Annotated in this window: 120 protein-coding genes, 2 tRNA genes and 6 pseudogenes (1 of these 128 only partly in view); 67 read left to right on the top strand and 61 right to left on the bottom strand. The window is 37.8% G+C overall.

The window, feature by feature from the left end; genetic code table 11:
* Positions 1–123 precede the first annotated feature (123 nt).
* The 11 genes from LNM86_RS07040 to LNM86_RS06990 all read left to right on the top strand — a co-directional run bounded on the left by LNM86_RS07040 (position 124) and on the right by LNM86_RS06990 (position 13,983).
* Positions 124–1,269, top strand: coding sequence for a cysteine desulfurase family protein (locus LNM86_RS07040; protein ID WP_241437097.1), 1,146 nt, complete (start codon positions 124–126; stop codon positions 1,267–1,269).
* A gap of 166 nt (positions 1,270–1,435) precedes the next feature.
* Complete coding sequence (gene sufB, locus LNM86_RS07035; protein WP_241437096.1) at positions 1,436–2,947, top strand: Fe-S cluster assembly protein SufB; 1,512 nt, start codon at positions 1,436–1,438, stop codon at positions 2,945–2,947.
* Between the two features lie 52 nt (positions 2,948–2,999).
* On the top strand, positions 3,000–3,755 hold the full coding sequence (gene sufC, locus LNM86_RS07030; RefSeq protein ID WP_241437095.1) for a Fe-S cluster assembly ATPase SufC: 756 nt from the start codon (positions 3,000–3,002) through the stop codon (positions 3,753–3,755).
* Positions 3,756–3,766: 11 nt separating this feature from the next.
* Positions 3,767–5,029 (top strand): Fe-S cluster assembly protein SufD, encoded by a 1,263-nt coding sequence (gene sufD / locus LNM86_RS07025; protein ID WP_241437094.1) that lies wholly within the window; start codon positions 3,767–3,769, stop codon positions 5,027–5,029.
* 9 nt (positions 5,030–5,038) lie between these two features.
* On the top strand, positions 5,039–6,283 hold the full coding sequence (locus LNM86_RS07020) for a cysteine desulfurase (protein WP_241437093.1): 1,245 nt from the start codon (positions 5,039–5,041) through the stop codon (positions 6,281–6,283).
* The gene (locus LNM86_RS07015; RefSeq protein WP_241437092.1) at positions 6,276–6,677 is read left to right on the top strand and encodes an SUF system Fe-S cluster assembly protein; all 402 of its coding nucleotides are present in this window, start codon (positions 6,276–6,278) and stop codon (positions 6,675–6,677) included. The genes LNM86_RS07020 and LNM86_RS07015 overlap by 8 nt, the downstream gene beginning before the upstream one ends.
* A 58-nt stretch (positions 6,678–6,735) precedes the next feature.
* Complete coding sequence (locus tag LNM86_RS07010; RefSeq protein ID WP_241437091.1) at positions 6,736–8,379, top strand: site-specific DNA-methyltransferase; 1,644 nt, start codon at positions 6,736–6,738, stop codon at positions 8,377–8,379.
* A gap of 22 nt (positions 8,380–8,401) precedes the next feature.
* Entirely contained in the window at positions 8,402–10,024 is a 1,623-nt protein-coding gene (locus LNM86_RS07005; protein ID WP_241437090.1) for a site-specific DNA-methyltransferase, read from the top strand.
* A 21-nt stretch (positions 10,025–10,045) separates the two neighbouring features.
* A complete protein-coding gene (locus LNM86_RS07000; protein WP_241437089.1) occupies positions 10,046–12,829 on the top strand; it encodes a DEAD/DEAH box helicase in 2,784 nt (927 codons plus the stop codon).
* 220 nt (positions 12,830–13,049) lie between these two features.
* Positions 13,050–13,277 carry a forkhead box protein gene (locus LNM86_RS06995; RefSeq protein WP_241437088.1) on the top strand — a complete coding sequence of 76 codons (228 nt, stop codon included), beginning with the start codon at positions 13,050–13,052 and terminating at the stop codon, positions 13,275–13,277.
* Positions 13,252–13,983, top strand: coding sequence for a COG2958 family protein (locus LNM86_RS06990; RefSeq protein WP_241437087.1), 732 nt, complete (start codon positions 13,252–13,254; stop codon positions 13,981–13,983). The genes LNM86_RS06995 and LNM86_RS06990 overlap by 26 nt, the downstream gene beginning before the upstream one ends.
* Before the next feature lie 370 nt (positions 13,984–14,353).
* Here LNM86_RS06990 and sodC read toward each other — a convergent pair whose 3' ends face one another.
* The 4 genes from sodC to LNM86_RS06970 all read right to left on the bottom strand — a co-directional run bounded on the left by sodC (position 14,354) and on the right by LNM86_RS06970 (position 17,461).
* Positions 14,354–14,881, bottom strand: a complete 528-nt coding sequence (gene sodC, locus LNM86_RS06985; RefSeq protein WP_241437086.1) for a superoxide dismutase [Cu-Zn] SodC — start codon at positions 14,879–14,881, stop codon at positions 14,354–14,356.
* A 312-nt stretch (positions 14,882–15,193) separates the two neighbouring features.
* A complete protein-coding gene (locus tag LNM86_RS06980; protein ID WP_241437085.1) occupies positions 15,194–15,517 on the bottom strand; it encodes a hypothetical protein in 324 nt (107 codons plus the stop codon).
* Complete coding sequence (locus tag LNM86_RS06975) at positions 15,495–15,839, bottom strand: hypothetical protein (RefSeq protein WP_241437084.1); 345 nt, start codon at positions 15,837–15,839, stop codon at positions 15,495–15,497. The genes LNM86_RS06980 and LNM86_RS06975 overlap by 23 nt, the downstream gene beginning before the upstream one ends.
* A 413-nt stretch (positions 15,840–16,252) precedes the next feature.
* Complete coding sequence (locus LNM86_RS06970) at positions 16,253–17,461, bottom strand: UbiH/UbiF family hydroxylase (RefSeq protein WP_241437083.1); 1,209 nt, start codon at positions 17,459–17,461, stop codon at positions 16,253–16,255.
* Positions 17,462–17,676: 215 nt separating this feature from the next.
* Between LNM86_RS06970 and pcsA the strand changes: the two genes are divergently transcribed.
* Genes pcsA through LNM86_RS06955 form a run of 3 tightly spaced genes read left to right on the top strand, consistent with a single transcriptional unit; the run spans position 17,677 to position 19,925 of the window.
* A complete protein-coding gene (pcsA, locus tag LNM86_RS06965; RefSeq protein ID WP_308219209.1) occupies positions 17,677–18,450 on the top strand; it encodes a phosphatidylcholine synthase in 774 nt (257 codons plus the stop codon).
* A 21-nt stretch (positions 18,451–18,471) separates the two neighbouring features.
* The gene (locus tag LNM86_RS06960) at positions 18,472–19,536 is read left to right on the top strand and encodes an enoyl-CoA hydratase/isomerase family protein (RefSeq protein WP_241437082.1); all 1,065 of its coding nucleotides are present in this window, start codon (positions 18,472–18,474) and stop codon (positions 19,534–19,536) included.
* Complete coding sequence (locus tag LNM86_RS06955) at positions 19,533–19,925, top strand: DUF6163 family protein (protein ID WP_241437081.1); 393 nt, start codon at positions 19,533–19,535, stop codon at positions 19,923–19,925. Before LNM86_RS06960 ends, LNM86_RS06955 begins: the two co-directional genes overlap by 4 nt.
* Positions 19,926–20,394: 469 nt before the next feature.
* Here LNM86_RS06955 and LNM86_RS06950 read toward each other — a convergent pair.
* The 9 genes and pseudogenes from LNM86_RS06950 to LNM86_RS06910 all read right to left on the bottom strand — a co-directional run.
* Positions 20,395–20,655 (bottom strand): annotated as a pseudogene (locus LNM86_RS06950) (hypothetical protein); the annotation flags it as partial.
* A gap of 116 nt (positions 20,656–20,771) precedes the next feature.
* Complete coding sequence (locus LNM86_RS06945; RefSeq protein ID WP_241437080.1) at positions 20,772–21,587, bottom strand: MBL fold metallo-hydrolase; 816 nt, start codon at positions 21,585–21,587, stop codon at positions 20,772–20,774.
* Positions 21,588–21,598: 11 nt separating this feature from the next.
* Positions 21,599–22,372 (bottom strand): TatD family hydrolase, encoded by a 774-nt coding sequence (locus tag LNM86_RS06940; protein WP_241437079.1) that lies wholly within the window; start codon positions 22,370–22,372, stop codon positions 21,599–21,601.
* The gene (gene metG, locus LNM86_RS06935) at positions 22,362–23,921 is read right to left on the bottom strand and encodes a methionine--tRNA ligase (RefSeq protein ID WP_241437078.1); all 1,560 of its coding nucleotides are present in this window, start codon (positions 23,919–23,921) and stop codon (positions 22,362–22,364) included. The genes LNM86_RS06940 and metG overlap by 11 nt, the downstream gene beginning before the upstream one ends.
* A gap of 61 nt (positions 23,922–23,982) precedes the next feature.
* Positions 23,983–25,038, bottom strand: coding sequence for a DNA polymerase III subunit delta' (locus LNM86_RS06930; protein ID WP_241437077.1), 1,056 nt, complete (start codon positions 25,036–25,038; stop codon positions 23,983–23,985).
* On the bottom strand, positions 25,035–25,679 hold the full coding sequence (gene tmk / locus LNM86_RS06925; RefSeq protein WP_241437076.1) for a dTMP kinase: 645 nt from the start codon (positions 25,677–25,679) through the stop codon (positions 25,035–25,037). Before tmk ends, LNM86_RS06930 begins: the two co-directional genes overlap by 4 nt.
* A gap of 32 nt (positions 25,680–25,711) precedes the next feature.
* Positions 25,712–26,875, bottom strand: coding sequence for a D-alanyl-D-alanine carboxypeptidase family protein (locus tag LNM86_RS06920; RefSeq protein WP_241438947.1), 1,164 nt, complete (start codon positions 26,873–26,875; stop codon positions 25,712–25,714).
* Positions 26,876–27,365: 490 nt separating this feature from the next.
* Positions 27,366–28,247 carry a septal ring lytic transglycosylase RlpA family protein gene (locus LNM86_RS06915; RefSeq protein WP_241437075.1) on the bottom strand — a complete coding sequence of 294 codons (882 nt, stop codon included), beginning with the start codon at positions 28,245–28,247 and terminating at the stop codon, positions 27,366–27,368.
* 388 nt (positions 28,248–28,635) lie between these two features.
* Positions 28,636–29,012: pseudogene (locus LNM86_RS06910) on the bottom strand (portal protein); the annotation flags it as partial.
* A 92-nt stretch (positions 29,013–29,104) separates the two neighbouring features.
* Between LNM86_RS06910 and LNM86_RS12860 the strand changes: the two are divergent.
* Positions 29,105–29,763, top strand: a pseudogene (locus LNM86_RS12860) (phage integrase central domain-containing protein); the annotation flags it as partial.
* A 33-nt stretch (positions 29,764–29,796) separates the two neighbouring features.
* Here LNM86_RS12860 and LNM86_RS06895 read toward each other — a convergent pair.
* The 3 genes from LNM86_RS06895 to LNM86_RS06885 all read right to left on the bottom strand — a co-directional run bounded on the left by LNM86_RS06895 (position 29,797) and on the right by LNM86_RS06885 (position 30,680).
* Positions 29,797–30,096: a HigA family addiction module antitoxin gene (locus tag LNM86_RS06895; protein WP_241438945.1), complete on the bottom strand. Its 300-nt coding sequence runs from the start codon at positions 30,094–30,096 to the stop codon at positions 29,797–29,799.
* Positions 30,097–30,113: 17 nt separating this feature from the next.
* Positions 30,114–30,395 (bottom strand): type II toxin-antitoxin system RelE/ParE family toxin, encoded by a 282-nt coding sequence (locus LNM86_RS06890; RefSeq protein WP_241437072.1) that lies wholly within the window; start codon positions 30,393–30,395, stop codon positions 30,114–30,116.
* A gap of 209 nt (positions 30,396–30,604) precedes the next feature.
* Positions 30,605–30,680: transfer RNA gene (locus tag LNM86_RS06885), tRNA-Lys, on the bottom strand.
* Between the two features lie 976 nt (positions 30,681–31,656).
* On the opposite strand from LNM86_RS06885, the gene lexA reads away from it, so the two are divergent.
* On the top strand, positions 31,657–32,370 hold the full coding sequence (gene lexA / locus LNM86_RS06880; protein WP_241437071.1) for a transcriptional repressor LexA: 714 nt from the start codon (positions 31,657–31,659) through the stop codon (positions 32,368–32,370).
* A 238-nt stretch (positions 32,371–32,608) separates the two neighbouring features.
* Positions 32,609–33,922 (top strand): annotated as a pseudogene (rimO, locus tag LNM86_RS06875) (30S ribosomal protein S12 methylthiotransferase RimO).
* A 37-nt stretch (positions 33,923–33,959) separates the two neighbouring features.
* Here the strand turns inward: rimO and ttcA are convergent.
* The 4 genes from ttcA to LNM86_RS06855 all read right to left on the bottom strand — a co-directional run bounded on the left by ttcA (position 33,960) and on the right by LNM86_RS06855 (position 37,525).
* Positions 33,960–34,838 carry a tRNA 2-thiocytidine(32) synthetase TtcA gene (ttcA, locus tag LNM86_RS06870; RefSeq protein ID WP_241437070.1) on the bottom strand — a complete coding sequence of 293 codons (879 nt, stop codon included), beginning with the start codon at positions 34,836–34,838 and terminating at the stop codon, positions 33,960–33,962.
* A gap of 243 nt (positions 34,839–35,081) precedes the next feature.
* Complete coding sequence (rpsD, locus tag LNM86_RS06865) at positions 35,082–35,699, bottom strand: 30S ribosomal protein S4 (RefSeq protein WP_241437069.1); 618 nt, start codon at positions 35,697–35,699, stop codon at positions 35,082–35,084.
* Positions 35,700–35,883: 184 nt separating this feature from the next.
* The gene (murI, locus tag LNM86_RS06860) at positions 35,884–36,696 is read right to left on the bottom strand and encodes a glutamate racemase (protein WP_241438944.1); all 813 of its coding nucleotides are present in this window, start codon (positions 36,694–36,696) and stop codon (positions 35,884–35,886) included.
* The gene (locus tag LNM86_RS06855; protein WP_241437068.1) at positions 36,689–37,525 is read right to left on the bottom strand and encodes an RNA methyltransferase; all 837 of its coding nucleotides are present in this window, start codon (positions 37,523–37,525) and stop codon (positions 36,689–36,691) included. The genes murI and LNM86_RS06855 overlap by 8 nt, the downstream gene beginning before the upstream one ends.
* A 326-nt stretch (positions 37,526–37,851) precedes the next feature.
* Between LNM86_RS06855 and sfsA the strand changes: the two genes are divergently transcribed.
* The 3 genes from sfsA to radC are packed head-to-tail and all read left to right on the top strand — an operon-like array spanning position 37,852 to position 40,203.
* Positions 37,852–38,568: a DNA/RNA nuclease SfsA gene (sfsA, locus tag LNM86_RS06850; RefSeq protein ID WP_241437067.1), complete on the top strand. Its 717-nt coding sequence runs from the start codon at positions 37,852–37,854 to the stop codon at positions 38,566–38,568.
* Positions 38,561–39,391 carry a type I methionyl aminopeptidase gene (gene map / locus LNM86_RS06845; RefSeq protein ID WP_241437066.1) on the top strand — a complete coding sequence of 277 codons (831 nt, stop codon included), beginning with the start codon at positions 38,561–38,563 and terminating at the stop codon, positions 39,389–39,391. Before sfsA ends, map begins: the two co-directional genes overlap by 8 nt.
* Positions 39,392–39,408: 17 nt before the next feature.
* On the top strand, positions 39,409–40,203 hold the full coding sequence (radC, locus tag LNM86_RS06840) for a RadC family protein (protein ID WP_241437065.1): 795 nt from the start codon (positions 39,409–39,411) through the stop codon (positions 40,201–40,203).
* Positions 40,204–40,248: 45 nt separating this feature from the next.
* On the opposite strand, the gene LNM86_RS06835 is transcribed toward radC, so the two are convergent.
* From LNM86_RS06835 to LNM86_RS06820, 4 genes are all read right to left on the bottom strand, one after another.
* Positions 40,249–40,461, bottom strand: a complete 213-nt coding sequence (locus LNM86_RS06835; RefSeq protein WP_241437064.1) for a DUF3126 family protein — start codon at positions 40,459–40,461, stop codon at positions 40,249–40,251.
* A 612-nt stretch (positions 40,462–41,073) separates the two neighbouring features.
* Positions 41,074–41,847: an alpha/beta fold hydrolase gene (locus LNM86_RS06830; protein ID WP_241437063.1), complete on the bottom strand. Its 774-nt coding sequence runs from the start codon at positions 41,845–41,847 to the stop codon at positions 41,074–41,076.
* Positions 41,844–42,362 (bottom strand): DUF192 domain-containing protein, encoded by a 519-nt coding sequence (locus LNM86_RS06825; protein WP_241437062.1) that lies wholly within the window; start codon positions 42,360–42,362, stop codon positions 41,844–41,846. Before LNM86_RS06825 ends, LNM86_RS06830 begins: the two co-directional genes overlap by 4 nt.
* A gap of 221 nt (positions 42,363–42,583) precedes the next feature.
* Positions 42,584–43,159 (bottom strand): cold-shock protein, encoded by a 576-nt coding sequence (locus LNM86_RS06820; RefSeq protein ID WP_241437061.1) that lies wholly within the window; start codon positions 43,157–43,159, stop codon positions 42,584–42,586.
* 328 nt (positions 43,160–43,487) lie between these two features.
* Here LNM86_RS06820 and LNM86_RS06815 point away from each other — a divergent pair, with 328 nt between their 5' ends.
* The 5 genes and pseudogenes from LNM86_RS06815 (at position 43,488) to LNM86_RS06795 (ending at position 48,351) form a co-directional block, all read left to right on the top strand.
* Positions 43,488–44,621 (top strand): ABC transporter substrate-binding protein, encoded by a 1,134-nt coding sequence (locus tag LNM86_RS06815; RefSeq protein WP_241437060.1) that lies wholly within the window; start codon positions 43,488–43,490, stop codon positions 44,619–44,621.
* 120 nt (positions 44,622–44,741) lie between these two features.
* Positions 44,742–45,818 carry a branched-chain amino acid ABC transporter permease gene (locus LNM86_RS06810; protein ID WP_241437059.1) on the top strand — a complete coding sequence of 359 codons (1,077 nt, stop codon included), beginning with the start codon at positions 44,742–44,744 and terminating at the stop codon, positions 45,816–45,818.
* Positions 45,818–46,876: a branched-chain amino acid ABC transporter permease gene (locus tag LNM86_RS06805; protein ID WP_241437058.1), complete on the top strand. Its 1,059-nt coding sequence runs from the start codon at positions 45,818–45,820 to the stop codon at positions 46,874–46,876. Before LNM86_RS06810 ends, LNM86_RS06805 begins: the two co-directional genes overlap by 1 nt.
* Positions 46,873–47,654 (top strand): annotated as a pseudogene (locus LNM86_RS06800) (ABC transporter ATP-binding protein). The gene LNM86_RS06805 and the pseudogene LNM86_RS06800 overlap by 4 nt, the downstream one beginning before the upstream one ends.
* Positions 47,641–48,351 carry an ABC transporter ATP-binding protein gene (locus tag LNM86_RS06795; RefSeq protein ID WP_241437057.1) on the top strand — a complete coding sequence of 237 codons (711 nt, stop codon included), beginning with the start codon at positions 47,641–47,643 and terminating at the stop codon, positions 48,349–48,351. Before LNM86_RS06800 ends, LNM86_RS06795 begins: the two are co-directional and overlap by 14 nt.
* A gap of 105 nt (positions 48,352–48,456) precedes the next feature.
* On the opposite strand, the gene gatA is transcribed toward LNM86_RS06795, so the two are convergent.
* Positions 48,457–49,941 (bottom strand): Asp-tRNA(Asn)/Glu-tRNA(Gln) amidotransferase subunit GatA, encoded by a 1,485-nt coding sequence (gatA, locus tag LNM86_RS06790; RefSeq protein ID WP_241437056.1) that lies wholly within the window; start codon positions 49,939–49,941, stop codon positions 48,457–48,459.
* Between the two features lie 31 nt (positions 49,942–49,972).
* A complete protein-coding gene (gene gatC, locus LNM86_RS06785; protein WP_241437055.1) occupies positions 49,973–50,260 on the bottom strand; it encodes an Asp-tRNA(Asn)/Glu-tRNA(Gln) amidotransferase subunit GatC in 288 nt (95 codons plus the stop codon).
* 116 nt (positions 50,261–50,376) lie between these two features.
* On the opposite strand from gatC, the gene ruvX reads away from it, so the two are divergent.
* On the top strand, positions 50,377–50,856 hold the full coding sequence (gene ruvX, locus LNM86_RS06780) for a Holliday junction resolvase RuvX (protein WP_241437054.1): 480 nt from the start codon (positions 50,377–50,379) through the stop codon (positions 50,854–50,856).
* On the opposite strand, the gene LNM86_RS06775 is transcribed toward ruvX, so the two are convergent.
* Complete coding sequence (locus LNM86_RS06775) at positions 50,841–52,469, bottom strand: acyl-CoA dehydrogenase family protein (protein ID WP_241437053.1); 1,629 nt, start codon at positions 52,467–52,469, stop codon at positions 50,841–50,843. The genes ruvX and LNM86_RS06775 overlap by 16 nt on opposite strands.
* A gap of 126 nt (positions 52,470–52,595) precedes the next feature.
* Here LNM86_RS06775 and LNM86_RS06770 point away from each other — a divergent pair, with 126 nt between their 5' ends.
* From LNM86_RS06770 to dprA, 4 genes are read left to right on the top strand one after another with little or no spacing between them, the layout of a single operon-like run.
* Positions 52,596–53,561 carry an aspartate carbamoyltransferase catalytic subunit gene (locus LNM86_RS06770; RefSeq protein WP_241437052.1) on the top strand — a complete coding sequence of 322 codons (966 nt, stop codon included), beginning with the start codon at positions 52,596–52,598 and terminating at the stop codon, positions 53,559–53,561.
* Positions 53,558–54,859: a dihydroorotase gene (locus LNM86_RS06765; protein WP_241437051.1), complete on the top strand. Its 1,302-nt coding sequence runs from the start codon at positions 53,558–53,560 to the stop codon at positions 54,857–54,859. The genes LNM86_RS06770 and LNM86_RS06765 overlap by 4 nt, the downstream gene beginning before the upstream one ends.
* 11 nt (positions 54,860–54,870) lie before the next feature.
* Positions 54,871–55,503, top strand: a complete 633-nt coding sequence (plsY, locus tag LNM86_RS06760) for a glycerol-3-phosphate 1-O-acyltransferase PlsY (RefSeq protein ID WP_241437050.1) — start codon at positions 54,871–54,873, stop codon at positions 55,501–55,503.
* Positions 55,496–56,692 carry a DNA-processing protein DprA gene (gene dprA, locus LNM86_RS06755; protein WP_372712428.1) on the top strand — a complete coding sequence of 399 codons (1,197 nt, stop codon included), beginning with the start codon at positions 55,496–55,498 and terminating at the stop codon, positions 56,690–56,692. The genes plsY and dprA overlap by 8 nt, the downstream gene beginning before the upstream one ends.
* On the opposite strand, the gene LNM86_RS06750 is transcribed toward dprA, so the two are convergent.
* Entirely contained in the window at positions 56,622–56,828 is a 207-nt protein-coding gene (locus LNM86_RS06750) for a hypothetical protein (protein ID WP_241437049.1), read from the bottom strand. The two genes, dprA and LNM86_RS06750, sit on opposite strands and share 71 nt — an antisense overlap.
* 264 nt (positions 56,829–57,092) lie before the next feature.
* Between LNM86_RS06750 and topA the strand changes: the two genes are divergently transcribed.
* From topA to LNM86_RS06720, 6 genes are all read left to right on the top strand, one after another.
* Entirely contained in the window at positions 57,093–59,681 is a 2,589-nt protein-coding gene (gene topA / locus LNM86_RS06745) for a type I DNA topoisomerase (RefSeq protein ID WP_241437048.1), read from the top strand.
* 3 nt (positions 59,682–59,684) lie between these two features.
* Complete coding sequence (gene rnr, locus LNM86_RS06740) at positions 59,685–61,961, top strand: ribonuclease R (protein ID WP_241437047.1); 2,277 nt, start codon at positions 59,685–59,687, stop codon at positions 61,959–61,961.
* Positions 61,962–63,552: 1,591 nt separating this feature from the next.
* A complete protein-coding gene (gene rpmG / locus LNM86_RS06735) occupies positions 63,553–63,720 on the top strand; it encodes a 50S ribosomal protein L33 (protein ID WP_241437046.1) in 168 nt (55 codons plus the stop codon).
* A 375-nt stretch (positions 63,721–64,095) separates the two neighbouring features.
* A complete protein-coding gene (locus tag LNM86_RS06730; protein WP_241437045.1) occupies positions 64,096–64,656 on the top strand; it encodes a thermonuclease family protein in 561 nt (186 codons plus the stop codon).
* A 29-nt stretch (positions 64,657–64,685) separates the two neighbouring features.
* On the top strand, positions 64,686–65,333 hold the full coding sequence (locus LNM86_RS06725) for a uracil-DNA glycosylase family protein (RefSeq protein ID WP_241438942.1): 648 nt from the start codon (positions 64,686–64,688) through the stop codon (positions 65,331–65,333).
* 8 nt (positions 65,334–65,341) lie between these two features.
* Positions 65,342–65,833 (top strand): Lrp/AsnC family transcriptional regulator, encoded by a 492-nt coding sequence (locus LNM86_RS06720; protein ID WP_241437044.1) that lies wholly within the window; start codon positions 65,342–65,344, stop codon positions 65,831–65,833.
* 44 nt (positions 65,834–65,877) lie between these two features.
* On the opposite strand, the gene cobT is transcribed toward LNM86_RS06720, so the two are convergent.
* The 3 genes from cobT to glpD all read right to left on the bottom strand — a co-directional run bounded on the left by cobT (position 65,878) and on the right by glpD (position 70,166).
* Positions 65,878–66,867 carry a nicotinate-nucleotide--dimethylbenzimidazole phosphoribosyltransferase gene (cobT, locus tag LNM86_RS06715; RefSeq protein WP_241437043.1) on the bottom strand — a complete coding sequence of 330 codons (990 nt, stop codon included), beginning with the start codon at positions 66,865–66,867 and terminating at the stop codon, positions 65,878–65,880.
* A 359-nt stretch (positions 66,868–67,226) separates the two neighbouring features.
* Positions 67,227–68,207: a tRNA dihydrouridine(20/20a) synthase DusA gene (gene dusA, locus LNM86_RS06710; protein ID WP_241437042.1), complete on the bottom strand. Its 981-nt coding sequence runs from the start codon at positions 68,205–68,207 to the stop codon at positions 67,227–67,229.
* Positions 68,208–68,618: 411 nt separating this feature from the next.
* Positions 68,619–70,166, bottom strand: coding sequence for a glycerol-3-phosphate dehydrogenase (glpD, locus tag LNM86_RS06705; RefSeq protein WP_241437041.1), 1,548 nt, complete (start codon positions 70,164–70,166; stop codon positions 68,619–68,621).
* Positions 70,167–70,460: 294 nt separating this feature from the next.
* On the opposite strand from glpD, the gene LNM86_RS06700 reads away from it, so the two are divergent.
* The 4 genes from LNM86_RS06700 to LNM86_RS06685 all read left to right on the top strand — a co-directional run bounded on the left by LNM86_RS06700 (position 70,461) and on the right by LNM86_RS06685 (position 73,723).
* Positions 70,461–71,333 carry a DsbA family protein gene (locus tag LNM86_RS06700; RefSeq protein WP_241437040.1) on the top strand — a complete coding sequence of 291 codons (873 nt, stop codon included), beginning with the start codon at positions 70,461–70,463 and terminating at the stop codon, positions 71,331–71,333.
* A gap of 250 nt (positions 71,334–71,583) precedes the next feature.
* Complete coding sequence (gene accB, locus LNM86_RS06695; protein ID WP_241437039.1) at positions 71,584–72,075, top strand: acetyl-CoA carboxylase biotin carboxyl carrier protein; 492 nt, start codon at positions 71,584–71,586, stop codon at positions 72,073–72,075.
* A 14-nt stretch (positions 72,076–72,089) separates the two neighbouring features.
* Complete coding sequence (gene accC / locus LNM86_RS06690) at positions 72,090–73,448, top strand: acetyl-CoA carboxylase biotin carboxylase subunit (RefSeq protein WP_241437038.1); 1,359 nt, start codon at positions 72,090–72,092, stop codon at positions 73,446–73,448.
* A gap of 199 nt (positions 73,449–73,647) precedes the next feature.
* A tRNA-Thr gene (locus tag LNM86_RS06685) sits at positions 73,648–73,723 on the top strand.
* 99 nt (positions 73,724–73,822) lie between these two features.
* Here the strand turns inward: LNM86_RS06685 and LNM86_RS06680 are convergent.
* From LNM86_RS06680 to LNM86_RS06635, 10 genes and pseudogenes are all read right to left on the bottom strand, one after another.
* Positions 73,823–74,025, bottom strand: a pseudogene (locus LNM86_RS06680) (helix-turn-helix transcriptional regulator).
* Between the two features lie 70 nt (positions 74,026–74,095).
* Positions 74,096–74,719 (bottom strand): lambda exonuclease family protein, encoded by a 624-nt coding sequence (locus LNM86_RS06675; RefSeq protein ID WP_241437037.1) that lies wholly within the window; start codon positions 74,717–74,719, stop codon positions 74,096–74,098.
* A 1-nt stretch (position 74,720) separates the two neighbouring features.
* Positions 74,721–75,476 carry an ERF family protein gene (locus LNM86_RS06670; protein WP_241437036.1) on the bottom strand — a complete coding sequence of 252 codons (756 nt, stop codon included), beginning with the start codon at positions 75,474–75,476 and terminating at the stop codon, positions 74,721–74,723.
* A 74-nt stretch (positions 75,477–75,550) separates the two neighbouring features.
* On the bottom strand, positions 75,551–76,009 hold the full coding sequence (locus LNM86_RS06665; protein WP_241437035.1) for an LbetaH domain-containing protein: 459 nt from the start codon (positions 76,007–76,009) through the stop codon (positions 75,551–75,553).
* A 130-nt stretch (positions 76,010–76,139) separates the two neighbouring features.
* A complete protein-coding gene (locus tag LNM86_RS06660; protein ID WP_241437034.1) occupies positions 76,140–76,460 on the bottom strand; it encodes a hypothetical protein in 321 nt (106 codons plus the stop codon).
* Complete coding sequence (locus LNM86_RS06655; protein WP_241437033.1) at positions 76,457–77,089, bottom strand: LbetaH domain-containing protein; 633 nt, start codon at positions 77,087–77,089, stop codon at positions 76,457–76,459. The genes LNM86_RS06660 and LNM86_RS06655 overlap by 4 nt, the downstream gene beginning before the upstream one ends.
* 116 nt (positions 77,090–77,205) lie before the next feature.
* A complete protein-coding gene (locus LNM86_RS06650) occupies positions 77,206–77,733 on the bottom strand; it encodes an antA/AntB antirepressor family protein (RefSeq protein ID WP_241437032.1) in 528 nt (175 codons plus the stop codon).
* Positions 77,734–78,092: 359 nt separating this feature from the next.
* Positions 78,093–78,836 (bottom strand): Rha family transcriptional regulator, encoded by a 744-nt coding sequence (locus tag LNM86_RS06645; RefSeq protein ID WP_241437031.1) that lies wholly within the window; start codon positions 78,834–78,836, stop codon positions 78,093–78,095.
* Positions 78,837–78,898: 62 nt separating this feature from the next.
* Positions 78,899–79,288: a hypothetical protein gene (locus tag LNM86_RS06640; protein WP_241437030.1), complete on the bottom strand. Its 390-nt coding sequence runs from the start codon at positions 79,286–79,288 to the stop codon at positions 78,899–78,901.
* A gap of 169 nt (positions 79,289–79,457) precedes the next feature.
* On the bottom strand, positions 79,458–80,060 hold the full coding sequence (locus tag LNM86_RS06635) for a S24 family peptidase (protein ID WP_241438868.1): 603 nt from the start codon (positions 80,058–80,060) through the stop codon (positions 79,458–79,460).
* Positions 80,061–80,159: 99 nt separating this feature from the next.
* Between LNM86_RS06635 and LNM86_RS06630 the strand changes: the two genes are divergently transcribed.
* Both LNM86_RS06630 and LNM86_RS06625 read left to right on the top strand, forming a co-directional pair.
* A complete protein-coding gene (locus LNM86_RS06630) occupies positions 80,160–80,405 on the top strand; it encodes a helix-turn-helix transcriptional regulator (protein ID WP_241438867.1) in 246 nt (81 codons plus the stop codon).
* Between the two features lie 17 nt (positions 80,406–80,422).
* Positions 80,423–80,842 carry a hypothetical protein gene (locus LNM86_RS06625; protein ID WP_241438866.1) on the top strand — a complete coding sequence of 140 codons (420 nt, stop codon included), beginning with the start codon at positions 80,423–80,425 and terminating at the stop codon, positions 80,840–80,842.
* 24 nt (positions 80,843–80,866) lie between these two features.
* Here LNM86_RS06625 and LNM86_RS06620 read toward each other — a convergent pair whose 3' ends face one another.
* Positions 80,867–81,643: a hypothetical protein gene (locus LNM86_RS06620; protein ID WP_241438865.1), complete on the bottom strand. Its 777-nt coding sequence runs from the start codon at positions 81,641–81,643 to the stop codon at positions 80,867–80,869.
* 130 nt (positions 81,644–81,773) lie between these two features.
* Between LNM86_RS06620 and LNM86_RS06615 the strand changes: the two genes are divergently transcribed.
* From LNM86_RS06615 to LNM86_RS06595, 5 genes are all read left to right on the top strand, one after another.
* On the top strand, positions 81,774–82,250 hold the full coding sequence (locus LNM86_RS06615; protein WP_241438864.1) for a crossover junction endodeoxyribonuclease RuvC: 477 nt from the start codon (positions 81,774–81,776) through the stop codon (positions 82,248–82,250).
* Positions 82,243–83,238 (top strand): hypothetical protein, encoded by a 996-nt coding sequence (locus LNM86_RS06610; protein WP_308219235.1) that lies wholly within the window; start codon positions 82,243–82,245, stop codon positions 83,236–83,238. The genes LNM86_RS06615 and LNM86_RS06610 overlap by 8 nt, the downstream gene beginning before the upstream one ends.
* 40 nt (positions 83,239–83,278) lie before the next feature.
* Complete coding sequence (locus LNM86_RS06605) at positions 83,279–83,827, top strand: hypothetical protein (protein WP_308219234.1); 549 nt, start codon at positions 83,279–83,281, stop codon at positions 83,825–83,827.
* 128 nt (positions 83,828–83,955) lie between these two features.
* Complete coding sequence (locus tag LNM86_RS06600) at positions 83,956–84,294, top strand: hypothetical protein (protein ID WP_241438862.1); 339 nt, start codon at positions 83,956–83,958, stop codon at positions 84,292–84,294.
* Positions 84,295–84,528: 234 nt separating this feature from the next.
* Complete coding sequence (locus tag LNM86_RS06595) at positions 84,529–85,062, top strand: antA/AntB antirepressor family protein (RefSeq protein ID WP_241438860.1); 534 nt, start codon at positions 84,529–84,531, stop codon at positions 85,060–85,062.
* A gap of 50 nt (positions 85,063–85,112) precedes the next feature.
* Here LNM86_RS06595 and LNM86_RS06590 read toward each other — a convergent pair whose 3' ends face one another.
* Together LNM86_RS06590 and LNM86_RS06585 are read right to left on the bottom strand one after the other, a co-directional pair.
* Positions 85,113–85,541: a type II toxin-antitoxin system HicB family antitoxin gene (locus tag LNM86_RS06590; RefSeq protein WP_241438858.1), complete on the bottom strand. Its 429-nt coding sequence runs from the start codon at positions 85,539–85,541 to the stop codon at positions 85,113–85,115.
* A gap of 70 nt (positions 85,542–85,611) precedes the next feature.
* Entirely contained in the window at positions 85,612–85,803 is a 192-nt protein-coding gene (locus LNM86_RS06585; protein WP_015399257.1) for a hypothetical protein, read from the bottom strand.
* Between the two features lie 422 nt (positions 85,804–86,225).
* On the opposite strand from LNM86_RS06585, the gene LNM86_RS06580 reads away from it, so the two are divergent.
* A complete protein-coding gene (locus tag LNM86_RS06580) occupies positions 86,226–86,720 on the top strand; it encodes a hypothetical protein (protein WP_241438856.1) in 495 nt (164 codons plus the stop codon).
* An 85-nt stretch (positions 86,721–86,805) separates the two neighbouring features.
* Here LNM86_RS06580 and LNM86_RS06575 read toward each other — a convergent pair whose 3' ends face one another.
* Both LNM86_RS06575 and LNM86_RS06570 read right to left on the bottom strand, forming a co-directional pair.
* Entirely contained in the window at positions 86,806–87,111 is a 306-nt protein-coding gene (locus tag LNM86_RS06575; protein ID WP_241438854.1) for a BrnA antitoxin family protein, read from the bottom strand.
* Positions 87,089–87,388, bottom strand: a complete 300-nt coding sequence (locus LNM86_RS06570; RefSeq protein ID WP_241438853.1) for a BrnT family toxin — start codon at positions 87,386–87,388, stop codon at positions 87,089–87,091. Before LNM86_RS06570 ends, LNM86_RS06575 begins: the two co-directional genes overlap by 23 nt.
* Positions 87,389–87,580: 192 nt before the next feature.
* On the opposite strand from LNM86_RS06570, the gene ssb reads away from it, so the two are divergent.
* From ssb to LNM86_RS06530, 8 genes are all read left to right on the top strand, one after another.
* Positions 87,581–88,033 (top strand): single-stranded DNA-binding protein, encoded by a 453-nt coding sequence (gene ssb / locus LNM86_RS06565; RefSeq protein ID WP_241438852.1) that lies wholly within the window; start codon positions 87,581–87,583, stop codon positions 88,031–88,033.
* A 9-nt stretch (positions 88,034–88,042) separates the two neighbouring features.
* The gene (locus LNM86_RS06560; protein WP_241438851.1) at positions 88,043–88,579 is read left to right on the top strand and encodes a hypothetical protein; all 537 of its coding nucleotides are present in this window, start codon (positions 88,043–88,045) and stop codon (positions 88,577–88,579) included.
* Between the two features lie 69 nt (positions 88,580–88,648).
* Positions 88,649–88,849 carry a type II toxin-antitoxin system HicA family toxin gene (locus LNM86_RS06555; protein ID WP_241438850.1) on the top strand — a complete coding sequence of 67 codons (201 nt, stop codon included), beginning with the start codon at positions 88,649–88,651 and terminating at the stop codon, positions 88,847–88,849.
* Complete coding sequence (locus LNM86_RS06550; RefSeq protein ID WP_241438849.1) at positions 88,846–89,241, top strand: type II toxin-antitoxin system HicB family antitoxin; 396 nt, start codon at positions 88,846–88,848, stop codon at positions 89,239–89,241. The genes LNM86_RS06555 and LNM86_RS06550 overlap by 4 nt, the downstream gene beginning before the upstream one ends.
* Positions 89,242–89,561: 320 nt before the next feature.
* Complete coding sequence (locus LNM86_RS06545; RefSeq protein ID WP_241438941.1) at positions 89,562–89,882, top strand: hypothetical protein; 321 nt, start codon at positions 89,562–89,564, stop codon at positions 89,880–89,882.
* Between the two features lie 3 nt (positions 89,883–89,885).
* On the top strand, positions 89,886–90,467 hold the full coding sequence (locus LNM86_RS06540) for a hypothetical protein (RefSeq protein WP_241438848.1): 582 nt from the start codon (positions 89,886–89,888) through the stop codon (positions 90,465–90,467).
* A gap of 560 nt (positions 90,468–91,027) precedes the next feature.
* Positions 91,028–91,762 (top strand): antA/AntB antirepressor family protein, encoded by a 735-nt coding sequence (locus tag LNM86_RS06535; protein ID WP_241438846.1) that lies wholly within the window; start codon positions 91,028–91,030, stop codon positions 91,760–91,762.
* Positions 91,759–92,037 (top strand): hypothetical protein, encoded by a 279-nt coding sequence (locus LNM86_RS06530; RefSeq protein WP_241438844.1) that lies wholly within the window; start codon positions 91,759–91,761, stop codon positions 92,035–92,037. Before LNM86_RS06535 ends, LNM86_RS06530 begins: the two co-directional genes overlap by 4 nt.
* 44 nt (positions 92,038–92,081) lie before the next feature.
* Here LNM86_RS06530 and LNM86_RS06525 read toward each other — a convergent pair whose 3' ends face one another.
* Together LNM86_RS06525 and LNM86_RS06520 are read right to left on the bottom strand one after the other, a co-directional pair.
* Positions 92,082–92,378: a HigA family addiction module antitoxin gene (locus LNM86_RS06525; RefSeq protein ID WP_004861504.1), complete on the bottom strand. Its 297-nt coding sequence runs from the start codon at positions 92,376–92,378 to the stop codon at positions 92,082–92,084.
* A gap of 16 nt (positions 92,379–92,394) precedes the next feature.
* Positions 92,395–92,709: a type II toxin-antitoxin system RelE/ParE family toxin gene (locus LNM86_RS06520; protein ID WP_241438842.1), complete on the bottom strand. Its 315-nt coding sequence runs from the start codon at positions 92,707–92,709 to the stop codon at positions 92,395–92,397.
* A gap of 52 nt (positions 92,710–92,761) precedes the next feature.
* Here LNM86_RS06520 and LNM86_RS06515 point away from each other — a divergent pair, with 52 nt between their 5' ends.
* The 11 genes from LNM86_RS06515 (at position 92,762) to LNM86_RS06465 (ending at position 101,498) form a co-directional block, all read left to right on the top strand.
* Entirely contained in the window at positions 92,762–93,322 is a 561-nt protein-coding gene (locus LNM86_RS06515) for a hypothetical protein (RefSeq protein WP_241438841.1), read from the top strand.
* Positions 93,315–95,243, top strand: coding sequence for a phage terminase large subunit family protein (locus tag LNM86_RS06510; protein ID WP_241438186.1), 1,929 nt, complete (start codon positions 93,315–93,317; stop codon positions 95,241–95,243). The genes LNM86_RS06515 and LNM86_RS06510 overlap by 8 nt, the downstream gene beginning before the upstream one ends.
* A gap of 3 nt (positions 95,244–95,246) precedes the next feature.
* The gene (locus LNM86_RS06505; protein WP_241438023.1) at positions 95,247–95,495 is read left to right on the top strand and encodes a phage head-tail joining protein; all 249 of its coding nucleotides are present in this window, start codon (positions 95,247–95,249) and stop codon (positions 95,493–95,495) included.
* Positions 95,495–97,036, top strand: a complete 1,542-nt coding sequence (locus LNM86_RS06500; RefSeq protein WP_241438185.1) for a phage portal protein — start codon at positions 95,495–95,497, stop codon at positions 97,034–97,036. Before LNM86_RS06505 ends, LNM86_RS06500 begins: the two co-directional genes overlap by 1 nt.
* Entirely contained in the window at positions 97,029–98,096 is a 1,068-nt protein-coding gene (locus LNM86_RS06495; protein ID WP_241438184.1) for a S49 family peptidase, read from the top strand. The genes LNM86_RS06500 and LNM86_RS06495 overlap by 8 nt, the downstream gene beginning before the upstream one ends.
* Positions 97,979–98,359: a hypothetical protein gene (locus tag LNM86_RS06490; protein WP_241438878.1), complete on the top strand. Its 381-nt coding sequence runs from the start codon at positions 97,979–97,981 to the stop codon at positions 98,357–98,359. The genes LNM86_RS06495 and LNM86_RS06490 overlap by 118 nt, the downstream gene beginning before the upstream one ends.
* The gene (locus LNM86_RS06485; protein WP_241438183.1) at positions 98,356–98,724 is read left to right on the top strand and encodes a head decoration protein; all 369 of its coding nucleotides are present in this window, start codon (positions 98,356–98,358) and stop codon (positions 98,722–98,724) included. The genes LNM86_RS06490 and LNM86_RS06485 overlap by 4 nt, the downstream gene beginning before the upstream one ends.
* Before the next feature lie 12 nt (positions 98,725–98,736).
* A complete protein-coding gene (locus LNM86_RS06480) occupies positions 98,737–99,813 on the top strand; it encodes a major capsid protein (protein WP_241438020.1) in 1,077 nt (358 codons plus the stop codon).
* A 1-nt stretch (position 99,814) separates the two neighbouring features.
* Complete coding sequence (locus LNM86_RS06475; protein WP_241438182.1) at positions 99,815–100,165, top strand: head-tail joining protein; 351 nt, start codon at positions 99,815–99,817, stop codon at positions 100,163–100,165.
* Between the two features lie 314 nt (positions 100,166–100,479).
* Positions 100,480–101,223, top strand: a complete 744-nt coding sequence (locus tag LNM86_RS06470; protein WP_241438181.1) for an antA/AntB antirepressor family protein — start codon at positions 100,480–100,482, stop codon at positions 101,221–101,223.
* Positions 101,220–101,498: a hypothetical protein gene (locus tag LNM86_RS06465; protein WP_241438180.1), complete on the top strand. Its 279-nt coding sequence runs from the start codon at positions 101,220–101,222 to the stop codon at positions 101,496–101,498. The genes LNM86_RS06470 and LNM86_RS06465 overlap by 4 nt, the downstream gene beginning before the upstream one ends.
* Before the next feature lie 42 nt (positions 101,499–101,540).
* On the opposite strand, the gene LNM86_RS06460 is transcribed toward LNM86_RS06465, so the two are convergent.
* The 13 genes from LNM86_RS06460 to LNM86_RS06400 form a co-directional block, all read right to left on the bottom strand.
* Positions 101,541–101,687, bottom strand: a complete 147-nt coding sequence (locus LNM86_RS06460) for a CopG family antitoxin (protein ID WP_241438179.1) — start codon at positions 101,685–101,687, stop codon at positions 101,541–101,543.
* A gap of 38 nt (positions 101,688–101,725) precedes the next feature.
* The gene (locus tag LNM86_RS06455; protein WP_241438015.1) at positions 101,726–102,043 is read right to left on the bottom strand and encodes a type II toxin-antitoxin system HicB family antitoxin; all 318 of its coding nucleotides are present in this window, start codon (positions 102,041–102,043) and stop codon (positions 101,726–101,728) included.
* Positions 102,044–102,549: 506 nt separating this feature from the next.
* Entirely contained in the window at positions 102,550–104,016 is a 1,467-nt protein-coding gene (locus LNM86_RS06450) for a replicative DNA helicase (RefSeq protein WP_241438840.1), read from the bottom strand.
* Complete coding sequence (locus tag LNM86_RS06445) at positions 103,995–105,002, bottom strand: phage late control D family protein (protein ID WP_241438621.1); 1,008 nt, start codon at positions 105,000–105,002, stop codon at positions 103,995–103,997. The genes LNM86_RS06450 and LNM86_RS06445 overlap by 22 nt, the downstream gene beginning before the upstream one ends.
* Positions 104,993–105,247, bottom strand: coding sequence for a tail protein X (locus LNM86_RS06440; protein WP_241438620.1), 255 nt, complete (start codon positions 105,245–105,247; stop codon positions 104,993–104,995). The genes LNM86_RS06445 and LNM86_RS06440 overlap by 10 nt, the downstream gene beginning before the upstream one ends.
* Positions 105,244–105,690: a phage tail protein gene (locus LNM86_RS06435; protein WP_241437160.1), complete on the bottom strand. Its 447-nt coding sequence runs from the start codon at positions 105,688–105,690 to the stop codon at positions 105,244–105,246. Before LNM86_RS06435 ends, LNM86_RS06440 begins: the two co-directional genes overlap by 4 nt.
* 31 nt (positions 105,691–105,721) lie before the next feature.
* On the bottom strand, positions 105,722–108,070 hold the full coding sequence (locus LNM86_RS06430; protein ID WP_241438619.1) for a phage tail tape measure protein: 2,349 nt from the start codon (positions 108,068–108,070) through the stop codon (positions 105,722–105,724).
* 130 nt (positions 108,071–108,200) lie between these two features.
* Positions 108,201–108,611 carry a hypothetical protein gene (locus tag LNM86_RS06425; RefSeq protein WP_241437162.1) on the bottom strand — a complete coding sequence of 137 codons (411 nt, stop codon included), beginning with the start codon at positions 108,609–108,611 and terminating at the stop codon, positions 108,201–108,203.
* 9 nt (positions 108,612–108,620) lie between these two features.
* Positions 108,621–109,139 (bottom strand): phage major tail tube protein, encoded by a 519-nt coding sequence (locus LNM86_RS06420; RefSeq protein ID WP_241437163.1) that lies wholly within the window; start codon positions 109,137–109,139, stop codon positions 108,621–108,623.
* Positions 109,136–110,425, bottom strand: a complete 1,290-nt coding sequence (locus LNM86_RS06415; protein ID WP_241438919.1) for a phage tail sheath C-terminal domain-containing protein — start codon at positions 110,423–110,425, stop codon at positions 109,136–109,138. The genes LNM86_RS06420 and LNM86_RS06415 overlap by 4 nt, the downstream gene beginning before the upstream one ends.
* A 258-nt stretch (positions 110,426–110,683) precedes the next feature.
* A complete protein-coding gene (locus tag LNM86_RS06410) occupies positions 110,684–110,911 on the bottom strand; it encodes a hypothetical protein (protein ID WP_241438618.1) in 228 nt (75 codons plus the stop codon).
* 9 nt (positions 110,912–110,920) lie between these two features.
* Complete coding sequence (locus tag LNM86_RS06405) at positions 110,921–112,291, bottom strand: Bgr_08870 family protein (RefSeq protein ID WP_241438617.1); 1,371 nt, start codon at positions 112,289–112,291, stop codon at positions 110,921–110,923.
* Positions 112,292–112,358: 67 nt separating this feature from the next.
* Positions 112,359–115,343 carry the 3' portion of a DUF4815 domain-containing protein gene (locus LNM86_RS06400; RefSeq protein ID WP_241438616.1) on the bottom strand. The gene runs 159 nt beyond the window's last position, so only the last 2,985 of its 3,144 coding nucleotides appear in the window; the start codon falls outside the window, past its right edge; its stop codon occupies positions 112,359–112,361.

The following is a 115,343-nucleotide window of genomic DNA, read 5'->3' as shown; positions in this document are numbered from 1 at the left end:
CCTTGACCGACTTTTACCATAGAATCTCTATTTAATTACTAGATATTCTTTTTTAAGTGCATTTTTCAAGAAAATTGCACTATTTTTGACATCAATTCATAAAATTAATAATTGCGATGTAAAATGGTTGTAAGACGCCGATATTTTGATCACAATGCGACAACACCGCTCAAGAAAGCGGCACGGGTAGCATTATTAGAATCCTTAGAGATATTTGGTAATCCATCATCTGTTCACGCAGAAGGACGTGTTGCTAAAGCTTTATTAGAAAAAGCACGCAGGCAAATTGCTGAAAATCTTAACACCCATCCAGATCATGTTGTATTTACATCTGGTGCAACTGAAGCAGCAGTGACGCTCTTAACACCCCTTTATGATATGGGAAGCTCTAAAGTTCAATTTTCTCATTTATATATTGGAGCGACTGAACATCCATCCATTGCAGAAGGAGGACGTTTTTCTAAAGAATCCATTAGTGTCGTTGCTGTTGATCAAGATGGGCTCATTCAACAAGATAAATTAATTTCTCTCTTAACCGTTCACGATAATAGAAAAGGTCTTCCTCTTGTTGCTATTCAAGCTGCTAATGGTGAAACCGGTGTTATTCAACCAATAAAAGAAATAGCTGCTATTGTTCGGAACTTTGGAGGCATTCTTATCGTTGATTTGACACAATATGTAGGAAAAAACTTTGTTGATATTCATCAAATGGGAGGAGATTTTTTTATACTGTCTGCGCATAAAATTGGTGGACCAAAAGGAATTGGAGCTTTTGTTTCATGTGGGAACCTTTTGATGCCATATCCTCTTATTGTAGGAGGAGGGCAGGAAAAGGGTTTGCGTGGAGGAACAGGAGCTGTGCCACTCATTGCTGCTTTTGGGGCAGCGATAGCCGATTGTTTCACACAAGAAGAGAGAGAACAGTTAATATCTTTACGTAATAAATTAGAAGATGGAATACAGAAAATATCTCATAATGTTGAAATTTTTGGTAAACGCGTTCAACGTCTGCCAAACACAACTTATTTTACTGTGCGTGATATAAAAGCTGAAACTATGCAAATTGGCTTTGATTTGGCAGGCTTTTCTGTCTCAGCTGGTTCTGCTTGTTCTTCAGGAAAAGTAACACAAAGTAAAATTTTGACAGCAATGGGACATCATGTCCCTAATGGCGCGATTCGCATTTCAATAGGACAAAGCACAACATCTCAAGATATTGATGACTTTTTATTGTTTTTTGCCCAACTTATCAGGAATAAAAAAAGGTAGAACTTATTCATTTATATTTATAAATTAGAATTATTGTAAAAAACAAATAAGTTTGATTGAAATTTTTCCACTTTATCTATAGCCTAGAGAGTGAGCTAGTCATTCTAATTCTGTAAAAACAAGACTTTTAGTTACCGGTTCTTGATACCAAAAATGGAGAAAGTTTATGCCGGCAGTACAAGAAACAATACGCCAAGTGCGTGAAATAGATGTTGATCAATATAAATATGGTTTTGAAACCAATATTGAGACAGATAAAGCTCCAAAAGGTTTAAATGAAGATATTATCAGATTTATTTCTGCTAAAAAACATGAACCTGAATGGATGTTAACATGGCGCTTACAAGCTTTTCGTCGTTGGTTAACAATGCAAGAGCCTGATTGGGCGCGCATTAAATACCCCAAAATTGATTTTCAAGAGCTCTATTATTATGCTGCTCCTAAAAATCATACAGGACCAAAATCTTTGGACGAAGTGGATCCTGAGTTATTGGCGACTTATGAAAAACTTGGTATTCCTCTCAAAGAACAAGAAATTTTAGCAGGGGTAAGAAAACAATCTGATCCCTCTACTTTTGATGATAGTATTTATGAAACGGGACAGGTAGCTGTTGATGCAGTCTTTGATTCTGTTTCTGTTGTAACGACATTTAAAAAAGAGTTGGCACGTGCTGGTGTTATTTTTTGCTCTATTTCGGAAGCAATTCTTGAACATTCCGCTCTCATTAAAGAATATTTAGGAACGGTCGTTCCTGTCGGTGATAATTATTACGCTGCCTTAAATGCCGCTGTTTTTACAGATGGTTCATTTGTTTATATTCCCAAAGGTGTTCGTTGTCCTATGGAGCTTTCAACCTACTTCAGGATTAATGAACGCAATACAGGCCAATTTGAGCGGACATTAATTATTGCAGATGAAGATTCTTACGTTTCTTATCTTGAGGGATGTACTGCTCCCCAACGAGATGAAAACCAACTTCATGCTGCTGTTGTAGAGCTTGTTGCGCTTAAAAATGCAGAAATTAAATATTCTACAGTACAAAATTGGTATCCTGGTGATAAGGATGGTAAAGGTGGTATTTACAATTTTGTGACAAAGCGTGGAGACTGCCGAGGCGATAACGCAAAGATATCATGGACACAAGTTGAGACAGGTTCTGCCATCACTTGGAAATATCCCTCTTGCTTACTGCGTGGTGATAACTCACGTGGAGAATTTTATTCTATTGCCGTTGCAAATGGGCATCAACAGATTGATTCCGGTACAAAAATGATTCATCTAGGAAAAAATACATCAAGCCGTATTGTTTCGAAAGGTATTTCAGCTGGTTTTTCAAATAACACCTATCGGGGGCAAGTGACAGCACATAGAAAGGCGCAAAATGCACGTAATTTTACACAATGTGATAGTTTGTTAATTGGTAATGATTGTGGTGCTCATACAGTCCCTTATATTGAAGCAAAGAATGCGACAGCGCAATTTGAACATGAAGCAACGACATCAAAAATTTCTGATGATCAGCTTTTCTATGTTATGCAACGAGGAATACCTGAAGAGGAAGCGATTGCGTTAATTGTAAATGGTTTTGTTAAAGAAGTTATTCAAAAACTTCCAATGGAATTTGCTGTCGAAGCACAAAAACTCATTGGTATTAGCCTTGAAGGTAGTGTGGGATAATTATTTAATAAAGAGCACACTTGATATCAAATAGCCAGAACAGGATTAAATTATGTTGGAGATAAAAAATTTACGTGCCCGTATTGTTGGGACCGATACAGAAGTTATTCGTGGTTTAAACTTGACTGTCCAAGATGGTGAAGTTGCTGCTATCATGGGACAAAATGGAGCCGGAAAATCAACTTTATCGTATTTGCTTGCTGGTCGTGATGATTATGAAGTGATAGAAGGTGATATTCTTTATAATGGACAATCACTTTTAGAAATGGATCCAGCAGAGCGTGCTACCTATGGTGTTTTTCTTGCCTTTCAATATCCAATGGAAATCCCTGGAGTAGCAACAATGGAATTTTTAAAAGTTGCAATGAATTCTCAACGCAAGGCGCGTGGTGATGCAGAGCTTAAAATTCCTGAATTTATAAAATATGTTAAGGAGGTTTCTTCAAAACTTGAAATAGATATGGACATGTTAAAGCGTCCATTGAATGTAGGTTTTTCAGGTGGAGAAAAAAAACGTGCTGAAATTTTACAAATGGCGCTTCTTGAACCTAAACTTTGCATCTTAGATGAAACAGATTCTGGCTTAGATATTGATGCTTTAAAAATTGTAGCGGATGGTGTGAATAAACTTCGGGATGCAAAACGTTCTTTTTTAGTGATTACGCATTACCAGCGCCTGCTTAACTATATTGTTCCTGATACGGTGCATGTTCTTTATAAAGGACGAATTATTAAAAGTGGCGATAAATCATTAGCGCTTTATTTAGAACAAAATGGATATGCTGATCTCATCAGCGAAGCTGCTTGAGGTCATTGAATATGAGTGCACGGCAAGAATTGTTAGCAGTTGAAAAAGATATACTCAATAATTTCAACCAATGTGTAGACAATTTACCTGGTGATAGAGCTGTACAAGCCATTCGCAAGAACGCGATTGAACTGTTTCAAAAAACACAACTTCCTTCACGTAAAATTGAAAATTGGCATTATACGAATCTGCGCACATTATTGAAATCTGTTAGTCATTTTTCAGAAATAAGTGATGAACAATTCGTTGAACCCTTACTTTCAGAAAGTGCTCTCTTCTCTATTAAAAATGGAAAAACAGTTACACAATCACAGAAAACAAATATTACAGTAAAACGCCTTGCAGAGGTATTAAAAGAAAATTTTGTCAAGATAGACCAAATTATTTCTGATGACGATTTTATTGGACAATTAAATACAGCTTTTGTTACAGACGGTTGGCTTTTTCACATTCCTGAAAATACAAAATTAAATGTCCCCATTGAATTACAAAATATTCAAATGGGAGGACAATCTCATACTTTTTCAGACATAAAAATTGATAAAAACTGTCAAGCCGTATTTGTTGAACATCAAATTGGTAATGATAAAGATACCTTTGTCAGTTCGATATCTTCCTTAAATATTGCTGCTTATAGTGATGTTACATGGATCATCATTTGCAATCGTGGTTTTAACTCTACGCAGTTTAGCCGATTTCGGGCTATTCTTGGGCAAGAAGCAAAACTGTCCCTTTATGTAATTAATATAGGTAGCCAACTTAATCGTCAGGAAATTAATGTTGTGTTACAGGAAGAGGAATCAAATTTTCAATTACGCGTTATCAATTTATTATCAGGACAAACGCATAGCGATCTTACGATGACTGTTGGTCATGTTGACGAAAAATCAACCTCAACCGAAATTATACGCAACGTTGTCACGGATAAGGCTGTTGGTGTTTTTCAAGGAAAAATAAGCGTTGCTCAAAAAGCGCAAAAAACAGATGCACGTATGGCTTGTAATAGCCTCGTACTTTCAGATACTGCGGAATTTAATGCAAAGCCTGAACTAGAAATTTTTGCCGATGATGTTGCATGTGGACATGGTGCAACAGTTGCTAATATTAACCATGACCACCTTTTCTATCTCATGGCACGTGGCATTCCTTTTAAAACTGCTCGCGGACTTTTAATTAAAGGATTTGTCTTCGAGCTTATTGAAGACATCAAACAAGATGATATTCAAGCTATTTTAAAAAACATTATTAGCAGTTGGTTAGAAAAAAATGTTTAAGGTAAAAAAATGGGAAATGACGTACAAGCATGCAGTTATGATGTAGAAAAAATTCGGCGTGATTTTCCTTTTTTACAGCGTAGTGTTTATGGAAAGCGATTGATCTATCTTGATAATGGTGCCTCTGCTCAAAAACCACAATCAGTTCTCAATGCTATGGATCATTTCTATCAATGCAACTATGCGAATGTACATAGAGGAATGTATTTTTTAGCAAACGCAGCAACACAATCTTATGAAAATGCTCGTGAAACAGTTCGTGCGTTTTTAAATGCTCAAACAGTTGAAGAAATTGTTTTTACGAAAAATGCAACAGAAGCGATAAATGCTGTTGCTTATGGTTGGGCTATGTCTAAATTAAAGGAAGGTGATGAAGTTGTTCTCACCATTATGGAACATCATTCAAATATTATTCCTTGGCATTTTCTTCGTGAACAAAAAGGTGTTAAGCTCATTTTTGTTCCGATTGATGAAAATGGTATTTTACATATTGAGGATTTCCAAAAAGCTTTAAGTAAACGAACAAAACTGGTTGCTATTACGCATATGTCAAATATATTGGGAACTATTCCTCCTGTTCAAGAGATTGTTCAGCTCGCACATCAAAATGCCATTCCTGTACTTGTTGATGGTTCTCAAGGGGCTGTTCATTTAACAGTTGATGTGCAAGATCTTGATTGTGACTGGTACGTTTTTACGGGGCATAAGCTTTATGGTCCTACGGGTATTGGTGTTCTTTATGCTAAAAAAGATCGGCTAGAGGAAATGCATCCTTTCCAAGGAGGAGGGGAAATGGTTGAGGATGTAACAACTGATAAAGTTTCTTATAATACTCCTCCCTACCGCTTTGAAGCAGGAACGCCTCCCATAGTTCAAGCCGTTGGATTGGCTGCTGCTATTCATTATGTACAAGAAAAAGATAGAAATGCTATTCATGCACATGAAACAGCTCTGTTAGCCTATGCACATGAAAAGCTTGAAACAGTTAAGTCATTGCGTATTTACGGACGTTCTCCTCACAAAGGCGCTATTATATCTTTTGAAATGGAAGGTATCCACGCCCATGATATCGCTATGTTTATTGATAGACAAGGGGTTGCTATACGTGCGGGAACACATTGTGCACAGCCTTTATTACAACGCTTTGGTTTAACATCTATTTGTCGTGCTTCGTTTGCTATGTATAATACTTACGAAGATATTGACCAGTTAGTGGAAGCATTAGAAAAAGCAAGGACGTTTTTTAATGGCTAAAACAGTTGAAGAGCATCATTCTACAGAATCTGTTGAAACTGTAAGTGAAAATGAAAAGTCTTATATATCAGCAATTCCAGCAGATGAGATTGATCGTATGACAAATGATATCATTTCTGCTCTGAAAACGGTTTATGATCCAGAGATTCCTGCTGATATTTATGAGCTAGGATTGATTTATCGTATTGATATTGAAGATGATCGTTCAGTAAAAATTGAAATGACGCTTACAGCACCAGGATGTCCCGTTGCTGGTGAAATGCCAGGTTGGGTAGAAAATGCTGTAAACGCAGTTGAGGGGGTTTCGCACGTTGAAGTCACCATGACATTTGATCCTCCATGGACACCTGATTGTATGTCAGAAGAAGCGCAAATTGCTGTTGGATGGTATTAAAAATTATTATCTATAATATATTATTTAGTTTTTTAATTTTGCATTTAAGAATGTTCGTATGCGTTATAATAAACAAAAATTGGAACTCACTTGGATTGGAAAAGAGAAACGCCCAAAACTTGAACCTCGTATTTTATTAGAAGATCTTGAGAAATCTTATCATGCTCCACACCAAGTATCTGCTCAAGATATTTTTGATAATAAACTCATCTTTGGTGATAATTTACTCGCGCTCAAAGCGCTTGAACAAGAATATACAGGTAAGGTAAAGTGTATCTATATTGATCCACCTTATAATACCGGCAATGCATTTGAACATTATGAAGATGGTTTAGAGCATTCCATATGGCTCAGTCTTATGAGGGATAGGTTAGAATTGTTACATCATTTGCTTGCAGATGATGGAAGTATTTGGATATCCATTGACGATGATGAGCAAGCTTATCTTAAAGTTATGATGGACGAAATTTTTGGTCGAAAAAACTTTATAAATAATATTATTTGGCAAAAGAAATACGCTCCACAAAATGATGCAAAATGGCTTTCAGATAACCATGATTTCGTAATGGTTTATGCTAAAGATAAAACTATTTGGCGGCCTAATTTACTTCCTCGTTCAGCTGATATGGATGCGCGCTATAAAAATCCTGATAATGATCCACGCGGTTCATGGAAATCAGATAATTTATCTGCGAAAAGAGTAACACCTAAAGATATTTATGAAATCATTACGCCTTCTGGGCGTAAGGTGATGCCTCCAAATGGAAGAAGTTGGGCAATTAGTAAACAAAAATTTTTAGAGCTATTAAAAGATAATCGTATTTGGTTTGGCCCAACAGGAAGTAATGTTCCTTCTTTGAAACGTTTTTTATCGGAAGTAAAAAATGGTATGGTTTCGATGACTATTTGGCCTTATCAGGAGGTTGGCCATAATCAAGATGCAAAAAAAGAAGCCAAAGTCTTTAATTCTGATAATGTATTTGCAACCCCAAAACCTGAACGTCTTATGGAACGGATTATTCAACTTGCCTCCAATCCTGGTGATCTTGTACTGGATTCCTTTGCCGGTTCTGGTACCACTGGAGCGGTTGCTCACAAAATGGGACGTAAGTGGATTATGATTGAACTTGGGGAGCATTGCCATACACACATCATTCCTCGTTTAAAACAAGTGATTGATGGAACTGATCAAGGTGGTATTTCTAAAAATGTAAATTGGCAAGGTGGTGGAGGATTCCGCTATTATCGTCTTGCACCTTCTTTGTTGCAAAAAGATCCATGGGGACAGTGGATTATTAGTCGCGAATATAATGCTGCTATGCTTTCAGAAGCTATGTGCAAACATATGGGATTTACCTATGCCCCTGATGAAAACCATTATTGGATGCAAGGATATTCAACCGAAACGGATTATATTTATGTAACGACCAATGCAATGACACATGAACAACTACGCGTTATCAGTGAAGAGGTTGGTCTTCATCGTACTTTGCTTATTTGTTGTGCAGCTTTTGATACAAAACCAGAATCTTTTGAGAATCTCACGCTTACCAAAATACCGCGTGCTGTCTTAGAAAAGTGTGAATGGGGGAGGGATGATTACAGTTTGAATGTAGCAAATCTTGAACCAATGGTGGTAGTAAAAGAGCCCTCCAAAAAAGATAAAGATATTACACAAGTAGAATTAGATTTATTCGAATAAATAGAAAAGAGACAGTTGGCAAATGAGCCGTAATAAACAAAAATTGGAACTCACTTGGATTGGAAAAGAGAAACGCCCAAGACTTGAACCTCGTATTTTATTAGAAGATCTTGAGAAATCTTATCATGCTCCACACCAAGTATCTGCTCAAGATATTTTTGATAATAAACTCATCTTTGGTGATAATTTACTCGCGCTCAAAGCGCTTGAACAAGAATATACAGGTAAGGTAAAGTGTATCTATATTGATCCACCTTATAATACGGGCAATGCATTCGAACATTATGAAGATGGTTTAGAACATTCCATATGGCTTAGCCTTATGAGGGATAGGCTGGTGCTATTGCACATATTACTGGCTGAGAATGGTGTACTTTTTATGCAGTTGGATGACAATGAAATACATTATGCAAAAGTCTTATGTGATGAGTTATTTGGGCGTAATAATTTTATTACTAATCTTATATGGCATAAAAAAAGAGGAAAAGATAATTCTTCTCGTTATTTTAGTACAACCCATGACCATATTTTAGTTTATGCAAAAAACTCCTCAAAGTTTTATATCAATCGTGTTGCATTAGATGATACAACAAAAAAAGCATATTCAAATCCTGATAATGATCCAAGAGGTGCATATCGTGTTCTCGGCTTGTGGGCTAGGCAGCAAGGCGGATCTGAATTTGAATATACTACTAAAGCAGGAAAATTTTTTTCTAAGCGCCTGTGGCTTGTTAACTTAGAAAGTATGCAACAATTAGATAAAGAAGACCGCCTTATCATCAAAGGTAATAATTTATACCGTAAATTTTTCCTTTCAGAAAATAAAGGAAGTATTCCAGAAACTATCTGGATAGGTCTTTCCAATAATGCAAATGCTAAAGATGAATTGAAAAAAATATTTACTAATCATATAGTAGAGTTATTTAATACTCCAAAGCCTGAACATCTTCTTCAGAGAATTATTGGTATAGCCACTGATCCTGGAGATCTTGTTTTAGATTCTTTTGCCGGCTCTGGTACCACTGGAGCGGTTGCTCACAAAATGGGCCGCAAGTGGATTATGATTGAACTTGGGGAGCATTGTCATACACACATCATCCCTCGTTTAAAACAAGTGATTGATGGAACTGATCAAGGTGGTATTTCTAAAAATGTAAATTGGCAAGGTGGTGGAGGATTCCGCTATTATCGTCTTGCACCTTCTTTGTTGCAAAAAGATCCATGGGGACAGTGGATTATTAGTCGCGAATATAATGCTGCTGTGCTTTCAGAAGCCATGTGCAAACATATGGGTTTTACCTATGCTCCTGATGAAAACCATTATTGGATGCAAGGATATTCAACCGAAACGGATTATATTTATGTAACAACCAATGCAATGACACATGAACAACTCCGCGTTATCAGTGAAGAGGTTGGTCCTCATCGTACTTTGCTTATTTGTTGTGCAGCTTTTGATACGAAACCAGAATCTTTTGAGAATCTCACGCTTACCAAAATACCGCGTGCTGTCTTAGAAAAGTGTGAATGGGGGAGGGATGATTACAGTTTGAATGTAGCAAATCTTGAACCAATGGTGGTAGTAAAAGAGCCCTCCAAAAAAGATAAAGATATTGCACAAGCAGAATTAGATTTATTCGAATAAATAGAAAAAGCGGAGTTTCTCATGAACGCAGTTGAAAAAAAAATTGCTGCTCGTTTATCATTGCGCTACCCTCAACACAAATCCTTGAATGTTTTGGTGCAAATCCTAGAAAATATTGAACTTTCTAAAAATACTGATTTAGTTGCAGATTTGGAAGCAATAAAAAAACTTTATCCTTCTGTACAAGATTTTGAACGCGATTTTCCTTCTTTTTGTTTTGCTTTGGCAACTGGAGTTGGAAAAACACGTTTGATGGGCGCTTTTATCAGCTATCTTTATTTAACAGGACGCAGTCGCAATTTTTTTATATTGGCGCCAAATTTGACTATTTATGAAAAATTAAAACAGGATTTCAGTCCTCAAAGTCCCAAATATGTATTCAATGGAATGAATGAGTTTGTTGCAAATAGACCGGTAATTATTACAGGTGATGATTATGAAAGCGGTAAAGGAATTCACTCTAATGAACCGAAATTTTATGGACAACAGCGTTTGTTTGAGGATGGAAATACAGCTTTTATCAATATTTTTAATATTTCCAAAATTAACACAACGGATCATAAAAAAGGAACTGCAAAATCAAATATTCCACGGATTAAACGCTTACAAGAAACTATTGGCGAAAGTTATTTTGATTATCTTGCAAATCTTCCTGATCTAGTGCTGTTAATGGATGAAGCGCATCGTTATCGTGCTTCTGCGGGTGTTTCGGCGATTAATGAGTTGAAACCTGTTTTAGGTTTAGAGCTTACAGCAACACCGAAAACAATAGGGGCAAAGCCTGTGAATTTTAAAAATGTTGTATACGGCTATTCACTTGCAGAGGCTATGAGAGATGGGTTTGTGAAAGAACCCGCTGTCGCTACACGTAAAGACTTTCAACCGAAAAACTATACGTCTGAACAATTAGAGTATATTAAACTACAAGATGCAATTCATGCACACGAAAAAGTAAAAGCAGATTTGGTTATCTATGCTAGTGATTATAAAAGAAAATGCGTTAAACCTTTTGTGTTAGTTGTAGCGCAAGATACAGAGCATGCGCAGAAATTGCGTGATTTATTAGAAGCGGATGATTTTTTTGCCGGAGCTTATAAGGGAAAGGTTATAGAAATTCATTCAAAACAATCGAATACAGAAGAAGATAAGAATATTCAGAAACTGATTGCAATTGAAGATCCAAATGAACCAACGGAAATTGTTATTCACGTTAATAAACTGAAAGAAGGATGGGATGTCACCAATCTCTATACCATTGTGCCGTTGCGTGCATCTACTTCAGAGATTTTAACTGAGCAAACGATAGGTCGTGGATTACGTTTGCCGTATGATAGTAAAACTGGCATAGAATCCATTGATCGTTTAACAATCATTGCACATGACCGTTTCCAAGATATTATTGATCGTGCTAATGAGCCAAACTCAATTATTAAAAAGCATATTGAGATTGGAATAGGAGGGGATATATCAGCTGAAAAATCAGATATACTCACAGTACCAAGTTGTGCAGAAACTGAATCAACAAAGACAACGGTGACACGCTACTCCCATATAAACGGAGCATCTGATTTACAAGATGTCGTGTTGCATAATACGGCTCCACCTTTCACTTCCGAAGAGAAAAAAATTGCTGATATTACGTGGAATATTATCAAAGGATATGAGAAATTGCCGAATTCTCAGGCACTTTGCTCCACTGTAATACAAGAAAAAATCAGTAATGAAGTTATTGAAACCATGCACGCGTCAAAGGGGACCCTCATTTCTGATAGCATAAAAATAGAGGCTGAAGCTTTGGTGCAAAAAGTGGTTGCAAACCTAACAGAAAATTTAGCAAAACATATAATAGATATTCCCAATATTGTGCTTATTCCCTCTGGTGAGATTACTTATGGTTTTTCTGACTTTGATTTAAAAAACCTAGAAAGTTTAAACTTGCAACCCGTGAGTAGAGAGCTTTTAATTCGGGAATTACGCACACATAAAAGTATTTTTCTTACCTCTGAAAATGAGTATCTCAAAGAGCCTCATCTTGAAAATTATATCATTCGTACTTTAATTGATAATGACTTTATTGATTATGACAATCATACGCCACTATTACGAAAATTAGCGGGGCAGTTGGTGCAACATTTTCGCTCTTATTTATCAAGTGATGCTGCTGTTGAGAATGTATTGATTCACTATCAGCATCAAATTAATAATTTTATAGTTGCTCAATTAAAATCACACCAGTGGGAAACACAACAAGATTATGAGGTTAAAATTACGCGGGGGTTTACAACTTTAACACCTCTTCACTACGCACTATCACAGGGTACATTTCCTCTTGATTTTCGTTGTATTCCTTCCAATAAAAGCGATATTAAAACATTGGTATTCAAGGGATTTAAAAAATGCTGTTATCCTTTACAAAAATTTGATTCAGTGGAGGGGGAGTTGCGGTTTGCTCAAATATTAGAGGATGATGTAAAAGTATTAAAATGGATGAAGCTTGCTCGAGGTTTTTTCAAGATAGAATATGACAAAGGATTGATCTATGAACCGGATTTTGTTGTAGAAACGAAAGACGCAAAATATCTTTGTGAACCTAAAAAAGCATCTGAAATGCACAATCCTATTGTTTTGAAAAAGACAAATGCAGCCGTTCAGTGGTGCTATCATGCAACGAGTTATGCTGTTACGCATGATGGAAAACCATGGTATTATGTCCTTATTCCACATGATACTATTAAGGCCAATCGTAGTTTTGAAGGTTTGTGTGCAGAGTTCACAATTTCAAGAACTGAACTTAATGCAGAATAGCTCTTTTCCCAAATAATAATCATCTTGATGAGAGAAAAAGAAGTCTTTTTAGAAGAAAAACATCTGGATTTCATTTAGCGAATTGAGTGATGTAAAAGGAATAAACTCTTCTCGCAAAAATAAAACCATTTATTGTACTCTCTCTTGTAAAAGATGACTAAAGTGGTCTAACTATAGTAGAGTGTAAAAATGGATGATTTGACATATGTTCCTAAATTTAATGAAAACGACTTTTAGTTTTTTAAAGCAAAACCCAACAAAAAAATTTACAGTTAGAGAAATTGCTCAATGGATATTCGAAAATTATCCAGAGGAGTGTCATAAAAAGCAAAAGCGCTCAACTGCGACAGTTGCTCCCCTTAACAGTGAAGCTGCTCTTATTCAGCAAATTGTTGCTGAAATAGGATCTAGACGTCCCTCAATTGCAAAAACGTTATCCAGAAATTAAAACCACAGAAGGTCGACCACGACAATATTATTTTACACAACTAACAGATAAAGATGAAATTGACGAAGTAGAAAAAAGTATCGTATGTTCGGCTTCTAAGATAAATGATCTTTCTGTTAGAGAGCATGATCTGTATCCATTATTATCTCAATTTTTATGGACAGAGCTTGAAGTATATAGCAAGCGTATTGACGAAAAACGCTCTCGTAACAAACATGGCAATGGTGGCAATAAATGGCTTTATCCAGATGTTGTAGGGCTACAGGATTTAAGTAACGAATGGCATCCTGAAATCAAAGATTGTGTTTTGCAATATTTTGATAAAAAAACAAAGCTTTGGTCTTTTGAAGTCAAAATTCTTATCAACCGTTCAAATCTGCGACAAGCTTTTTTTCAAACAGTTAGCAACTCCTCATGGGCTAATTTTAGTTATTTAGTTGCGAGTGAAATTGAAGGTATTGATACTTTAAAAGAACTTCGAATACTTTCAAGTTTGCATGGAATTGGATTTATAAGATTGGATAAGGAAAATACATCCGAGAGTCAAATTATCATTCCTGCTAAAGAACGCAGTGAAATTGATTGGAATACTGCTAATAGATTGATAGAAGAAAATAAGGACTTCTTTGATTATATTAAACTCATTCGTCAATTCTACCAGACTGGCGAGATTCGTCCATCTGATTGGAATCAAATAACTCCATGAGCATTATTGTTTTAAAATTGCTCTTCATTATCAAACTTTTAGTTTATTTTTTATTGTTCTTAACTACTCGCTATCAATATAAAGTTGTCGATTGTATCTTGAAAAACTCTTTGTTTATGTTTCTTTTAATTAAAAAAATATTATTTTCGCAAATGATTATGTCACAAAGAAAATTGACAAAATCAGTGATCAATAAAAAAATCTGCTATTATTTATCGCACAAATAAAGTTAGTAAATATAAAAAATGCTCTAAAAAATAAATTTTATAATTTCTTAGTAAGAAACCACATGAGAAATTTTAGTCATAAACTATAAGATTGATGAACTATAACAAAATGCATATTTGCATAGTTCATTGCGATTTTAAGTTTATTCTTCGATAATGCCACATGCCAAACGCACTCCACCTCCGCCAAGCGGTAATGGCTTATCAGAGTGATTATCTCCTCCTAAATGAATTATTAATGAACGTCCTTTAATTTCAGAGATTGTTTTAAGTCGTGGGGCGAGAACACTCATTGTTGATTGTCCTTTATCATCAACATACAGTGCAGGCAAATCACCCAAGTGACCATTGATGTTATAAGGTCCAAGATGTTTGTTAGTATGCTGCGGATCATAATGTCCACCAGCAGCACCACCAATGATACCTTCTTTCGTATCACATGAAGGATTTACATGCACATGAAAACCATGCAAACCTTCTGGCAAGGTGGATAAATTGGGTACAAAAATCAGACCATATGTACTTTCTTCAATTTTAATTGTACCAATAGGCTTTTTTGTATTGATATTTTCGAGCTCATAAACTTTTACCTGTATAGATTCTGCTAATGCCGTAGAGTAATGAAATAAAAACATTAATAAAGCTAATAAGAGAAAGAAAATTTTATTCATAGAACACCTTTTTATAATTATTTGAGATAAATTTTGTTAATGAAATACAAAATAAAAAAACATAATGATAAAAACATTTTTATATTTCATACACCATTGATAAATCATATTTCTTTTGATAAATCTTTTTTTAGATGTTTTTAATGTAACTTAAAACGATCTTATCTCTTAAATGGATAATGTGGCTTTTATAGGCATTTTACCTCGTTTTTTTAATACTTCTAAAATGGATTTCGTAATCTTATAAAACATCTCTGTTTTTAAGAACGATTAAATTATAAAAGTTCCTAATTTGTTATAAAGTTTAATCGATTATAATGTGTATTTTGTTCCTAAAAAAGTACAAAATGTACCAACAAAAATACCTATTATTGATCCTATTATTACCCCAATTATCGTTCCGGTAAAAAATGCTATACTTACACCCATTGCGATGATTGGACCAAATCCTGGCAGAGAAATATATCCATAAGTTGCGAGAATTGATGCAATTGCTCCTGATACACTACCATTTAAGGCTCCTATAAAAGCAGGTTCTTTAATAGAATAATAAACTTTTTTTAAAAAATTTCTCTCACTGCTAAAAGGATCACTCTTACTATAAGACTTAAAATTAATCATATTGTTTTCTTTCATTTTGAATGCCAACTGTGCCAGAATAATCAACTGATACAAGAAAATGGTGATTTTTAAATGCTACTAAAGCACGCCAAATACCTTTATCATCCAAACGCAATCGTTTAATATCCATGAAACCGTTTTGCATGAGACAGTTTTTAATTTGTGAAGCCGTAAATGAATTTTGGCCTTGTTTTGTAATATCTTTGGTAAAATTATAAGAAAAAGCTTGGCAATAAGGAGTATAAAAAATCTTATTTATCGAAACTGCAACAATAGATGAGAGACAGATCATTGCTATAAAAAAAATAGCTGAGTGCAAAATTTTATTTAGTCTCATCTTTTCACCATCTGTTAAAACAATACTTTATTAACATCTGTATTGCGAACAGGTTCCCAGAGATCTTTTATTTTCAATGCTATACTTAACGAAAAAAATTTTTAAAATTTATATTGATTAACCGAAATGATCTTATGAGAAAGAATAACGCGATTTCTGTTCTTATAACAACCTTTTCTATTTCACAGTGCTTATATCCGCAAATAATTGATATCAAAAAGGCTTATATTGATAGACTGCACGCACTATCATTTTTTACACGCTTTAGCATAGAAGAGCATTTCAAGTTTAAATGTTGGATAACAATTTTTATGCCAAAAAGACTTTTCTTACCCGCACAAATATCAGCGATCCTTTTTCGCCTTCGATTACTATATATTTGGCTTTATTCAAAGATTTAAATGAAACTGCTTTCAAGATTTTTTTTGGAATTTTTGCATAATTGCTTTGAATCCTTGACCGGGAGACATTCCTTCACGCATAAATAAATTTCGTAACGGTGAACAATGACGTAATAATCCAAGCCCAACACTACGTGTAATATGAACAGGCAACATACCAGAAAGTAAAGAAGAATTAAGCATATGAACAGCGCCACTTCTGGCTAATATATCAGGTTTTCGGTATCTATTATAGTGTGTAACAATCATTTCAGAATTAGATTCGGATATTTGGTTGGGTAAAATATCAATCAAAGTTTGAACATCACGGATTCCTAAATTTAATCCCTGCGCCCCAATAGGAGGAAAAACATGGGCTGCTTCACCCACTAAAATTGTTCGATTGGCAGCAAAATGATGAGAGATAAGTCCTGAAAGGGGCCATGCTTGAATGGGAGTTTCTAATGTCAGTTTTCCCAGCATTGATTGCATCTGATTTTCTATTATTTTTTCAAATTCCTTTGACTCTATGTTTAACAATTTTTCAGCATGAGAAGGGCTAACAACCCATATAAGACTGGATCTTTTTCCTGGTAATGGAACCTGTGTAAATGGACCATTTTCTGTATGAAATTCAGTTGATATGTTTTGATGAGAAAATTCATGAGAAAAATTGAGAACAAGTGCTTTTTGCGGATAATTCCACTGCTTAACTGCGATACCCGCTGCTTCTCGTGCTGAAGAGTGGCGCCCATCAGCGGCCACAACAAGTGGCGTTTGAATATTCCTGCCATCTGCAAGAGTGATATAGACATGCTTTTTTTTATGATGAAAGAAATTTGCTAAAGAAGTAAACCTTGTAATATTGGGTGTCTGTGCAATTTTACAGAGTAGTGCATTGTTTAACTCTATATTAGGGATATTATAACCGAAAGCTTCTTCACCAATTTCAGCAGAAGAAAAATTGACAGTAGGAGCACGCATAACTCTAGAAGTTATATCTATAATTCTCATGAATGATAAAGGTGCTGCATGATGTTTTAGAATATTCCAAATATTGAGATCTTGAAGCATACGTATTGCTGGCATCATAAGAGCCGTTGTTCGTAATTCATCTGTACGCGTAGGGGGGCCAATAAGGCAAATAGAATAGCCTTTACACGCAAGGCTAAGTGCTGTGATCATACCTACTGGTCCCGCACCAATGACAGCAATATCTTTATGCGTTTTTTTTAATGTCACTGCTCGTTGTGCCTTTTTTCATTTAACAAATATTTTAGCGTTTCCAAATGAACAATCTCTTTTTATTGCATGAAGCTTTTCTATTATATTATGTAAATAATAAAGCGATATAAAAAAGTAACCTTTTTATGATTTTTTTTACCGAAAATCATGTCATAAGTAAAAATGGCGTATTGGTATATGAATGGAACCTGTAGAAACGAGGGTAAAAAACTTTGAAACGTAAGTTAACAAAAAAAATCAAAACGAATGCCAATCGATTGCGCCATAAAAAAGTAACGATGCCACAAGCAAAGGCCTTTTCTGTCCATTTACTCACAGCTTCTGGTTCGTTTTTAGCGTTTCTTTCTCTTATATCAGCATCCCAAAAAGAATGGACTGCTATGTTTTGTTGGCTTGGACTTGCTCTTCTTGTTGATGGTATTGATGGACCAATTGCGCGCAAACTTGATGTTAAATATATATTACCAACTTGGTCTGGAGAACTGTTAGATAATATCATTGATTATGTAACTTATGTTTTAATTCCAGCTTTTGCGCTTTATCAAAGTGGTTTAATAGGTTCAGGACTGTCGTTTCTATCGAGTGCTATCATTGTCATTTCATCAGCTATCTATTATGCAGATACTGGGATGAAAACCAAAGAAAACTTTTTTAAAGGGTTCCCTGTCGTTTGGAATATGATGGTTTTTACGCTTTTTGTAGTAAAACCAGGGGAGTGGATTACTTTTATCATTATTGTTTTATCAGCAATTATCTCTTTTTTACCGATTTATTTCATTCATCCAATAAGAGTTATCCGTTTGCGGTGGTTTAACTTTCCAATTTTTCTTTTATGGTGTTCCTTTGGCGCTGCTGCTTTTTTTTACAAATTAGATGCTCCATATTGGGTTAAGCTAGGAATTTCACTCACAGGCATTTATATGTATTGTATTGGTGCTATCATGCAGCTATTTCCTCAATTTGGTTTAAAAAAAACAATGATATAGGCACTGTGGAAAGGAGAGGAGATGCAAATTGATTTTGGGGCAGGTGATGATATTCTTTTTACAAAAGAGGGGCATGCTGGCATTATAAAGCTCACACGTCCTCTCGCATTAAATGCTCTTAATCATCGAATGGTTTTCGCCTTTAAAAAAGCTCTCAATACATGGAAAACAGATGATGATGTTTCTTGCATCTTGGTTGAAGGAGAGGGGCGTGCTTTTTGTGCTGGTGGAGATGTTGTCGAAATCTATCATATGGGGGAAAAACCTTCTTCTTATCAATATTTTAGTGACGAATATCGTTTAAATGCTTACATTCAGTGTTTTCCAAAACCCTATATCTCTTTTTTAAATGGTATTTGGATGGGAGGAGGGGTAGGGATTTCCATCTATGGTTCACACCGAATTGTTACAGAAAATACACTCTTTGCTATGCCAGAAGGTGCTATTGGATTTTTTCCAGATGTTGGTGCGAGTTTTTTCTTACCCTCTCTTCCTGATCATTTTGGCATTTATCTCGCATTGACCGGCGCACGCATAAAATGGGGTGATTGCTTAAATTTAGGGTTAGCAACACATGCTGTTCCTGAAATTGAATTAGAGTGCATAAAAAAAACTATTATTGAACAAGGAAATCCTACATTAGCTTTAGAAGAACGAGCAATCACAAAAGACTATGAAACAAGTTATGAAATACGCTGTCTTATCAATGCTTGTTTTAGTGCTGATACGTTAGAGGAATGTATTGAATTGCTTTATAAAAAAGGCAAAGAAGGTGTCTTATTCGCCAAAGAATGTTATGATATTTTGCAGTCGCGTTCTCCAACAAGTTTAAAAGTTACTTGGAGACAAATGAAACGAAATCCATCCCAAACTTTGGAAGATTGCCAAACTTTGGAAGATTGTATGAAAATTGAAAATCGCATCGCGCATCATATGGTCAGTTCGCATGATTTTCGTGAAGGTGTGCGTGCAATGTTAATTGATAAAGACAAAACACCTAAATGGCAGCCAAACAAACTTTCGTCTGTCACAAATGAAATGATAGACGCTTACTTTCAACCCGTTGAAAAAGAATTATTATTTTGAAAAAAGATCCTCAAAAACAAATTTCAAAAATCAATTTAATTTATAACGGTTATTTGCGATTTTTAGCACTTATCTGCTTAGGTTTAAGTATTTTTTATTGGGTACGTCTTGTTGGTGTCCTTCCGAGCGTTTTATGGCGTTTTGATCTCATGCCATGGCAGTGGCAATATGCAGCAACCATATTAGCCATTGTTTATCCTATCGCTTTAATTGGTCTTTGGATGTATTCATTATGGGGAATTGTTTTATGGTGTATTGCAGCATTTATTGAAACATTAACAATGTATTATTCTGATTTTATTTCTGTCGTACCGTTATTTCATGGAATGTTTTTTTTCGTTTTCGTAATCCTACATATTATTAAGATTATCTTAAAAAGAAAATCATGATGTTGTAACTTGAATTTTCGGGCCAGAATAACCAGCCCGATTTTTAATTTTAAAAAAGTTCTTCTTACGAAAAAGGTACCCACCATAAGCCTAAAGGACCATTGTAAGGTGTTGAAAATATCCATAACATTGTTGAGACAGCACCCCAAATTGCCATTGCTAACATATAACTTGTATCCTTTCTTTCTTTAAAAGTTCCATAATATATATTATGCGATAATATGACATAGAAAAAATAAAGCCTAACCTCTCGAGCATCCCTTATTTTAGACCTATTATTCATAATTATGTCGCATAATTCACTATTTAAACAAAATTATGGCAATAGTTTGGCAAATGTATTGGATAGCAAATAATACATTCAAAAAACTTGGCTTTAAGTAGTATTACTTAAAGCCAAAAATTAAATATACTATAATAATGAAAAATTGCTGTGGCAATTTACAATGTTTCTCACGTGCGAGATCACTTAAAACTGTGGCAATTTACAACGCTTCTCACGCGCGAGATCACTTAAAACAGTATTACGATTTTTTAAAGCTACAATTTCATTCTCTTCGCTTGATGTTACATCTAGAAAATACCAAGCAGGAAAAAATACAACACCTGCTGCTGCTATAGCTACGTTTTTCTGTCTTGCCTTAGATTGCTCTAAAATTGTATCATTAATTTGTCTTTTATTAGCTAAAAACTCTCGCTGAATATCAGGGCAACTCATTGCTCCATCGTGTCTTGCTTAAAATTACACATAAAAAAAACCTCAATTTAATGTAAAAAAGGCACAAATAAGATGAAAAAAAGTCAAAATAGAGACTATAATTTTAAATTAACAGTAATATTTAACTACTAGGTTTGGGCATCAGTTTCAAATATGAGACCTTGGTATGCAGGTTTTACATATGATGGGATGTAGTTTAGAAGTTTATTATAATCAAGTGACCGATCCATATGTGTGAGTATCGCTTGCTTTGGCTTTAGATATTTTATCCATTGTAATGCTTGATCAACAGAAAAATGACTTGGATGAGACCCAAATTGTAGTGCTTCAATAATTAAGACATCTAAATTCATTAATTTCAACAATGTTTTTTCAGGAAATTTATTGACATCTGTACAGTAAGCAACATTACCAATGCGAAAACCTAAAGAATGGATTTTCCCATGATGTTGTAGATGTGTACTAACAGTTATTGTTCCACCCTGCCCTTGAATTATAAATTGGCTATCTTCGTTGATAAGATGCTCTTTTAAAATGGATGAATAAGATGAATCTTTTGGATTTTGAAAACAATATCCGAAAGCATTTTTCAAGTGCCTTAATGTTTCGGTATCGGCATAGATATCTATTAAGCATTTTTGTGCAAGTGCATAACTACGCAAATCGTCAATACCGTGAATATGGTCTGCGTGAAAATGCGTATAGAGAGCAGCATCAAGATGGTTTACACAAGCCTCAATCATTTGTGACCTAAAATCAGGACCAGTATCAATAACGACGGTTGTTTTTTTTCCTGATTTATGAATACGTTCAACTAATAAAGAACTTCTGTAACGTTTATTTTTAGGGTTATTGGGATCACAAGCTCCCCAATCACCATTAGCACGCGGTACCCCAGGAGAAGAACCACAGCCTAAGATTGTAAATCGGTACTTATCAAACATCCCCCTTTACCTTATTTCATTTTTCTAAACAAACGAAAAGCATTGCACGTTGTTATCTGAACTGTTTTTTCAATGCTTAAACCAATTGTTTCAGCCAAAATAGCTGCTGTATGGCAAACAAAAGATGGTTCATTTCTTTTACCGCGATGAGGAATAGGCGCTAAAAATGGTGCATCTGTTTCCACCAATAAATATTCATGAGGCACAATTTTTGCTATTTCACGGATTTCAAGCGCATTTTTAAAGGTAAGAATACCTGAAAAAGAAAGATAACCACCAAGTTCAATGCCAGCGCGAGCAAGTTGTATTCCAGATGAATAACAATGCAGTATAAATGGAAAAGAACCTTCTTTTATCTGCTCGCGTAATATTTTCTCCATATCAGAATCAGCATTGCGTGAATGTATGATAAGAGGAAGCTGTGTTTCTCGAGAAGCAATGATATGTTCTTGAAAAACTTTCTTTTGTTCTTTTGGTGAAGAATAATCATAATGATAATCAAGTCCAGATTCCCCAAAAGCAACAATTTTAGGATGCTTTGAGTGATGAATAAGCTCTTCGGCTGTGATATCTTGTTCTTCATGGGCATGATTGGGATGTGTCCCAACAGAGAAAAAGACTTGCTCATAAGTTTGCGCAATTGCTAAAAGCTTATCCAATTTATGAACATGTGTTGAAACTGTTATCATCCGTTTAACATCAGAATCTAAAGCTCGTTGGACAACATCATCCAAATCTTGTGAGAAATCTTCAAAATCAAGATGACAATGGGTATCAATCAACATGGTGAATCTCGTCTTTTTTCAAGATATAACGGGGGAAAATTGGCTTTGGTTGAGGAAGATCAAGACCTGCTTGAATTTCTGAATGACTGATATGATGTAAGAACCGACTGTCTTCTGAAATCGCAAGGCTATCAAGAAGCTTGGTCGCTGACTGTGGCATGAAAGGTAAGAGCATAATCCCTATTCGCCGTAAAGTTTCTACCGTTATGTAAAGAACTGTAGAAAATCTTTCTGGATTACTTTTCCGTAAACTCCAAGGTTGTTCATTGGCAAAATAGCGATTAGCATCTGTCACAACTGAAAAAATAGCGGAGAGTGCTACATGCATCTCATAAGAAGACATAGCTTGGCGTATATTCTCAAGCGCTTGAAGAGATTGTTCTAAAAGCTGTTGATCTTGAACGAAAAGTGCTGCGGGTATAGGAACTTTTTCATTACAATTTTTGGCAATCATAGACAAAGAGCGTTGTGCTAAATTGCCAAGATCATTCGCAAGATCCGCATTAATACGATTTACAAAACTATCATGACTATAACTACCATCTTGTCCAAATGGCACTTCACGAAGAAGAAAATAGCGCACTTGATCGAGACCATAGTGATCAACCATTTCAAACGGATCAACAACATTTCCAATGGATTTTGACATTTTTGCACCACGGTTGAGTAAAAAACCATGTGCAAAAATATGCTTAGGCAATTCAATTCCAGCAGACATTAAAAATGCCGGCCAATAGACTGCATGAAAACGAATAATATCTTTACCAATAATATGCGTATTTGCCGGCCAAAAATCACGATCATTCGAATTTTCATCGAAAAAGCCAATTGCTGAAAGATAATTTGTCAGTGCATCAACCCAAACGTACATCACGTGTTTTGGATTGCTTGGAACAGGAACACCCCAATTAAAATTCGTTCGTGAAATGGAAATATCTTTTAAACCTGATTTGACAAAACTTATAATTTCATTACGTCGTTCAAATGGAGCAATAAAATCAGAATGTTTTTCATAATATTCAAGAAGCGCTTTTTCATAACGAGAAAGTCTAAAAAAATAACTTTCTTCTTCGTTCCATTCTACTGGAGAGCTTAGCTCCTTTTCACGACGGATATTATCTTCTCCAACGACTGTATCCTTTTCATCATAATAAGATTCCTGACGAACCGAGTACCAACCACTATAACGGTCGAGATAAATATCACCATTTGCTTCCATCTTTTTCCAAATTTCTTGACAAGCTTGATAGTGGCGCTCTTCCGTCGTGCGGATAAAATCGTCATTAGAACAATTTAATACTGCAAGCATTTTTTGAAACGCTGCACTGTTGCGGTCTGCTAGCTGTTTAGGCGTTATACCTAATGCCGCTGCTGTCTGCTGCATCTTTAAACCGTGTTCATCTGTCCCAGAGAGAAAAAATACATTTTTGCCGTCTAATCGTTGGAAACGGGCCAAAACATCGCTTGCAATTGCACTATAGGCATGCCCAATATGGGGGGTACCGTTAGGATAAAAAATTGGAGTTGTTATGTAATATGTGTCACGCATGTCAGACTCGTTGTAAAATACAATAAAAGATACAATGACATAACGTCTGTTAATCACATTGTCACGGAAAAAGCTCATTTTCACCAATGATCTTATGAACCTTAAAAAGCAGATTAATAATGAATTGCTTTTTATCCAGATTAAACGCCTGTATTTCCCCTATCTCTTGATGAATTTCCTGCCATGCTTGCGCACATTTTTTTGAGAGAGCTAGATTTCCCCTTTCAACAAGCATGATAGCTTTTTTTTGAATTTTATCAAGAATTTCATCACAAAATTGTTGAAATTGAATTCCTGACGAAAGAGAGGAAAGTGTTTGTGCAACTGTGTGTACACCCGTTGGATTGCAAACAGATTGCCCTAAGAGAGTATCAATAGTTCTCATAATTTCAAAACCACCATCGCAAAGAAGTAAAATCGCCTTTCGGGGATTTCCTTTTGACCTTTGAATAATCATTTCAACGTTTTTTTCATCCGGTAAATTTTGATTGGAAAAAATATGTGTAATGGCTTTTTTCATTTCATCATCACACAATGGTCGCAAAGAAATTTGCTGGCAGCGTGAACGAATTGTTGGGAGTAATTTTCCTAGAGAGTGCGTGATAAGAATGAATAAAGTCTTTTTAGGAGGCTCTTCAAGCGTTTTAAGAATTGCATTTGCTGCACTTCTATTCATATCATCCGCAGAGTCAATGATAACAATACGCCACCCATTATCTTGCGATGTTTGATTTAAAAAATGCATAACATCGCGGATATCATCAATAAGTATCCCTGTTTTAAATTTTTGCGCCTTTAAATCAAAGCGACGTGAAATATATAAAAGATTAGGGTGACTCCCCTGCGTAATTTGGTGCCATGTTATAGAATGATGTTCTGGTTGCAGAAAATCATCTCTTTGAGAGCTTAAGATATTCCAAGCAAGATGAAATGCTAATGTAGCTTTACCAATTCCTTGCTTTCCTTCAAATAATAAAGCATGGTGTAAACGCTCTTCTTTAAGCATTTGTGCCAAAAAATGACGAGCGTCTTTATGCCCAAAGATCCTGTTATTTTGCGAAGGGGATAAAACGGTATCAATATCATCATAATGGCGCAAAAAATTTACATCACTCATGAAAACTGTTCCAACATTGCTTGATAACAAATGTCTTTTATTTGTTGTGCAATAACTTCCACTGTACCTGTAGCATCAATCACACGAAACCGATGAGGTTCCTGTTTAGCTAATTGCAGAAAGGCTTGTCGCCTTTGCTCTTGTATCTCTACATTGTCTTTTTCAAAATGATCTATCGTTGCTGTTTTGTTTCTTCGCAAATTTGCACGCTCCATACCATATTTTGCTGGTACATCTAACAGAAATGTTAGATGAGGCATTATCCCTTTGAGAGCAATACATTCTAAAGTAGAAAGAGTCGAAGAACTGATTTGACCATTGAGTCCTTGATAAACGCGTGTAGAATCAATGAAACGATCACATAAAACAACTTTGCCTTTTTGCAAAGCAGGTATAATAACTTCACTCACATGATCGGCACGTGCTGCTGTAAACAAAAGTGCTTCCATTAAAAATCCATACTGTTGCGCTTGACCAGACAATAGAATATAACGGATTGCTTCTGCACCTTCTGTTCCTCCCGGTTCTCGTGTTGTAACAACATCATAACCTTGGCTAGCAAGGTACTGAGAAAGCAAAAAAACTTGTACTGTTTTTCCCGCTCCCTCCCCTCCTTCGAATGTAATAAAATAACCTGACACGTATAAACCTTAATCTTATTATGGAGTGCATATTATAAATATTTTCGTAACCATCCAATTGTTATTTCATAGAATGCATTTTTTGCTTTTGCAAAAAAGCTTCCTTCCTGAACATTGTTTCCAGCAAAAACCTTTTTTTCGAGAAGAACTTTTTTATCTTCTAGAATTTGAAGAACGCCAACTTGTTGCCCCAAAACAATGGGCGCTTTTAAAGGACCATGATATTTAATTCTTGCCTTAACATTTAATTTTTTTTCATTTGAAAGCATAATGTCTATTGGTTCCTTAACAATAAGGGGAACAGAGTTTTGTGTTCCACCATAAACAGCAGCATGGACAACCGTTTCTTCCTTTGTAAAAATCGTTTTAAGAACAAAAGCTGTCATTCCCCATTGTAGAATGCGTTCTACTTCTTTGGTGTGCCCTTTACCATCTTGCAAACCATTTATCGCTAAAAAAAGACGTCGATGATTTTGATAGGCGGCAATAACCATTGAAAAACCTTCTTCTTCACTGTAGCCGAATCCAAAACCTTCTACACCAATTTCCTTAGAAATAAGAGGGTTTTTGTTCCGTTGAAAAATCTTATTCCAAGTGAAGTTAGGTTCACGGTAAAGCATATAATAATCAGGATACTCACGAGCAATATGACGTACTAATGTAACCATATCGCGTAATGTCACAAACTGCCCCTCTTCTGGAAAACCAGTTGCATTAACAAAATGGCTATGCGATAATCCAAGCACTTTTGCTCGTTCATTCATCAGTTTTGCAAAATCAGACTCGTTTCCTGATACTCCTTCAGCAAGGGTAATAGCGGCATCATTTCCATTGACAACAATTAAACCACGTAAAAGATCAGAAACACGAATTTCTGACTTCACTTTTGCAAACATCGTTGTTGTACCGGAAGGTGCGCCCCCCTTACGCCAAGCATTTTCACTTACTGTAAATGTTTGTGTACTGCTTAATAATCCTTTTTTTAATTGATAAAATATGACTTCAGCCGTCATCAATTTTGTTAATGAAGCAGGAGGAAAAGTCATATCACTCTGTTTTTCAAAAAGTATTGTATCCGTGTCACTATCTAATAGGAGTAATTGCGATGCAGAAGTGTGAAAATCTTGTGCTCTCCCTCCCCCATCCAATATTAACATCCAAAATAATGTAAATAAAACCCTCAATGCACCGTGCATAACCGCTTCTCCCATATCTAAAGGAGAAGCATAAAGAATCTTCTTATACAAGGAAAGATTTGTTTTTTCACAAACTGAGAATCATCAGAAAACAAGAACAGTTTTTTATTTTTTCTCAGTATCATTAAAATAAATTAGCATGCTACTACACCCTTTTTTCGTTTTTCGCATAGAATTTATTTTGATATCTTTAAAATACGTGCAAAACGTTTAGCTATAAAAAACGTCCTTGCTTTTTCTAATGCTTCCACTAGCTGATCAATATCTTCGTGCGTAATGACTTAACCGTTTCAAGCTTTCCAAGTGTATAGGCTAACAGTACTGCTTTATGTGAATGATTCTTTTAGAAAAGTTACCTTTTTCACAACAACGCACAATTGATCTTTTCATTTAAAGCACAGATTCTAATATAATTCACTACTTCTTATCATCTATAATTTAAAAATTATAGATGATAAGAGAAAAAACTATTCTATTAAAATACTTGTCATTAATTGAGGTCTATCTTTTTGTTTGGTTTATTTATAAAAGCTACTTGATCAAACAACATTGGCTTATCAAGCAAAACAGGGCCAATTTCTGGCAGTCTTATTGAAAGGGCTTTATTGCGTTGTTTTCCTTCGGTTGCGATTTCACCTAATCGTTTTTGATTATCTGCACCGATTCTTTCTAATACGATATTTTCTCTCTCTTTTGAAAGACCCGCTAATATTAATGAGGATGAAGCGTAATTACCTGATGTATAAGAAGCCATTAAATAAGAACCATCATAATGACCAACTGGTGCTTCAGAAATATATTCCACTTTAACATTTGCCACACCTGCACTTGCATAACCAAGAATTTCCGCAGCTTTCTTTGATAAATCAATAATTCTATCTTTCATAAAAGGACCACGATCATTAACTCTCACAATGATAGAAGATCCATTAGCCAGATTAGTAACACGAGCATAACTAGGCAAAGGCATTGTAGGGTGAGCAGCAGTCAAAAGATTCATATCATAAATTTCACCGTTTGCAGTTAAACGCCCATGAAAATCTGAACCATACCATGATGCTTCACCAATACGTTTATAAGTTGGATCATTTTGGGGATAATACCACTTCCCTTTTATTTGGTAAGGCTTACCAACAATGGCACGTCCACTTCTCTTTCCTTTTGATTGATTTTTCTCACTTGATGTTTTTTTAGGAAGCACAGTGATTTTTACATCGGTTGGTTTATTATTATGATAAAAACTCTTTGCTTCCCAAAATGCTGTTTGGCTTGCACAGCAAGATACCAGTAACTGAGAAACAGCTACCACAGAAAAAAAATGAAATGTTGAATTAAGAATGGAAGTAAATTTCTCTTTGCTAATTAAAAGCATCTGTCAGCCCGCTTATTTCTACTGAAGTATATACTGCAAAAACCACACCGCATCTTCATGCTATAGGGAAATTCACATTTTTTGGATGATTCCCCTCGCGGGCTTATAATATCTTTAAAAAGTATTTTTAATCAAGAAATTAATATAATATTAACTTTTTAATGATCTTTCGCAAAAAAAAGATAGGGTATAATAAACATTGAAATGAATTCAAAAAATAAATAAATCAATAGGTTAATAAAAAATATGATCCTATAATATAAACTGTGAATAAATATAATGATTTTGCAAGATGAGCGGCATGAGCAACAAATTTCTCTGATTAAAATAGAAAAAGCCATAATTAACGAGCTGTTTTATAACTATACACTTTAAGTGTTGATTACCAGCGCGTATTTTCCAATACATTCGCTTGGTTGACCTTCCGTGTTCCGATAAACTCAACCGATAATCCTGTTACATGCGTTATTGCCTCACGTGTTTCATTGAATAATTGAAAAAATCTACTAGGGAATTGCGCACTTGGCTTTGATTGAATTTTTCCAGTAGTAAGAGCCCCCTTTTCTAACCACGTAATCGTATCCGTTCGTGCCCAACTTTCTAGCGCTTGACGCTCATCATCAAAAGCACTTCGTTCTGCCATCAAACCGCCCTTAGATTGGCTATTGAGAATATACATCACTTGGCTAAAATATTTATTCGACCATTTTTGCGGGTCTTTTGCGGGGCGAACAATCCCAAAAACTAGTTTTTAAGCTTATCTATAGCATCCGATGATTTTTCTCCGCTTGAAAAGGAAAAAAAGAATATGGCTCCAATAACTCATGCTTTCCTGTTAATGATATAAAGTTTTAGCTATGCCTAAAAAACGCCCGCCTTATCTTGTGCGTGAACAAATGCGCCATAGGAAAATCATATGGTATGTTCGTATTGGTCACAGACCACGATTTCGCATTGAAGGAACCTACGGCATGCGAGAGTTTATTGACAATTATACGCTTGCTATTAAACAAGCACAAAGCGGCTCATCAAAAAATACAAAACGACCACACTTATAGAAGAGTCTTTTGATTGGTTGTTGCATCAATATTTACAAAGCATGCAACGGCATAATCAATCAGAATCGACAAAAAAAGTTAAATATCGAATCCTCAATAATGTTTCTAAACATATTGGCGACTGCGCTTATAAAAGTATAGTAAAACAACATATCCTTGATGCCGTAGACAGAAGACGAGAGACCCCAGCCTCGGCTAAGCATTTTTTAACGGCTCTAAATGGTCTTTTTAATTGGGCGGTTGATAATGCTCTTTTAAAGAGAAATCCTGCTTTTAATGTTAAAGCATCAAAAGCTTTTAATACAGAGGGATTAACACCATGGTTAGAAGAAGATATTGAGAAATACTATCATCACTGGAAACTAGGGACACATGAACGTGTTTGGATTGATGTTCTTCTGTACACCGGCTTGCGTCGTGGTGATGCGGTACGCATTGGTTGGAAAGACGTGAAAGAATAAGCCAAGGTTTCATCAAAATCATTGATAAAATCAAAGAGACGTTTGAGTAGAATCAGAAACCAGAGGAAGAATAGGAGGCTGTATCTTTTGCATTGTCTGCCACAAATTATAGTTTGTTTGCATATCTAACCAAAATTTTGCCTTACTAAAACCGGCTAATTCTAATTTAACTGCAAGCTCGGTACTCATAGAGGCATGCCCATTAATAACTCTTGATAGAGAAGCTCTTGTTACATGGAGATGGTCAGCTAATTTTTGTATTGTTAGCCCCATTTCTTCCAAGAAAGCTACTTTTAGCACTTCACCTGGGTGTGCGGGGTTATGCATCATTTTTTTCATTCCTTTAATCAATGGTAATCTTGATAATCAACAAGCTCCACATCTGTTCCGATAAAGCGAAAGGTAACACGCCAATTACCGTTGACCCATATAGAGTAATAGCCTGCAAGTTCACCTTTAAGAGAGTGCATTTTAAAGGCAGGTGCGTTTAACATTTCAGGACATGTAGCACTTGTTAAAGCCGTTAGGATAACACGTAACTTTTTTGTATGAGCTGATTGAATAGCTTTTGTAGAGCCAGTCGTATAAAATAATTTTAAGCCTTTATGTTTAAAGCTCACAATTGCCATGACTACCCCTTTACGTATATCAAAGCTATACGGCAAATAACAATAAACGTCAAACACAATACTGAAAAATTTACATCTATAACAGAGAAAAATTATTGTGTTGGGAATAAGTGATCAAAAAGGTTCGGGATAGACAGGAAAATAAGTTAAAAGAACAAAGGATTCAAAATTCCCTAACTTCTCTATAACCTCTTGATTTCTCTTAACATTGGTGAGCGCGCAGGGATTCGAACCCTGGACCTACTGATTAAAAGTCAGTTGCTCTACCAACTGAGCTACGCGCTCCCACACAAGCCAAATCGCTTGCAGAAAGTGAATGGAACATACGGTCGACTTTTCATTTGGTCAACACCTTTTGAAAAAAAATATTATATTTTGTTTAGTTATTAATACTTTTCTGTCTTTCCCATTCATCATCATTGCAATGTATAACTTTTTTTCTGCTAAATTTGAATAAAAGAAAAATTTAAAAATAAAGAACGATTCATAGTATCTAAGATACGAAAAAGTGGATATTAAAACTATCAGCAACGCAGAAAATAGATTTATTGTAATCCATAGAGGGGTGGATTGCCGCCATAAATTATTATTACCTATTTTTAATTTTTTGTTTTCCAACTTCTAAATGCAAGCATGATTTTGGTGATGTTACAATGTCAATGTACTGGGTCAATGTACTGGGTCAATGTACTGGAGCCCCATTCTTATATAAAGATAAAGGAAATATGAAATAAAGTTTTAGCATAGCTAAAATGATAATTAAAAATGTCAGTCATGACGATAAAAAACTTATCATACACTCTTTTATTAGAGTTATAAATAGTCTTCTCAAAAATAGAAAAAGAAGAATGCTACATAAAATGATTCCCAAGATACAATTAAAAGTAACCATCATTACAAAATTGGAAAAGTACTGTTTACTTGAGCCCTTTACGATAGAATTTATAAAATATACAAATACTTTAAAAAAATGAATAATTCTTTTAAAGAGATAGAGAATTGATCTTAAAATAATTTATATCACTTAAGAGAGTAAAACAATATTTAAAAATTATTATATGTGTTAATATTCATTAAATAAAAATAATATAGTAAAAATATTTTAATATATTAAAATTTCGTATTATAATATATTTATATAAATATAAAAAACAAAATAAATTTTGTTTGATAAATATTTCCTAAAAATTGTATAATATTTATAGATTAATATATTAACTTCATTTTTTCTTATTTTTGATGTTTTTAACTGGAATATTGAATGTTAACATGTAAACAATATGAATTACTTTTGTTTATTCATAATCATATAAAAGAAACAGGTGTATCCCCCTCCTTCGAGGAAATGAAAATTGCATTAGAGATTTCTTCAAAGTCTGGTATTCATAAACTCATGGTAGCCTTAGAACAACGAGGTTTCATACGCCGTTTGCCAAATCGTGCCCGCGCAATAGAAGTGATTCGACTTCCTGAAAAAATAACATTTAATCTTTCTTTAGCGCGTAAAATTTCTCCTAGTATGATAGAAGAAAACAAAAGAAAAATATTTAAAAATTTCAGTGATAGTGATCATTCTAAGGGAGAAGAGAAAAAGAATATTACCATTCCTATTATGGGGCGTATTGCTGCAAGTGTGCCTATCTCAGCTATATTGCAACAAACAAATACGCTTTCTTTACCAAAGGAGATGTTTCATTCAGGTGAGCATTATGCTTTAGAAGTCAAGGATGATTCTATGATTGAAGCTGGTATTCTTAATAGAGATACTATAATTGTTAAACATCAAAATACAGCAACATCAGGTGAAATTGTTGTGGCGTTTATTGATAAAGAAGAAGCAACTTTAAAACGTTACCGTCGTAATGGAGCATCCATTGCATTAGAAGCTGCAAATGCTCATTACGAAACACGCATATATGGATCGGAACGTATACAGATACAAGGTAAACTTATCGGACTTATTCGCAAATATTAAAAAATAAAAATATTTGCTTAAATACACTCCATATATTATTCAATAAAAAATTGTTTGGTGTTTTTTTGTATTGTGCAAAAATCGATAATGAAATATTTTCTCTCTTAAGATTTTATAAAATAAATATCTTTGTAACAAATTGTATTGCACACATAGCAAAGATAAAGCACACTTTTTATTCTTAATGAAATAAAAATAATAAATAAAATTTAATCGTCATAACGTTGCAGGATATATTATGGCAGCACCTCGTATTAGTTTTGTTTCCCTTGGATGTCCCAAAGCACTGGTAGATTCTGAACGAATTATTACAAAACTTCGCTCTGAAGGTTATGAAATTTCACGTAAGCATCAAGGTGCGGATCTCGTTATTGTGAATACCTGTGGTTTTCTTGATTCTGCATGAAATGAATCATTAACTAATATTGATGAAGCACTCAAAGAAAATGGAAAAGTTATTGTAACAGGATGTCTTGGTGCTGATCCTGATGTTATTCGTCAAGCACATCCGAATGTATTAGCCATTACAGGACCACAAGACTATGAAAGTGTTATGCAAGCTGTTCATTCAGCAATTCTTCCAATTCATGATCCCTTTGTCGATTTAGTTCCTCCGCAAGGTATTCGCTTAACACCTCGCCATTATGCTTACTTAAAAATTTCTGAAGGATGTTCTAACCGCTGTAGCTTTTGTATTATCCCTACTCTGCGTGGTAATCTTACTTCACGCCCCATTGATGATGTTCTTAAAGAAGCTGAAAAACTTGTACAAGCTGGTGTAAAAGAGCTTTTGGTTATCTCACAAGATACCAGTGCTTATGGCATTGATATAAAATATCTAGAAAGTTGTTGGAAAGATCGCACAATCAAAACTAAATTTTTTGATCTTTGTCGCGAACTCGGGGATATGGGTATTTGGATACGTATGCATTATGTTTATCCTTATCCTCATGTTGACGAAGTTATTGAACTTATGGCAGCAAAAAAGATTCTCCCTTATTTAGATATCCCTTTTCAGCACGCTTCACCAACCGTTTTACGTAACATGAAACGTCCTGCTCTTATCGAAAAAATCAACCGTAGAATTGAAAAGTGGAGAACCATTTGTCCAGATCTCACCTTACGGTCAACTTTTATTGTAGGTTTTCCAGGTGAAACGAATGAAGATTTTAATATGCTTCTCGAATGGTTAGAAGAAGTAAAAATTGAACGTGCCGGTTGTTTTAAATACGAAGAGGTAAAAGGTGCTGCCGCAAATGATTTAGGATTAGAAAATATTGCTGAAGAAGTAAAAGAAAGCCGTTGGCATCGCTTTATGGCTAAACAACAACAAATTTCTACTCACCTTTTAAAGAAAAAAATTGGCAAGAGACTTCAAGTTCTCATCGATGAAAGTCAAGGAAAAATTGCCAAAGGTCGCAGTCAATATGATGCTCCAGAAATAGATGGTATTGTGCATATATCATCGCGACGCCCCTTACGTGTGGGTGAATTTGTTACCGTAAAAATTGAACAATCAGATGCTTATGATCTTTATGGTATGGCAGTTTAAAGATAGATTGAAACGCATTATGCGGAATAAGTAAGTTTTATAATAAGTGAGCAAAATCAAAAAAATTTTTATCAAGCAAATGGCTTGGACGAATATTTGTTAAGGCACGAATCATGGTATCTTTGCGCCCAGGCATTTTTCTTTCAATATCTCTTAGCATTTCTTTCATTGCATTGCGCTGTAAACCATCTTGACTACCACAAAGATTGCAAGGAATAATAGGAAAGCGCATTGCTTGAGAAAATTTTTCCATATCTTCCTCAGCAGCGTAAACAAGAGGGCGCAAAACAAAAAGATCACCTTCATCATTGATAAGCTTTCCAGGCATGGCTGCTAATCGGCCACCATGAAATAAATTCATAAAAAAAGTTTCTAAAACATCATCACGATGATGTCCCAAAACCAATGCAGAACATCCCTCTTCACGGGCGATACGGTATAAATGACCACGTCGTAATCGAGAACAAAGCGAACAATATGTTTGCGTATCTGTCAATTTATCTGTGACAATGGAATAAGTATCCTGATATTCAATACGGTATGGAATCTGATAAGAACTTAAAAAATCTGGAAGAATATGTTTTGGGAAGTTTGGTTGTCCTTGATCAAGGTTACAAACGAGAATTTCAATAGGCAAGAGTCCGCGCCATTTTAAATCAAGAAGAAGCGCTAATAAACCATAAGAATCCTTCCCGCCAGACAAAGCAATAAGCCACTTTTTTCCTGAAGAAAGCATAGAAAAATCATCCAACGCTTGCCGCATATGACGGAGAAGCCGTTTACGCAATTTATTAAACTCTACAGTTGAAGGAGCAGACCGAAATATTGGATGACAATCATCCGTTCCCTTTGTTAAAGAATCGTTTTTTTTTATATTTTCTTTTATTTCTTGATATTTGACTGAAATATTCTTCATAAGACCATAATTTTGCATAATAAAGAGCTTGTTCTATTAAATAATAGAAACAGCAACGGGTTTAACGCACCTTACACAAATGTTCCGTCTATTTACATAAAAAAGAAATGGGGCCATACAAACCATGCTGCCATAAAATATAACAGCAGATCTTGATATAGCACCATTCATAAAAAGTAGCTATTAGCTTCAAAAAATATAAAGCGATATAATATAGAGAGCATAATGCTCTCTATGAAGAGCTTAACGAGAATAGAATTCAACAACCAAATTGGGTTCCATTTGCACAGCATAAGGAACATCTGAAAAAGCAGGAACACGTGTAAATGTTGCTTTCATCTGATTATGATCTGCTTCAATATATTCGGGCACATCACGTTCAGCTAACTGAATAGATTCCAAAACCAAAACAAGTTGCTTCGATTTTTCGCGAACCTCAATAACATCACCTGGTTTACAGCGATATGATTGAATATTTGTGCGTCGTCCATTTACATTAACATGACCATGATTGATAAACTGACGAGAAGCAAAAATCGTAGGTACAAATTTTGCACGGTAGACGACAGCATCCAAACGCGACTCTAAAAGTCCGATAAGATTTTCACCAGTATCACCACGACGACGCGCAGCTTCTTCATAAGTTTTACGGAATTGCTTTTCTGAGATATCACCGTAAAAACCTTTTAATTTCTGCTTAGCACGCAATTGCACACCATAGTCGGAAAGTTTTCCTTTACGACGTTGCCCATGTTGGCCTGGACCATAATCACGACGATTTACAGGAGATTTCGGACGCCCCCAAATGTTTTCTCCCATCCGGCGGTCAATTTTATATTTTGTTGTTTCGCGTTTACTCATCGCATTTCCTTTTAAAATAGAATACAAGATCTCGTAGTAAGATCTTAAGGAAACGCGCCCTCCTCTGCCTTTAAATAAAAAGACTGACAGGACATCTTAACATATAACATGCAAAGCTATCCACGGGACACGTTAATTAGCACCATTTTCCCGAAAGAAAAAGCTAACAGGACTTGTATTGATATCATCCCACAGAGTCAACTCCTTTCGTAATATTTAAGTTAAATCCTTTTAATAAAAGCTCTGTTGAAGAAGTTATGTTTTGCGATGTAAATAACGCAAAATCTTTATGCTTCTTTATACTTTTAGGATATACTTTTTCCGGTAATAATGATCTTGTATGTTTGGCTATAGCTTTTGCTGGATCAATCCATTCAACGGGCCATAAAGCTTGTTCATGAAAAAAATCAATTAAAAAAGGGTAATGTGTACACGCTAAAACAATAATATCCGTATATTTACCATTTTTTTCAACAAAGCAGGGAAGAATCTCGTGACGTAATTCTTCCAAGTCAATAGGTTTTTTACGTAAATAATCTTCAGCAAATCCAGCAAGTTTTTCACTTCCAACAAGTTTAACATCACATTGGATTGCGAAAGTATTGATTAATTCATACGTATAAGCACGTTTCACTGTTCCAGGAGTCGCTAATACAGAAATAAACCCAGATTTTGTTTTTTCAGCGGCTAACTTAATTGCAGGAACTGTTCCTACAAAAAGGGTATGGGGAAATTTTTTTCGTAAATCTGCCATCATCAGTGTAGAAACAGTATTACAAGCGATTACACATAAGGAAGGCTTATAAAGTGTTAAAAGATTTGTAAAAACCTTTAAAATACGTTTTTTTAGGAGATCTTCTTCCCAATTTCCATAAGGAAAGCCCATATCGTCAGCAACATAAATCAGCTGCCTTTCAGGAATAAGAAGACGCACTTCCCTCAGCACTGTTAAACCGCCAATGCCGCTATCAAAAAAAAGAATAGGCCGATCATCCATCAATTTTTACACTTGTTTTTAATTTTTTACGTTCACGATTTATAGGCGCACCACTTCCTCGCGGAAATTTAGGTGAAAAATGATCCAATGAAGATACAACTCCTCGTAGCAAGCGAACCTCGGATTCGCTAAAATTAGCGCGCGTAAAAACAGAGCGCAAATTTGCGAGCATTGTCTCTTTACGTTCTTGAGGCCTAAAATATCCACGGATATCTAAAGCATCTTCTAGCTGAGATAAAAAACCATGAAAGGTTGCTTTAGTTGCAGGCTCCATCTCTGCTGCACGAAAAGCCGTATCACGCATATCATCTAAACCTGCTTTCATCCATTCATAAGACATAAGCAAAACCGCTTGTGCAATATTAAGAGATGCAAAAGCAGGATTAACTGGAAAGGTAATAATTTCATCAACAAGACTTATTTCAGCATTTTCCAGTCCCCATCTTTCTCTTCCAAATAAAATACCTGTTCTCTGTCCAATGTTTTCACGTTGACGTAGTATACTCGCTGCTTCAACAGCACTTTTTACAGTTTTAAAACCACATCTTTCCCGTGCTGTCGTAGCAAAAACATAATGCAAATCTGCAATTGCATCACGCAATGTATCAAAAATGACCGTGTCATTAATGACATGATCTGCTTTACTTGCAGCAGCTATGGCTTTTTCATTTGGAAATGCTTCCCGAGGATTGACCAATCGAAGCTTAGAGAGCCCAAAATTTGCCATCGCCCTTGCCACCATACCAATATTTTCAGGCAGTTGCGGTTCGAGTAAAATAATAATTGGACCATTTGTTAAATTTTTACGTTTCTTATTGGTTCCAGCCATCAAGTTTTCCTAATTTCACACATTACATTCCTATAGTTGTTTTTTGAATATAACCTTCCTAAGAAAATATCCCCCCAATAATCTTTTTAATAACAAATTAAAATCAATATTGTCTTTTTATTTAGAGTCTATTGTGAAGTAATAACTTAAAAATTAATAATGACTTATAAAAACAAATAAAGTTTTATTCTTAATGACTTAGAGTCGTTTTCTGAATTGTCTTAACATTTTTTGTGCATTAAAAATGCCTTGTTGAAATGTGCTATAAAATTTATAGATAACAAACTGAGTTGAATTATGAAATCATAAATTCTAAGATAAGGAGTATGCTCTTTAATTCTAAACTTTTTCCTGCAAAACTTATTCGCCGTTATAAACGTTTCCTTGCTGATGTTAAGCGAGAGGATTGGCATATTTTTACTGTAGTTGTTCCTAATACAGGATCGATGCTTGGTTTGACAACTCCAAACTCCAATATTTGGCTTTCATATAACAACAATCCCAAGCGAAAATACGCATACCAATTAGAAATTGTTGAAGCAAATAATACTTTAGTTGGTATTAACACGACTTTACCTAATAAACTCGCATTAGAAGCAATTCAAAATGGTTTATTACCGGAATTAAACGGATACAAAACAATTTTGAAGGAACAATGCTATGGTACAAAATCACGGGTTGACTTTCTTCTGCGTGATGGAACTCTCCCTGACTGTTATCTAGAAATTAAAAATGTTCACTTTATTCGCCAAAAAGGATTAGCAGAGTTTCCCGATACCATAACAAAACGCGGCACACGTCATCTTGAAGAACTCATAAAAGTCGTGCAACAAGGAAAACGAGCCGCTATGCTTTATGTAATTCAACGGGAAGATTGCTCGGCTTTTAAAATTTGCCATGACCTTGATTCAGCTTATGGACGCAAATTTGATTTAGCTTTAGAATCAGGGGTAGAATTTTATGCTGTAAAATGTCACGTAAGTACAGAAGGTATCTTTCCGATTCATCAAGTGGAAATAGAAAACAGAAAAAATAATGACTGATTATATTGAATATAATAAAATACCCTTAAAATTTAATGGACAAATTCGCCTTTTTGATGAGCATGCTTTTTCTAAAATGCGCGAAGTTGGTCGTGTTGCTGCAGAATGCCTTGATGCACTTGTGGATATTATTAAGCCTGGTGTCACAACACAAGAAATTGATGACTTTGTATTTATTTTTGGAGCTGAAAGAGGAGCTCTTCCTGCTGACTTGAATTATCATGGGTACGGACATTCATGCTGTACCTCAATCAATCACGTTGTTTGTCATGGTATCCCTAATAAAAGACCCTTACAAGAAGGCGATATTGTTAATGTTGATGTGACCTTTATTCTCGATGGCTGGCATGGAGATTCAAGCCGCATGTACCCCGTTGGAAAAATCAGACGCGCTGCAGAACGTCTGCTAGAAATAACGCATGAAAGCCTGATGAGAGCGATTGCCGTAGTCAAGCCTGGAGCAACTACAGGTGATATTGGTGCTGCCATACAACACTATGCAGAATCTGAACGGTGCTCAGTTGTGAGAGATTTTTGCGGACATGGAATCGGGCAGCTTTTTCATGATGCGCCCAATATTCTCCATTATGGAAATTCTAGAGAGGGAATAGAACTCAAACAGGGTATGATGTTTACAATTGAACCAATGATCAACCTTGGAAAACCACAAGTTAAAATTTTATCTGATGGATGGACTGCTGTTACACGTGATAAATCTCTTACTGCACAGTATGAACATACAATTGGTGTAACAAGTGAAGGATGTGAAATTTTTACGCAATCTCCTAAAAATATTTTTTACATCCCAAGTTCAAGTGCCTAAATAAATGTAGAAATATCATGGCTAAAAAAACAAATAAAAAGGAAGACGTTCAAAGTAATCATTTTGCATTAACATCAAGTTCTCCGCTTAACTCAACACCAGAAACAAAAAGTGAAAAAAATCAAAATAATTTACAAATACATAAACATTACCAAGGGCATCGTGAACGTCTTCGTAAACGCTATTTAAAATCAAAAGGACATGCAATTGAAGACTACGAGTACCTTGAACTCTTACTTTTTCGCACAATTCCCCGCGCCAATACAAAACCAATAGCCAAGAACTTGATAGCACGATTTGGCTCACTGGCGGATGTCTTGGGTGCTGATATTCATCGCCTTCAAGAGGTTCAAGGATGTGGCCCAGCAACTGCGATTGATTTAAAGATTATTTCAGATGTTGCTGGACGTCTTGCACGCGCAGAATTGTTTAAACGTGATATTTTTTCCTCTTGGGATAAAGTATTAGCTTATTGTAAAGCTGTGATGGCGCACGAAACACGTGAACAATTTCGTGTCTTATTTCTTGATAAAAAAAATGGTTTACTTGCTGATGAAGTACAGCAAACTGGAACCATTGATCATACCCCTGTTTACCCACGTGAAGTCATTTCTCGCGCTTTAGAGTTATCTGCCTCAAGTCTTATTTTAGTGCATAATCACCCTTCTGGTGATGCTAAACCGTCTCAAGCGGATATTACTATGACATATAGATTAAAAGACGCAGCAAATGCCTTAGGCATTATTATTCATGACCATTTAATCATCGCACGAAACGAGTATACAAGTTTCAAAGCATTGAAACTCATATGAATCTTATTAAATAAGAAAAAATTTCATTTCATTTTTCAGAACGAATCAATTGCTTAAATCAACATCTAATATGGCCATCGAAAAATTGTATGATAGCTCATCCTCATCTTCATCTCGATAAATAATACCTAAAAATTCGTCACCAATATAAACTTCACAAGAATCACTCTTTTTAGGCCGTGCCTTCACTTGTAATGCTGAATTTTGGAATATGTTTTTAAAGTAACTATCAAGTTTTTTTATTTCATCAGCATTCACAATGCTCTCCTGTCTTTTAGACTCTTAAACGAACGCTTTTATAGCGGATAAAGCACTTCTAAAATTCTGTAAAGATAGTAAAAACTCTTCGTTTCATTCTTCTATATTACCCATACTCAAAACAGCACTATCTTAACACATTCAATGAAGAACCTTTACTAAAAGGTCGTCCACTATCAAATATATTCGTATCGCTTTAAAAGTAAAAAAACGGTTAGAAAATCTTAAATTTTTAATAAATTCTCTTTTATCCCCAATTTTGATATTTGCACTTATTCTGATAATAATATTAATTGATTATTCAAAAATAAAGTTCTGTAAAATAAAGAATTCCTTGGTATTTTCTAACTGCTTCGTTTATCAAAAAATACTGTTGCGTCACTAAAAACAATTCTCTGTAATCTTTTGCAGAGGATACTTTTTTAAGCTCTTAAAAAGGATTTGCATTTAAAAAAAACATTTAAGGATAAGATAATGCGGGTTGTTACTCCTCCTCCCATTCTTTTATAAAAATTCGCATTATAATAACCGAATTTTTGAATGAAATTTACAGCTTTTGTTCGATATAAGAATATTGAGTATTTTTACGAGCTTTAAAATCTAGGAATCACTTTATGTGATAGGATAACGGGAAAGAAAATTAATAACCCCTTCTTTATAAACCTTATCCCCCACAGCAAGCATATGGTCTCGATCAGGAATTACTAATGCTTCACCATTGGGGAATAAAGCTGCTAACGGCTCTGCTTCACCTCCAATTTCATCTAATGAACCAACGGCAACAAGTGCAGGCTGTTTTATTTTATAAATCTCAGATGCTGTTAACTCCTGCTTTGAGGTGATAATACAAGCAGCAAGAGCACGTCTATCACTTTTAGTGTGGTCTGCAAATTTACGAAACATCAAAGCACGTGGATTAGTAATCGTGGAAAGATCTTCTGCTAAAAGAGCCTCAGCGACAGGTTGCCAGTTTCCTGCTCCTGTCACCATACCAATCCCTAAACCACCAAAAATAACACTGTGCACATATGTTGGATACAAAAGAGCCATAAATGCGCTAATTCGAGCTCCCATAGAATATCCCATAATATGGGCTTTCGGTATCTCTAAATGCTGCAATAATTTCATGGCATCGCCTGCCATAGCTTGAGGTGTATAAAAGCAAGGATCGTAACTTTTAACCGAATCTCCATGCCCGCGATTATCAAGAGCAATCACACGATATCCGGCTTCCGTAAGAGTACGAAACCAACCTGTTGCATACCAATTCACACGTGCGGAGGATGCAAAGCCATGAATCAATAAAATGGGCGCTCCCGTTCCCTCTTCTCGATAAGCAAATCGCAAACCATCATATTCGAAAAAACAAATATCCTCCGCTATCATTTTGTATGATCCTCACACTTTCCACAAATAGCAGGATGGAAAACACGCTGTCCCTTCTCTATTTGTTTTTCAGAAACTTCACCAGCATTAACCTCAATTGCAAAAGCAGCAGGAACTTTTGATGAAATAACATTTGTTGAAAATGGGGTCGTTTTTTCAACAATCGACACAATAACCCCCTCAGCATTTAAGAAAATCATATCTAGAGGCAAAGGTGTATTTGCCATCCACAGAGAAAATTCTTGTTTATCCTCTAACGGATTATTTCCCTGCTGTTTAAAAAGCATTGCGCGATCACGTGGAAAATCAGTACGATACATTAAACCAGCCATTCCCTGAGACCGCGTAAAAGCAATCTCTACTTCGTAAGAGACCATCCCTTGCTTTGTTTGTATTTTTAAAGGAACTGGATGAACAGGGATTTCTATTGGTTTTTGTGCTACAGTCATACCCACTCCTAATGTGAAAAATAGCAATAATGTAATGATAATTCTTCTTCTAAAAAGCTTTAACATTTTTATCTCCGCAGCAAACAATTCGCTCACTTTGTTTTACAAAATAAAAATACAAAGATTGATCTTCTTATCACACTCAATGCAATATCTAAATCTGTCTAAATTTGATTTATAACCTCATAGATACAGATTTTTTTGCTCATCTCATTTTATTATGGCTTACGGACACCAGTCTCTTCTTAAAGTAGAAAAAGAGAGAAATATTGCTTCAGTAACGGAGTTTAATGCGTCGCAAATGGAGCCCCTATATCTGGGTAGATTTCTGCCGTCATCAAGCCTTTTTCTCCCTTACCAAAGCGCACAAGAACAACTTGACCAGAGCGGAGCTCTGCTAAACCAAAACGACGCAAAGTCTCCATATGAATAAAGATATCTTCTGTTCCTTGCCCACGGCTAAGAAAACCGAACCCTTTATCACGATTAAACCATTTGACAATGGCACGCTCCAAACCACTTTCTGGAGTCACAACAACATGTGTACGTGCAGGAATTTCTGACGGATGAACCGCTGAAGAACAATCTATAGATTTCACCTGAACACACTTCAACCCTCGCTCAGTTTTTTCCACCGCACAGATAACTTTAGCACCTTCTAAAGCTGTTTGAAAACCATCCCTCCGCATGACCGTAACATGTAATAATATATCGGGAAAATTAGGCAGATCAGGCACAATAAATCCATAGCCCTTACTACCATCAAACCACTTAATGACACCACTAATTTCAATAATTTCACCACAAGAACCTATGCTATCCTCAGATAGGGAACAATCTTTTAATGTATCTTTCCTCGTCATAATAAAACGTGATCCTGTAGCTCTAAGTTACGATATTGATTCTCTACTTTAAGTAAACATTGCTCTTGCACCAATACGCAAGTCCCAAGAATAAGATTTCCCCATATTGTCGTCCCTCTTGATGCTTATCTAAAACGAATATTTGCAAAAGTATTTGATCGTAGGTTTCGTACATTTTACAATAAGCAACCTAGAAAAAAATAATACAAAATATTTTTACACAGTAATATTTTTATGATGTGTAACTTGCATGATGAAAAAGTTCAAGCTAAGGTGCAAAAACCGCAACCAAACGCAAGTTACACATCATATTCAAGGAAAATGCGCAATGCAATTGAAGAAAATCCTCACGAGCCTCGCAGCCATCATGGCGTTTGTAACGAATGTCTATGCAAATGACCCCATCAAAATTGGTGTTTACCTCCCATTGAGTGGTCAAAATGCATTTGGGGGACAATTGGAAATCAGGGGTATAGAATTAGCACATAAGCAAGTTCCAGAGATATTGGGACGTAAAGTAGAGCTTATTGTTATTGATAATAAATCTGATAAAGTAGAGGCTGCTAATGCTGTTATGCGTTTAACTGCCAGTGAAAAAGTTAGTGGAATCATTGGGACTTATGGCTCTTCACTTTCATTGGCTGGTGGAGAAATATCCGAAAAAGCAAAGACTCCAACCATTGCAACCTCTTCAACAAATCCGCTTGTTACACAAGGTAAAAAATATTACTTTCGCGCTTGTTTCATTGATTCCTACCAAGGCATCGGAATTGCAACTTATGTACGTCAAACTTTACATGCAAAAAAAGCGGCTATTCTCAAAGATATCTCAAGCGATTATGCAATTGGGCTTGCCAGTTATTTTACGCGTGCTTTCAAAAAACTAGGTGGTGAGGTTATCTCAAATTTAAACTATAATTCTGGAGATCAAGATTTTTCAGCTGTTCTTACGCAGATTATAGCGCAAAACCCTGATATCTTATTTATTCCATCTTACTTTTCTGAAGGTGCGATTATTATGAAGCAAGCGCGCGAACTAGGTGCAAAGTTCAAAATTATGGGTGGGGATGCTATGGATAATCCAGAAACCATCATGATTGCAGGAGAAGCTGCAGAAGGTTTCTTACATACGACGCTTCCCTATAGTGAAGACATGCCGAATATGTCAACAGCTGCGCAAGAATTTACAAATAAATGGAAAGAAGCTTATCCTGATAAAGAACCAAATATCAATTCTGTTTTAGGATACACCAGTTATATGATGTTTATGAAAGCTATTGAAAACGCTGGTAGTGCTGATCGTGAAAAAATTACTCTAGAACTTAGCAAATTAAAAGATTTTCCAACACCTTTTGGTGATATGTCTATGGATGAAAATCATAATCCTAAGATTCCTATTGGTATAATTGAAATAAAGGGTGGAAAACGTGTCTATTTAGATGAAGTCAAACCTGCTTTTTAAAAAGTCAGCAATTTTTTTAGTCAAAATTAGAGAAATAGTTGAGGATTTTTCCTCAACTAAAATTTGATGGTTTCTTGTTTGATATCCTGTAATGAATTAACAAATGTGGAAGGATGAGAGATGAGCACTGAAATGTTCATCCAGTATTTTTTTAATGCACTGGCATTGGGATCTCTTTATGGGCTTATCGCTATTGGTTACACCATGGTGTACGGTATATTGAGACTCATTAATTTTGCTCACGGTGATATTTTTATGCTAGGAGCATATTTCGTTTTCTTTTCCACAATTAGCTTTATGCCTGCTTGGGCTGCGATTCTTCTTTTGCTGCTAGCCGTCCTTATTTATTATGCGGTGTTTATAGGTTTCAAAAAGCGCCCTTCAACTGTTTGGAGTGGTGTTTTTTTAATCCTTGTTTTAGGATTTCTTTATTATTTTAAAATTGCACCTCAAGACTTTACACCAATTTGGATATTGGCTCTGTGTTTTTCCATTTTTATCACAAGTGCCGTTGGTGTTACTGTTGATCAATTCGCTTATCGACCTCTGCGTCATGCTCCTCGTATCTCAGCGCTTATCGGTGCAATAGGCGTTTCCTTTTTTATTGAGAATCTTGCTACTGTACTCTTTAGTGGTGTCCTTAAAGGTGTAAAACAGCCAGATTTTCTTGTAACGCCATTTCTATGGCATTTAGAATCAGGAGCAGGTGGAATTATTAGAATTGCTCCAATGTCTCTGATTGTTCCCACCGTTTCGTTTATTCTCATTATTTCTCTGTTATGGATTATCCATAAAACAAAACCTGGACTTGCTATGCGTGCAATCTCGCATGATATTGAAACAACGCGTTTGATGGGGGTTTCTGTCAATAAAGTTATTGCATTTACCTTTGGCATAGGTTCAGCACTTGCTGCTATCGCGGGGATTATGTGGTCGTTACGCTATCCTCAAATCCATCCTTATATGGGTGTTCTTCCCGGACTTAAAGCCTTTATCGCTGCCGTTATTGGAGGTATTGGCTCTATTCCAGGGGCGATGTTAGGAGGATTATTACTCGGATTTATTGAAATTATGATTATTGCATTTTTTCCCGCACTATCTGGATATCGAGATGCTTTCGCTTTTGTTTTATTGATTCTGATTTTATTGATAATGCCTACGGGATTAATGGGCAAAAAAAGTCAGGAGAAAATCTAATGGTAAAATCAGTTGCAAACTGTCTATCCTGTATCAGTATTTTGATTCTTATTGGTTTTTTATTTTATGCTGATAACCATTTTAATGATTATACACTGCGTATCATCAATCTTATTGCTATTAATGCGATATTGGCAATTTCGCTTAACTTGATTTACGGTTTTACCGGTATGTTTTCTCTAGGACACGCTGGTTTCATGGCCATTGGTGCTTATGTATGTGCGATTTTGCTTCTTTCCCCTGAACAAAAAGAAATGATGTGGATTCTTGACCCTATCGCTGAACCATTACATCATTTACAGTTCCCTTTTTTTATTGCCGTTGTTGTCAGTGGTCTGTCTGCTGCAGTTGTCGGTTTATTAATTGCTCTTCCTGTCTTACGTCTCGGTGGTGATTATCTTGGAATTGCAACATTGGGGTTTGCAGAGATTATTCGTATTGTTATTACCAATGCCTCATCGATAACAAATGGCTCTTTAGGAATTAAAGGAATCCCCCAAAATGCGACATTATGGTGGAACTATGGTTGGTTAGCCTTTACAGTTCTCTTTATTATTCTCTTACTACGAAGCAATACTGGTAATGTACTACGCGCCATTCGTGATGATGAAATCGCTGCAAAAACAATGGGAGTTAACGCTTTTTTCTACCGGAGCTTTTCCTTTACTGTTGGTGCATTTTTTGCAGGTATAGGAGGAGCATTGATGGCTGCTCTTATTTCAACGATTGATCCCAAAATGTTTAATTTCCTACTCACATTTAATATTTTAATGATTGTTGTTGCCGGTGGACTTGGTTCAATTACAGGAAGCATTATTGGCAGCATTATTATTACCGTCATGCTTGAATGGCTTCGTATTATTGAAAGTCCTTTTGATTTAGGTTTTATACATATTCCAGAGACACCTGGGTTGCGTATGGTTGTTTTTTCTCTTTTATTGCTCGTCATTATTTTATTTTGGAGAAAAGGGTTGTTGGGACAACATGAATTCTCATGGAATGGAATTTATAGCTTTTTAACACGTAAAAAACTCTCTAATACTGAGGGAAAATTATGAACGACACCATTCTTTCTCTTGATAATATCGTCATGCGTTTTGGCGGCTTAGTTGCTGTCAATAATATTAATATGGCAATCAAACGAGGAACAATTACTGGATTAATTGGTCCAAATGGAGCAGGAAAAACAACTGTTTTTAATATGATTTCTGGGTTTTATGCTCCCACGAGTGGAACGATTCTTTTTGATGGTAAAAAAGTTTCTGGAGCTCCCCCTTATATTATCTGCAAGCGTCATATTGCACGAACATTTCAAAATATTCGCCTTTTTTCAGGATTGACGGTTTTGCAAAATGTTATGGTAGGAGCGCATGTTCGTCAAAAATATCCATGGTTTTCTTCAGCGCTGTTTTTTCCAAAAGCAATGAAAGAAAAAAAGAAGTCCATAAAAATTCAATGGAACTTCTTGAGCGACTACAGCTTGATCATCTTGCCAATCAATCAGCAATGACCCTGCCCTATGGTGTACAAAGACGTCTAGAAATTGCACGCGCGTTGGCAACAAAGCCAAAATTGCTACTTCTTGATGAACCTGCTGCTGGTATGAATCCACAGGAAAGCGAGGATCTTAGAAAATTTATAGCAAAAGTGCAGAAAGACTTTGATCTTACGATTCTCCTTATAGAACATGATATGAAAGTTGTTATGGGACTTTGCCAATATATTTTGGTAATGGAATATGGCTGTTGTATTGCCAATGGCACACCAGATGAAGTTCGTAACAACCCTAAAGTTATTGAAGCTTATCTTGGCGGAGACGTTTATGGACATTCTTAAAATCAAAAACCTTCATGTTCATTATGGGGCCATTAAAGCTATCCAGAACCTTTCTATGACTATAAAAAAGGGAACTATAGTAACTTTAATCGGCGCCAATGGAGCTGGAAAAAGTAGCATTGTACGCTCTATTACAGGGCTTAATCGATCTGTTTATGGAGAGATTACCTATAAAGGCGAATCAATTATTAAAAAATCACCAGAAAAAATTTTACGTTTAGGAATTGCTCTAAGTCCTGAAGGGCGGCGCATCATGCCCCATCTCACTGTTTTAGAAAACCTACACCTAGGCGCTTATATTCGCCATGATAAGATAGGGATTGCTCGTGATATTGAATGGGTCTTTGATCTCTTTCCGCGTCTACGTGAAAGAGCAAAACAATTAGGAGGTACAATGTCTGGTGGGGAACAACAAATGCTTGCTGTAGGGCGTGCTCTCATGAGTAATCCTGATATGGTAATCTTAGATGAGCCCTCCCTAGGTTTAGCACCCCTCCTTGTAAAAGAACTTTTTTCGATTATCCAAAAAATTAATGATATGGGGAAAACCATTCTTCTTATTGAACAAAACGCATTTGCTGCACTGTCTATTGCTGACTATGCTTATATTCTAGAGGTCGGACATGTTCTATTTCATGGTGAAGGTAAAACTATGCTTTTCGATCCACGTGTTAAAGAAGCATATCTTGGTGGATGAAAACTGTACAGCCTTTAAAAATTAAGAGCATCCTTTTTCAAAAATCTTCTTGATTAAAGAAAAGAATGCTCGTTTATAAAGCTTCTTTCATAAAGTTCTAAACTTTTATGGCCACCACTTCTTTGCGCTAAACACGCCTGCTTCTTGTTCTATAATATGTGCTATCTGAAAAAGAACTTCTTCAGCAAAAGGCTTACCAATTAGTTGTAATCCAAGTGGTAAACCATTTGATGAGAGACCAGCAGGAACAGAGATTCCTGGTAAACCAGCCATGTTAACGGGTACAGTAAAAATATCATTGAGATACATTGCTACAGTATCATGTTTTATTTTTTCATCAGCAATACCAAAAGCAGGTGTTGGTGTTGCTGGTGTGAGAATAGCATCAACGCCGGAAGCAAAACATTGATCAAAATCACGCTTTACCAATGTTCGCACTTTTTGAGCTCTTAAATAATAAGCATCATAATAACCTGATGAGAGAACATAAGTACCAATCAAAATACGACGTTTTACTTCATCACCAAAACCAGCTGAACGGGTCTTTTCATACATTTCAATAACGTCTTTACCTGGTATACGAAGGCCAAAACGAACACCATCATAGCGTGCCAAATTAGAAGATGCTTCTGCAGGAGCAACAATATAGTAAGCAGGCAAAGCATATTTTGTATGGGGTAATGAAATATCGCTTATTTCAGCACCGGCTTCTTTTAGCCAATTTATTCCTTTTTGCCAAAGATCAATAATTTCAGAAGACATTCCTTCCATATGGTATTCTTTCGGAATACCAATTTTCATTCCTTTGATTGATTGACCAAGATAGCTCTCATAATCAGGCACTGGTAAATTAACAGAAGTAGAATCTTTTTCATCAAAAGAAGCCATTGATTTAAGCAAAATGGCACAATCGCGAACATCCCGCCCGATAGGACCCGCTTGATCAAGTGATGAAGCAAAAGCAATTGTTCCCCACCGTGAACAACGCCCATAAGTTGGTTTAATTCCTACAGTTCCCGTAAATGCTGCTGGCTGGCGTATTGAACCACCTGTATCTGTTGCTGTTGCACCAGCACACATCCGCGCAGCAACAGCGGCTGCAGAACCGCCTGAAGAACCACCCGGTACGAGTTTTTCATCGGAATCATTTTTTCTCCATGGGCTAATAACTGGACCATAATATGACGTCTCATTAGAAGACCCCATAGCAAACTCATCCATATTAAGCTTGCCTAACATAACAGCTCCATCCTGCCATAAATTAGCAGTTACCGTTGATTCATAATGTGGTTTAAAACCATCAAGAATATGAGAACAAGCCTGAGTATGAACTCCCTGTGTGGCAAAAAGATCCTTAATTCCTAACGGAATTCCTTCTAAATTTCTCCCCTGACCTTTAGCCAAACGGCATTCTGATTCAGCAGCCATTTTTCTCGCTTGTTCTGCGGTTATTGCCACATAAGCATTCAAAGTTGGATTAGCCAATTCAATTGCTTTTAAATAAGCTTCTGTTAATTCCGTTGCTTTGAATTCTTTCTTTATGAGAGCATCACGGGCTTGTGCAATTGTCAAAGTTGTTAGATCGGTCATCATTGGTTCTCAAGTCTTTAAAATACAAAAATTACTCGACGATTTTTGAAACAAGAAAAAAATTATCTTCTGTAACAGGCGCATTTGCTACGATATCTGCCGCTATATTACCATCTGTGATATCATCTTCACGCATCCGTAAAGCCATTGGCATCACGGATGTTAATGGTTCAACACTGCTAACATCGACTTCATTTAATTGTTTTACAAAACCTAAAATGACATTGAGTTCTTTTGTCATACGTTCTGTTTCATCGTCATGGACAGCAATACGCGCTAAATGCGCTACCCGCTTGACTGTTTCTTGATCAACAGACATACTATGCCTTTCTGTTTTCTTATTTTTACATTTGCTTATTGGCTATACAAGGCTGTGTTTGCAAGCGCAAGAATCTTGATAACCTAACCCACGAAAAGACTTAAATTATAAATCATATGGCTATTATTAATATTAATCAAGTTATGACACATCTTTTGCCTGGACAAGTAATAGCAGGTTTGGATTTAGGCACAAAAACAATTGGAATTGCAGTTTCTGATATGGGGCTCACTCTTTCAAATCCGCGTCCTGTTATTCAACGAAAAAAAATGATGGAAGATGCACACACCCTTATAAAAGTTTTTGATCGTGAAAATGTGGGGGTTATTATCATTGGACTACCTCTTAATATGAATGGAAGTTGTGGTCCTCGTGCTCAAGCAACCAAAACTTTTGTCAGTAATATGAAAGCATATACAAAAATTCCTTTTGTTTTATGGGATGAACGTTTATCAACAATTGCTGCAGAACGTTCTCTTTTAGAAATGGATGTATCACGTGTTAAAAGAGCAGCCAAAATTGATTCGGCTGCTGCTGCTTTTATATTACAAGGTGCACTCGACAGGATTCAAAGCCTTCATCATATGGAAGGATAAAGAACGTTTAACAAATGTCCTGCATTGTAGCGTGCAATAAGCATTCCATAAGAAGATCTCCATTGTCCCCCAAGGCGGCTTTCCATATAAGCATTCGCTACATGTTCTATATCTATAGAACGTAACGATGCAGCTGCGGTTGCATACGCTACTTGTTCAACAAAAAATCTTCCTGCTCCTTCATTTGTCGATGCCATCCCTACAGCAGATTTAATAATCTCCATTGCTCGTGGTCCCGCTGGTCCAATATCAACAGCAATTTTTTCTAACAATTTCTGAAATAATCCCGGTGCTTTTTCAGCGATAAGAATTGCGTCCTTTACCAATTGATTCGCAGAACTATTTCTCACAATCCGTGCAGGACTATTGACCAACATTTGCGATAATGGATTGCCTTCCACAAAACTTTCTATGCCAATCTGTGCAATAATCTCGCCAATAATAGGTATGACGAGTTGACTGACATGATAAGCAATAATAGGTACCATAATCCGCGCGAAAGCTGCTTCAGAGCGATCATTTGCCGCATTATCAAATGCGCGCGCTAAACGTAAAACCAATGCTTGCGCAGCAGCAATATCCAGTGCGATATCTGCAAAAATACGTTCTGTTAGGGGGGGTAAAGGTTGATCTGGTCTTTTTTGCCGAAAAAAATCGATACCAAATTGAAGTGCAGCACGCAAAATACCTGCTGATACGACGGATTGATCAAAACGCATCATCGTTTCGATATCCTTAATGACTTTAATCCCCTCCCCTACATTTCCTAAAAGCCAACCATAACATCCCTGAAAATCAACAACACCCTCTGGAGTTAAAGATTCGCCAGAACGCTGTAACAAATGACGAATCGATATGATACCATTTAACGCTCCATTTTCTTGTATACGGGGAACTAAAAAACAGCTTAAATGACCATCTAATTCTGCACTCACAAGATATCCATCAACGATCGGATTAATAACATTCGTTTTTGTAATATTTAAACGATACAGATCACGTTCAACTTTTTCATCAAAAGAAATTTTTTTAACACTTGGAAAATTGAAAGCATATTTTTCTTGTTGTTCAACATCATCAAAAGCAAAAGTAAGTGAAGCCGCTGTTTTTCTATTAACAGGTTTAGACGACAAATCATATTGTCGTGATAAAAGCACATTTTGCCATTTGCTAAAGAGATCACCATCACTAATTAAAGCTGCAAGAGTCGCACTTGTGATAATAACCTCATTTAAATGCCCTGTTTCCAAACCAGCAGATAAAGCTAAGCGAATAGCACGGGCTTGGTATCGTACTCCGTTTTCTGAGGTGGTGTTTTCCCAAAGTGAAGTGACTAAACCAACTTGTCTAGAATATTGTTGAAGAGTTTGATAAGAGGAATGTATCTCTAGCTTTTCTATGGGTTGTCCCCATTCGTCATTATAACGCAAGATTGGTCGATAACGGTTTGCCAAAGAGGAAAGCTCCCATGCTTCACGACTCGCTACAAAATCTCCTATTTCTTCAAAACTTGCTAATAAAAATTTAGGCAAAGTAGAGGCAATACGAAACATAAGCGTATCACTGAGAAAGGCATTTTTTTTGCGAGCATTTTGCACAGATACAGCACTCATAGGCATATTCCTATTATTCAAATCATTCACATCATAGACTATTTGTCATTTTGCAGTTAAAAAACATTTATTATATTCAAACAAATGCTTGTTTAATTTGTTTAGAGAGAGATAGAAAAGAATGCTATGACTCAAAATACTTTTTTTCCCCTTTTTCCCCATCAACATCTTTTAGGCATTAAAAACTTAAGTGCAGAAGATCTCACCATATTGCTGGATCGTGCAGATGCAAATGTTAACCTCTCTAAAAAAATTGATACAATAAAATCTACATTATGTGGGTGTACTCAAATTAATCTTTTTTTTGAAGCCTCCACACGCACACAATCTTCTTTTGAATTAGCTGGCAAACGGTTAGGTGCAAACGTGATGAGTATGGCCATTGGCAATTCATCTGTAAAAAAAGGAGAAACATTGATTGATACAGCGGCAACCCTCAATGCAATGAAACCAGATATACTTGTCATCCGTCATAGCAGCGCTGGAGCAGCTGCTTTGTTAGCGCAAAAAGTGGATTGTTGTGTCATTAATGCAGGTGATGGTGCTCATGAACATCCAACACAAGCTTTATTAGACGCTCTGACGATTAAAAGAACAAAAGGCCGCATTGAGGGATTAACTGTGGCAATTTGTGGAGATATTTTGCATTCACGTGTCGCGCGTTCTAATATCCTCAGTCTCAATGCCTTGGGTGCTCGCGTTCGTGCTGTTGCACCTTCAACGCTTCTCCCCACAGCAATTGCTGATATGAGTGTTGAGGTTTTTAATACAATGAAAGAAGGACTTAAAGATGCTGATGTCATTATGATGCTACGCTTACAACATGAACGTATGACAGGTTCCTTTATTCCCTCCATTCGTGAATATTTTCATTATTTTGGCTTACATAAGAAAAATTTGGCCTATGCCAAAAGTGATTGCATTGTTTTACATCCTGGCCCAATAAACCGTGGTGTCGAGATAGCATCTGACATAGCAGATGGACCACAAAGTATGATCCATACACAAGTAGAGATGGGAATCGCTGTGCGTATGGCTGTCATGGAGGCTTTATTGGATTCACGCCTTAGAGCAAGTGGAGAGAAAAAATGATAAAGCCTATTGTCTTTCAAAATGCTCGTATTATCGATCCTTCACGTACAATGGATGAGATTGGTACTGTTATCGTTGAAAATGGACGAATTACAGTCGCTGGAAAAGAAGCATTGAATCAAGGAACTCCCGAAGGAGCAGAAATTATTAATGCACAAAACAAAGCTGTTCTTCCCGGACTTGTTGATGCTCGCGTTTTTGTTGGGGAACTAGGAAATGAAAGTTGTGAAACAATAACAACAGCAAGCCAATCAGCAGCAGCAGGTGGTATCACTTCTTTCCTTATGATGCCAGACACAAATCCCATTATCGATAATGTCGCGCTTGTTAAGTTTATAACACATACAGCAAAAGAAATGTCATCGGTCAATATTTATCCCGTTGCTGCGATCACTCACGGTTTTCAGGGAAAAGAAATAACCGAATTTGGTTTGTTAAAAGATGCAGGAGCTGTTGCTTTTTGTGAAGGAAAAAATACCCTGCAAAACTCATCTGTCATGCGACGTGCCATGACTTATGCACGAGATTTTGATGTTCCCTTAATGCATGAAACACAAGATCAAGACCTGATAGGAAAGGGTGTTATGAATGAAGGCCTTCTAGCAAGTTGGCTTGGTCTTTCTGGAATACCTCGAGAAGCAGAAGTTATTCCACTCGAAAGAGATTTGCGTTTGGCTGCATTGACACAAACACGCTATCATGCTTCACAAATATCGACAGCATTATCTGCTGAAGCACTTCGCTTAGGCAAACAACGCAGTGAGAAGATTTCAGCCGGTGTATCCATTAATCACTTGTCTCTTAATGAAAATGACATTGGTGAATATCGCACCTCTTTTCGTCTTATGCCTCCATTGCGTAGAGAAGAAGATCGCATAGCAATGATTGAAGCAATAAAAGATGGAACAGTAGATATTATCGTTTCTTCCCATGATCCTCAAAATGCTGACACAAAACATTTACCATTTGATGATGCAACTACAGGTGCCATTGGTATGGAGACTTTATTGAGTGCGGCTTTACGTCTTTATCATGATGGAAGCATATCTCTGTTACGATTAACAGAACTTTTGTCAACGGCGCCAGCAAAACTCTTTGGCCTTAATGCGGGAACACTTAAAAGAGATTCTGATGCCGATCTTATTTTAGTTGATCTTGAGATGCCATGGGTCGTTTCTGCAAAGAAGCTGTATTCACTCTTCCAAAATACACCTTTTGAGAATGCACACTTTCAAGGACGTGTTGTTCAAACTTTCGTTAAAGGACAATCCATTTTTAAACTTGATCAACAAACTTAATGAGATTTTTAATGAATGAAGGTGAAATATTTTTTCAGTTTTGTACTTGGTTTATCTTTCTGATGTCCTATCTCATGGGCTCAATCCCATTTGGTTTGCTTTTTACGCGATTAGCCAAACTTGGTGATGTAAGAACAATTGGTTCGGGAAATATTGGTGCGACAAATGTTCTACGGACAGGAAATAAAAAAATTGCTGCTCTCACACTTGCTTGCGATGTGTTGAAGGGAACTGTTGTTCTTCTTGTTATAAAGTTTTTAAGTGCTCCGATAGAAAACAGTCTCATCATTTCTCTCGCTGGTTTTTTTGCCTTCTTGGGACATCTTTTTCCCATATGGCTAAAATTTAAAGGTGGCAAAGGTGTTGCTACCTATCTTGGTGTATGCTTAGGGAGCTATTGGCCAGCAGCAATTGTTTTTATTGTTGTATGGATAGGGGTTTTTCTGCTCACACGCTACTCTTCATTATCCGCACTCATTGCCGTGGTTATTACTCCAATATTTGTTTTTTACTTCTCCAATCCTTATTTCTGTTTTATGCTGATTGCAATGAGCATATTTGTTTATATGAAACATTACGAGAATATTGGTAGATTATTAGTTGGAAAAGAAAGCAAGGTTGGTACGAAAAACGGGGATGAATAAAGGAATCTTGCTCACTGATCGTCAACGTCTCAATTGGTTACGGTTGTTGCGGAGTGAAAATATTGGAGCAGTGAGTTTTCGCAATCTCATTGATCATTATAAAACAGCAGAAAATGCTTTAGCGGCGCTTCCTGAACTAAGTAGGAAAGGTGGACTTTCTACATCTATTCGGATAACAACGATAGAAGATGCAGAAAAAGAAATACAAGAAGCAGAAAGATTAGGTATCCGGTTTATCGGTGTAGGAGAGCCGGATTATCCAACTTTTCTTAAGGTAACGGAATCTCCACCGCCTCTCATTGCCATAAAAGGCAATCTTTCAGTTTTTCAGAAACCTTCTGTTGGTATTGTAGGATCTCGAAATGCATCGGCGGCCGGAAAAAAACTCGCTGCTCAATTTACTCATTTTCTTGGAGAGGCTGGTTTTACAACAATTTCTGGACTCGCTCGTGGAATTGATAGCATTGTGCATCAAGCAAGTCTTTTAACAGGCACAGTCGCAGTCATGGCTGGTGGTATTGATCATATCTATCCCCCTGAAAATAAAAAACTCCATGAAGATATTATCTCTCATGGAGGAGCAATTATTAGCGAAATGCCTATTGGTTGGAAGCCCCGCGCTATCGACTTTCCAAGAAGAAACCGTATTATTGCAGCTCTCTCTCTGGGACTATTGGTTGTAGAAGCAGCGACACGATCAGGTTCCTTAATTACCGCACGCCAAGCAGCAGAAATGGGACGATTAATTTTTGCCATTCCAGGTTCTCCACTTGATCCAAGATCTATCGGTACAAACAAGCTCATAAAAGATGGTGCTCTACTCGCCACACACCCCTCTGATATCGTAGAAACACTTACACCATTAGCCCCGACTTCCACATATTCCCAACGCAATTTTTTCGAGGAACCTTCCTCTCACCAACTCGAAAAGAGTGGTTTGAGTGTATCTGAGGAAAAAAACTGTCATCCCCCTTCGGTTGGAGAAGATGCAGAACGCGTAGCAGTCTTTTCCGCTCTTTCGACAACACCAATTGATTTAGACACACTTAGCGCTCATTCAGGTGTTGCACTCCCAAACCTTTACCTTTTGCTGGTAGAGCTCGAGCTTGCAGGAAAGCTTATTCGGCACTCTGGTGGTTATGTGTCATTGTTGAATTCGGATCTTCCCCAAGAGCCTCAGCACTATTAATAATGCTCTGTCCTTCTTTGGCAACCATATCCAAAAGCAATGCTAAAAGAGGGCTATGTGCTTGACGTGCCATATGATTCATCTGTTCTGACATATCTGTAATATATTGGATAACTTTTAAATGACTTATAAACATAATTCTCTATCCTTGAGCATTTCCCCTCCTACTTCTCAATAGATGTTATCTTAGTATTTTGCCGTATGTTTCTGTATTAATAGTATAAAATAAATCGTATAATCTTATATAGGGTATGTTTTAATAATAACAATCATAAGTTGTACAATATTAATGTTTTTTATATGGCTCATATTTTTTTATGTGCTCTTAACGAATTGCCATTAGCTATTCCTATGAAAGGAGTTTATAAAAAAACTTTTATTTCAACATTCAGGTAAAATTATGGATATCGTTATCGTTGAATCACCAGCAAAAGCAAAAACAATTAATAAATATCTTGGTTCTCAATATAAAGTCGTTGCATCATTTGGACATGTTCGTGATTTACCGGCAAAAGATGGTTCTGTTCTACCCGATCAAGATTTTTCTATGAAATGGAGCGTAGATTCTACTGCTGCTAAACGTTTGAATGAAATAGCAAAAGCCGTCAAAGAAGCAGATAGCCTCATCTTAGCAACGGACCCGGATCGTGAGGGAGAAGCAATTTCATGGCACATTCTCGATGTGCTTCGTCAAAAAAAAGTTTTAAAGGATAAGCCTGTTAAACGGGTTGTCTTCAATGCCATCACAAAAAAATCTGTCCTTGATGCTATGAGCAATCCACGTGATATTGATACATCACTTGTAGATGCTTATCTTGCACGTCGCGCTCTTGATTACCTCGTTGGTTTTACACTTTCACCTGTTTTGTGGCGTAAGCTCCCTGGCGCACGCTCTGCTGGTCGTGTTCAATCTGTGGCTTTGCGTATTATTTGTGATCGAGAATCAGAAATAGAGCATTTTGTCAAAGAAGATTATTGGTCCATTACAACAAACTTAAAAACCATTCGAAATGATGTTTTCCAAGCAAGATTAACAATGTTTAATCAAAAAAAGATTGGCAAACTTGATATTCAATCTCAAGAACAAGCAGATCAAATTCGTCTTATGTTGGAGGACGCAAAATATCGTATCCTCAGTGTTGAAGCAAAGCCGACAAAGAGGAATCCTTCTCCCCCATTTACAACATCGACTTTACAGCAAGCAGCTTCTTCAAAACTAGGATTTTCAGCCTCTCGTACGATGCAAATTGCTCAAAAACTTTATGAAGGTGTTGAAATTAATGGTGAAATGGCTGGACTTATTACTTATATGCGTACCGATGGTGTACAAATAGCTTCAGAGGCTATTGATTTAGCACGAACAGTAATTCAAGAATCTTTCGGCAGTGATTATATCCCTGAAAAACCACGTTTTTATTCAACAAAAGCAAAGAATGCTCAAGAAGCACACGAAGCTATTCGCCCAACCGATTTTCAACGAAGTCCCAAACACGTACAAAGTTTTCTCGATAGCGATCAAGCAAAACTCTATGAACTGATATGGAAGCGGGCGATAGCGAGCCAAATGCGTTCTGCTGAAATTGAACGCACAACTGTTGAAATTGAAGCACAACAAGAAGAAAATTGCGCAAATTTACGTGCGACGGGCTCTGTTATTCGTTTTGATGGCTTTATTTCTGTCTACACTGATCAACGAGAAGAAGAAAATGGTGAAGAAAATGAAACGACACGTTTGCCGCAAATAAACACTGGCGAAACGCTTACAAAAGAAAAAGTTGAAGCTATACAACATACTACAGAGCCACCTCCCCGCTATTCTGAAGCGTCCTTAATTAAAAAACTCGAAGAGCTAGGAATTGGTCGCCCTTCAACATATGCGTCTACATTATCTACACTTTGTGATCGTGGATATATTGTGATTGATAAACGGAAACTTATTCCTGACGCAAAAGGACGTATTGTTACAGCTTTCCTTGAAAATTTCTTTAATCGTTATGTGGAATATGGTTTTACAGCAGATCTTGAGGAACAACTAGATCTTATATCAGATGGAAAACTTTCCTGGAAAGATGTGATGCGTGATTTTTGGGATGGCTTTAACGCGTCTATTACCAATATCAAAGAACTCCGTATAACCAACGTTCTTGATGTTTTAAATGTGACATTAGCACCTCTCGCTTTTCCTGCCCGTGAAGATGGAAGTGATGTCCGTTCTTGTCCTCTTTGTACAGACGGTCAATTATCGTTAAAGCTAGGACGTTATGGTGCATTCGTTGGATGTTCTAATTACCCCGAGTGCAAATATACACGTCAACTTGGAACAGATGAAGCAGAAGAGAATGAAACCCTGCGTAATGATGAACCACTTATGCTTGGTACAGATCCTCAAACAGGAAAAGATATTTCTCTTCGTAACGGTCGTTTTGGACCTTATGTTCAACTTGGTGAAGGCAAAGAATCCAAACGTGTGGGACTACCAAAAGAATGGCAAATAGATAATATAACTTTTGATAAAGCCTTGGCCTTACTCTCCCTTCCCCGTGAAATTGGTGCGCATCCTGAAACAGGAAAAATGATCACAGCAACCATCGGGCGTTATGGCCCCTATCTTACACATAATGGCAAATCTGCTCCTCTTGTTCATGCCGATGAAGTTTTTGATATTGGCATCAATCGCGCTGTTACAGTGCTTGCTGAAAAACAAGAAAATAAAACAAAACGAAGCAGAACATCCCCCGCAGCACTCGCAACATTAGGGGAGCATCCAAATGGAGGTGCTGTTACCATACGTGATGGACGATATGGTCCCTATGTTAATTGGGGGAAAATTAATGCAACATTGCCAAGAGATAAAGAACCAATTAGTGTAACACTCTCAGAAGCGTTAGAACTTATAGGGGCAAAAGAATCTGGTAAGAAAGCAACTGGTAAAGCTTCCAATAAAAAAGTAACAACAAAAAGGGCTTCTTCCAAAAGAAAAGAGAAATGAATTTTGGCTACAGGCGCAAAAAAAACAAAATATTTGCAATCAGTTAATGCGAATCCCTTGCCCAGCAAGGCGGAAATTCTTTCCTTTATTAATGAGAACCCTGACCAATCAAGTAAACGTGACATTGCTAAAGCTTTTAAATTAAAAGGTGATGCTCGTATCTGGTTGAGGGGTATATTACGTGAGCTAAAAGATGAAAACCTAATATCAAAACAGCGTAAAAAGGCAATAAACAAAGGAAAACTACCACCGATTTCTTTGGTGAAAATTAGTGGACGGGATGAAGATGGCAGTTTGATTGCACATCCTCTTGAATGGGAAGATGATGAAAAACCAAATGTTGAAATACGCCCTTTTCATCGTATAAAAGGAACAAGTGTTGGTGTTGGAGATCATGTTCTTGTAAAAATTTTTCGCAACAAAACGGACTCCTCATATATAGGGCGCCTTATTCGTAAGGTTGATGTGTCCCCAAAGAGCATATTTGGGGTTGTACGAAAATTAAAAACCAATCAATGGCGGCTTGATCCTATAGATCGCAAAACGAACGAACTCATTATTGATACCTCCGATATATCTTCAAAGATAAAGATAGAATCTGGTGATTTCGTTGAAGTTGAAATTAAAAAAAATACTGGTTATGGACTGAAAAGTGCACAAATAAAGAATATTCTAGGACATATTGAGAGTGAAAAAACGCTGTCAATGATTGCTCTTCTCTCAAAAGGAATTCCTTATATTTTTCCTGAAAAGGTTCTTGAACAAGTAAAACATCTAAAACCTGCCAACCTAGAAAATCGTGAAGATTGGCGACAATTACCACTTGTTACAATTGATCCAGCAGATGCAAAAGACCATGATGATGCTGTTTATGCAACAAAAGATGAAGATCCTGAAAATCCTGATGGTTGGATTGTTGTTGTCGCGATTGCAGATGTTTCTTTTTATGTCAAAACAGGAAGTGCTTTAGATCAAGAAGCGTTAAAACGTGGAAATTCTGTTTATTTTCCTGATCGTGTTGTACCAATGTTGCCAGAACGCATTTCTAATAATTTATGTTCTCTGCGTGAAGGAAAGGAAAGACCAGCTTTAGCCGTTCGTATGATTTTTGATGCAAATGGGAACAAACGAAAACATAGTTTTCATCGTGTTGTGGTGCGTGTGTTCGCTAAACTTTCTTATCAAGAAGTCCAAGCTGCAATTGAGGGGAATATAAATGAAAAAAGTGCCCCTGTTTTCGAGAATGTTTTGCAGCCATTATGGGAAGCTTATGGACGCCTTAAAATTGCGCGGAATCGTCGACAACCGTTGGAATTAGAGTTAGCAGAAAAAAAGATTATTCTTGATCAAAATGGATGCATCAAAGATGTTGTGAATGAACCACACTTAGAAGCCCATCGTTTGATCGAAGAATTTATGATACAAGCGAATATCGCTGCTTCTGAAACATTAAAAGAGCATCATCAACCTTTTATCTATCGTATCCATGATAAACCCTCTCTTGCAAAACAAGAAGTATTGCGAACTTTTCTTCAAAGTTTGGGGATATCACTTTCTCGAGGTGCCGAGCTTACCTCAGCACGCCTTAATGGTATTTTAGAAAAAGTAGCAAATACACAACAACAAGAATTGGTCAATCAAGTTATTTTGCGTACACAATCTCAAGCTGAATATCATCCTAAAAATATTGGCCATTTTGGTTTAAACTTACATAACTACACGCATTTTACATCACCGATTCGCCGTTATGCTGATCTTATTATTCATCGAGCACTCATTAAAGCCTTAAAATTAGGGAATGATTCACTAGCGGAAACACAAGAACAAAATCTTGCTGAAATAGCCACTCAAATTTCTTTGTATGAACGTCGTGCAATGATAGCGGAAAGAGAAACCATTGATCGGCTTGTCGCACACTATCTCACTAACAAAATCGGCCGTATTTTTACAGGCCGTGTTTCTGGTGTTACAAAAGCAGGTCTTTTTATCTCACTTGATAAACTCAATACAGATGGTTTTGTGCATATTTCTACACTTAAAGACGATTATTATTATTTTGATGAGGTGCAACATACTCTTATCGGAAAGCATAGTCATAAAGGCTATCAACTCAGTGATCAAGTAGAGGTAAAACTCCTAACAGTACAACCTTTTGCTGGTGCTATAAGCTTTGAGCTATTAACAAAACCTCGCCCAATAGCCTTTTCATCTCCTTCCTATCACAAAAGCAAATTTATAACAAAAAAACGAAAAAATGCTTTTTATAGAAAAAAAATGTGAACTAAAAATCCAAAAAACTTACAAGACAAATTTGATTTTTATCTTCCTCTCTTTAAATGGGAGTTTCATGATAAAAGCACAAAATAACCATAAGTTTAAAATAAAAAACGACGGACAATGGAATGTTATTGTATTCTTATATATATACCGTTATTTTTTGAGTATCTAAAATCATATTTTAAAATCAATGATAGACATATAAAAATTGAAAACACTTTTTGTATTATATAAATGATACAATTTATACAGAATAGATTAAAAAGATTTTAATTTTTTGTTTTAAATCAATTTTTTATCAATTGAATGATCAAAGGCACAATTAAGCTATCCTCATGACAAAAAAATTTGAGTCCTTAAAATCATTCTTTTTATGCTATCATAAAGCCCTTACAACCATTGCTATCATTGGAGTAGCATGGAATGTGAGCACAACTTTTTTTTACTTCTTGTAACCGAGGAAGCTATTAAAAGAGCGCCATTAGTTATCATCGGATAGTTGGTAAAATCGCTATGATTCTTGTAATCATCTTTACCAATCGAATCGCCTTATATCTCGCTTTTTCTCAAACGATATTGCTTAGATAACTATAGTTATTTGAGCTTTCTAGAATTTTATTTTCCCAACCAATATATGTTTGATTTATTTTTTATTTGTATTATATCCCACTACAGTGGCTATGTTTATCTTGTCGAAGCTTTAGATAAACAGCTATACACCACCTAAAGATGCGTCTTAGTACTTTTTCTTTATGGCTATCATATAAGCAGTAGGATTTGCTATAGCAGCACCTGCCCTTTTAGAAAAGTAGGAGGGTGTGAAGGTTTGTACCTTTTGTTACAGACTGTGTTCTCATGATGTTTGTTCCTATCATACTTCTTGCGTCTTGGAAATTAAGTCCTGAACTTTTAAAAAGCCAACATACTTTATTTTCCTATTCCTTCCATGCTCTAACATCTATGATGACAATGCTCATTATGGCGCCATTCAAATGGAAGCATTATTCCTTATAATGTCTTCGTATATAATAAAAATCACGCCACACATTGTATAGTAATATTCGCCGTTTGTAATATTTTCTCTCATCCTTAGCAGCATTTATAAGCAATTATGCAAAAATTAGCATTCTTCTTTTAGAGTGCTGTTATCTTTAAACTTTATTGAAGCTTTTATGATACTGTAACAAAACATCTATAACTTTTGATGCTGCTTTTTGTTGATGGAAGTATAGCTATAAGTAGCTATAATTTTTTTATGCTATCAGGATTGCATATCTAGATGTACATCTCAAAGGATATGAACTTGTTCCTGCTAATTTTGCTGTATTTTTATGGAACTTTATTAGAAAAGAGACAGTATTGGATAGATTATAAATATCTTTAAGCCTTTTGGTTTTTCATCAGCTATAGAAAGCAAGAGCTTATTTTTTCGATTATATATTTATTTTAGTGGTCGTATCGCTTATAAGAGGATTAATCAGCTCTTGACTTTTTTTAGAACATCCGTAGTGTTGCCGAAAAATTTGATGATATTAAAAATAGATTTTAACAGTAAGATGATATCGTTTTCAGTAGAATAAAGGATTCTTAAATTATGGCCAAAGCAGCAACCATTAAGATCAAGCTTTTATCAACTGCAGATACTGGCTTTTTCTATGTGACGAAGAAAAACAGCCGCACAATGACAGATAAAATGAGTAAACGTAAATATGATCCAATTGCGAAAAAACACGTTGAATTTAAAGAAACAAAAATTAAATAATTGATTTACACATTTAAGGACAAATTCTACAGCCTAACATAGGGGATTGTTTTGTGTTTTTTAGAATTATTTTCTAAAGCGTGTTGTTATCTTTTTTAATTAAAGTCCAGAATGTGCCTATAAATTATAGACTGTCTATAAATTTAGATAGATCTTTTTACTTTTTATTGCCTATTTGTATTATGACCCTACTTTGTATATTATAAGATTGTATTTTTTGTTTTGATATACAATAAGAAATGCAATGCACTTTAAATACTAAGAGGATTTTTACTATAATAAATGATGTTTTTATCAAACCAATAAATGTCTTTGTAATAATTATAATTACTTTTCAATGTGTTAGTAGCGTCGCAGTAACATTTTCCTTATTTCATGAAAAAAGAATTTCATTTTAAGCTAAGAAGTTTACATATAAAGAAGTTTGGTTTTGGCGTTCTTGTCATTTCTACCCTTCTTATTATTCTAACAATTTATTTTAAGCATACTGAAATACCCCCTCAAAAAGAGAATTTTTCCTCTAAAGCTTCTGTCAAGGGGCATGCATTTATTATTGATGGTGATTCAATTATGATTTCTTCTATCAGGATCCGGCTTGCTGGAATTGACGCTCCTGAACTCTATCAATTTTGTGGAACAAAAGATGCACGCTATCCGTGTGGACTTGAGGCAAAAAAATATTTAGAACAACTCATAGAAAATCAACTTGTTACATGTTACTGGTATAAAGAAGACAAATATCGCCGTATTCTTGCAACATGTGAAACAAAACAAGTCAGCAATATCAATGCAACACTTGTACGTAACGGTTGGGCTGTAAGCTATTATGATTACCAAAAAGAAGAGCAAGAGGCTAGAAAGCAAAAAAAAGGAATATGGCAATCCTCTTTTCAAAAACCAAAAGAGTGGCGAAAAGCACATCCTAGAACTGAATAAAAAAGTGTTTTAAAATCTTCTCTGTGCCAATGAAGAAAGCATCCTATAGCCAAATTATCGAACTTGAGAAAAGAATTTATTCCTGTCGTGTTTGCACCCATCATCCACTTTATCTTCCTCCTCTTCCTCATGAGCCTAAACCTGTCGTTTATTTATCCAATACGGCTTTGATTGCAATTGCGGGCCAAGCTCCAGGGTTGCGTGTCCATGAAACTTCTATCCCTTTTAATGACCGTTCTGGAGAAAGATTACGATATTGGCTCGATGTTACAAAAGAAGAGTTTTATAATAGATCTCACTTTGCTATTGTTCCTATGGGATTTTGTTTTCCAGGCTATGATCAAAATAAGTCTGATTTACCTCCAAGACGTGAATGTCGTGAAATATGGCATAAAGAAGTTTTTCAAGCCATGCCCCAAATAAAGCTTGTCCTTGCTATTGGAAGTTATGCACAAAAGTGGCATATTGCAGAATTAAAACATAAAACTGTTTCAGCAACCGTCCATGATTGGAGAAATATTCTTTCCATACGCCAACCTCGAGGTTATAATGTCATGCCTTTACCGCATCCATCATGGAGAAACACTTCTTGGTTACAAAAAAATCCATGGTTTAATGATGAGCTTATCGTATATCTGCGGAGTTTGATACGTAAATTTTTACAAACTGAAGATTGAGAAAAAACATGGATCGTCTTGACCGAAAAATTTTACACCTGTTACAAGAAAATGCGACACTTTCTGTTGCTGACATTGCTAAAAGAGTTGGACTTTCAACCACTCCTTGCTGGCGTAGAATTCAAAAACTTGAAGAAGAAGGTGTCATTCAACGTCGTGTGGCCGTTCTTTCTCCAGAGAAAGTAAACGCGCATGTTACTGTTTTTGTTTCCATTCGTACGAATACACATAGCCATGAATGGTTTAAACGTTTTGCGAAAATTGTCGGAGAATTTCGTGAAGTCATCGAGTTTTATCGCATGAGTGGAGATATTGACTATTTATTGCGTGTTGCCGTTCCCAATATTGAAGCCTATGACCTCTTTTATAAGAAACTAATTGCTAAAATTGATATCCGTGACGTCTCATCTTCTTTCGCAATGGAACAGATTAAATATACAACAGAACTTCCACTCAACTACATAAAACTGCAAGAAAAAACCAATGAACAAAGTTCTTAAAGGTTTCTTTAATGTGCTATCATCCTTTAAATAATCAAATCATCTTATTCAAAAACCGCCATTTGTGCGTGGGTCAAAACAGCCGCCTTAACAATACCAGCCGCTATCGCAGCACCCGTTCCTTCTCCAAGACGCATTTTCAAATCTAAAAGTGGTTCTTTGCCAATTTTTTTTAAAAGTTTATGATGTCCAGATTCAGAAGAAACATGTCCAACAAGAGTATGGTCTAAAGCTCTTGGATGCATTTTATAAAGAACTGCTGCAGCAGCAGTTGCTACAAAACCATCTAAAATAACGGGAATTTTTTCCATTCTTGCCGCTAAAATAGCACCAATCATAGCCGCAATTTCACGCCCTCCTAGGCGACGCATGATCTCAAAAGGATCATTAAAATAATCCTTGTGTAAAGATACCGCCGTCTTAATCGCCGCTATTTTACGTTGATAGAATTCACCATCAAATCCCATACCATCTCCCGTCCATTCCTCAACCTCTCCGCCAAACAATGCCAAACACAAAGCTGAAGCTATTGTTGTATTTCCAATGCCCATTTCACCTATACATAGGAGATCTGTTCCACCCGCAATAGATTCCATTCCAAATGCCATTGTAGCCGCTGCACTACGCTCGTCCATTGCTGCATCTTTCGTAATATTCATTGTAGGATATTCAAGTGCCAAATCAAAAATCTTCAATCCAAGATCATAGGCTATGCAAATTTGATTAATAGCAGCACCACCAGTTGCAAAATTCTCTACCATCTTTTGTGTCATAGATTGCGGAAATGATGTAACATTTTCTTCTATAATGCCGTGATTTCCCGAAAAAATAGCAACCAGAGGTCGTTTTACGACAGGCTTTTCTGCTCCCCTCCATCCTGCATACCAAACTGCGATATCCCCTAATTTTCCCATCGCTCCTTGAATCTTCGTCAATTTTTCCTGCCGTCGTTTTGCCAATGTCATAGAAAAATCATCAGCAATAGGCAAATTTGTGAGTAAAGCACGAAAATCATCAAATGGACTAACGGTCATGAAAATACCTTTTCAAATTTAAAATTTTTAATGAGAATCTCGTCATATATAAAGGATATGAATAATTCATTGTTTTTTTTAAGCAGCTTTTAAAGCGCTAAATAATATGAAAAAAATTATTTTGGCGCTCTTTTTGCTTATTAAATAAATATTTTATTCATTTATATATTTTAATATTATCAATATATTATTATCTATTTTTATACTATTGCATTAAATCATACTTCTCTACTGCATAGTATCGTGTAGCATATTCTTGTGTAGTATTAACTCTCTCCATAATAAAAGATAATAGCTTTTTGCAATCCTCAAATTTAAATTGTTGAAAACTTTAACGGAGATTGCCTTGTAAACACTTATTAAGCGAGAGCAGCAAAAGCTTTTTTCAAAACACGCACGTCTGCATCAGTTTTTGTTGCATCATTTGATAATATTTGCCGCCACCGACGTGCTCCATCTCGACCATGAAAGAGACCAATCATATGGCGTGTTATATGAGAAAGCCGCCCTCCTGATGCAATATGTTGATTAGCATAATCACACATCACTTCAATAAGATCACTATCACTCAGATCGCTCTGTGGTACACCATATATTTCAAAATCAATATATTTTAATAAAGTTGGGTCATGATAAACTTGCCTACCAACCATGGCCGCATCACATACTGTCAAATGCTCTTTGATTTCATCAATAGATTTAATTCCACCATTTATTCCAATGAATTTATGAGAATATTTATGTTTTAACTTATAAACTCTTTCATAATTTAGTGGGGGAATATTACGATTTTCTTTCGGGCTTAATCCTTGTAACCATGCTTTACGTGCATGGACCCAAAGTGCATCACACCCAGCATTCCAAACTTGATTTGCTAAAAGATCTAAAGCAAATTCTTCATTCTGTTCGTCCACACCAATACGGCATTTAATAGTGACAGGTACGCTAACGGCTGTTTTTATCGCCTCCACAGCACTTGCGACAATATCAGGATGCAGCATCAAACAAGCACCAAACATACCTGCCTGAACACGATTTGATGGGCAACCAACATTGAGATTTATTTCATCATAACCAAATTCTTCAGCAATTCGCGCAGCTTCTGCTAATTTTTTCGGATCTGCTCCCCCTAATTGCAACGCAATTGGATGTTCTTTATCGTTAAAAGCTAACAATTGTTTACGAACACCATGGATTACTGCATCGGCTACCATCATTTCGGTATAAAGGAGCGTTTTTTTTGTTAAAAGGCGATAAAAAAATCTGCAATGCCGATCTGTCCAATCTAACATTGGTGCTACTGCAAATTTTACTGATGATGGAGAATTATAAAATATCATAAGAGCGTTGCTCTCTCATTTATTAAGGGCGTCCTCTTTCATACATACAAGGCTCTCATTTTTCTACTTTAAGAGAAAAACCTCTTTCCTTTATCATCAGTTAAAAATATAGAAACATATTCTCTTACCAATGATACTTCTTTAAAATCTAAAATTCTGCCAAAATCAAAAGAAGAAACATTATATACCATTTCTAATGAAATGAAACTCTTGGATATGCAATGCATGTTGTAAGGAAAGCACATTGTAACATAAAAAATTACTTTAATAGTTCTTCTCGCCCCCAATGATTCATAAATGCATTTTCCTGTATAATAAATGAAAATATCTTGCAGCTAATAAAAAAGAAATGAAAGTGCAATATAATATACAACATTGTGGCTTATTTGCCTTCAACGTTTTATCGCCTTCTTATAAAGTTAAATGAGCATCAATTTTGTTTGCTGTCTTTTTATCTTGCATGTAAGCAGAAAGAGCATCAATTTCTTTCTCATTAAACAAAAGCCCCAGTTTTGAACGGCGCCATAACACATCTTCACATGTTTTAGCCCATTCCTTTTCCATTAACCATTTGACTTCGACTTCATAAAGCCCATGTCCAAAATATTTTCCTTTATCTGCTTTACCGTTTTCAAATATCAGCAGTGCCTCCGAACCATAAGAACGCGCAAGTCTACGGTATGTGAAAGTATCTAAATCTGGAATCAAAAGAGCAATCTTATTTTCAATTGTATCCAGCTTATCATATGGAAAATCTCCTCCAGGAAGCGTTGAATTTTTTGTCCATGGCCCTCGCCTTTTTCCAAGTGCTTTTTCAACAAATTTCATGGCATCTTCAGCCAGCTTGCGATAAGTTGTAATTTTCCCACCATAAAGATTAAGAATCCGGGGCATATTTTCTGTCCCCATTTCTTTCAAAACATAATCACGTGTAATTTCTTGTGCTTTTGAAGCTCCATCATCATAGAGTGGACGAATACCTGAATAAGTCCAGACAATCTTTTCACGCAATACCGGTTGTATGAAATATTCGCTCGCGGCAGTACAAAGATAATCAATCTCTGCATCTGTAATATGAACATCAGCAGGATCACCTTGATAGTCACAATCTGTTGTGCCAAGGAGTGTAAACACTTCCTGATAGGGAATAGAAAATATAATACGCCCATCACCATTTTGAAAAATATAAGCACGATCATGGGCATAAAGCTTAGGAACCAGAATATGAGATCCCTTAACAAGACGTACAGGAGAATTCTTTTTACAGTCTAATATATTTGCTAGAACATGATTAATCCAAGGCCCCGTCATATTCACAATATAAGAAGCTGTAACACAATATTCTGTATTGTTTAATTTATTACGAAGGAAGAGAAGCCATTTTTCTTTTTCTCTTTTTATAGAAATAACTTCCGTTCGTACTTTTATATCAGCCCCCTGCTTTTCTGCATCACGAGCATTAGCAATGACCAAACGCGCATCATCAACTCGAGCATCAGAATATTCAAATCCTCTCTGATACTCTTCCTTTAGTGTAGAGCAAAAATTTTTTGAAAAATTCACCATTCTACTGCGCCATAGTTTTTGATTCCAATTCCCTAAATAATCATAAATGAACAGTCCCAAACGCAACATCCAAGCGGAGCGTAACTTTTTATGATAAGGGAGAAGAAAACGAAGAGGACGCACAATATGGGGAGCCATTTGCAAAATAGTTTCACGTTCTTTCAAAGCATCACGAACAAGTCTAAACTCATAGTGTTCAAGATAACGAAGACCACCGTGAATAAGCTTTGTCGATACACTTGATGTTCCTGAAGCAAGATCATTCATTTCCGCCAATCCCACTTTAAAACCGCGTCCAGCGGCATCTCTTGCCAATCCACACCCATTTATTCCTCCACCAATGATAAAGAGCTCATAATGTGTTGTGGTTTTCATAATTTTACTTTTCATCATTCAAATTAATTTGTTTTACTGTACACAATAAGAAATAAGAAAACAGTCAGAGACAATATCAATGTTCTTAATCGAATTGTTAATATCCTTTTTCTACGGTCAATAAAGGAAGGAAATTTTATCCCCTTTAAAAACACTATCTCGCAAAATGATGCGTCATACAAAATACCCTTTTTAGAGAAAATTGATATTCTCTCTGTAACCCATAAATTATAGTTAAATACTTTATTGCATACAGGCAATAGTTTTCATATAGTTTACTCAATATCACAATAGAAATATGAAGCCGTATATATGACCCATCATCCTCAACACTCAAAAGCAACAATCATTGCAAAATTTTCAGCAACAATTATGTTGAGTATTCTGATCTCTTCATCCTTTTTATCAAACGCAATATCACACGGGAAAACAGAAAATGACCTTAGCTTAGAAAATTTTAAAACACAGCTTTTAGAAGATCCTACTTTTTTGTCTAAGCTTAAAGAAAAACTTATCCCTCTTGTTGATGATCACGATATTCAAAAAATCGTAAGAGAATATTTACTTACTAATCCAGAAATCATGATTGAAATGCAACTTATCCTCCAAGAAAAGTTGGAAAATAAAAACAAACAAAAAACTCAAACACAAGCTTCAATCATTAATTTGTTTAAAAAGGAAATTTTTCAATCTCCTCACGATGCTGTTGTGGGGAATCCAAATGGTAAAAGAGTGCTGATTGATTTTTTTGATTACAATTGTGGATATTGTAAAATGTCCTATTCATACATAGAAAATTTAATAAAAAAGTACCCAGATCTGCGGGTTGTTGTCAAAGATTTACCAATTCTTGGTCCTGATTCTATGGCAGCACATAGTGTTGCCTATGCTTTTCGCCAACTACTTCCAGAAAAATATCCTCAGTTTCATAAAGCCCTTTTAACCAATAAAAGTCGTGCCAATGAAGCTAAAGCTATAAAAATAGCCATTTCATTAGGAGCCGATGAAAAAGAACTACGCAATGCATTAACAGATTCTAAACTTCAAAATTCCTTTAAAAAAAACATGCAAATTGCCTCTGCTCTGAATATTACAGGAACGCCTTCTTATATTATTGGTGATAAAGTGCTCATCGGAGCTGTAAGCCAAGATATTCTAAAAGAATCCATAGAACATATAAAATAAAATGTTTTTTTACCTCATAAACTTTTATAAAGAAGACCGTAAATGGAATAATTTTATGCTTTCTCTTTTTTGATAACAGGCTTATAAGTGCAATTTTGTAAAGTAGATACTGGTTTAAAATTATAAACTGTGATCTAAAAGTGAATAGCTTTTAATAGAAGCCTCCAAAAAGATTATCCGTAGTCTAGAGATATTCGATCATAGCAATTAGATAATAACGATCTTCATTGATCAAGGAGAAAAAAATAAAATGGTAACAAAAAAAAATGACGCGGAAAAACATACCTCAATTGATACGAAAATTATTCGTGACCTTGCTGAAATTTTAAATGATACAAATTTAACAAATATTGAACTAGAACAAAATGGACTTCGTATTTGTGTATCGCGTCAAAATACCTCAGCTGCTCCTGAACAAACAATTTATGCCCCTATTCCTGCTCCTACTTTTTCAGTAACTTCTCCTCCTAGCACAATAACAGAAACTCCTACACAAGAAGACAAATCAAAAAATACAGTAACGTCTCCTATGGTTGGAACCGCCTATCTAGCGCCTTCACCAGGTGCACAGTCTTTTGTAGAAATAGGACAAAGTGTTTCTGAAGGAGAAACTTTACTTATTATTGAAGCAATGAAAACAATGAATCAAATTCCATCACCACGCTCAGGCACGGTAACCACTATTTTTGTTAAAAATGGCCAACCCGTTGAGTTTGGTGAACCACTTGTCGTTGTTGAATAAAGCAAGGAGCAATTATGATTCGAAAAATTCTCATCGCTAATCGGGGAGAAATTGCTCTTCGCGTGCTACGCGCTTGCAAAGAACTTGGAATAAAAACTGTAGCCGTTCACTCCACCGCTGACGCCGATGCAATGCATGTTCGTCTTGCTGATGAAAGTGTCTGCATTGGCCCTCCCCCAGCGCGCGATTCTTATTTAAATGTTCAACAAATTATTGCAGCGTGTGAAATTACAGGAGCTGATGCTGTTCATCCCGGCTATGGCTTTCTTTCTGAGAATGCAAAATTTGCAGATGTTTTAGAAGCTCATAATATCACATTTATCGGCCCAACAGCTGCGCATATTCGAATCATGGGCGATAAAATCGAAGCAAAAAAAACTGCTAAGAAACTTGGAATTCCGGTAGTTCCTGGTTCAGATGGAGCTGTTCGTGATGAAACTGAAGCTTTGCGTGCTGCTCGTGAAATTGGTTACCCAGTTATTATTAAAGCTTCTGCCGGTGGTGGTGGACGTGGTATGAAAGTTGTCTATTCTGAACAAGAGTTTGCTGTGGCACTCAAAACAACCCGTTCAGAAGCAGCAGCAGCTTTTGGAGATGATGCAGTTTATATCGAAAAATATTTAGAAAAGCCTCGTCATATTGAAATTCAAGTTATAGGTGATGGAGCGGGAAATGCTGTTCATTTAGGAGAACGCGATTGTTCACTTCAACGACGTCATCAAAAAATATGGGAAGAAGCGACGTCACCTGCGCTTAATGAAATTGAACGGAAAAAAATTGGTGATATTGTGGCCAATGCCTGTGCACAACTTAGATATCGTGGAGCAGGTACTGTTGAGTTTCTTTATGAAAATGGTGAATTCTACTTTATTGAAATGAATACGCGTTTGCAAGTTGAACATCCTGTAACTGAAGCAATTACAGGTATAGATTTGGTCCATGAGCAAATTCATATCGCATCAGGCTGCAAACTTTCAGTAACTCAAGATGAGATTTGCTTCTCTGGTCATGCCATCGAATGTCGTATCAATGCAGAAGATCCCCTTAATTTCACACCATCACCGGGAACTATTACACATTTTCATACTCCTGGAGGTTTGGGCATTCGCGTTGATTCAGGTGCTTATTCTGGTTACCGTATTCCTCCTTATTATGACAGCATGATTGGAAAGCTCATTGTGCATGGACGTACACGTTTAGAATGTATGATGCGTTTACGGCGAGCTTTGGATGAATTTGTAGTCGATGGAATCAAAACAACATTACCTCTTTTTCGTGATCTCATTGAAAATAAAGATATTATAGACGGTAATTACAACATCCATTGGTTAGAAAAATATCTTTCTAACCAATCAACCTCTCCAGATTCGTAGTTTAGTAACAACATGATCAATATTTGTTAATACTTCTACGAAGTGACAATACGGGAATAATACCTAACGCTTCTATAAACGATAAGAAAACAAAGAAGGTAATTGTTTTATAATTTGTGATATAAGTAAAAATATGCACTAAAATTGATAATTTTCTATTTTCCTTTTTGTAAGTTTGTGCTACCTGCTATGTGGTTATGCCCTTATAGCTCAGTTGGTAGAGCACCTGATTTGTAATCAGGGGGTCGGGAGTTCGAGTCTCTCTGGGGGCACCATCTTTTATCTTTAACATATTGAAATATATAATCTTTTTATTTTAAAAACTGATTTCAGACCACCTTTTAGACCACCTTCTACAGTTTATACAACTTTACCTAATTTGTTATTATTTGCTCCTTATTTTTCTTCGGGGTAAAGGCTAAGATCTCTTTTTTTCTCCATCTCACCGCTCTCCCTAGCTTATAAGGCTCAGGAAACACCCCTTGAATCACCCAATTGCGAATCGTTGTGGTTGATATGCTAAAAGTTGTGCACATTCGCGTGTTGTTACGTATCTATCACCATCATCCAATATCATCTCATTACCTTTCACTCTTTTATTATATAAATGGGCGGGGGTGCTGGGAGGAGAGAGCACCCCCATAGGGTTAAGCAGCTTTTGTCAAGATCTGCTCCATGTCTTGCTCTATTTCTGCTAAAAAGACCTCGACTGCTTTAGTAAGCTGTTCAATTTGTTCATCATCACGGTGGATGCGTTTGACTTTCATCCTCAAACCAGTAGATCTGCCTACAAATTGTGGATTATAGCTAATGAAATGACTCCATTTGCGTCCTGTACAAGCCATTTGGAATTGCATCTGCGCTATATATTCAGGTTTAATCTCGTCATACATAAAAAAACGAAGATGCGTCGTTGACTGTGGACATTTAACTTCAACTAAACCGTCTTCTCCAATCAAGCCATCAGGACTAGCCCCTGCCGTCTCTATGGTAGGATGTGGTATAAAACCGCATTTTATGACATCGGCATCATAAATGAATTCATATTCTTTCAGGGCGTCCTCTTCATGTTCAATCCCCCATTGCATAGATGGTGTTATATAAGATTGGCTTATTTCCCCTGTTAAGCGTTCTGTCATGAGTTTGATTTTGTAGTCTTCGTATTTGCTTGTCGGCAATCCTTTGGCTGTTCTACTGAAGACATTGTAAACATTAGAGGCTGTGACTTTTCCTAATCTTGCTTGAAACCATTCTGCTGTTCTTTGTTCCATATCACACCGCCGTTTGTGGTTGTGTTGATGCCATTTGCTTATTTTGTTTATCTTTTAAAAGGTGCAAAATGGTTTGCGCGCTCTGATCAGAGATATCGTCAAGCTTTTCGACATTCGCGTAAGAAAGTATCTTTTTTTCTTCTGCCTTTGTTTGTATCATCAGTCTTCTGATTTCATTGATCTGTTCTGGAAAAGCTGGTTTTTCAGGCATATTTCCATCTTTATCGTCTTCTTTGCTTGCAACATTAAGAAGCATGCCTAACAGATATCTGCGTGCATAGGTAATCGTAGAACCAAGAGATTGAATATTATTTTTGCTTCCTTGTCCATCAATTGGAAATGTTCCTTCTGTTGAGATTTGATTTCCTGAAGGATGAGACAGAGTTATTTCTATGGTAATGTTTTTTTCTGTTTGATTTTTAATATGAGAAAACAAAGCGAAGCGGTGTTTTGCAAGAGTGTCCTTTACAGCGTCAATATACTGATCAAGGGTTGCATATGCACTCTTAGTATGGTTGTTTTTAGCATTTTTGGTGATTGTTTGATATTCGATTTGCATAGCCGAAAGATCATGAATAAAGCTCTGATGGTTCTGTCTTTTTATTTCTTTTTCTCTTAAATCAAGAAGACGTTCTAAGCGGTCCATGTCGACGTCACTTTCTAATGCTTTATTTAAAATGCGTTCCATAGCAGTTTGTTCGACGTCTAAATGTTGCGTTTTTTCAACTTCTGTTAGGTTAGTGTTTTGTTCACTCATCTTGATTTCCTCCATTGCGCGCAATTCACCCGTTGCGTGAATCACGCTTGTGTTAAAAGGGTTGTTGTTTGTTGCTAGAAAGGGTTGTCGAACTCTGTTGAAGAGTCGCCGTTCTGGGCAGTCATAGTTTGGTTACAAGCTTCTGAATTATCATAAATTTTTGTATTACCATAAATTCTTGAATCATTATCAATAATCACATTTCCATAGATTTGTGTGCTGCCAAAAATATGACCTCCATATATTTTGACGTTATTATAAATTTTAGCATTCCCAAAAATTTCCGCACTATCAGAAATTTGTGCGTTATCAAAAATCTTAGCGCTATCATAAATTTTAGCCCAGTAATACGCCTTGGCATCATTATAAATCCAACAATCGTTTTCATGACTTAAATTGTCTTCATCCTCTATAAAGCCGCCAAGATCACCTGCTTTGACATCTCCAAAGTCTCTCAATGCACGAATTCGGTAAAGCGTAACATATCCATCAAACTCAATTTCTTCATCAGTAAGTTCGTATTTCTTTTCCATGGTTACTATTTCTCACGTTCTACGATGACAGTGGAGTCACTAATTTTACAATTTCCAGCAATGTCTACACGACAGCAAATATATGCTTGATTGTAGATTTTAGCATTTCCGTAAACGTGTACACTTTCCCCTATAACACAGAATTGCCATAAATCCGCGCATAGCCAAAAACCTTGGCATTATCGCTAACAAAAGCACCAGCAACTTCGGCATAATCAGAAATTTGTGCATTCCCATAAACTCGTGCATCATCATAAACTTTGGCATTATCGTAAACTTGTGCATTGCCAAAAATCCAACAGTCTCCCTTATGGCTTAAGTTACTTTCTTTTTGGATAAAACCGCCTAGGTCACTTTTTTTGACATATCCAAAGTCTCTTAAGGCTTTAATACGGTGAAGCGTTCGTCCAAAAACTGAGATTGTTTCATCAGTAAGTTCGTATTTTTTCATATGGTTTTTTCTCCAGTTGAGATGGACTGATTGCCGCCAATACATGCGTTCCAACAAACACATGCATCTCCATAAATCTTTCCAAGAGCGTAAACCTCTGCCCTACCCTTAACTTTTGCATTTTCATAAACTTCTGCATTATTATAGACACGTGCTTTCTCATAAACCTTGGCTTGACCGTAAACACGTGCTTTACCATAAATCTTAGCTTGGTCGTGAACGCGTGCTTTGTTGTAAACTTGTGCATTATCGTAAACCATGGCATTATCAAAGACTTCTGCTTTTCCGTAAACTTTTGCTTTATTTAAAATACACGCTTCAGATTCAATACAAGCATTTCCAAAAACATTTGCATTGTCACTAATATATGCTCTGTCTGCAATGCGTGCTTTTTCAAATACTCTTGCATTACCGCAAACTTTAGCACTATGAGAAACACAAGCATTGTCCCCAACCCAACAATCCCCCTCATGGCTTAAATTGCCTTCATGCTCTATAAAACCGCCTAAATCACCTTTTTTTACATCACCAAAGTCTTGCAATGCACGGATACGGCGAACCTTACGCCTATAAACTATATAGATTTCATCAGTAAATTCGTATTTTTTTCCATGGTTTATTTCCTCCATTAGCGTGCAACTCACCTGTTGCGTGAATCACGCTTGTGTTAAAAGGGTTGTTGTTAGAAGGCTGTGTGATATTGACCACCTCCCCGCCCTTAAAAACGAGGAGATGACGTTATAAACTAAGCAGCTTTCACGATAGATCTTGCTAACACTTGTTTAGCTTCTTTAATTAAAGCTTTGTATTGCCTGTTTTCTTCGTCTACTCTAAAAGCATCAATAAGGCGCATATGAATTGGGCCTAAAAAATACAAAACTTTTTCACCAGCATTCATACCCTCCCAATGGCTTGGTAAATCAAAGCGTGTATCATTATTATAATCAACAGCTTGGTTTCTTAACTTTTTCTCACACTCAATAAAGTAACGACGGGCTTGCCTGCCTTTCTCATTCCTCTCAACCATTGAGAGTTCTTTTGCCATATCTAAGGTAAGGTGGTATTCTATTACTATGGCATTGTTCGCTTCCATTTTTTTGTGGAAGCGAATAAAGTCTTGTTTTTCAAGAAAAGAATAAGCAATTATGCGTTTCTTTATCCAAGTAGAAAAGTCTTGTTTGCTCTCTAAAAAAGCATGCAGGTCACGTGCATCAACCGTTTGAACTGTTTCCTGTTCAATAACTTTTTCTGATATTTTAATTAAAGTGTTCATAATGAACTCCTGTTTGTTAGACGCTTTCTATTGACACTCTAAAAAGAGTGCCGGGTGCTAGAAAACACGGCAAACAGTCCGTCGTCATGCTTTCCCCATAAAGGGTATTGTATAGCATAACTACACCCGACGGGATCATTATATGCGTGTAGCATAGAATGAGTCAAAGTCTTTAATGTGCGGAAGAAAGATTGTTTCGGCAATCTATCCGCTGTTTGCTTAAGGTGTTTTTGAGGCACCTGATTCGACAATAGACATAATGACATTATCTTGTCAAATAAAAAATTAGCAAACCCACGTAAATAAATTAGGTTTATTTTATCAAACCGCTTATATTTCTTTTCCATGATGGTCACCCCTTAATGCATGCTTTGTCTTTTAAGTTCTTGAGAAAGCACACCAATGCCTTTTGTTGTGATTTTTGCTGAAGGAATGACTTTATTTATTCCGCCAGACGTTTGAATAGTGATGGTAGGACAATCCATCAGACCTTTTTGGATTTTGTCTTGATAAGGCAACAGATGCCCATTTGCCATGCGTCGATAGACCCAACCCTTTTGCTGTAAGAAGAGAATGAACTGTTTTGGTTGCATTTCGAGTATTTTAGCAACTTCAGTAAGACCGAAAAGACCCTCATGGCGCTGTAAACTTTCAAGAGCCATTGCCTTTGGTTTTAATTCTGCAATCATATTGTCTTTTTGTTCATTCTCATTTTTGAGATAATTTAAAACCCCTAACATGACTTGTGGACTAGAGTAATCGATTTGCGGTGCCACTACTTGCTGTTCTAATTGTTGCCAACGATCAATAATCTTTGCTCGTAATGCAGTGCTATAACCTGAGACGAGGATTAAACATTCACGTTTGGGAAGATGGTAACAAGGAAGAGTACGACCTGTTGAATCCTTGTAAAATCCAGAAAAATCACTCAGCCCAAATTTGGGCTCAGTACTTTTAGAGTGTAGCTCTTCAAGCATTTGCTTAATATCACGCATAACGTGTTTATGTTGTTTACTACACAACTCTGCAATTTCACGACTCGACATGGTTTGAATAGCTTCGTTCTTAAAAGTACTTTCTGCTGTTGTGACAAGATTATGCATGCCTGTATTCCATTTGTGATAATATTTGAAAGAAAGAAAAGGAGGCGTTTTTAAAAACGCCCTTAATAGTTTGGATAATTTGGAATAACATCCCAAAAAGTCAGGCGGTGCTGCTCTTCATAAGTACCGTAGACTTCATCATTATATTTTTCGTCTGCAATTTCTTCTAAAAGACTATCGTAGGCAGCGCTTTCACCTACATAATAATGAACTTTACTGTCCTCATCGAGAAATTCTCTGTTTTCTTTTATGTATATTTCTGCAATTTCTTCAGAAATATCTTCACAACTGTTTTCAGAAGGATTTATGCGAAAGATTTTTATGGCATCATCTGCCTCGTCAATCATTTCTAAAACTTGACTTCCATCAAGTGGACCCGAATGCCCAATGTGCTCATCATCACAGACAACTAATAAAATTTCATCGGAATTAATAAGAATTGGCTTATCCATAATTTCTCCTCCCTGATGCCTCTTGGCTATCTCTTGTGTTTGGTTTATATAATTACTTATACGCAAATGTATAAATATAAGCAAGCAAAAAATTACATATATTTCATTTTTTTGCATTTTCACTTAAATGCTATCTTCAAAAACAATAGAATCAAAAGCTTTACTGGGATTATTTCATAAGTGGACGATAGGATTTGCGAGGTAGTATTGCAACTATTTCTCCAACCCATTTTATCTTAACATTTTTAATAGGTAGCGCATTCCATGATTTAAGTACAATGCCCTCTGAAGAACGGGTAATTTGTTTGATAAATCGTCTATTATCTTCTGTTAGCACAACAACTTCATCACCGTAATAATCGCTCACTGGTTTTGTTTGCAAATGTTTAACTACGATTAAATCACCATCTTTATACACAGGATACATAGAATCTCCACGAACCATGAATCCTATTGTTTCAAAAGGCAAATCAAATGGTATTTCGATTGTTTCAAGCCCATCTTCTGGGATTTGCTCAACATCAGTGTCAATCTCTAATCCCGCTCCTACATACCCCATAACAGGAACAAGTGTAGTAACTTGATTATAACCCTTTAAGCTCTTATAAAGTTCTAAAATTGCGTCTCTGTGTGAACCTCTGGGATCAGATTCGCTTCTTAACCATCTTGATACGGTTGCTTGGGTTACATTTAGTCTATCAGCAAGATCTTTCTGATTAAGACCAAACTCAGATTGCAATACTTGCAATGTCGCAATGATATTTTTCGTCATAATTAGTTACTTATGATTTTTAAATTAAAAAAATCTATTGTTTTTTTCATTATATGCTATACAATTGCGTATATGGTTAAAATAAAGGACTTAACTCAAATGGACACAGAGGGAAAATTTAAGGTTAAATCTATCCGAAAGTGTTTATCGCTAACACAAAAGGAATTAGCAGATATTTTAGGTGTTAAGCAAGCTTCTGTTTGTCGTTGGGAACAAGGCAAAGGACTATCTTTAAAGAGTTATTTAAAATTGCAACAATTGAAAGACAGCTCTGTTTCTAGTTCTGCTTTTATTGCTGCTCCTTTATCTGACAACAAACACCAACAGCACCATTCACACTCTTAAAGAAGAAAGATTAAGAGATGATAGATGAACCACATATCACTATAAGCAAAGTCCAGCTGATTGATCTTGTTAATAATATTGGAGAGGAAGACATATATTATGGTGTCCGTTCGCCTCATGGTACACATGAAATAAGCTTAGACCCCTCATCAACAGATTATCTTTCCTATATGCTGTATAGTATCTTTGCGCGTGATGATCGAAATTATTTTCCGTTATTGCCATACGATGATTTTAGTCAATGGTTTTCATCTGTGTTTACGCAAGCTTTTACAACTTGGTTTGATAATTATTTTTCTCAAGAGTTGTTATCTTTTTATCGCTTAAATGATCTGATCTTGTTTATGATCTTAGTCAAAGATAAGCTTGATATCTTAAGGCTTGATATCTTAAGGGATGAAGTTATCAAAAAAAGAAATCAAATCAATAAATCGTAGCATAAAAACGTTTTTCTAAGTGAGTTAATCCAATTTTTTAAAGTCTATGAGGTTGGTTTGTGTAGTTACAGTCATTGTTGTTTCTGGTTTCAATGGGGATGTATGAGTAATGATTAAAGTAACTTGGGCTTTTATATCTTCTTCACGCGCTGCTACAAAAATAAGAATTCCTGTGTACTTACCTTCTGAAGGAGCTATCGGAATATTAACATCGATTTCTTGTCCCGTTCGAAAATCCTTTGCTTCCTCACAGTATCCGGGTGATATTGTGTGTGACGTTTCAACGGCATCAGGTTTAACATATGGTGATTGCATTTGCCGCCATTTTTCTCCACGTTTATATCTGATGCCATATCCAAGAATAAAGCGAGAACCATCTTTTAGCTTTATATTTAAAACGTGGATGGTAGTTTGTGCACTGTTTTTTATCTTTAAACAAAGAAGCGTCCACTTGCCCATTGTTGGCAAATGGGGTCCAGTTATATATATGGAAGGTGGCGTTCCTAAATCCTCTACTCTTTTATTATCTAACAAAATTTTAATATGTTCTTCTGACCATTTGGCAAGATCTTTTGTCGATATCGCTTGCTCTTTAAGGGCTATCGTCTGTTTTTGGCTTTCTGCAAATTGCTTGGTTATCCATTCCCTATCTTCTTCTCGTTTTTTTGCAGTTGTTTCTAAATCATCTTTGCGGATTTTGGCTGCTTCTTTATGGTCTTTATTTCTTAAAATAAGCGCTACTAAAAGTGATCCGGCAAATGACAGAAAACCTGTAAGAAATATCTTTATCCATTCTTGCATCTTTCCCCTCCCCACTTTTTTCGAATCGTTGAGAGGTTACTTTTTTACAAACATTTTTTCAAGACAGCCAATCGCAATGCGCTCTGTCATAGCGCACGTATAAATACACAACAGCCTTAAGGGGGGGAATATGATCACTAACACACCAACCATTCTTTGTCTTGATCTAGGTACCAAAACGGGCTGGGCAATATGCGGTGCAGATGGTCACATCTTTAGTGGAACGGTCAATTTTCAATCACGCCGTTTTGAAGGCGGGGGTATGCGTTATTTGCGCTTTAAGCAATGGCTTACAGAAATGAAAGCAACAGCGGGTAGTATTGATGCCGTGTATTTTGAAGAGGTGCGCCGTCATGTTGGTACTGATGCGGCGCATGTTTACGGTGGCTTGTTAGCAACATTAGCAGCTTGGTGTGAATATCATCAGATAGCTTATGAAGGCATCCCTGTTGGTACCATAAAGAAGGCAACGACAGGAAAAGGAAATGCCTCAAAAGAAGAGATAATACAGGCGATATGTGCAAAGGGACACAAGCCTAAGGATGATAATGAAGCGGATGCTTTAGCAATTTTATATTTAATGAAAGAAGGGGATGCGCATGTCTAGTAAATTACCGTGGACGAGGCTGTTTGCAGACAAGTGGGTAATTAATCTCGCTTGTTTACCTTCAATTGAAGGTAATGTTTATATGCGCCTGCGGTTGCAAATGTTGCACACTGGAGAGCCCCTTGTAAACAATCTTAAAGTTTTAGCCCATTACACTGGTTATTCAGTAAAAACATTTGTGAAAGCTTTAGACGTTTTATTAAGTATGGGGCATATCATACGTCTGGAAGATGGTCGCTTATGGAATTTAGATGTTGAAGAAGAATTCAACAACTCTAATGGGAATTTAGATAAGGTATCAAAAACATCTCGATCAAAGAGATTATCAGAGAGAGCACAAAAAGCAGCGATAGCAAGATGGAATAAACATAAAAATGATGCTTGTGATCATGCTAAAGCCCCTGAAAATACTGAAAATTATGCTAAAAATGATGCTAAAGTTGTTAAGCATGATGCTTATGATATGCTTGATGATGCCTATATATATAACATAAACAATAACACTAACATTAACAGTTATAATAAAAAAACTAACACTATCGTGTTAGCAAAAAAAGAAATTGATTTTGAAGATTTAGAAACAAACGAACAGGTTGACGAGCCTTCAGAAGATCATGATTGCGAAAAGCGAGCAGATGCAATCGAAACGGTGGCAGAGGATAAACCTCCCATTCACGAGCAAGAAAACATTCCCAAAAAAGCAAAACGACGAGTGAAGACTAACAAAAGTGGTCGCTTGCCTGAGGATTTTGAACCTAATTTGCAATACGCAATCGATAAAGGCTTAACGCATGATGAGGCGCTGTTAGAAGTTGAACGCTTCAGAAATTTTTGGCTAGCCATCCCAAGCAAAAATGCAGATCAACGAGATTGGCAAAGAACTTGGTACAATTGGGTTACAAACCAGAATGGAACGCTAGCCAAGAAAAAAGAAAAATTAGAAAGGGAAAAACGGTATGGAAAACCGATCATTGAAAACACAGAATAACAACGCGGCCACGCTTATCGAATTACACAACACATGTCCGATGTTAAAAATTCAGACAGTCCGTACAAATTTCTATTCGAGGATGATGCAAGAACCTCCATTCCATTGGCTAGCGGGCAAAAAACCATCACCTGCAGAAGCGGAGAGAATTATCTCGTTGGGTAATGAAGTTTTGCAAAAGCTTGATGAAAAAGCTTCTGAAGAAGAAATAAAAGCTATGTTTCTCATGCTTTCTGGTGGGCTTAAAAGCCAATCTAGAGAAGATGAAAAAGCCACAGCTGTTGCTTATCTTTTTTCTCTTGGTGGTTTAAGCCGTTGGGCAATCAAAACCGCCACAAGAAATGTGATGAAAGGAGAAGCAGAAGGTTTATCGACAACGTTTATGCCTGCTTCTCCAGATCTCCTACTTTATTGCAAAAAGCTTGAAGATGATATTCAATCTACAGTTGAAAAGATATTTAAAGAACTCGATAGACCAGAGACGAAGCCAAAAGAAGAACCGGTCTCTGCTGAAAAATGGGAAGAGCTGGTACAAATGCTTAAAAAACCAATAATTGGTTTAAGCGCTTTCGAAAATCAATCTGAGTGATTTTTACACTAATGAGAGAAATATGGCACAATATTTTTTTGATGAAATTCAACATAAGAATCTAAAAGCGCTCTGTATAGTCATTTTTGAGGAAAATAGACCAATTGGTAAAATTATGGAATAAAAGCATGGGAATTTTCAAAGATTTGTTCTTAACAAAACGTAAACAACCGCAAAAAAAATTTGTTGCAACAGCTGTCGGATATGTACCATGGGGGGATGGAGCAGCTGAATATTTTTACAATCTCTACGAATACGAAGATGGCGCAAGAGAGTGTGAAAAATTTGATGGTGGGCAGTATTACACTATACCAAAAAATGCAGATTACAGTACCAAAGCGCAAGTGAAAGCGTGGGTTTATGGCGGTAGAGTGCCTAAAAGCGTCTTGAATTACGAGCCCCTCATAGATGAAATCAACAAGGAAATTAAAGCCCTTGTAACCCAAAAGGACACGATAAAATGCTAGATGATTTCATGAACAACTTGACAAATTTTTTAAAGCTATTAGGTTACGAGATAGGCTTAAAACACCTGTAACCAATCGGTTCAACAGTATCCCGAAAGATCTGTTGCTCTTCATTTAATTAGTCCAGGGTCTTCACGTGGATGTCCAAGGGTAACCTAAAGACGTGAAGGACTGAATTGGTTCGGTTGTTTTAGCCCTGGATACTTAAACTTTTAAAACAAAGGAACCAATATTATGAATACTCTAATTAAAATATCAGAACAAGCTATTGGACAAGAAACAGTTCAAACTGTCAATGCACGCGAATTATATACGTTTTTGGAAGTTAATGTGCGTTTCAATGATTGGATTGCGCGGCGGATAGAAGAGTATGATTTCCAAGAAAATCAAGACTTTGTGAATTTTACTCAAAAAAGAGTAAAACCTAAAAGCGGTCGTCCAAGTACAGAATATTATATCACTCTAGACATGGCGAAAGAACTTTCTATGGTTGAACGCAACGAGAAAGGACGTCAAGCTCGTCGTTACTTTATTGAGTGTGAAAAAAAACTAAAAAGCCAATCTGTTGATTATGATAGTGATACACGTTTTGATTTGCCAAGTTATTGGGAGGGTATGAATGCTGGTGAAAAAGTTTTATATCTTTTAGGTCCAATTCATATGCGTCTTATAGATGCTTTTAGAGTAGACGAAGAAAACAGGCAGTACAAAGCCTTAATCAAAGAAGCGAAACAGGTGTTAGAAAGATCTGTGACAAAAGCTGCTTAGATTTAAAATATGATCTCATCTTCTCCACTTTCAAAGTGGGGAGGATGATCTTAAGCTGCATCTTTGATTATAATCACAACTTGCTTACCTAGCACTGCTAGTGCTTGCTCCAATGTTTGAAGTTTAGTTGGATAGTTTAGATCAAGAATGCGACGCGCTTCTGTTTCTTTCTTGCCAAGACGATTAGCTAATTCTGTTTTTGTGATATTAGCATTATTAAAGGCTTCTACTACTGCTAGTTTGAGAGCATTCCATGCGTCTACCGTTACCGCTACAAGACCCTTATACTTCTGTGGTGTAGGTAAAGGTAAACCACGCATAGGATAGCTACGTAACGCTAGTCCCAACGCTTCAACAGCATTTTCTAACGCCTCTGCTCGATTTTCTCCAGCTGTTATTGCTTCAGGTACATCTGGAAAAGTTACGACAAAACCACCATCTGGATCAGATTCCAGCTTTGCTTGATAGGTATATTCCATATTTAAGTCTCCTTATCATTACTGAGATGGATTTGAAACGAAAAGTAATCAAACCGTTTGAATTGAAGTTTCATACCCCCAACTGTTTTTTTATTATTTTCACATAAAGTGGCGTCAATTCACCAGATTTTACAACGGTTGTTTTGTCTCCAAAAGTTACCAAATAATGCGATCCTTTTCCTGCATCAGGAGCTTCACTGTAATGAATGCCTCTTTTTCTAGCTTCTTTACGTAATTCTCTAAGCAGTGCTTCTCGTTTCATTTACCCTCCTCCTCAATTCATAAAATAACTATCGCACATAAAAGTTCGATAGTCAACAATAAATCGAACAAAAAAGTTTGATATAAGCTCTTTTATTTAGAGAATATTTTTTGAAAACGAGCAGAAGAAAAATTGACTGTACTGAAATTAGTAGTGATTATAGAGAACCTATTATCTCTGATAAAATTATTTTTACAACAGTATAAATAACGACGTGGATTTAATTTAAAAAATAAACAATTAAAAAGTAAAAATGGGATTCATATTGTAGATTCAATATGTTATAATGATTTCAAGTGGAGGCGAGAGAAGACAAAGTAGTTTATAACTTTATATAAAAAAATAATTTAAGAAATTGAAATCATCATTTTTTTCAGGAGTTGGCAGAAATTAACACGTGATTTCAACAATAGGAGCGTTCAGTGAACAAATTAACACCCCAATCTGATGGAGATACTAAGTTTCTCCTTGATATGCTTGATGTCCATCTGAAAAAAAATAATGGTTTTATAAAAACTGATTTTTATGACTTTAAGCATATATACGACGGTCCTTTTTTAGTTTCTGAAACCAAGTCTTTTCCACTTGAATCCATTATAATCGTAAATATCGAACAACCAACAGAAAATGAAAGAGATCCAATGGGTAAAAGCCCAGTTACGCATGTTTTTGATTATTTAGAAAAAGTTCGTAAAGGTGAGGCTTTCACGGTAGATGGATGTCCAATACCACCATCTCAAAATATTCCTGTATTTTGCTATATTGTCTGCGATTTAACTGAAAATATGAGAAGATCTTGCAGGTTTTTGGATTTAACTAAAACAAACGATGGTATGCGATATTTTGGTTACCACAAGAACTACAAAACCTATATAGAAGTTTTGTCTTTTGAAAAGCTTAAAAGTTGGAGAAGCTAAGTGGGGTTTAACAAATCCCATAGCAAAAGCTGCTTAGTTGAGTGGACTGCTGACTTTCACCTCGCCTTAAAAGATGGAGTGAATATTAACGTATTGAACGCATCATAGCATCACGTAAGATAGCATTGATCCGTGTTTGATAGCCTTTTCCTTGACTTTTAAGCCATGCTAACACGTCTGAATCTACACGCACTGTTGTAACAGTTTTCGTTGGTTTATAAAATGGATTGCGAACGGCGTTTTTCCAGAATGCATCATCAAGCGTCGGAATATCGCTATGATCAATTGCGCTGTCCGGCATTGCAGCCAGTTTATCAATTTCAACTCTCTGTTCATCTGTCAAAGGTGATAAGTTACCTACATCAATTTCATAACGAACTTTCTTCTTCATAACGTTTCCTTTCTTTCGAATTGGCTCGCCGCGCTGAAATAATACGGATTACCTCTATGCCCTCTTTATCGTCATGGATAGTATGCGCTACGAGTAGCAGTAAAAAACCATCCACAAGTCCCAAAGTTTGCCAACGATATTCTCCGTTTTCAATACGGTCTTGTCTAACCATGGCGAATGGGTCTGCAAAAACACGTGCGGCTATTTCAAAACTCACATGGTGCTTTCTAAGATTACTTTTTGCTTTAGTTTTATCCCACTCAAATCTTATTTTCATATCTTATGTTAATACATTTTTGTATGTATATCAAGGATTTTAAATAAATACTGAACTATTGATGTTTTTTTGCACAATTAATATAATGCAATACTTTAAAAAACTGTTATTAATAATTGATAATATTGAATAAATATAAATATTATGCTAAGATTTAGCACGTATTAAAGCACAAATTTAAGGTAAAAAAACATGCTGAACAAAGTGATGCTAATTGGGCATTTGGGGGCTAATCCCGAAAGCAAAACAATGAATAATGGGACTGAGGTAGTTAATTTTCGTATGGCAACTTCTGAAAGCTATACTGATAAGGCAACCAATCAAAGAGTCGACAAAACGGAATGGCATTCTGTTGTGATTTTTAATCCACATCTGGCAAAAATTGCTCTTCAATATCTCAATAAAGGTTCAAAGGTCTATGTAGAAGGCAAATTACAAACCCGCAAATGGAAAGATAGAAATGGTGGCGAACATCTTGCAACAGAGATTGTCTTGCCACAATTCAAAGGTGAATTGTATTTACTTGATGCAAAGAAAGACCAATCTGCATCCCCTACCCCTTTACCGGTCACTGCTCAAAGTTATGCTGCTACTTCAGGAGCTGCTGATTATGGAAAACCTGTCAATGATGCTATTCCATTCTGATTGAAAAATATGACAAAGAAAAAGAAACGAGCAAAACGTGGACGTCCACGAATTAAGGGATGTGTAAGAGAACCAAATGGACGCATCTCAAGAGCAAAAACACCGCGTGAACCTGTTGATCAATTGGCAATAGAAATGCGTGCTAAACGCTTTGGTTTGTCCATAGAAGATGCCAAAAATCCGCTTGCTGGTACCTATATCGGGCGGCTTTATTTGCAAGGGAAACTCAATCAAGATCAATATGAAGCTGCACAAAAATACCTTGAAGTAAAAAATGATTATCTCTGTGCAAAGGCATTGCCTAATGCGGTTTATAATGAAATGCCATCCTCTTCTGATGATAGAGCAAGAGAGAAATGGGTTGAATTTGCAACCGAACAGTTTTTAAGTATGCAAGACGTAGTAAAAGAAACACAAGCTTTAAATCGACAGTTTAATCTTTACGCTGCGTTACAATACCTTATTATAGAAGATCAAATGCTACCGCATCTTGTTAATTCACTCTGTATTGTACTTGATGCGCTTCACAAACATTTCAACCATTAAACAAAGAATTGACATCAGATGAAAAATTGACTAAAATGTGTATATATTTACACATTATGAGTTTAGAGAATGGAACAAGATAGCCGAAAAATCATTGCAAAATTAAAGCGTGATGGCTTTGAACTTGTGAAAGTGAGAGGTTCTCATCATAAATTAAAAAAAGATGATAAAGTTGTTATTGTCCCACATCCTAAAAAAAATCTTCCTATTGGTACAGCACGTTCTATTGCGCAACAAGCAGGCTGGTTGAAAAAAGGAGAAGAAGAATGAAAAGATTTTTTGCTCTTGTTCATAAAGATGAAGATTCTGCTTTTGGTGTTCAGTTTCCTGACTTTGAAGGACTTTTTTCTGCTGCGGATGAAGAAAAAAATCTCATCACAAATGCAACTGAAGCCCTTCAACTTTATTGTGAAGATATGGATACAGTGCCTATGCCCTTAAAATTTGAAGAAGTCATACAACAGCAATCTGTCAAAACAGCTTTGGCAGAAGGAGCTTTTTTAATACAAGTCCCCTTTATTGAAAATGATGCTGAAGTGGTACGTATGAATATATCTATTGAACGAGGACTTTTACGTGCCATTGATAATTGTGCACAAGAAAGAGGCTTAACAAGATCTGCTTTTTTGGCAACAGCAGCGCGTCACGAGCTTAATATTTAGAATTTCTTGCTTTTTGAGTGCGTCAACATATGCTATTTTGTTTCTAAAAACACCAGATTTTGATCAAAAAAATAAAAAAATACTAGATGATGATTTTTTCTATTGACATCGTGTAAAAAATCCTATTTAATGACAATACTGCACTAGTCGTATTGCGTCTAAAATTCAAAAATGTTCCCTAAAAATTTGGTAAAATATGGACCTGAAACATGGCTAAAGAGCCCGGTTTTCTTGGTAATTCTGGCTTGTCCATTTTTCACAGTGTAAACATCAATATTTGACGCATGATGTCATTAAATCATTCCTCAAAAGGAGCAATAATGAAAGCTGTCATCACTAAACCAATCTGTGTCGTTGGCGACAATAAAAGCACCGTTCGTTTTGAACCTTCTACACAAAATACCCCTTTTGTTGAAATTTCTAATCAGGTCTATGCTCGTCTTAAGCGTGCCAATGCTGCAAAACCTTTTGTTGAAAGCAAAACAAATGCAAAGCCTGATAAGACAAGTGAAAAGGTTGAAAAAGAAGAAAATAAAAATGGGCAAACATCAACTGAATCAGTGGTAGAGGAAACCACACCCAAACAAACCAAAACATCTAAAGTTTCTAAGACAGCAACATCTACTCCAAAAAAGGCTTAGAAGTTGAAATTAATTATCCACCAAAAATGGTATCTTCAACAAGCAAAGGATACCTTTACAAATCTTCAAGCTCCACGCCTTAATTGGGCTTTGCGTAATGCTGTAAATACCGCAGCAAAACAAGTAGAGCGCTTTGCCGAAAAGAAAGTTTCTAAACTTACATCCGCCCAATCAAAGCGTATCAAGAAAGGTGTTTATATTAAAGGCAAGGCTACAGCACAGCTTCTCGAGACAGATATCATTGGTTCTGGAACACCAATACCTCTTAAATTTTTTAAAACAAGAGAAACAAAACATGGTGTGACCTACACAATGTTTGGCAAAAAAGAAATCTTACCCCATGCTTTTATTCGAGGTGGGAGTTTTCCAAAGCGTGTTGAATTAAAAATGGGCAACAATGTTTTTCAAAGAGCCGATGGTGATCAATTCCCTATTGCAAAACAAGAAGGACCATCAATTGCTAGAGTAATGTCCAAGCCAGAAATTGCAAATACTATTACACAATATGCCAATGAGAGATTAATCAAAAATATCCAGAGACAACTTGATCGTCAAAAATATGCCGCTAATAAGAAAAAGAAATAATGTTCTTAAGCTATGTAAACACACTACTCACTTTAATTGTAATTTTTAAAGCAAATTATCACTTATATTTTGGCTTTTTCCAGAAAAAATGCAATAAAATCAATGCAAAAGGTACTTTCCAGCGGGTTGGGAGTGTTGCGGGGCAGGACAGCGCGAACTATCGCTAGCGTTAGAACTTTTCAAATTGACTGTACATTGTACACATAACCCATTGATAAATAAAGATTTCAATATGTACACTGTACAATATATGATTATTTAAAGACAAAAATTATCGAAAGAGACTTGACATTATTTCTGTAACATATATCTTCGAATCAGGGGCCTAAGAAACACCTTAAAACAACAAGCGGATTGATTGCCGAAACAGTCTCTTCTCCGCCAATTAAAAGCTTTGACTCATTATATGTTACACGCATATAATGACCTCGTCGGGTGTGGTTATGCCATAAAATACCCTTTCGGGGGAAAGCATAACGACGGGCTTGTTGCCGTGTTTCTTAGCACCCGGCACTTTTTTTAAGTGTCATTAAGAAACATCTATCAACAAGGAATTCGTTATGAATAATCTTATAGAAATTAGAGAACAGGTTATTGATCAAGAAACTGTTCAAACGGTCAATGCACGTGAGTTGCACACATTTTTAGAAATCACATCAAAGTTTGCAGACTGGATTAAAAATCGTATTAAAGAATGTAAATTTCGGGAAAATATAGACTTTATAGGTTTTTCTAAATTTTTAGAAAAAGGTGGGCGTCCAAGCATAGAATACTACTTGACATTAGATATGGCTAAACACCTTGCCATGATTGAGCGTAATGAAAAAGGGCACCAAGCAAGAGAGTACTTTATTGAGTGTGAAAAACTTGCAAAGCAAGTAGCAACACCACAGATTGACTACTCAAGTCCTCAAGCAATGATTGGTTTCTTGAATCACTTACAAAATCAAATCGAGCAGAAAGATCATGTGATTGCAGAGTTAGAGCCTAAAGCCAAGGCACTTGACGGTTTAAAACGTTCTGATGGTTTGTTTGGTTTGATTGAATCTGCAAAAATGTTAGAAATACGACCAAAAGATCTAACCGATTACTTGCGTAAACATGATTGGGGCTATCGACGGGCTCCGAGTGCTCCTTTGTTACCTTATCAAGATAAAATCAAAAAAGGTCTCATGGATTGCCCTGCTATCACTATTCAAAGACCGGATGGTACAGAAAAGGTGCTCCCTTCAACAAAAATCACATCTAGAGGATTGGCTTGCTTAAGAGAACAAATCCATGGAGGTGTACAATGAAAGTAGATACCAATTTTTTATGTGATTTGTGGATGGCTTTGTTTCAATTTGTCAATTGTGAAGATATTAAAGATAAAGACTGTAGCGCACTGGTTGAAGTCATAGGCATTGTAGAAAAAGCTTTGATTTTAAAACTTCAGGATGACGTGCCAAATATTACAAAAATTTTAGCAGTCCTTACAGGTTTTGGAACTTCAGAATTACCGCATATTATGAATCCATTATTGCAAGTTTATGCTCCCAATATTGAAAGCCCTATTAAAAAGGTTGCTTAAGTAAAAACATACCCCTCCCCGTTCTCAAAAATGGGGGGGGGTGATTAAACCCTACATTCAAATTTATTGATTTTAGCAAATTCATCTGCTTTTTCAGTTTGTAATATACTAACGTCGTAAGCAGCTTGCATGTTAAGCCAAAATTCAGCAGTGGTATCAAAAAAATAGGCTAATCTTAGTGCTGTATCGGGAGTGACTGGACTGTTTTCAGCAACAATCCGTTCTATCCTCGTGCGTGGAACATTCAATGCTTTTGCAAGAGCATAAGCAGAAAGAGCATATTCTTTTAAATATTCTTCTCGTAAAATTTCTCCGGGGTGTATTGCTATATAATTTTTCATCTCGACCTCCTGCAAATCAATGATAATCTACAATTTCAACTTCATAGGCGCCATTAGAACGCCATTCAAAACAAATACGAAACTGGTCATTAATACGAATAGAATATTGACCTTTACGTTCTCCTTTCAATGCCTCTAGACGATTTCCCGGAGGACTGCGCAAATCCTTGAGATCAACTGCCTTATCAAGCATAAATAATTTTCTTTGGGCTATACGCACTAGAGTTGAAGGAAAGCCTCTGGGCGGGTTCCCTTCTAAAAGATCTTTACACCGCTTATCCGCAAAAGATTCAATCACAAAATCACCTTCATTCGTTCTTTTATGTATCATAGCATGATACCAATCTAAAGAAAAGAATAAATGTTTAATAACGGAAATAAAAATGAACAAGAAGTATCGTGAGGGTCTCTCGGTTCGCGCTTTTGCCAAGAAGATGGGTGTGTCGCATAATGCGGTAGTTTCTCGAATTAAAACAGGCAAATTTGATGCTGCTCTTTTTGAAGATGGTTCTGTCAATGAAGCTCTTGCAACAGCGATATGGAATGAGAATCCTACTAAGAAAACTCATCAGAAATCTACACAAATTAAACAGGATTCCGCAAAAGCAGCCAATGAATTTGAGATCAAATTGGAGCGAATACAAGTTGCGCTTGAAAGAGAGAAGATTGCTCTGGAAAAGTTACGCGAAACAACGGTTGACCGTGAAGAAATGAAAAAGGCGGCGCGTGAATTTGGAAGAGCACACCGTGATGCCATGTTGAAGTTTCCTCACCGTTTCGGTGCAAGCATTGCAGCACAAGTGGGATGTGATGCTGCGAGCCTTATTGGTGCCATTGATTATTATATGAGAACAGCTTTGCTTGAGGCGGTTAACATTCCAGTGCCTTTTCATGATCCTCATTCTCCGGAGTTAGAAATCTTGCAAGAAACGAATAATGGATGAAAATGCAATCGAAGAATTTTTCGCCAATGCCAATGACGCACGACAACCAGATCCACCGTACACGGTTTCGCAATGGGCGGATAAGAATAGATACCTTAGCACCGTAGCAAGTGCAGAGCCTAGATTGTGGAGAACAAAGCGTACCCCTTATTTGCGCGAAATCATGGATAACCTTTCTTCTTATGTGCCAATTGAAACAACAATTGTCATGAAAGGAGCGCAAATTGGAATGTCTGAAGCAGGATTGAACTTCTGCGGTTATGCTATTCACTATAGTCCGGGACCCGCTCTTTATGTAATGCCTACTGTCGAGACCGCGAAGAAACTGTCAAAAACGCGTCTTGATCCAATGATTATGGCAAGCCCTGTTTTAAGTGAACGCATTGCCCCTGCCCGTGCACGTGACAGCGGAAATACAATGTTTTCGAAAGAATTTGATGGGGGAGCATTGATGCTTACAGGAGCAAACAGTGCTGCTGGTTTGCGTTCCATGCCTATTCGTTATCTGATTTTGGATGAAGTTGATGCCTATCCTCTCAGTGTGGATAACGAAGGTGATCCTGTGATGATTGCCGAAAAGCGTACCTCAACCTTTGTGCAGAGAAAGATTTTTAAATTGTCCACGCCAACACACCGTGACACAAGCCGTATTGCCAAAGATTTCGTGCTTGGTGATCAAAGATATTACAATGTCCCTTGTGATAAGTGTGGGGTTCTACAGCCCATTGTTTGGTCGCAAATCAAGTGGCCGAAAGGAGCCCCCGAAAAAGCTGTTTTTGTTTGTGCCCATTGTGGTCATGAACATGCCGAGCACAGAAAAACCGATCTTATGAGTGAGGAAAGAGGCGCGTGCTGGGTTCCTACGAGTGAATCAACGAGACCGAATTTACGCTCTTATCATATTTCGGCACTCTATTCACCTTGGCTAACGTGGGGAGAATGCGCAAGAGAGTTTTTAGAAGCGAAAGATGATCCAGCGCTTTTGCAACCTTTTGTTAATACAGTGCTTGGAGAGCCATGGGAGGACAGAACAGGTGAAGTTGTTGATCCTGATAGCCTCTATGCAAAACGCGAAGATTATCCCATTGCACCGCCGCAAGCCGTGTTATTGACCGCCGGCATCGATGTGCAAAACGACCGCTTAGAGCTTGAAGTGGTTGGATGGGGGCGTGGTGAAGAAAGCTGGCACATTGATTATCACATCATTCCTGGTGATCCGTCTTCTTTTGAAGTCTGGGACCAACTGGATGAATATCTGGCAAGACGTTGGTCACACCCTGGTTACAAAGATGGCATCAGAATAACAGCGGCTTGTATTGATACCGGTGGTGGACATACACAAGCCGTTTACAATTATGTACGCCCCCGTGAAGGACGACGCATCTGGGGGATTAAGGGACAGGCGGGATGGCGTGCGGTATGGCCACGCCGTCCAAGCAGAAACAATAAAGGACAGATTAATCTCTATATTGTTGGTGTTGATGCGGCAAAAGATATTATCACGGCACGATTAAAAAAATCCGGTCCTGAAGCATCGGGGGCTGGTGCAACACACTTTCATAAAAGCCTTGATCGAGAATATTTTGACCAGCTCACGGCTGAAAGAAAAGTCATCAAATATTTTAAAGGCTTCAAGCGCATTGAATGGCAAAAAAGTGAGAAAGCAAGAAACGAGGCTTTGGATTGTAGGGTTTATGCTTATGCCGCTTTACAGGGGCTAATTTCGGCAGGAATAAACCTTAACCTGGAAGTCGATATCTTAGAAGAGCGTTTGGAAAAACTTAAAGTTGACGCTTCTTTAGAGCAGCCAACATCAGGGATTTCTTCATCCACTTCTCCCAAAAGAACGCAGACAGCACAACCTCAAAGGAAGCAATTCAGAACGATAATAAATCCTTATATGCGAGGAGATTGGAGGTAATTTGTGGATGAAGAATTGAAGCAAATAAACAGCAAAACTGAGAGACTTGAAAGTTTAAAAAGGCGACGCGAACAAATTGAAGAGGCTCTTTATTCGGGAGCGCAATCCGTGCGCCATGGCGATAAGCAAGTAAGCAACCGTTCTGTTGAGGAACTTCGCAGAGCACTTGAGATGCTGAACACACAAATAGAGAACCTTGAAGGACGCAAGCGTTCACGTGTTTTCTATTTTAATATATCACGAGGCTATTAATGGCTGGCTTTATCAATAAACTCACGGGCTTTTTTACAATTTCTCGTCAACACAATCCGCCTCTTGAAGCTGCAAGCAAAAGCCGTCGCATGGGTGGGTTTGATCCCGCAAAAAAACACATCAATAAAGCAATTGAAGAATGCGGCGAAACCATTACTGCTCGTTCAAGATGGCTTTATGACAATGAATCTCTTTATGGCTCGGCAACAGAAGAATGGGTTTCCGCAGCTGTGAGTGATGGGATTAAACCTTATCCTCGTATTGAAGGATTTCAAGAAGAAAAGAAAAAGCTTTTAGACTTATGGTGGCAATGGGTTGATGAGGCGGATTATGATGAAGATGCGAGCTTTTATGGTTTGCAAGCAACAATTGCACGAGAAGTCTTTTTAACCGGCGAATGTTTTGTAAGACTGCATTATGTTGACCTTTATGGACGCTCTGGGGTGCCTCTTCAATTACAAATCTATCCAACCGAAATGCTGGACCTCACTTACAATGGACCTGCGGAAATTGAAGGCAATTACATTCGTATGGGTATTGAATTTGATGCCAGTGGCAAGCGTGTTGCTTATCATTTCTGGGAACACCACCCCTATGATGATTGCCCTGCAAACAGTGCATTTAAGAGCCAAGAACGCGTGCGTATCCCCGCAAGAATGGTCCTTCATATCAAAGAGCGCCGTATTGCCGGACAATTGCGCGGTTCTCCAAAAATAACGCGCAGTATGACAAAGATCTTTCAATTGGAATCCTATGATGATGCGAAACTTGATCGAAAAAGAACAGCAGCTCTTTTCGCGGTGTTTATCTCAGGAAATTCCCCAAACGACGCCAAATTACTTGATAATCGTAACGAAAAAGACGAAGAAGAAGAATCCGAATTACCTGTCATTGAACCAGGTGGATCATTTTATTTAGGAGAAAATAAAGAGATAAAATTCTCAAATCCTGTTGAGGTTGGTGGTTCTTATGAAGCCTTTCAATTTCGCAATATTTTAAAAATTTGCTCGGCTCTCAATATGCCTTATGCCGTTGTCACTGAAGACGTTACGCGGGGTAATTTTTCCAATGTACGCACCTCCATTATTCAGTTTAGACGTCACGTCAAACAATGGCGCGAACATATCATTGCCTTTCAATTCAACCGCATTGTCTGGGAGCGCTTTGTGGAAATGTCCGTGCTTGCTGGATGCGTAGAATTACCAGGATGGGAAGAAAATCCCTTGCCATGGCTTCAATGTGAAAGCTTTGCGCCCCCGCTTGAAATGATTGATCCAAACAAAGATATCTCGGCAGAAAAAGAAGAAATTCGCGCCGGTTTAAAAACACGAAGAATGGCACTTGCCGAACGGGGTTTTGATATCGACAGCATCCATGCCGAACTCGAAGAAGAACACACCGATGCTCGTGCCCGTGGTTTATCTTTTGATACCGATATGGCGGCACCCTCTGGTGAAAATCAAACGACGAATTTCACAGATTCAGATCCTTCTGAGACTTATGAAAGCAACCAAGGCAGTGAGGCGCATAAAAATGACTAATAATCTTGACATGCCGTTTTTAGTATCACGGCTTTTTGGTGTTCCACATATGCTTGCCTCGACAAAGCTTGATGTCATTCTTAACGCTCTTGCACCGCGTCTTTTTGCAGGAGAAAAGTTTGCCCCTCAGGCTTTTTTGCAAGGGGATAGCGCATCTTTCAAACCACCTGAGAGTTACGTGGTGCGCAATAATGTTGCCATCCTACCGGTTCATGGCACACTGGTGCGCCGCGGTGCATGGCTTGGTGCCCTTTCAGGATTAACCTCTTATGAAGGCTTAAGCGCCTCTTTTCGTGAAGCCATTAAACAGCCTGATGTCCGAGCTGTTTTGCTCGATATTGACAGTGGTGGTGGAGAAGCCGGCGGAGTGTTTGATTTGGTTGAAGAATTCCAAGCACTCTCAAAACAGCATCAAAAACCAATTTGGGCGCATGCCAATGAGTTTGCCTGTTCTGCTGCTTATGCCATTGCCTGTTCTGCTTCGCAAATCTGGGTAGCTCGCACAGGCGTTGTCGGCTCAATTGGGGTGGTTTGTGCGCATCTTGACCAATCAAGCGCAGATGAAAAACAAGGGTTTAAATGGACCTTTGTCTTTGAAGGTGATCACAAGGTTCATGGTAATCCTCACGAGCCATTGGCTGATATTGCGCTTAACAAAATGCAAGCAGATTGCGCCCTGCTCTACGAGATGTTTGTCGATTGGGTAGCACAAAACAGACCAATGAATGCGGACGCAATTCGTGACACACAGGCAGAAACTTTTATAGGCATCCAAGCTATCACGCTTGGATTAGCAGATGCGCAAGGCACGCTTGCGCAAGCTTTGGAATCCTTAACGGATTTCATCTCACAAACCCCAACTGTAACAGCAAAAGAAGGACAAAACACATGGCACGCACACAATACCGCGCCCAACAAGAAGAAGATGAAGAGATTGTCGACATCCGCGATGAAGAAGAGGATGAAAATGATCACAACAGCGATAAAAACGCCGAAATCTTTGACGACAACGAAGACGAAGAGGAGGATGAAGACAATGAGGACAAACGCGAAAACCTAAAAGCCATCCTTGAACAAGAAAGAAAGCGCGCTCAAGCACTGACAACCCTTGAAAGGCAAGCAAAGCGCTTAGGGGTTTCTTTTGATGCCGCAAAGGCTATTCAAAACGGTATGAGTATCGAGAAAGCACGCCAGTGCGTCTTGACGGAGGCTAGCTCGCAAAGCGCCTCTTTAAAACTATCGCCTTATGTTCCTCATACTGATGGAGAAAGCAAGGCAAAAATTCATGCAAAATGGCAATCAATTTGGAAGGCAATAAAATGAGTCATATTATTTATGAAGATGTTCGCAATGGCGCTTATCTTGGGCGCTACGACCCTGACATGTCAAATGAACAAGTGGTGTTTGCATCAGGAGCCTTCATTGAGGCTGGGACTGTCATGGGAAAGATAACAAAAACGGGAAAATATGTCCCTCTTAATCCGGCAGCATCTGATGGCAGTGCGGTGCCCGCAGGGATTTCTTATGCCACTGTTGATGCAACAGGTGAAGAACAACGTGCCGTCATTACAGCGCGTTTGAGTACTGTAAAAGCTTCGGAACTGATATGGCCCGATGCAATACTGGAGCAAGAAAAAATGGCAGCTATCCAGTCTTTAGAAGACAACAATAAAATTCTGTTGCGATAGGAGAATACGCACATGGATATGAATTTTTTTAAACATGATGCTTTCTCAAGCATTACAATGATGAAAGCCATTGAAAACTATGAGTTTCAACCGGGTCTTGTAAGCTCTCTCAATCTTTTTGAAGAAGTTGAAACCAGCACCACAGTGGTTGGTATTGAACGGCGTGATAATACATTTTCGCTTATTCAAACCAGCGAACGCGGAGCCCCTTTAGCAGAAGGTGACAGAGACAGTCGTAATCTTCGGTTTTTCAAAACAACCCGTATTGCCAAAAGTGATACTGTGAAATCAGAAGAAATCCAAAACCGGCGTGAATTTGGCACAGAAGATCAGTTAGAGACGGCAATGAAATATATTGCCAGAAAACAAAAGAAACTGATTTCTGAAATCGAATTGACATGGGAAAACATGCAGCTTGGTGCTGTTCAAGGTGTTGTCCTTGATGCTGATGGTTCGGTGATTGTCGATTGGTATAAGGAATGGGAAATTACCCCACCAAAGCCAATTGACTTTAAACTGGAGAATGAAACAACCAATGTTGCTGATAATGTTGATCAGGTCATTATGCGAATGATTGAAGCTTCAAAAGGAGCATTCTCTGACCGTTCACGGATTATTGGACTTTGTGGGAATGAATTCTTTTCCAAACTAAAAAACCATAAAACCATTCGTGAAACCTATTTAAACACAGCCTTAGCTCAGACACTCAATAGCGCAGGAGGCGTTGCAACACCAAGTGCTCTTGGCTCAGGGAGCTTTGGTAGTTTTGACTTTGCGGGTGTGACCTTTATCAATTATCGCAGTATTCATAACTATAATGTGAGTGCAAAGGCTGGAACAAAGCGTGCGATAGGAATTAAGCCTGATGAATGTCAATTCTTTCCTGTTAATGCGCCTGGTGTATTCCAGAAAACCTTTGCACCTGGTGAAAGCTTAGATTTTGCCAACACGGTGGGAAAACCTCTCTACACGATGCTAATCGTCGATCATGACCGTAATGCATGGGTAAAGCCTGAAGTTTACAGCTATCCGCTTTACATTTGCACACGTCCTGAAATGCTGTTCAAAGCCGTCATTGGAGGGAAATAACATGCTATGGCACGGGCTGCTTAACAAAATGGTAAAAGAGGTACGCAACACCTTTGGGCAGCCCGTCATCTATACGCGAAAGGACAATCAACAATCTTTTCGGATTACAGCAATTTACGGCATCAAACATTCGGAATCGGATGCTGGTGGTAGAATACCAACAACAATTCCAAGAAAAGAACTTGATCTTTGTATCAATGATATTGGCGGATTGCCACCAAAAGCTGAGGATAATGTCGTGGTGCTCGCCCCTGAAAACACTGAAGAGACAACTCAAGAGCGCTTCATTGTCACAGATGTCCAAGCCTCTGAATCCGGTATGTATAAGCTTATTTTAAGGGAGGTAAAATAAAGAACCCTCTTATCATTTTTAAAAAATCTTATATTACTGCTTGACAAGATTATGGGAATATGAATAATCGAATCAGGTGCCTAACAAACACCTTAAATACACAGCGGATGGATTGCCGAAACAATCTTTTCTCCGCCAATTAAAAGCTTTGACTCGTTATATGTTGCACGCATATAATGGCTTGTCGGGTGTAGTTATGCTATACAATACCCTTGCGGGGAAAGCATAACGACGGACTGTGTACCGTGTTTGTTAGCGCCCGGCATTCTTTTAGAGTGTCATTAACAAACGTCTAATTACACAGGAGCCAAATCATGGTACAATATTTAATAGACATACATCAAACCACTATTAATGGTGATATTGTTCAGACAGTAAATGCACGTGAGTTACATGCGTTTTTGGAAGTAGGTAAAAAGTTTGCGGATTGGATTACTGAACGTATCAACAAATATAATTTAGTAGAAAATCAAGACTTTGTTTGCTTCCCAATTTTGGGAAGCAAAGGCAGGGGAGGACATAATCGTAAAGATTATCATTTGACTCTAAGTGTCGCAAAAGAACTTTCTATGCTTGAGAACAATAAGAAAGGTAGAGAAGCTCGTTTGTACTTTATTGAGTGTGAAAAACTTGCAAAGCAAGTAGCAACACCACAGATTGATTATTCAAGTCCACAAGCAATGATTGGTTTCTTGAATCACTTACAAAGCCAAATCGAGCAGAAAGACCATGTGATTGCCGAGTTAGAGCCTAAAGCCAAGGCACTTGATGGCTTGAAACGCTCTGATGGTCTGTTTGGTCTTATTGAATCTGCAAAAATGTTAGAAATACGACCAAAGGACTTAACCGATTATTTGCGTAAACATGATTGGGTCTATCGACGGGCTCCGAGTGCTCCTTTATTACCTTATCAAGATAAAATCAAAAAAGGTTTGATGGATTGCCCTGCTATTACTATTCAAAGACCGGATGGTACAGAAAAGGTGCTCCCTTCAACAAAAATCACATCTAGAGGATTGGCTTGCTTAAGAGAACAAATCCATGGAGGTGTACAATGAAAGTAGATACCAATTTTTTATGTGATTTGTGGATAGCGTTGTCTCAATTTTCTAACCATAAAGGCATTGGAGATAAAGATTGTAAGGCACTGGTTGAGGTTATGGGCATTGTAGAAAAAGCTTTGATTTTGAAACTTCAAGATGACGTGCCAAATATTACAAAGATTCTAGCAGTTCTTACAGATTTTGGAGCTTCAGAGTTTCCCGCAACGATAGATCCTTTTTTAAAAGCTTACCAGCCGAATTTGGAAAACCCTATTAAAAAGGTTGCCTAAGTAAAAATATATCCCTCCCCGTTCTCAAAAATGGGGAGGTGGTTAAGAGGCTTCTTTAGGTAAAAATTCAAAATGAACGGGTTTAAAACCAGTTAAGTCATAATCCGTGAGATCAGCAGTATCAACAAAGTTTTCTGCTTCTTCATCTGTCTTAAACACCGGCATTTGTTTTAATTGAGAGGTTTTCATAAACTTAACTTTTCTTTTAGTGTATATAGATTAAAATTTTAAAGTTTAGAGGAAATATATCTGTTTAAACTTACACCATTTTCAGCAGCTTGAATTGCGAGCTTCCTATGGAGTTCTGGTGGTATTCTTAATTGGAACTTACCACTATATTTACCATGTGACAAAGGCACAGGAATTTCTTCTCCATTGTGTTGCATGTCCTCAATAACTTCTGAAACGAGATCCATAATACCTTTTAAAGCTTTCTCTGCTTGAACATCTAACCATGAAAGGGATGGGAATTCTGCACACAAACCAACATATTCCTTATCTTCTTGCGACCACAAAACACGATATGTATAATGATTATTGTTCATGTTTTATCCTTTCTATCGCTTGTAAGACTTGCTTGACCTGATAAGCTTTTGCTTTGTTGCCAGTATCTTTTTGAATATTCACACGGGGGTCCCCAAGCCACGGCGTTTTAAAAACAAAGTGACTTGTTGTAGCTTGCCACTAGGTTTTGCATAATTTGACACTGGGTTTTGCAGCAATTCATTTTTTTTCACAGAGCTTTTAAGCGGTTCTCAGAGAAGCTTTAAGAGGTATCTAGAGCCGCTTTCATGAGTCTTATTTTTATTGGCTCAGAATCGCAATTTGAGGCGATTCATCTTTTCCAACAATCCCCTTATTTGATATCTAAAATCTGTAAGATATGCATGTAGAGAGCAGTAAATTTTGTATCATTTGCATCATATTTTGTAAAAATAACTTCATTTTCAAAGGATTTTCATTTTTTTAAAGAGCTCTCAAAGGGTTTTCAAAGGCCTTTCAAAGGTCATTTATTGCCCCTTTTATGCATGTTTTTCTCTTATGATTTTCTTTATAGATCACTAAAACGTGTAAAATCAGATTGGAAAGCAAGAGGGACAGTGCCTGTGGGACCATGGCGTTGTTTGGCGATAATCACTTCAGCTTGCCCCCTCACCTGATCCATCTTCTCTTGCCATTTGACAGATTCAACGCTGCCCTCCTTTGGCTGTTCATTTTTTAAGTAATATTCTTCACGATAGACAAACAAAACAATATCAGCATCTTGTTCAATCGAACCAGATTCACGCAAATCAGAAAGTTGTGGGCGTTTATCGGTGCGATTTTCAACTTGCCGTGAAAGCTGTGAAAGAGCAATGATAGGAATATTTAGCTCTTTTGCTAATGCCTTAAGACCCATGGTAATGGCTGTAATCTCTTGCACACGGCTGTCTGAAGAACGTTTGGAATGCCCCGTTATTAACTGGATATAATCAATAATCAACACATCCAAACCATGTTGCCGTTTGAGGCGCCTTGCACGCGCTGCCAATTGAGCAACGGACAGACCACCCGTTTGATCGATATAAAGCGGGGCTTTTTGAAGGGAACGTGTCATGTGGATGAGTTTAGTAAATTGCTGTTCTGAGAGATTGCCCCGCCTAATATCAGAAGAAGAGACCTCCGTTTGCTCAGAAATAATGCGGGTTGCTAGCTGCTCTGAGGACATTTCCAAGGAGAAGAATCCAACGATACCTCCTTCATTGTTTTGTGTTTTGTCATCACGCTTGTAAGCATTGGCAATGTTAAAGGCAATGTTGGTTGCAAGAGAGGTTTTCCCCATACCGGGGCGACCAGCGAGAATAATAAGATCAGATTTTTGTAACCCTCCCATTTTCTCATCAAGGGTTTTGATATGGGTTGCGATTCCTGAAAGTCTTGAGGAACGCTTTATAGCAGCACTTGCCATTTCAAGCGCTTTTGTGAGAGCGCCTGCAAAATTTTCAAATCCACCGCCATATTTTCCCTTTTCTGCCAATTCAAACAACTGCTGTTCAATCCTTTCAATCTGTTGTGAGGGCTTCAGTTCTACAGGAGCATCAAAGGCTTTATTAACAATTTCATTGCCAAGATTAATCAAACAGCGTCGAAGGAAAAGATCATAAATAATCCGCCCATAATCTTGCGCATTAATGATGGTGACGGCTTCTTTAGCGAGACGTACAACGTAATGAAAGACAGTGATTTCACCAATCTTTTCTTCTGCTGGAAGAAAGGGTTTCATGGTCACGGGATTGGCAAGTTTTCCCTTATGGATCATCTGTGAGGCAATCGCAAAGATCTTTTGATGCAAGGGTTCAAAAAAATGGGATGCTTTAAGAAAGTCCGAAACGCAATCAAGCGCATCATTGCTTATGAGAATTGCCCCGAGCAAAGCTTGTTCCGCTTCAAGATTGTGTGGGACCTCTCGAAATGAAGAGAGCATGTTATCCCTTTGATTTTCTTGTGCACGGCATTCTACGAGGTTGACTTTTCCCATGGCTGTTTTCCCTTCTCTGGTGCTTCTAAGGTGATTTCTGTAGTATAGCCACTTTGTTTCTCATAGCGGTGGGTCACGGTTGCAGCTTTCCATGGACCATTGATTTGCTCACGGAACCCTTGCAAAAGGAGAGGTTGATCGGCCATGATTTCTGGACGCCCTTCTAAAACCAAAGAACCACTGCCCATGCTACGGCACAGCCGGTCTGATTCTGATGCGGCAGCAGCTAAAGCTTCCTCTCTGCAAGGATAGCAACCACGCAAACGCCGTGTGGGACCTTTGAGGTTTGTGCGATATTTGACAGATAGCTGTTTACCTTGCGAGCGATCAAAGTACGTTGATTCAACGCTGCCATATTGGGTGCGTGGCTCGAGGGTAAATTCCCAACTGGAACAATCATGCTTGGCAAGAGTGAGGGGCGGTAAATTGTTGCCGCTTAAAAATAAAAATTTATTGTCTTTGATTAAAAAACGTGCCTGCATACGCTCTGCAAGGCGGGTTAAAAAATCAATTGTCGATTGATCAGTGCGCACCACATAAGGCAAGGTTTTGCTATAAAATTCTTGGTCGACTTTGGCTTGATAACCATGGCGCTTGGCTAAGCTTTCAACAATCTCACCAATGGTTTTATTGTCAAAATGCTCACTTGCTTGTTCTTTGAGTTCGCCACGCATTGAAGCGCTTTTGCCGCAAAGGTGTAAAACCTCTCCATCACTGCCCCCGATACTGACAACAGATTCAACAACAAAACGCCCCATAACCGCACTGATGCTGTCCTGATAACCAAACAGCACCTGCAGAGTACTGTTCTTTTGTGGAACCTCTAAATCATTGTCCCTATCATCAAACTCCGCTTCAAAACGATCGGCTTCATTGCCGGCATGATCGGTAATGGTGGCGCTAAGAAGACGCTGGTAAAAAACCTCATGGACGGGTTTGTCTCCAACCTTAACCTCGATAAAAGGATATGTCCGCCTTAATCCCATAACCGCTTCACTCTGCTTTGAGGAGGAACAAAGACAAATTCAGGCAAAGTGATCTCTAAACCCCGTGGCAAAACAGCACCATATTGGGCAATCCCTGGATTGGCTCTCAAGGTGGCTTCTAAATAGCCCTCTACGAATCCAGCCTGTTGACGGTCTCCCAACACCGCCATGGCATGTTGAAAGCAAATCAGATCGAGGCTCATATCTTCTAACTCTACAACAACGTGCTTTGCTGGTAGCTTCATAGCTGTTGTCCCTCTTGGAAATATCCTTGTGGTTTGCCCCCATCAAAAAAGGGCAACAGACTGATGGAATAACGGATACGCTGCGATTGACCAGAGCGACTGATATAATCGTGGTCTTTCGTGATGGAGGTAATCACCACGGGACCATGGAATATGGCACTATAACTCATATCATTGACCCAACGAAGCATCTGCACCGGTTTTGCTGCTCGTATGGTCATGGTGAGTGCATCAATGGCTATACGATCACCAAACTCTTCTGGAAACCACACGCCATGGATGGTTTTGGCATCATTGCCATAGCCGGTAAATTGCAAGCTGGGGGCTTTGCCAAAACGCTCCATAGACACCCATGAGGCGGAGAACTCTTCTTCAAAGGATTGGAAATTCAGCCAATCGACATAAAATTGATGCGGACCTAGCATCATCAAAGGATCTTTCATTTTCCTCCTCCCCTCATTGTTTTCCCTCCCCTTATTCTGTGCCGCCATGCAAGGCATTGGCTTTTGCCCGTTGGAGGGCATGACTTACCGCACGGCCGGTAGCAAGAGGATCACGCGCCCCATTGACATGCACGGTGACATTTTGATGGTGATAAACGGATGCGCTCTGCTTGCTTTTGTCCGTTGCCTGCGTTGTCACAGGGCTGGTTTGCGGGTGACCGGCAAATTGTACAATCGGCTGCAAAGCTGTTTTGCCACCAAGCCAACTGGGCAAATGAAACATGTTGGAGATATCAATCGAACCAATCCATCCTTTGATGCGACCGGATAAGGATTTAAAAAAATCAGCCAACTTTGTGATGGAGGACATAAAGCCATCGACAATCCCATTGGCAAGATCTTCTCCAGCCTGTTCCATACCCGCCTTGGCTTCTTCTGAGAGCTTTTCGCGAGCAAAAAAACTGCTCAACCAGCTCCAAAAGCTGGAGAGACTTTGCTTAAAACCCTCCCAGACATTACCAAACCATTGGGATATAGCGACAAGCCCCTGTTTGAACTTTTGCCAAGCTTGAGAAAAGTCAAAAGCAGCAGAAAGGGTATTTTTCCACTTGGTGATGGTTGCGGTATCAGCACCAAAAAAGCGCATGACAGCTTCAAAGATACGGCCAAAAGCGTGGACCAGCCCGCGAGCAAAACCTTTGACAAAAGAAGAAAACCGGTCCCAATATTTCCACAAGGCAAAACAAGCAGCCATGATCACTGCAACAACAGCGGCAATGAGCGCCCCTATCGGGGTAAAAACAGCACCAACAACAGAAGCAATGCCAGCAGCCACCACTTCTATCACTGTGCCAACCCAGCCAAATGTAGCTGCAAAGGCGGAACTCAAGACCATAAGCCCGCGAAAGCCTGCCACCAACAAAGTCATGGGTCGCAAGAGACGAAGCGTGCTCCCACCAAGAGTTGCCGCCATGATTCCCAAAGAGCGCCCTGAAGCGATTAAGCTGCGCCAATTGGTTTTAAGGACACGACTCACAGTACCAATTTTGATCAAAGAGCCCATCAATTGAAGCAAACCAAGCCGTGTGCCAGCCATGGTAAAGCGCAACACCCGCAGAGCAATATTAAAAGCCATCAAGGCGGCAATGGTTTTGACAATCGCACTGGTTAAGGCGGGATGGGCATTGGCCCATGCCATCAAGCCATTGATAAAATTGCCAACACTGGCCATCAAATTGTTGACATGGGGCAACAACACGTTGCCAATGGTAATGCCCAAAGCCACGATGCGGTTTTGCAAAAGTTCAAATTGCCGGATGGCACCAGTTGCTTGTTTATCCGCTTCTTGCTCTACGGAGCCTTTAAAAACTTTGGGGTCTTTAACAAATTCGAGCGCTTGGCTTAACAATTCTGGATTGCCAACCAATTTGGCAAAGTCACCGGTAAAATCGCGCCCAGCAATGGCAATCAGGGAACGCATACCCTGTTCGGATTTGGCTAAAACATCAAAAAAGCGCACTAACGTGCCGGTTGCATCTTTGTCGATGTCTTGGAGAAACTTTTGCCGTGACAGCCCAATATTGACAAAAGCATCTTCAATATGTTTGCCCCCTGCCTGAATACGCGAACTCATGGCATTAAAACCACGCGCCGCACTCTCAGGGACAATCCCCGCAGAAATCATCGCGGTACCAAAAGCAGCCGTTTCACGGGCAGTGAGCTTAAACATGGTGGCAGCACCGGTGGCACGATTGGTAAAATCAGACACTTCACTGGCTTTAGCCGCCATATGGTTGGAGAGATGGTTGATGGCATCGCCTAACTCTTCAATGCCTGTCTGATTGAGTTTGAAGACATTGCGCAATTTGGCAAAGCGTTCACCAATCTGGTCCCCCGTCATATCAAAAGCCACAGCCGCTTTGGCAGCGTAAAGACTAAAAGCTTCGAGATCTTGCTCGCCAATCCCCGCTTGGCTGGCACTGGTCATCAGTTCCAAAACCTCACGTGCAGCAAGCGGGATTTTGGTTGAGGTCTCAAGAGCAAAGCGGCGCAATTCCTTTAAGCGATGCAGAGGCGCATCAAGAACCTTTTCCAAGCCCTTCATCGATTGATCAAATTGCATGGCCTTATAGAGGGGGGCAATCAAGGTTGCGGTTTGGGCAATTGCCCCCACCATGCGCCCTCGCGCTTGGATAAAAGCCATTTCAGCATTCTTGGTTGCATCCTCAAGATGTTGAGGATCAAACCAATTTTTAAAGTGTTGTCGTGTCTTGTTTTGCAAATGGGCAACATCGGCACTAAAGGCTTGCAAATCGCGCTTGGCAGAGGCTATCCCTTCTTGCAGATGATTGACAAAACGCACAACAAGGGAAACATCCATAACAGCTCCTATTCCAACATCTGCTGTTCATATTCTTGGGATTTCAAGCGTGCTAATTCATTGCGATAAAAAATGACATCCAGCCAATCCATCTGGTTGATCTCTAAAGCCGACCAACGAAAATGAAGCGCTAATTCGGCTCCAAATTGTCCAGCATAAGGGATTGGCGTCCCATAAAAAAAGCAAAAAAAGCCTTCAAGATTGCCATCATATCAACAGTATCAATCCGATCAATCAGTTCAACCGTTTCATGGGACATATCCGCCAAAAGCGCTGTAATGCCTTCTGTCGCCTCATTGGTGAATAAAACTTGCGAAAGCTTGACAAGCAGAACATCATTGGAGAGCGTTTTCTGCTTGCCAATTTCTGGAGCCAGCAATTGTGTCAATTGCGGTCCAATCAGCACTGCCAATTGCTTGGCATGTTTGAAGGTGGGGCGATAAAAGGTTAATTTATTGCGTGTTGCTTGCTTACCATCACTGTCTGATATAAGCAGCGGCACTTGCAATTCCACAGCAATGCTTGTTTGTAAATTTGTCATCATAGTTTCCTATAAATTGAGGATAGAGCGCCTGCGCCCACCAATATCCTGCCCATTGCGCACAAGCCAACCACCCCGTTTAAATGAAAAGCGATGCAAAACAGCACCATCCCAATATTCGCTATAGTCCCAAATATTCTTAATCTCACAATCATAGCCCGTCGCTTTTCCAGCAGTAAGACCCTCGCTATCGACTTTGACCAAGCGCCCTGTGACATCAATGGAATGTTCATGCTCGCGCCCATCTTCTTCAGACACCACATGTTTTTTGCCAGTAAATTTATGACGAAGACCAGGGGGACCAGCAAAGATACCGATAACTTCGGGGGTATGACTGCGGATCTTCATTTGCAAGCTTAAAGCTTTCACACCAAGACCGCTCACATCAATTTGCATATCAGAACCGCCTGGTTGATAGGTTTCGGTGAGTTCTTCTAAGGTGGGCAGTTTGAGTGTTTCAAGATCAAGATGAAGATTGACATCATCATCAACAATCAGGGTAAAACCACGAACAATCCGTAAAGTCATGCTTCACTCCTTGCTGCTTTGCGATAGCTCTCTAGCGTATCGCCAAATTGATAGGTCATTTTCTTTTGGATGTCTTCAGCCAATCGGTCAAAATAAGCGCCATTGCGCCGGCTCCCAAAACTTAAATCTTCTAGAGGAGGCACTTCTTCGGCATCAAATTCAACCCGCAGCTTGCCCAATTGCAAAGTGCTATTGGAATTCAAATCACGATCAAACCAAACACGTCCACCAAGCAGGGCACCACGAGCAATCATATCATCAAGAAACTGCGTGAGACTTCTCGTAATGGCAATGACATGTTGACCGGTCAAATTCTCATCATTGGCAAAAGGGCGGAAACTATTGATGATGGTCTTTTCCAGTGCTGCACGGGTGCGCACCACATTGACAAAGCGCCAAAGCGGATCAGAAGATGTGGTATGATTGCCCCATAAAATCCGTCCATTGGCAGCCATTTGACCTTGCGCATTTTGGCTAAGCCGTGCCGGAATAAAGGTAGCAATATCGGCTTGGTTAAGACGATTTGCCTCATGATCGATTTCGCCATCAAAATAGCTAATGGGGCGCGCTGTGCCTAAAATGCCATGTACATCTTGGTTTGAAGGCGACCAAAAAACACCCCCCTTTTGCTTATCGCGTTTGATAAACATCGCTGCGGCAAAGGGACTTGCCGGTTTAATACAATAACCACCCTCACCGTTTGCCACCCGTACAAAGGGGTCAATCAAATAACAAAAGCGTGAGGAAAAATCAGCGCGATAAGCAAGGCTTTCTTCGGTGTTTTTGCCCCCTGTGTCAAAAACCGCAATTGCTTGCAGCTTTTCGGCAACCTGTTCTAGCGCATCAGCCACAGGGTTTTTACCATTGTCAAGGCGCCCTGCACTATAAGCTGGTGCCAACAAAATTCCAGGTTCAACCCCTAAATGCCCACGTGCATGGGTCAAAGCATGAACACCGGTTAAGGCAGCATTGGACCCTACCATTTCGGCTTGTGTTTCAGAAATTGTCGACTTTTCTTCTACCCGCACAAGGATAATTTTGGCCTCAACCCCTTGCGCGCATACAGCATGAATCACATCAAGAGCTGTGCCCCTTTGCCCCAGCTTTTGGATTTTCTCTGTTTCATGGGTAAAAACCAAAACAGGCTCGTTTACCGGATAAATTTGTCCATCAGCATCAGGGGCTGTAACAACCGCGCCAATCGCCGTCTGATCAAATGTTGCCAACGGTCTAGAGCTTTCACCAGCCTCAACAATGCGGATACCATGATTAAATTCTGTTGCCATCTTGCGCTCCAAATCAATAAAGCAACAATAACAACAAGGATCAAACCGCATAAGACTGACACTGTCAGTCAAAAAATTCCTTTAAAAAGGCTTTGAAACCCCTTTGAAAAGGACTTTAAAAGAAAATGATATAGCTTAAGCTATCACACAATAAGCGTGCGTCAAACCATTCGATTATTTTTGATACAAGAGCTTGCATCCAACAATGTTGGTTATAATCTATTCTCAACAATTATACTAAGCTTGTTCATCTTTCTCTTATCGTTCTTTCATAGATTCTACCGCTGCGTCTGTCTTAGCCCTTTCAGAAGACAAAGAATTGTTTTCTTCATCAATAATGGGAGGAGAGAACACCCCATCTTTATAAGTCCAACCAATTTGCGCTTCATTTGAGGCAATTGCCTCTCCCTCAGACAAATGAACATAATTTTCTGAGGCAACGATAATATTTGTTACCACACCCTTTTCAACAACTGCATATTCCATAAAAAGCTCCTATATAAAAAATCTCAATAAGATTGCTCCGTCGCCACCGTCACCGCCAATTTTACTGCCATCCTTTCCACGAAAATATCCACCGCCACCGCCACCACCGTTAGCTCCGTAATCACCACCATTACCTCCCCCGTTATTGCCACCATAACCGCCTTTGCCATTCTTTTTGCCACCGCCGCCGCCACCGCCGCCGCCATAAATACTGTTTCCACCATTGTCGCCATTGATATCGGAGTTGTTGCCGCCTGCACCACCTAATCCACCAGAAAAAATAAAACTTTCATTTTTCATAGCCGCATCGCTTTTTTTCCAAGTGCCACCGCCTATACCGCCTAACCCGCCTTTGCCACCATTGCCGAGAGAGCCATAGGCATTATAATAGCCACCAGGGGTGTTGTCATTGCCACCACCATAACCACCACCACCAGCACAAATAATTCCTTTAATAATTGTGTATCCACCATGATTTCCGTTGCTTCTGCCACCTTTTCCTCCCCTACCAATTTGAACTGTTTTCGCTTTTTTTAGATCGGCTCCCTTAATTTTAACACGTGCATATTGAGCACCTCCACCACCACCTCCACCGTTATTATTATTTCCACCATCACCTCCGCCGCCTCCACCGCCACCCCAAGCACATACTTCAATTTCTGTGTTATCGGTCATACCTTCAGGAAACGGGATAGTGCCGCTTTCTGTCATGAGGATTTCGACAGGTTTTTTGTTCAATGAAGCCACCAATTTATCTATTTCACTTTTCGTATAAACAGCTTCACCATCAACTTTGAGTGGTCCTTTGAGCTTGCTTCCCGTTGCAGTTAAACTTGTCACAACTCTACCATTTTGGATGAGGTTCAAGGACGAGTTTCCCGAAAGCTCTAAGCTATCACCAATGGTGACTTTGCTGGTAAACTTATTGTAATTTTGCCATTCATTGGCTTGCGCTAAGCGCCCATAGCTTGTCAGATCTTCATTAATCTTAGCTCTAAACGCATCAAGACCGACAATATCTTCAATTTTGTGTTGGTGCGCTCCAAGAAGGGAGACAGCACTGCCAAAGGTAAAATGATTGTTGCTTGCTTTATAGAGAACATAATTGTTAGCAGCGTCCTTAGCGCCCTCGATATCGCCCAAATCGGTTAAAGTGAAGGTTTTATCTGCTGCCATTTTGCCTTTGAGGGCTGCTTCAAGATCTGTAACATCCCCTATGCTATGCGTGTGTTTTGCAGGGGCTTTTTCATCTAGCTTTTCCTCAACTTCCATGATGGCTTGATCAATTTTTGTCAAGTTCTCACGCAAAATAGGGAATTCAGAACTGATAAAACGCCCTTCTTTAGGCAATTCCATTGCAAGCTTTTTGCTTTTTGTCATTTCCATTCTCCAAATTTTCCAAATCTCTCAAGCAGTCTAAAATCCCATCTCTCAAAGCGAAGGGGCATCACAAGATGCCAGCACCAAAATCACGCAGCATTGACCGTGCGCAAGGTCCACCGGTTAGCGTGAGTTTCAAGCGCGCTTGCTTTGCTGTTTGGTCGTGACTGACAAATTTTCGCTCTGTCCAAAGGGGTTCCATAAGCTGTTCTGTTTCCTCTAAGGTGAGGGGGGTAAAAGCACCATCATCCAGTTGCATCTCGAGGGTGAATGTGGAGCCGCCTGGTAAAAAGGTCTTGATATAGCTGGTCAATCTTGCCTTCTCACCAAAGGCAAAAGCACGGGTGACATAGGTTGCTGTGTTATGGATCTTGCCGGCAATCAACTGAATGGGAGCAAACAGAACCGGTGAGAGTTTCTCCGTGCCTTTAAGAATAGCACGTAATCGAACTGTTTCACTGATATATTCGGTAAGACTGAGCAATTGAAAGGGTAAGAGTTGATAAATTGTGCCGTTGTTTCTTTCAATTTCAAAGATCACCGAACAATCACTAGAAGGCAATTCAACCGCGCTACGGATTTGTAAATCAGAACAGTCAACAAGATCAAATGTGCCAAGATCTATGGTTTTTGTTGTTTGTCTGTAGCGAGCTGCCAAGACACGAAAAGCCAAAGCCTCATCTTGATGGGCACTCCATGTTTGCGCATTGACAGAGGAAAAACGAGGACCGGTCACATAAGGGTGGCTTGAGACAAATCTTTGCTGTTCTTCATCAAAATCGCCAAGCTTTGCCAAAGAGAGAGAATGATCACTATCATCGGTTTTAATGACAAAAGCCGTTAAGCGGTCATTGGGCACGAGGAGTGGGACAGCATAGCGTGCCTGTGCCCATCCGGTTTTTGCCCCCTTCATGGAATAAAAACTTTGTGCTTGGATATTGGCGGTGGGATAGCCGTTTTCGGTTGTCACCAAATCAATCACCAGATCATGATTGGGATTGCCAATTTTGCAAAGATGAAAGTCAATACCGGTGATTTGCCGTGTTTCTTCTGGTGTAAAGACTTGCGCTTGCGGGTCCACTTGCGTCCAGATCTTGACTGTTGTGGTGTGCCGCATCACTTTCACATCAATAACACCTTGTCCGGTAAAGAGACCTGTTGCAAGGGTTCCCCCTTTGCCTCGTGCCACAACACTTTTTGTACCGGCAGGAATATTTTCAGGGATCTTGAAACTGCCTTCCAAAATGCCAGTGCTATTGGCAGCAAGGCGGTTCGCTGGCATGACACTTACACCATCAAAGGTGAGACTGTCTAAAATTTCTCCCTTGCCAAAACCTTCAATTTTAAAGCCAAGGGTAATTTGTCTTAAGAAATCGATTTGTTCTTGATGCGTATTGATGAGATCATCACGCACTTCTGTGTTACGGATAGTGCTACCACGGTTCCATCCCATGTTTAGTTGATTGGTGACACTTGAGAGCCAATCGGTGCGCTGGACATGCCAAAAATCTGTTGCGGGTGTGAGAGTTACTCTACCAGTCAGAGGAGCAAAGTTTTGATAGGGGTTGATTTTTTCGCAAGCGGTTGTCAATTCTTGGGCAATGATCACTTCATTGGTCCAGTCAAGGGTGACAGGAGCCTTTAAAGGGGCGGTGTAAAAGGTTGGATCAATAGCCAGCTGTAAAATGCCATTGCCGACAGCCCCTGTTTGCGTGAACCCTTCATCTCTGTAAGTATCATCAAGGAACGGGTCAGCAAACATGCCTTTTTTGGCAACGGGCTCTTTAGAGTCAACATTGCTTTTAATGCGCTCTAATTGCATCAAGCGATCAAGGGAGAGCACCCGTTGAAAATAACGCCACATCTCATCATAGGGGGCAACACGCGTGCCATCATTGACCACAAGCGGGGTATCCAACCAACTGTTGGTGATGGTGGCAAGGGACAACACATCCTCAGGAACGCTGGGCGCCATGGGATGATCAGCGGAGATTCCTTTGATATAGACAACCGTGCCTTGTGTATTAAGCCCTATACGGTCAATACGGGGCAATTTGTAGGTGTAACTGACAATGATATCCCCTCCTTGCGCACCCCCTGAGACAGTGATTTCCTGTGCCGTGACCTTATCGGCGGTCACTTGTGCACGATAGCGATAGGTTACCGTGTAACTGCTGCCAGGACGCGGTTCATCTCCCACCGGTGCCCAGTCAATGGTATCACCGGTCTTTTTAAAATCCGTTCCTTCTTTGAATTCCTTGTCGCCTTGCACAACTTTGAGAAAAGAGGTGATGCTTTTATCGGGAACACCATCACGCCCAGCAACGACCGCACCGCGTGTAACTGTAACGGTTTTTTCTTTTGTCAACAAAAGAGAGTGGATATCGGCAATGGGAGCATAATAACTTTTAAAGGTAAAGCTTGTTGTGCCTTTTTGCGGGGCAAAAATATGGGTTTCACTAGGCACAACGCTTGTCGAAAACTCTTCTTTCTCTTCATGGCGCAAAGCAGCAAGGCGCTTGCGCTTAAAGCCATTGATATTGGCTTCTCCTTCTTGAATGCTAAACACTTGGCAACCATTGTTTGGTCCCAGAGCCGTCACCCGGCATCCATTGACGATATAATGACCATGGGCACGGTCATAAGTAGCAATGGCTTGCATGGCGGGTTCCAGCAATGAGGGGGACTTTTGATCAATCAAAATGCCATCTTGTAAGATATAAACAGGAAAGAACGTGCCTTGCTGCCCATCCTCTTTGAGTGCCCAAACAAGCTTTGCTGTTTCGCGTGCCGCACCGGGCTCTCCTTCTGCCAAGGTGCCGGGAACTTGCCCCAACAACTCTGGATCATCCTCATGGGTAATCCATGTTTTTTGCAACTTCACACCGATTTCAAGACGCCCAACCATAGAAACAGCATTCAGAACCGCTTGTGAGACCGGAAAGATATCGCCTGCGATATAGATTTTGCCCTCTGTTAAAGTAACGCTCTTCGCGTCTTTATTGACAAAGGCATCTGCCCGTTCAACACGGTCTCCCTCTTTAGCAACCAG

This window comes from Bartonella machadoae (genome assembly GCF_022559585.1).
GTDB classification, from domain to species: Bacteria; Pseudomonadota; Alphaproteobacteria; order Rhizobiales; family Rhizobiaceae; genus Bartonella; species Bartonella machadoae.
Note: the sequence above shows the minus strand (reverse complement) of the source record. Positions and strands in the feature narration are given on the sequence as shown.

Coding starts and splice junctions, on each gene's coding strand:
- LNM86_RS07040 (WP_241437097.1), top strand. CDS start 124: ATGGTTGTAAGACGCCGATATTTTGATCACAATGCGACAACACCGCTC.
- sufB (WP_241437096.1), top strand. CDS start 1,436: ATGCCGGCAGTACAAGAAACAATACGCCAAGTGCGTGAAATAGATGTT.
- sufC (WP_241437095.1), top strand. CDS start 3,000: ATGTTGGAGATAAAAAATTTACGTGCCCGTATTGTTGGGACCGATACA.
- sufD (WP_241437094.1), top strand. CDS start 3,767: ATGAGTGCACGGCAAGAATTGTTAGCAGTTGAAAAAGATATACTCAAT.
- LNM86_RS07020 (WP_241437093.1), top strand. CDS start 5,039: ATGGGAAATGACGTACAAGCATGCAGTTATGATGTAGAAAAAATTCGG.
- LNM86_RS07015 (WP_241437092.1), top strand. CDS start 6,276: ATGGCTAAAACAGTTGAAGAGCATCATTCTACAGAATCTGTTGAAACT.
- LNM86_RS07010 (WP_241437091.1), top strand. CDS start 6,736: ATGCGTTATAATAAACAAAAATTGGAACTCACTTGGATTGGAAAAGAG.
- LNM86_RS07005 (WP_241437090.1), top strand. CDS start 8,402: ATGAGCCGTAATAAACAAAAATTGGAACTCACTTGGATTGGAAAAGAG.
- LNM86_RS07000 (WP_241437089.1), top strand. CDS start 10,046: ATGAACGCAGTTGAAAAAAAAATTGCTGCTCGTTTATCATTGCGCTAC.
- LNM86_RS06995 (WP_241437088.1), top strand. CDS start 13,050: ATGAAAACGACTTTTAGTTTTTTAAAGCAAAACCCAACAAAAAAATTT.
- sodC (WP_241437086.1), bottom strand. CDS start 14,881: ATGAATAAAATTTTCTTTCTCTTATTAGCTTTATTAATGTTTTTATTT.
- LNM86_RS06980 (WP_241437085.1), bottom strand. CDS start 15,517: ATGAAAGAAAACAATATGATTAATTTTAAGTCTTATAGTAAGAGTGAT.
- LNM86_RS06975 (WP_241437084.1), bottom strand. CDS start 15,839: ATGAGACTAAATAAAATTTTGCACTCAGCTATTTTTTTTATAGCAATG.
- LNM86_RS06960 (WP_241437082.1), top strand. CDS start 18,472: ATGCAAATTGATTTTGGGGCAGGTGATGATATTCTTTTTACAAAAGAG.
- LNM86_RS06945 (WP_241437080.1), bottom strand. CDS start 21,587: ATGTTTGATAAGTACCGATTTACAATCTTAGGCTGTGGTTCTTCTCCT.
- LNM86_RS06940 (WP_241437079.1), bottom strand. CDS start 22,372: ATGTTGATTGATACCCATTGTCATCTTGATTTTGAAGATTTCTCACAA.
- metG (WP_241437078.1), bottom strand. CDS start 23,921: ATGCGTGACACATATTACATAACAACTCCAATTTTTTATCCTAACGGT.
- LNM86_RS06930 (WP_241437077.1), bottom strand. CDS start 25,038: ATGAGTGATGTAAATTTTTTGCGCCATTATGATGATATTGATACCGTT.
- LNM86_RS06920 (WP_241438947.1), bottom strand. CDS start 26,875: ATGCACGGTGCATTGAGGGTTTTATTTACATTATTTTGGATGTTAATA.
- LNM86_RS06915 (WP_241437075.1), bottom strand. CDS start 28,247: ATGCTTTTAATTAGCAAAGAGAAATTTACTTCCATTCTTAATTCAACA.
- LNM86_RS06895 (WP_241438945.1), bottom strand. CDS start 30,096: ATGATGCATAACCCCGCACACCCAGGTGAAGTGCTAAAAGTAGCTTTC.
- LNM86_RS06890 (WP_241437072.1), bottom strand. CDS start 30,395: ATGGCAATTGTGAGCTTTAAACATAAAGGCTTAAAATTATTTTATACG.
- lexA (WP_241437071.1), top strand. CDS start 31,657: ATGTTAACATGTAAACAATATGAATTACTTTTGTTTATTCATAATCAT.
- ttcA (WP_241437070.1), bottom strand. CDS start 34,838: ATGAAGAATATTTCAGTCAAATATCAAGAAATAAAAGAAAATATAAAA.
- rpsD (WP_241437069.1), bottom strand. CDS start 35,699: ATGAGTAAACGCGAAACAACAAAATATAAAATTGACCGCCGGATGGGA.
- murI (WP_241438944.1), bottom strand. CDS start 36,696: ATGGATGATCGGCCTATTCTTTTTTTTGATAGCGGCATTGGCGGTTTA.
- LNM86_RS06855 (WP_241437068.1), bottom strand. CDS start 37,525: ATGGCTGGAACCAATAAGAAACGTAAAAATTTAACAAATGGTCCAATT.
- sfsA (WP_241437067.1), top strand. CDS start 37,852: ATGCTCTTTAATTCTAAACTTTTTCCTGCAAAACTTATTCGCCGTTAT.
- map (WP_241437066.1), top strand. CDS start 38,561: ATGACTGATTATATTGAATATAATAAAATACCCTTAAAATTTAATGGA.
- radC (WP_241437065.1), top strand. CDS start 39,409: ATGGCTAAAAAAACAAATAAAAAGGAAGACGTTCAAAGTAATCATTTT.
- LNM86_RS06830 (WP_241437063.1), bottom strand. CDS start 41,847: ATGATAGCGGAGGATATTTGTTTTTTCGAATATGATGGTTTGCGATTT.
- LNM86_RS06825 (WP_241437062.1), bottom strand. CDS start 42,362: ATGTTAAAGCTTTTTAGAAGAAGAATTATCATTACATTATTGCTATTT.
- LNM86_RS06820 (WP_241437061.1), bottom strand. CDS start 43,159: ATGACGAGGAAAGATACATTAAAAGATTGTTCCCTATCTGAGGATAGC.
- LNM86_RS06815 (WP_241437060.1), top strand. CDS start 43,488: ATGCAATTGAAGAAAATCCTCACGAGCCTCGCAGCCATCATGGCGTTT.
- LNM86_RS06810 (WP_241437059.1), top strand. CDS start 44,742: ATGAGCACTGAAATGTTCATCCAGTATTTTTTTAATGCACTGGCATTG.
- LNM86_RS06805 (WP_241437058.1), top strand. CDS start 45,818: ATGGTAAAATCAGTTGCAAACTGTCTATCCTGTATCAGTATTTTGATT.
- LNM86_RS06795 (WP_241437057.1), top strand. CDS start 47,641: ATGGACATTCTTAAAATCAAAAACCTTCATGTTCATTATGGGGCCATT.
- gatA (WP_241437056.1), bottom strand. CDS start 49,941: ATGACCGATCTAACAACTTTGACAATTGCACAAGCCCGTGATGCTCTC.
- gatC (WP_241437055.1), bottom strand. CDS start 50,260: ATGTCTGTTGATCAAGAAACAGTCAAGCGGGTAGCGCATTTAGCGCGT.
- ruvX (WP_241437054.1), top strand. CDS start 50,377: ATGGCTATTATTAATATTAATCAAGTTATGACACATCTTTTGCCTGGA.
- LNM86_RS06775 (WP_241437053.1), bottom strand. CDS start 52,469: ATGAGTGCTGTATCTGTGCAAAATGCTCGCAAAAAAAATGCCTTTCTC.
- LNM86_RS06770 (WP_241437052.1), top strand. CDS start 52,596: ATGACTCAAAATACTTTTTTTCCCCTTTTTCCCCATCAACATCTTTTA.
- LNM86_RS06765 (WP_241437051.1), top strand. CDS start 53,558: ATGATAAAGCCTATTGTCTTTCAAAATGCTCGTATTATCGATCCTTCA.
- plsY (WP_241437050.1), top strand. CDS start 54,871: ATGAATGAAGGTGAAATATTTTTTCAGTTTTGTACTTGGTTTATCTTT.
- dprA (WP_372712428.1), top strand. CDS start 55,496: ATGAATAAAGGAATCTTGCTCACTGATCGTCAACGTCTCAATTGGTTA.
- LNM86_RS06750 (WP_241437049.1), bottom strand. CDS start 56,828: ATGTTTATAAGTCATTTAAAAGTTATCCAATATATTACAGATATGTCA.
- topA (WP_241437048.1), top strand. CDS start 57,093: ATGGATATCGTTATCGTTGAATCACCAGCAAAAGCAAAAACAATTAAT.
- rpmG (WP_241437046.1), top strand. CDS start 63,553: ATGGCCAAAGCAGCAACCATTAAGATCAAGCTTTTATCAACTGCAGAT.
- LNM86_RS06730 (WP_241437045.1), top strand. CDS start 64,096: ATGAAAAAAGAATTTCATTTTAAGCTAAGAAGTTTACATATAAAGAAG.
- LNM86_RS06725 (WP_241438942.1), top strand. CDS start 64,686: ATGAAGAAAGCATCCTATAGCCAAATTATCGAACTTGAGAAAAGAATT.
- LNM86_RS06720 (WP_241437044.1), top strand. CDS start 65,342: ATGGATCGTCTTGACCGAAAAATTTTACACCTGTTACAAGAAAATGCG.
- cobT (WP_241437043.1), bottom strand. CDS start 66,867: ATGACCGTTAGTCCATTTGATGATTTTCGTGCTTTACTCACAAATTTG.
- dusA (WP_241437042.1), bottom strand. CDS start 68,207: ATGATATTTTATAATTCTCCATCATCAGTAAAATTTGCAGTAGCACCA.
- glpD (WP_241437041.1), bottom strand. CDS start 70,166: ATGATGAAAAGTAAAATTATGAAAACCACAACACATTATGAGCTCTTT.
- LNM86_RS06700 (WP_241437040.1), top strand. CDS start 70,461: ATGACCCATCATCCTCAACACTCAAAAGCAACAATCATTGCAAAATTT.
- accB (WP_241437039.1), top strand. CDS start 71,584: ATGGTAACAAAAAAAAATGACGCGGAAAAACATACCTCAATTGATACG.
- accC (WP_241437038.1), top strand. CDS start 72,090: ATGATTCGAAAAATTCTCATCGCTAATCGGGGAGAAATTGCTCTTCGC.
- LNM86_RS06675 (WP_241437037.1), bottom strand. CDS start 74,719: ATGGAACAAAGAACAGCAGAATGGTTTCAAGCAAGATTAGGAAAAGTC.
- LNM86_RS06670 (WP_241437036.1), bottom strand. CDS start 75,476: ATGAGTGAACAAAACACTAACCTAACAGAAGTTGAAAAAACGCAACAT.
- LNM86_RS06665 (WP_241437035.1), bottom strand. CDS start 76,009: ATGGAAAAGAAATACGAACTTACTGATGAAGAAATTGAGTTTGATGGA.
- LNM86_RS06660 (WP_241437034.1), bottom strand. CDS start 76,460: ATGAAAAAATACGAACTTACTGATGAAACAATCTCAGTTTTTGGACGA.
- LNM86_RS06655 (WP_241437033.1), bottom strand. CDS start 77,089: ATGGAGGAAATAAACCATGGAAAAAAATACGAATTTACTGATGAAATC.
- LNM86_RS06650 (WP_241437032.1), bottom strand. CDS start 77,733: ATGAACACTTTAATTAAAATATCAGAAAAAGTTATTGAACAGGAAACA.
- LNM86_RS06645 (WP_241437031.1), bottom strand. CDS start 78,836: ATGCATAATCTTGTCACAACAGCAGAAAGTACTTTTAAGAACGAAGCT.
- LNM86_RS06640 (WP_241437030.1), bottom strand. CDS start 79,288: ATGGATAAGCCAATTCTTATTAATTCCGATGAAATTTTATTAGTTGTC.
- LNM86_RS06635 (WP_241438868.1), bottom strand. CDS start 80,060: ATGACGAAAAATATCATTGCGACATTGCAAGTATTGCAATCTGAGTTT.
- LNM86_RS06630 (WP_241438867.1), top strand. CDS start 80,160: ATGGACACAGAGGGAAAATTTAAGGTTAAATCTATCCGAAAGTGTTTA.
- LNM86_RS06625 (WP_241438866.1), top strand. CDS start 80,423: ATGATAGATGAACCACATATCACTATAAGCAAAGTCCAGCTGATTGAT.
- LNM86_RS06620 (WP_241438865.1), bottom strand. CDS start 81,643: ATGCAAGAATGGATAAAGATATTTCTTACAGGTTTTCTGTCATTTGCC.
- LNM86_RS06615 (WP_241438864.1), top strand. CDS start 81,774: ATGATCACTAACACACCAACCATTCTTTGTCTTGATCTAGGTACCAAA.
- LNM86_RS06610 (WP_308219235.1), top strand. CDS start 82,243: ATGTCTAGTAAATTACCGTGGACGAGGCTGTTTGCAGACAAGTGGGTA.
- LNM86_RS06605 (WP_308219234.1), top strand. CDS start 83,279: ATGTTAAAAATTCAGACAGTCCGTACAAATTTCTATTCGAGGATGATG.
- LNM86_RS06600 (WP_241438862.1), top strand. CDS start 83,956: ATGGGAATTTTCAAAGATTTGTTCTTAACAAAACGTAAACAACCGCAA.
- LNM86_RS06595 (WP_241438860.1), top strand. CDS start 84,529: ATGAATACTCTAATTAAAATATCAGAACAAGCTATTGGACAAGAAACA.
- LNM86_RS06590 (WP_241438858.1), bottom strand. CDS start 85,541: ATGGAATATACCTATCAAGCAAAGCTGGAATCTGATCCAGATGGTGGT.
- LNM86_RS06585 (WP_015399257.1), bottom strand. CDS start 85,803: ATGAAACGAGAAGCACTGCTTAGAGAATTACGTAAAGAAGCTAGAAAA.
- LNM86_RS06575 (WP_241438854.1), bottom strand. CDS start 87,111: ATGAAGAAGAAAGTTCGTTATGAAATTGATGTAGGTAACTTATCACCT.
- LNM86_RS06570 (WP_241438853.1), bottom strand. CDS start 87,388: ATGAAAATAAGATTTGAGTGGGATAAAACTAAAGCAAAAAGTAATCTT.
- ssb (WP_241438852.1), top strand. CDS start 87,581: ATGCTGAACAAAGTGATGCTAATTGGGCATTTGGGGGCTAATCCCGAA.
- LNM86_RS06560 (WP_241438851.1), top strand. CDS start 88,043: ATGACAAAGAAAAAGAAACGAGCAAAACGTGGACGTCCACGAATTAAG.
- LNM86_RS06555 (WP_241438850.1), top strand. CDS start 88,649: ATGGAACAAGATAGCCGAAAAATCATTGCAAAATTAAAGCGTGATGGC.
- LNM86_RS06550 (WP_241438849.1), top strand. CDS start 88,846: ATGAAAAGATTTTTTGCTCTTGTTCATAAAGATGAAGATTCTGCTTTT.
- LNM86_RS06545 (WP_241438941.1), top strand. CDS start 89,562: ATGAAAGCTGTCATCACTAAACCAATCTGTGTCGTTGGCGACAATAAA.
- LNM86_RS06535 (WP_241438846.1), top strand. CDS start 91,028: ATGAATAATCTTATAGAAATTAGAGAACAGGTTATTGATCAAGAAACT.
- LNM86_RS06530 (WP_241438844.1), top strand. CDS start 91,759: ATGAAAGTAGATACCAATTTTTTATGTGATTTGTGGATGGCTTTGTTT.
- LNM86_RS06525 (WP_004861504.1), bottom strand. CDS start 92,378: ATGAAAAATTATATAGCAATACACCCCGGAGAAATTTTACGAGAAGAA.
- LNM86_RS06520 (WP_241438842.1), bottom strand. CDS start 92,709: ATGATACATAAAAGAACGAATGAAGGTGATTTTGTGATTGAATCTTTT.
- LNM86_RS06515 (WP_241438841.1), top strand. CDS start 92,762: ATGAACAAGAAGTATCGTGAGGGTCTCTCGGTTCGCGCTTTTGCCAAG.
- LNM86_RS06510 (WP_241438186.1), top strand. CDS start 93,315: ATGGATGAAAATGCAATCGAAGAATTTTTCGCCAATGCCAATGACGCA.
- LNM86_RS06500 (WP_241438185.1), top strand. CDS start 95,495: ATGGCTGGCTTTATCAATAAACTCACGGGCTTTTTTACAATTTCTCGT.
- LNM86_RS06495 (WP_241438184.1), top strand. CDS start 97,029: ATGACTAATAATCTTGACATGCCGTTTTTAGTATCACGGCTTTTTGGT.
- LNM86_RS06485 (WP_241438183.1), top strand. CDS start 98,356: ATGAGTCATATTATTTATGAAGATGTTCGCAATGGCGCTTATCTTGGG.
- LNM86_RS06480 (WP_241438020.1), top strand. CDS start 98,737: ATGGATATGAATTTTTTTAAACATGATGCTTTCTCAAGCATTACAATG.
- LNM86_RS06475 (WP_241438182.1), top strand. CDS start 99,815: ATGCTATGGCACGGGCTGCTTAACAAAATGGTAAAAGAGGTACGCAAC.
- LNM86_RS06470 (WP_241438181.1), top strand. CDS start 100,480: ATGGTACAATATTTAATAGACATACATCAAACCACTATTAATGGTGAT.
- LNM86_RS06465 (WP_241438180.1), top strand. CDS start 101,220: ATGAAAGTAGATACCAATTTTTTATGTGATTTGTGGATAGCGTTGTCT.
- LNM86_RS06460 (WP_241438179.1), bottom strand. CDS start 101,687: ATGAAAACCTCTCAATTAAAACAAATGCCGGTGTTTAAGACAGATGAA.
- LNM86_RS06455 (WP_241438015.1), bottom strand. CDS start 102,043: ATGAACAATAATCATTATACATATCGTGTTTTGTGGTCGCAAGAAGAT.
- LNM86_RS06450 (WP_241438840.1), bottom strand. CDS start 104,016: ATGGGAAAAGTCAACCTCGTAGAATGCCGTGCACAAGAAAATCAAAGG.
- LNM86_RS06445 (WP_241438621.1), bottom strand. CDS start 105,002: ATGGGATTAAGGCGGACATATCCTTTTATCGAGGTTAAGGTTGGAGAC.
- LNM86_RS06440 (WP_241438620.1), bottom strand. CDS start 105,247: ATGAAGCTACCAGCAAAGCACGTTGTTGTAGAGTTAGAAGATATGAGC.
- LNM86_RS06435 (WP_241437160.1), bottom strand. CDS start 105,690: ATGAAAGATCCTTTGATGATGCTAGGTCCGCATCAATTTTATGTCGAT.
- LNM86_RS06430 (WP_241438619.1), bottom strand. CDS start 108,070: ATGGATGTTTCCCTTGTTGTGCGTTTTGTCAATCATCTGCAAGAAGGG.
- LNM86_RS06425 (WP_241437162.1), bottom strand. CDS start 108,611: ATGACAAATTTACAAACAAGCATTGCTGTGGAATTGCAAGTGCCGCTG.
- LNM86_RS06420 (WP_241437163.1), bottom strand. CDS start 109,139: ATGACTTTACGGATTGTTCGTGGTTTTACCCTGATTGTTGATGATGAT.
- LNM86_RS06415 (WP_241438919.1), bottom strand. CDS start 110,425: ATGGCAACAGAATTTAATCATGGTATCCGCATTGTTGAGGCTGGTGAA.
- LNM86_RS06410 (WP_241438618.1), bottom strand. CDS start 110,911: ATGGAATATGCAGTTGTTGAAAAGGGTGTGGTAACAAATATTATCGTT.
- LNM86_RS06405 (WP_241438617.1), bottom strand. CDS start 112,291: ATGACAAAAAGCAAAAAGCTTGCAATGGAATTGCCTAAAGAAGGGCGT.